Source organism: Microvirga mediterraneensis (genome assembly GCF_013520865.1).
GTDB lineage: Bacteria > Pseudomonadota > Alphaproteobacteria > Rhizobiales > Beijerinckiaceae > Microvirga > Microvirga mediterraneensis.
Genome location: NZ_JACDXJ010000001.1, coordinates 1,561,368 through 1,660,000 on the forward strand (window position 1 = coordinate 1,561,368; position 98,633 = coordinate 1,660,000).

Annotated in this window: 86 protein-coding genes, 4 tRNA genes and 2 rRNA genes (2 of these 92 cut by a window edge); 58 read left to right on the forward strand and 34 right to left on the reverse strand. The window is 63.6% G+C overall.

The genetic code is table 11. The annotated features are described in order from the left end of the window. Positions 1-215 carry the 3' end of a phosphate regulon transcriptional regulator PhoB gene (gene phoB / locus H0S73_RS07340; RefSeq protein ID WP_181051535.1) on the forward strand. It extends 502 nt beyond the left edge of the window, so only the last 215 of its 717 coding nucleotides appear in the window; its start codon lies beyond the left edge, outside the window; the stop codon is at positions 213-215. 194 nt (positions 216-409) lie between these two features. On the opposite strand, the gene H0S73_RS07345 is transcribed toward phoB, so the two are convergent. After that, complete coding sequence (locus H0S73_RS07345; RefSeq protein WP_181051536.1) at positions 410-946, reverse strand: GcrA family cell cycle regulator; 537 nt, start codon at positions 944-946, stop codon at positions 410-412. 371 nt (positions 947-1,317) lie between these two features. On the opposite strand from H0S73_RS07345, the gene H0S73_RS07350 reads away from it, so the two are divergent. From H0S73_RS07350 to H0S73_RS07360, 3 genes are read left to right on the forward strand one after another with little or no spacing between them, the layout of a single operon-like run. Next, positions 1,318-2,526, forward strand: a complete 1,209-nt coding sequence (locus H0S73_RS07350; protein ID WP_181051537.1) for an acetylornithine transaminase — start codon at positions 1,318-1,320, stop codon at positions 2,524-2,526. Next, the gene (gene argF, locus H0S73_RS07355; protein WP_181051538.1) at positions 2,523-3,449 is read left to right on the forward strand and encodes an ornithine carbamoyltransferase; all 927 of its coding nucleotides are present in this window, start codon (positions 2,523-2,525) and stop codon (positions 3,447-3,449) included. Before H0S73_RS07350 ends, argF begins: the two co-directional genes overlap by 4 nt. Next, the gene (locus H0S73_RS07360; protein ID WP_181051539.1) at positions 3,446-4,444 is read left to right on the forward strand and encodes an Hsp33 family molecular chaperone; all 999 of its coding nucleotides are present in this window, start codon (positions 3,446-3,448) and stop codon (positions 4,442-4,444) included. Before argF ends, H0S73_RS07360 begins: the two co-directional genes overlap by 4 nt. A gap of 263 nt (positions 4,445-4,707) precedes the next feature. On the opposite strand, the gene argE is transcribed toward H0S73_RS07360, so the two are convergent. Then, the gene (gene argE, locus H0S73_RS07365; RefSeq protein WP_181051540.1) at positions 4,708-5,880 is read right to left on the reverse strand and encodes an acetylornithine deacetylase; all 1,173 of its coding nucleotides are present in this window, start codon (positions 5,878-5,880) and stop codon (positions 4,708-4,710) included. A gap of 8 nt (positions 5,881-5,888) precedes the next feature. After that, positions 5,889-6,281, reverse strand: a complete 393-nt coding sequence (gene apaG, locus H0S73_RS07370; RefSeq protein ID WP_181051541.1) for a Co2+/Mg2+ efflux protein ApaG — start codon at positions 6,279-6,281, stop codon at positions 5,889-5,891. A gap of 210 nt (positions 6,282-6,491) precedes the next feature. On the opposite strand from apaG, the gene H0S73_RS07375 reads away from it, so the two are divergent. Next, complete coding sequence (locus H0S73_RS07375; protein WP_181051542.1) at positions 6,492-7,583, forward strand: 2'-deoxycytidine 5'-triphosphate deaminase; 1,092 nt, start codon at positions 6,492-6,494, stop codon at positions 7,581-7,583. Between the two features lie 112 nt (positions 7,584-7,695). Here the strand turns inward: H0S73_RS07375 and H0S73_RS07380 are convergent, their stop codons facing one another. Beyond that, positions 7,696-7,968 carry a hypothetical protein gene (locus H0S73_RS07380; RefSeq protein ID WP_181051543.1) on the reverse strand — a complete coding sequence of 91 codons (273 nt, stop codon included), beginning with the start codon at positions 7,966-7,968 and terminating at the stop codon, positions 7,696-7,698. A gap of 332 nt (positions 7,969-8,300) precedes the next feature. Here H0S73_RS07380 and H0S73_RS07385 point away from each other — a divergent pair. After that, positions 8,301-8,375: transfer RNA gene (locus H0S73_RS07385), tRNA-Gly, on the forward strand. Positions 8,376-8,494: 119 nt separating this feature from the next. On the opposite strand, the gene H0S73_RS07390 is transcribed toward H0S73_RS07385, so the two are convergent. The 5 genes from H0S73_RS07390 to H0S73_RS07410 all read right to left on the reverse strand — a co-directional run bounded on the left by H0S73_RS07390 (position 8,495) and on the right by H0S73_RS07410 (position 14,403). After that, positions 8,495-9,253: an iron ABC transporter ATP-binding protein gene (locus H0S73_RS07390; RefSeq protein WP_181051544.1), complete on the reverse strand. Its 759-nt coding sequence runs from the start codon at positions 9,251-9,253 to the stop codon at positions 8,495-8,497. Then, a complete protein-coding gene (locus tag H0S73_RS07395; RefSeq protein WP_181051545.1) occupies positions 9,250-10,212 on the reverse strand; it encodes an iron chelate uptake ABC transporter family permease subunit in 963 nt (320 codons plus the stop codon). The genes H0S73_RS07390 and H0S73_RS07395 overlap by 4 nt, the downstream gene beginning before the upstream one ends. Beyond that, positions 10,205-11,167 carry an iron chelate uptake ABC transporter family permease subunit gene (locus H0S73_RS07400; protein ID WP_181051546.1) on the reverse strand — a complete coding sequence of 321 codons (963 nt, stop codon included), beginning with the start codon at positions 11,165-11,167 and terminating at the stop codon, positions 10,205-10,207. Before H0S73_RS07400 ends, H0S73_RS07395 begins: the two co-directional genes overlap by 8 nt. A gap of 75 nt (positions 11,168-11,242) precedes the next feature. Beyond that, positions 11,243-12,172, reverse strand: a complete 930-nt coding sequence (locus H0S73_RS07405; RefSeq protein WP_181054271.1) for a siderophore ABC transporter substrate-binding protein — start codon at positions 12,170-12,172, stop codon at positions 11,243-11,245. A gap of 146 nt (positions 12,173-12,318) precedes the next feature. Continuing rightward, positions 12,319-14,403 carry a TonB-dependent receptor domain-containing protein gene (locus H0S73_RS07410; RefSeq protein ID WP_246388764.1) on the reverse strand — a complete coding sequence of 695 codons (2,085 nt, stop codon included), beginning with the start codon at positions 14,401-14,403 and terminating at the stop codon, positions 12,319-12,321. A gap of 373 nt (positions 14,404-14,776) precedes the next feature. On the opposite strand from H0S73_RS07410, the gene H0S73_RS07415 reads away from it, so the two are divergent. After that, complete coding sequence (locus tag H0S73_RS07415; protein WP_343058268.1) at positions 14,777-16,276, forward strand: glycosyl transferase family protein; 1,500 nt, start codon at positions 14,777-14,779, stop codon at positions 16,274-16,276. Positions 16,277-16,377: 101 nt separating this feature from the next. After that, a complete protein-coding gene (locus H0S73_RS07420) occupies positions 16,378-17,673 on the forward strand; it encodes an NAD(P)/FAD-dependent oxidoreductase (protein WP_181051548.1) in 1,296 nt (431 codons plus the stop codon). 238 nt (positions 17,674-17,911) lie between these two features. Here H0S73_RS07420 and H0S73_RS07425 read toward each other — a convergent pair whose 3' ends face one another. Then, positions 17,912-18,913 (reverse strand): sugar-binding transcriptional regulator, encoded by a 1,002-nt coding sequence (locus tag H0S73_RS07425; protein ID WP_181051549.1) that lies wholly within the window; start codon positions 18,911-18,913, stop codon positions 17,912-17,914. Between the two features lie 247 nt (positions 18,914-19,160). Between H0S73_RS07425 and H0S73_RS07430 the strand changes: the two genes are divergently transcribed. The 5 genes from H0S73_RS07430 (at position 19,161) to H0S73_RS07450 (ending at position 24,560) form a co-directional block, all read left to right on the forward strand. Beyond that, positions 19,161-20,543 carry a sn-glycerol-1-phosphate dehydrogenase gene (locus H0S73_RS07430; RefSeq protein WP_181051550.1) on the forward strand — a complete coding sequence of 461 codons (1,383 nt, stop codon included), beginning with the start codon at positions 19,161-19,163 and terminating at the stop codon, positions 20,541-20,543. A 35-nt stretch (positions 20,544-20,578) separates the two neighbouring features. After that, entirely contained in the window at positions 20,579-21,898 is a 1,320-nt protein-coding gene (locus H0S73_RS07435) for an extracellular solute-binding protein (protein ID WP_181051551.1), read from the forward strand. A 68-nt stretch (positions 21,899-21,966) separates the two neighbouring features. After that, positions 21,967-22,878, forward strand: coding sequence for an ABC transporter permease subunit (locus H0S73_RS07440; protein ID WP_181051552.1), 912 nt, complete (start codon positions 21,967-21,969; stop codon positions 22,876-22,878). Between the two features lie 2 nt (positions 22,879-22,880). Next, a complete protein-coding gene (locus H0S73_RS07445) occupies positions 22,881-23,801 on the forward strand; it encodes an ABC transporter permease subunit (RefSeq protein ID WP_181051553.1) in 921 nt (306 codons plus the stop codon). A 12-nt stretch (positions 23,802-23,813) separates the two neighbouring features. Beyond that, positions 23,814-24,560 (forward strand): glycerophosphodiester phosphodiesterase family protein, encoded by a 747-nt coding sequence (locus tag H0S73_RS07450; RefSeq protein WP_181051554.1) that lies wholly within the window; start codon positions 23,814-23,816, stop codon positions 24,558-24,560. A gap of 81 nt (positions 24,561-24,641) precedes the next feature. Here H0S73_RS07450 and H0S73_RS26335 read toward each other — a convergent pair whose 3' ends face one another. Together H0S73_RS26335 and H0S73_RS07460 are read right to left on the reverse strand one after the other, a co-directional pair. Next, positions 24,642-24,923 carry a response regulator transcription factor gene (locus tag H0S73_RS26335; protein ID WP_425488179.1) on the reverse strand — a complete coding sequence of 94 codons (282 nt, stop codon included), beginning with the start codon at positions 24,921-24,923 and terminating at the stop codon, positions 24,642-24,644. A gap of 125 nt (positions 24,924-25,048) precedes the next feature. Beyond that, the gene (locus tag H0S73_RS07460) at positions 25,049-25,984 is read right to left on the reverse strand and encodes an AraC-like ligand-binding domain-containing protein (protein WP_181051556.1); all 936 of its coding nucleotides are present in this window, start codon (positions 25,982-25,984) and stop codon (positions 25,049-25,051) included. Between the two features lie 377 nt (positions 25,985-26,361). On the opposite strand from H0S73_RS07460, the gene H0S73_RS07465 reads away from it, so the two are divergent. The 16 genes from H0S73_RS07465 (at position 26,362) to H0S73_RS07540 (ending at position 45,569) form a co-directional block, all read left to right on the forward strand. Beyond that, positions 26,362-26,793, forward strand: coding sequence for a response regulator (locus H0S73_RS07465; RefSeq protein ID WP_181051557.1), 432 nt, complete (start codon positions 26,362-26,364; stop codon positions 26,791-26,793). A 164-nt stretch (positions 26,794-26,957) separates the two neighbouring features. Continuing rightward, entirely contained in the window at positions 26,958-28,028 is a 1,071-nt protein-coding gene (locus tag H0S73_RS07470) for a LacI family DNA-binding transcriptional regulator (protein WP_425488180.1), read from the forward strand. Positions 28,029-28,228: 200 nt separating this feature from the next. After that, positions 28,229-30,064: an ABC transporter permease gene (locus H0S73_RS07475; protein WP_181051558.1), complete on the forward strand. Its 1,836-nt coding sequence runs from the start codon at positions 28,229-28,231 to the stop codon at positions 30,062-30,064. 47 nt (positions 30,065-30,111) lie between these two features. Further along, complete coding sequence (locus H0S73_RS07480) at positions 30,112-31,350, forward strand: ABC transporter substrate-binding protein (RefSeq protein ID WP_181051559.1); 1,239 nt, start codon at positions 30,112-30,114, stop codon at positions 31,348-31,350. Between the two features lie 35 nt (positions 31,351-31,385). After that, positions 31,386-32,513 (forward strand): ABC transporter ATP-binding protein, encoded by a 1,128-nt coding sequence (locus tag H0S73_RS07485; protein WP_181051560.1) that lies wholly within the window; start codon positions 31,386-31,388, stop codon positions 32,511-32,513. A 56-nt stretch (positions 32,514-32,569) separates the two neighbouring features. Beyond that, positions 32,570-33,193, forward strand: a complete 624-nt coding sequence (locus H0S73_RS07490; protein WP_181051561.1) for a protein-tyrosine phosphatase family protein — start codon at positions 32,570-32,572, stop codon at positions 33,191-33,193. A 14-nt stretch (positions 33,194-33,207) separates the two neighbouring features. Next, entirely contained in the window at positions 33,208-34,056 is an 849-nt protein-coding gene (locus H0S73_RS07495) for an inositol monophosphatase family protein (RefSeq protein ID WP_181051562.1), read from the forward strand. Between the two features lie 77 nt (positions 34,057-34,133). Further along, on the forward strand, positions 34,134-34,973 hold the full coding sequence (locus H0S73_RS07500) for an inositol monophosphatase family protein (RefSeq protein ID WP_181051563.1): 840 nt from the start codon (positions 34,134-34,136) through the stop codon (positions 34,971-34,973). A 95-nt stretch (positions 34,974-35,068) separates the two neighbouring features. Further along, entirely contained in the window at positions 35,069-36,436 is a 1,368-nt protein-coding gene (locus H0S73_RS07505) for an ABC transporter substrate-binding protein (protein ID WP_181051564.1), read from the forward strand. Further along, positions 36,433-38,337 (forward strand): ATP-binding protein, encoded by a 1,905-nt coding sequence (locus H0S73_RS07510; RefSeq protein ID WP_181051565.1) that lies wholly within the window; start codon positions 36,433-36,435, stop codon positions 38,335-38,337. The genes H0S73_RS07505 and H0S73_RS07510 overlap by 4 nt, the downstream gene beginning before the upstream one ends. Beyond that, a complete protein-coding gene (locus H0S73_RS07515) occupies positions 38,334-39,683 on the forward strand; it encodes a sigma-54-dependent transcriptional regulator (protein ID WP_181051566.1) in 1,350 nt (449 codons plus the stop codon). The genes H0S73_RS07510 and H0S73_RS07515 overlap by 4 nt, the downstream gene beginning before the upstream one ends. A gap of 200 nt (positions 39,684-39,883) precedes the next feature. After that, a complete protein-coding gene (locus H0S73_RS07520) occupies positions 39,884-41,206 on the forward strand; it encodes an ABC transporter substrate-binding protein (RefSeq protein WP_181051567.1) in 1,323 nt (440 codons plus the stop codon). A 75-nt stretch (positions 41,207-41,281) separates the two neighbouring features. Continuing rightward, the gene (locus H0S73_RS07525) at positions 41,282-43,024 is read left to right on the forward strand and encodes an ABC transporter permease (RefSeq protein WP_181051568.1); all 1,743 of its coding nucleotides are present in this window, start codon (positions 41,282-41,284) and stop codon (positions 43,022-43,024) included. A gap of 29 nt (positions 43,025-43,053) precedes the next feature. Then, positions 43,054-44,151, forward strand: a complete 1,098-nt coding sequence (locus H0S73_RS07530) for an ABC transporter ATP-binding protein (protein WP_181051569.1) — start codon at positions 43,054-43,056, stop codon at positions 44,149-44,151. A gap of 88 nt (positions 44,152-44,239) precedes the next feature. Beyond that, on the forward strand, positions 44,240-44,908 hold the full coding sequence (gene gph / locus H0S73_RS07535) for a phosphoglycolate phosphatase (protein ID WP_181051570.1): 669 nt from the start codon (positions 44,240-44,242) through the stop codon (positions 44,906-44,908). 31 nt (positions 44,909-44,939) lie between these two features. Next, positions 44,940-45,569, forward strand: a complete 630-nt coding sequence (locus tag H0S73_RS07540) for a histidine phosphatase family protein (protein ID WP_181051571.1) — start codon at positions 44,940-44,942, stop codon at positions 45,567-45,569. A 47-nt stretch (positions 45,570-45,616) separates the two neighbouring features. Here H0S73_RS07540 and H0S73_RS07545 read toward each other — a convergent pair whose 3' ends face one another. Beyond that, complete coding sequence (locus H0S73_RS07545; protein WP_181051572.1) at positions 45,617-46,063, reverse strand: GreA/GreB family elongation factor; 447 nt, start codon at positions 46,061-46,063, stop codon at positions 45,617-45,619. Between the two features lie 473 nt (positions 46,064-46,536). On the opposite strand from H0S73_RS07545, the gene H0S73_RS07550 reads away from it, so the two are divergent. Beyond that, on the forward strand, positions 46,537-47,784 hold the full coding sequence (locus tag H0S73_RS07550; protein WP_425488215.1) for a Glu/Leu/Phe/Val family dehydrogenase: 1,248 nt from the start codon (positions 46,537-46,539) through the stop codon (positions 47,782-47,784). Positions 47,785-47,802: 18 nt separating this feature from the next. Further along, on the forward strand, positions 47,803-48,675 hold the full coding sequence (locus H0S73_RS07555; RefSeq protein WP_181051574.1) for a pseudouridine synthase: 873 nt from the start codon (positions 47,803-47,805) through the stop codon (positions 48,673-48,675). Here the strand turns inward: H0S73_RS07555 and H0S73_RS07560 are convergent. Continuing rightward, a complete protein-coding gene (locus tag H0S73_RS07560) occupies positions 48,653-49,348 on the reverse strand; it encodes a FadR/GntR family transcriptional regulator (protein ID WP_181051575.1) in 696 nt (231 codons plus the stop codon). The two genes, H0S73_RS07555 and H0S73_RS07560, sit on opposite strands and share 23 nt — an antisense overlap. A 105-nt stretch (positions 49,349-49,453) precedes the next feature. Here H0S73_RS07560 and H0S73_RS07565 point away from each other — a divergent pair, with 105 nt between their 5' ends. From H0S73_RS07565 to H0S73_RS07575, 3 genes are read left to right on the forward strand one after another with little or no spacing between them, the layout of a single operon-like run. Next, on the forward strand, positions 49,454-49,606 hold the full coding sequence (locus H0S73_RS07565; RefSeq protein WP_181051576.1) for a hypothetical protein: 153 nt from the start codon (positions 49,454-49,456) through the stop codon (positions 49,604-49,606). A 3-nt stretch (positions 49,607-49,609) separates the two neighbouring features. After that, positions 49,610-50,359: a YoaK family protein gene (locus H0S73_RS07570; RefSeq protein WP_181051577.1), complete on the forward strand. Its 750-nt coding sequence runs from the start codon at positions 49,610-49,612 to the stop codon at positions 50,357-50,359. A gap of 41 nt (positions 50,360-50,400) precedes the next feature. Then, positions 50,401-51,378, forward strand: a complete 978-nt coding sequence (locus H0S73_RS07575) for a bile acid:sodium symporter family protein (RefSeq protein WP_181051578.1) — start codon at positions 50,401-50,403, stop codon at positions 51,376-51,378. 211 nt (positions 51,379-51,589) lie between these two features. Here H0S73_RS07575 and H0S73_RS07580 read toward each other — a convergent pair whose 3' ends face one another. Continuing rightward, positions 51,590-53,287 (reverse strand): methyl-accepting chemotaxis protein, encoded by a 1,698-nt coding sequence (locus H0S73_RS07580; RefSeq protein WP_181051579.1) that lies wholly within the window; start codon positions 53,285-53,287, stop codon positions 51,590-51,592. Between the two features lie 426 nt (positions 53,288-53,713). Beyond that, a complete protein-coding gene (locus H0S73_RS07585; protein ID WP_181051580.1) occupies positions 53,714-55,039 on the reverse strand; it encodes an aminotransferase-like domain-containing protein in 1,326 nt (441 codons plus the stop codon). A gap of 100 nt (positions 55,040-55,139) precedes the next feature. Between H0S73_RS07585 and H0S73_RS07590 the strand changes: the two genes are divergently transcribed. The 5 genes from H0S73_RS07590 to H0S73_RS07610 are packed head-to-tail and all read left to right on the forward strand — an operon-like array spanning position 55,140 to position 59,999. Next, positions 55,140-56,102, forward strand: a complete 963-nt coding sequence (locus H0S73_RS07590) for a substrate-binding domain-containing protein (protein ID WP_181051581.1) — start codon at positions 55,140-55,142, stop codon at positions 56,100-56,102. Positions 56,103-56,161: 59 nt separating this feature from the next. Beyond that, positions 56,162-57,052 carry an ABC transporter substrate-binding protein gene (locus H0S73_RS07595; RefSeq protein ID WP_181051582.1) on the forward strand — a complete coding sequence of 297 codons (891 nt, stop codon included), beginning with the start codon at positions 56,162-56,164 and terminating at the stop codon, positions 57,050-57,052. After that, positions 57,049-57,984 carry an amino acid ABC transporter permease gene (locus tag H0S73_RS07600; protein WP_181051583.1) on the forward strand — a complete coding sequence of 312 codons (936 nt, stop codon included), beginning with the start codon at positions 57,049-57,051 and terminating at the stop codon, positions 57,982-57,984. Before H0S73_RS07595 ends, H0S73_RS07600 begins: the two co-directional genes overlap by 4 nt. Further along, a complete protein-coding gene (locus H0S73_RS07605) occupies positions 57,981-58,760 on the forward strand; it encodes an amino acid ABC transporter ATP-binding protein (protein ID WP_181051584.1) in 780 nt (259 codons plus the stop codon). Before H0S73_RS07600 ends, H0S73_RS07605 begins: the two co-directional genes overlap by 4 nt. A gap of 57 nt (positions 58,761-58,817) precedes the next feature. Beyond that, positions 58,818-59,999, forward strand: coding sequence for a M20 aminoacylase family protein (locus tag H0S73_RS07610; protein WP_202049782.1), 1,182 nt, complete (start codon positions 58,818-58,820; stop codon positions 59,997-59,999). A 235-nt stretch (positions 60,000-60,234) separates the two neighbouring features. Here the strand turns inward: H0S73_RS07610 and H0S73_RS07615 are convergent, their stop codons facing one another. From H0S73_RS07615 to H0S73_RS07625, 3 genes are all read right to left on the reverse strand, one after another. Beyond that, a complete protein-coding gene (locus tag H0S73_RS07615; protein ID WP_181051585.1) occupies positions 60,235-61,347 on the reverse strand; it encodes an amino acid ABC transporter permease in 1,113 nt (370 codons plus the stop codon). Between the two features lie 3 nt (positions 61,348-61,350). Beyond that, positions 61,351-62,523 carry an amino acid ABC transporter permease gene (locus H0S73_RS07620; protein ID WP_181051586.1) on the reverse strand — a complete coding sequence of 391 codons (1,173 nt, stop codon included), beginning with the start codon at positions 62,521-62,523 and terminating at the stop codon, positions 61,351-61,353. 66 nt (positions 62,524-62,589) lie between these two features. Then, on the reverse strand, positions 62,590-63,627 hold the full coding sequence (locus H0S73_RS07625) for an amino acid ABC transporter substrate-binding protein (protein WP_181051587.1): 1,038 nt from the start codon (positions 63,625-63,627) through the stop codon (positions 62,590-62,592). 191 nt (positions 63,628-63,818) lie between these two features. On the opposite strand from H0S73_RS07625, the gene H0S73_RS07630 reads away from it, so the two are divergent. Beyond that, entirely contained in the window at positions 63,819-65,456 is a 1,638-nt protein-coding gene (locus H0S73_RS07630) for an amidohydrolase (RefSeq protein WP_181051588.1), read from the forward strand. A gap of 90 nt (positions 65,457-65,546) precedes the next feature. On the opposite strand, the gene H0S73_RS07635 is transcribed toward H0S73_RS07630, so the two are convergent. Genes H0S73_RS07635 through hydA form a run of 4 tightly spaced genes read right to left on the reverse strand, consistent with a single transcriptional unit; the run spans position 65,547 to position 70,681 of the window. Then, complete coding sequence (locus tag H0S73_RS07635) at positions 65,547-66,998, reverse strand: amidohydrolase family protein (RefSeq protein WP_181051589.1); 1,452 nt, start codon at positions 66,996-66,998, stop codon at positions 65,547-65,549. A 37-nt stretch (positions 66,999-67,035) separates the two neighbouring features. Beyond that, complete coding sequence (locus H0S73_RS07640; RefSeq protein ID WP_181051590.1) at positions 67,036-67,707, reverse strand: aspartate/glutamate racemase family protein; 672 nt, start codon at positions 67,705-67,707, stop codon at positions 67,036-67,038. Positions 67,708-67,720: 13 nt separating this feature from the next. Then, positions 67,721-69,163 (reverse strand): amidohydrolase family protein, encoded by a 1,443-nt coding sequence (locus H0S73_RS07645; protein ID WP_181051591.1) that lies wholly within the window; start codon positions 69,161-69,163, stop codon positions 67,721-67,723. A 57-nt stretch (positions 69,164-69,220) separates the two neighbouring features. Then, a complete protein-coding gene (gene hydA, locus H0S73_RS07650; protein ID WP_181051592.1) occupies positions 69,221-70,681 on the reverse strand; it encodes a dihydropyrimidinase in 1,461 nt (486 codons plus the stop codon). 263 nt (positions 70,682-70,944) lie between these two features. Here hydA and H0S73_RS07655 point away from each other — a divergent pair, with 263 nt between their 5' ends. Next, positions 70,945-71,190 carry a BrnA antitoxin family protein gene (locus H0S73_RS07655; protein WP_181051593.1) on the forward strand — a complete coding sequence of 82 codons (246 nt, stop codon included), beginning with the start codon at positions 70,945-70,947 and terminating at the stop codon, positions 71,188-71,190. Positions 71,191-71,235: 45 nt separating this feature from the next. On the opposite strand, the gene H0S73_RS07660 is transcribed toward H0S73_RS07655, so the two are convergent. After that, positions 71,236-71,673, reverse strand: coding sequence for a hypothetical protein (locus H0S73_RS07660; protein ID WP_181051594.1), 438 nt, complete (start codon positions 71,671-71,673; stop codon positions 71,236-71,238). Positions 71,674-71,833: 160 nt separating this feature from the next. On the opposite strand from H0S73_RS07660, the gene H0S73_RS07665 reads away from it, so the two are divergent. Both H0S73_RS07665 and H0S73_RS07670 read left to right on the forward strand, forming a co-directional pair. Beyond that, a tRNA-Leu gene (locus H0S73_RS07665) sits at positions 71,834-71,918 on the forward strand. Between the two features lie 225 nt (positions 71,919-72,143). Continuing rightward, complete coding sequence (locus tag H0S73_RS07670) at positions 72,144-72,386, forward strand: hypothetical protein (RefSeq protein ID WP_181051595.1); 243 nt, start codon at positions 72,144-72,146, stop codon at positions 72,384-72,386. A gap of 284 nt (positions 72,387-72,670) precedes the next feature. On the opposite strand, the gene H0S73_RS07675 is transcribed toward H0S73_RS07670, so the two are convergent. The 7 genes from H0S73_RS07675 to H0S73_RS07705 all read right to left on the reverse strand — a co-directional run bounded on the left by H0S73_RS07675 (position 72,671) and on the right by H0S73_RS07705 (position 79,858). Then, a complete protein-coding gene (locus H0S73_RS07675) occupies positions 72,671-73,891 on the reverse strand; it encodes a vWA domain-containing protein (RefSeq protein WP_181051596.1) in 1,221 nt (406 codons plus the stop codon). Beyond that, the gene (locus tag H0S73_RS07680; RefSeq protein ID WP_181051597.1) at positions 73,888-74,802 is read right to left on the reverse strand and encodes an AAA family ATPase; all 915 of its coding nucleotides are present in this window, start codon (positions 74,800-74,802) and stop codon (positions 73,888-73,890) included. The genes H0S73_RS07675 and H0S73_RS07680 overlap by 4 nt, the downstream gene beginning before the upstream one ends. A 76-nt stretch (positions 74,803-74,878) precedes the next feature. Next, positions 74,879-75,685, reverse strand: a complete 807-nt coding sequence (locus tag H0S73_RS07685; RefSeq protein ID WP_181051598.1) for an FAD binding domain-containing protein — start codon at positions 75,683-75,685, stop codon at positions 74,879-74,881. Between the two features lie 12 nt (positions 75,686-75,697). After that, entirely contained in the window at positions 75,698-78,061 is a 2,364-nt protein-coding gene (locus H0S73_RS07690; protein WP_181051599.1) for a xanthine dehydrogenase family protein molybdopterin-binding subunit, read from the reverse strand. Between the two features lie 142 nt (positions 78,062-78,203). Beyond that, entirely contained in the window at positions 78,204-78,698 is a 495-nt protein-coding gene (locus tag H0S73_RS07695; RefSeq protein WP_181051600.1) for a (2Fe-2S)-binding protein, read from the reverse strand. Between the two features lie 173 nt (positions 78,699-78,871). Next, positions 78,872-79,333, reverse strand: coding sequence for an SRPBCC family protein (locus H0S73_RS07700; RefSeq protein WP_181051601.1), 462 nt, complete (start codon positions 79,331-79,333; stop codon positions 78,872-78,874). A gap of 57 nt (positions 79,334-79,390) precedes the next feature. After that, the gene (locus H0S73_RS07705) at positions 79,391-79,858 is read right to left on the reverse strand and encodes an iron-sulfur cluster assembly scaffold protein (RefSeq protein ID WP_181051602.1); all 468 of its coding nucleotides are present in this window, start codon (positions 79,856-79,858) and stop codon (positions 79,391-79,393) included. Positions 79,859-80,078: 220 nt separating this feature from the next. On the opposite strand from H0S73_RS07705, the gene H0S73_RS07710 reads away from it, so the two are divergent. Genes H0S73_RS07710 through H0S73_RS07720 form a run of 3 tightly spaced genes read left to right on the forward strand, consistent with a single transcriptional unit; the run spans position 80,079 to position 82,116 of the window. After that, on the forward strand, positions 80,079-80,402 hold the full coding sequence (locus H0S73_RS07710; protein ID WP_181051603.1) for an XdhC family protein: 324 nt from the start codon (positions 80,079-80,081) through the stop codon (positions 80,400-80,402). A 5-nt stretch (positions 80,403-80,407) separates the two neighbouring features. After that, on the forward strand, positions 80,408-81,100 hold the full coding sequence (locus H0S73_RS07715; protein WP_181051604.1) for an XdhC family protein: 693 nt from the start codon (positions 80,408-80,410) through the stop codon (positions 81,098-81,100). Next, complete coding sequence (locus tag H0S73_RS07720; protein ID WP_181051605.1) at positions 81,097-82,116, forward strand: molybdopterin-binding protein; 1,020 nt, start codon at positions 81,097-81,099, stop codon at positions 82,114-82,116. Before H0S73_RS07715 ends, H0S73_RS07720 begins: the two co-directional genes overlap by 4 nt. 16 nt (positions 82,117-82,132) lie before the next feature. On the opposite strand, the gene H0S73_RS07725 is transcribed toward H0S73_RS07720, so the two are convergent. After that, entirely contained in the window at positions 82,133-83,167 is a 1,035-nt protein-coding gene (locus tag H0S73_RS07725; RefSeq protein WP_181051606.1) for an AraC family transcriptional regulator, read from the reverse strand. A gap of 189 nt (positions 83,168-83,356) precedes the next feature. On the opposite strand from H0S73_RS07725, the gene H0S73_RS07730 reads away from it, so the two are divergent. The 3 genes from H0S73_RS07730 (at position 83,357) to H0S73_RS07740 (ending at position 86,807) form a co-directional block, all read left to right on the forward strand. Next, a complete protein-coding gene (locus H0S73_RS07730) occupies positions 83,357-85,087 on the forward strand; it encodes a fatty acid--CoA ligase (protein WP_181051607.1) in 1,731 nt (576 codons plus the stop codon). After that, positions 85,084-85,596: a MaoC/PaaZ C-terminal domain-containing protein gene (locus H0S73_RS07735; protein ID WP_202050036.1), complete on the forward strand. Its 513-nt coding sequence runs from the start codon at positions 85,084-85,086 to the stop codon at positions 85,594-85,596. The genes H0S73_RS07730 and H0S73_RS07735 overlap by 4 nt, the downstream gene beginning before the upstream one ends. 122 nt (positions 85,597-85,718) lie before the next feature. Then, entirely contained in the window at positions 85,719-86,807 is a 1,089-nt protein-coding gene (locus tag H0S73_RS07740) for a TRAP transporter substrate-binding protein (RefSeq protein ID WP_181054276.1), read from the forward strand. A gap of 209 nt (positions 86,808-87,016) precedes the next feature. Here the strand turns inward: H0S73_RS07740 and H0S73_RS07745 are convergent, their stop codons facing one another. Beyond that, positions 87,017-87,247, reverse strand: a complete 231-nt coding sequence (locus tag H0S73_RS07745) for a hypothetical protein (protein ID WP_181051608.1) — start codon at positions 87,245-87,247, stop codon at positions 87,017-87,019. Between the two features lie 225 nt (positions 87,248-87,472). Between H0S73_RS07745 and H0S73_RS07750 the strand changes: the two genes are divergently transcribed. Next, positions 87,473-88,042, forward strand: a complete 570-nt coding sequence (locus tag H0S73_RS07750; RefSeq protein WP_181051609.1) for a hypothetical protein — start codon at positions 87,473-87,475, stop codon at positions 88,040-88,042. 127 nt (positions 88,043-88,169) lie between these two features. Here H0S73_RS07750 and H0S73_RS07755 read toward each other — a convergent pair whose 3' ends face one another. Then, a complete protein-coding gene (locus H0S73_RS07755; RefSeq protein ID WP_181051610.1) occupies positions 88,170-88,979 on the reverse strand; it encodes a Crp/Fnr family transcriptional regulator in 810 nt (269 codons plus the stop codon). A gap of 249 nt (positions 88,980-89,228) precedes the next feature. Between H0S73_RS07755 and H0S73_RS07760 the strand changes: the two genes are divergently transcribed. The 8 genes from H0S73_RS07760 to H0S73_RS07795 all read left to right on the forward strand — a co-directional run. After that, positions 89,229-90,746: an ATPase domain-containing protein gene (locus H0S73_RS07760; protein ID WP_181051611.1), complete on the forward strand. Its 1,518-nt coding sequence runs from the start codon at positions 89,229-89,231 to the stop codon at positions 90,744-90,746. After that, a complete protein-coding gene (locus H0S73_RS07765; protein ID WP_181051612.1) occupies positions 90,730-91,773 on the forward strand; it encodes a sensor histidine kinase in 1,044 nt (347 codons plus the stop codon). Before H0S73_RS07760 ends, H0S73_RS07765 begins: the two co-directional genes overlap by 17 nt. Positions 91,774-91,996: 223 nt before the next feature. Next, entirely contained in the window at positions 91,997-92,146 is a 150-nt protein-coding gene (locus H0S73_RS07770; RefSeq protein ID WP_181051613.1) for a hypothetical protein, read from the forward strand. Further along, complete coding sequence (locus tag H0S73_RS07775; RefSeq protein WP_181051614.1) at positions 92,143-95,082, forward strand: GAF domain-containing hybrid sensor histidine kinase/response regulator; 2,940 nt, start codon at positions 92,143-92,145, stop codon at positions 95,080-95,082. The genes H0S73_RS07770 and H0S73_RS07775 overlap by 4 nt, the downstream gene beginning before the upstream one ends. Before the next feature lie 849 nt (positions 95,083-95,931). Next, positions 95,932-97,419 (forward strand): 16S ribosomal RNA (locus H0S73_RS07780). Positions 97,420-97,589: 170 nt separating this feature from the next. Continuing rightward, a tRNA-Ile gene (locus H0S73_RS07785) sits at positions 97,590-97,666 on the forward strand. Positions 97,667-97,870: 204 nt separating this feature from the next. Further along, positions 97,871-97,946, forward strand: a tRNA-Ala gene (locus H0S73_RS07790). 290 nt (positions 97,947-98,236) lie between these two features. Continuing rightward, positions 98,237-98,633: ribosomal RNA gene (locus tag H0S73_RS07795) — 23S ribosomal RNA — on the forward strand (it continues 2,415 nt past the right edge of the window). Together the 16S and 23S rRNA genes with 2 tRNA genes alongside form the textbook arrangement of a ribosomal RNA operon.

Below are 98,633 nucleotides of genomic sequence, written 5' to 3' on the forward strand. Positions count from 1 at the left end.
AGAGCCCCGGCCGCGTCTTTTCCCGCGAGCATCTGCTCAACGCCGTCTGGGGCCACGACGTCTATATCGACGAGCGCACCGTGGACGTGCATGTGGGCCGCCTGCGCAAGGCCATCAACCTGCCGCGCCGGCCCGACCCCATCCGCACCGTGCGCGGCGCCGGCTATTCCTTCGACGAGACCTTCGCCCGCGAGGAGCAGGCGCTGAACGCATGAGGAATTCTGCGGCATAGGCTCCGTACCTTCTCGACGTCATGGCCGGCCCTGTGCCGGCAGCTCGATTGGAGAAGCGCCGTCGCCTCAATGCATCGAGATCACCGGCACAAGGCCGGTGATGACGTGAGCGGGAAACGGAAAAGCGCCGCGCTGATGTTCGTCAGCGCGGCGCTTTTCTTTGTAAACTCGTGATTTCAGGCGCGGGCCAGCTTCCGCTCGCGCTTGCGGTCGGCCACCGGCTGGTAGGCGATGCGGGCGTGGTGGGTGCAGTAGGGCAGGCCCGTGATCGAGCGGGCGCCGCAGAAGCGGAACTCGGGCTTCGTCGGGTCGCCCATGGGCCAGCGGCACATGGACTCGCGCAGGTCCATGATGGTCACGCGCTCGGACATGGGGATGGCGATGTCGTCCTCGACATAGGCCACGGGCTCCTCGGCCACGGGCTGCAGCGGGATCGGGGCCATCACCACGTTGCTGACGTGCGGCTGCGGCGCGATCGGGGCCGGGGCGCTCGGGGCGCGGGTCGCCTTGCGCGGTCGCGCAGCGACGGACGCGGCCGGCTTCGCATCCTTGGCGCGGCCGGACAGGCCGAGGCGGTGAACCTTGCCGATCACCGCATTGCGGGTGACGTTGCCAAGCTCGGCGGCGATCTGGCTCGCGCTCAAACCATCGGTCCAGAGCTTCTTGAGAAGCTCGACCCGCTCGTCCGTCCAAGTTCCGCCCGCATCCATCATTTTTAAACTCGCCTCCATCGTGACGGGCCGTCAAGCTCAGAATCCCAGATGCCTCGCGGACAGGTTTTGATGTCCGACCGCGTTGCGAGGGTCGCTCCTGAGGGTGAATGCCGCCGCACGAATGCTGTACTCGACTGCCCTGAAGTTACAGGATGGGTGGACTCCGGCGCAAGAGTCCCCGAACAGCCCCCGTCGTTTTCCCCAAGGAACTCTCCCGAGGCAAAAATTCCTTGTGATGAGTGACTTCATTTCTCTTGAATTGACAGGGTCTGCCACCTCGTTAGAATCCCCGCCGTGCCGCCCTCGATGGGGCGGCGCTTTCTTTTTCGGGCCCGGGTGCGACCTTGGGCCTCTCTAGGCGGAGACAACCCGTGACATCGCCATTGCTGCCGACCTTTGCCCGTGCCGAGCTTTCCTTCGAGAAGGGAGAGGGCCCCTGGCTCTACGGCCGAGATGGCGAGCGATACCTGGATTTCGGGGCCGGCATCGCGGTGAATGCCCTGGGCCACGCCCACCCGCATCTGGTCGAGGCCCTGACCGAGCAGGCCTCCAAGATCTGGCACAGCTCGAACCTGTTCCAGATTCCGGAGGGCGAGCGCCTCGCCCAGCGGCTGGTCGACAGCACCTTCGCGGACTTCGTCTTCTTCACCAATTCGGGCGCCGAGGCGAACGAGGCGGCGATCAAGATGGCGCGCCGCTATCATCATGTGAACGGCAATCCCGAGCGCTTCCACATCGTCACCTTCGAGGGCGCCTTCCATGGGCGCACCCTGGGGACCATCGCGGCCGGCGGACAGGCCAAGTACCTGGAAGGCTTCGGCCCCAAGGTGCAGGGCTTCGATCAGGTTCCGCCTGAGGACCTGGAGGCCCTGAAGGCCGTCATCGGCCCGCAGACTGCGGCCCTGATGATCGAGCCGATCCAGGGCGAGGGCGGGGTCAGGAGCGTCTCGCCCGCCTTCCTGCGCGAGCTGCGCGCCCTCTGCGACCAGCACGGCCTTCTCCTGATCTTCGACGAGATCCAGACCGGCGTCGGCCGCACCGGCAAGCTCTTCGCCTATGAATGGAGCGGGGTGGCCCCCGACATCATGACGGTCGCCAAGGGCATCGGCGGCGGCTTTCCCCTGGGCGCGTGCCTCGCCACGGCGGAGGCCGGCAAGGGGCTGACCCTCGGCACCCACGGCACGACCTTCGGCGGCAACCCGCTCGCCATGGCGGTCGGCAACGCGGTGCTCGACGTCATCCTCGAGCCCGGTTTCCTGGAAGGCGTCCAGCGCAAGGGCCTGCTGCTCAAGCAGCGTCTCGCCGAGCTGAAGGACCGCCATCCGAGCGTCATCGCCGAGGTGAGGGGGCAGGGGCTCATGATGGGCCTGCGCACCGTCGTGCCCAACACGGATTTCGTCAACGCCGCCCGAGACCAGAAGCTCATCGTGATCGGGGCCGGCGACAATGTCGTCCGGCTTCTGCCGCCGCTGATCATCACGGAAGCCGATCTCGGCCAAGCCATCGATCGTCTCGACGCCGCCTGCGCGGCCATCGAGGCTGAGCAGAAGAACACCGCTCAGCCGGGAGCAGCTCAATGAAGACCCGCCATTTCCTTGATCTCAGCGACTTTTCCGGCGCCGAGATCCGGCACCTCCTGAATATCGGCCTGGAGCTCAAGGCCAAGCGCCGCCGGGGCAAGAAGCCCAAGGACCGCCCGCTCGAGGGCAGGGTCCTGGCGATGGTGTTCGACAAGCCGTCCACCCGCACCCGCGTGTCCTTCGATGTCGGCATGCGCGAGCTTGGCGGCGAGACCCTGATGCTCACCGGCAAGGAGATGCAGCTCGGCCGCGGCGAGAGCATCGCCGATACCGCCCGCGTCCTCTCGCGCTATGTGGACGCCATCATGATCCGCACTCTCGACCATGCCATGGTGACGGAGCTGGCCCAGTACGCCTCGATCCCGGTGATCAACGGCCTGACCAAGACGACCCATCCGTGCCAGATCATGGCCGACATCATGACCTTCGAGGAGCATCGCGGCTCGATTCAAGGCCGGACGATCGCCTGGACGGGCGACGCCAACAACGTGCTGGCCTCCTGGGTCCACGCGGCGGCGCGCCTGGATTTCACCCTGAAGATCGCGTCCCCGCCGGAACTTGCTCCGCGCCCGGAGCTTTTGTCCTGGGCGAAACAGGAAGGGGCCAAGATCAGCGTGACCACCGATGCCTTCGAGGCCGCCGAGGGCGCCCATGCGGTCATCACCGATTGCTGGGTGTCCATGGGCGACGACGACGAGTTCCGTCGCCAGAACCTGCTCAAGCCCTATCAGGTCAACGGCAGGCTCATGGGCGTGGCCGACAAGGACGCGATCTTCATGCATTGCCTTCCCGCCCATCGCGGCGAGGAGGTGACGGATGAGGTCATGGACGGTCCGCAATCCGTGGTCTTCGACGAGGCCGAGAACCGGCTTCACGCACAGAAGGGCATCCTGGCCTGGTGCCTGGGAGCGGCAAACGCATGAGTTCAGCTTCGCTTGAAGGAAACGACGACGTCGTTCTGCCGTTCGCGGTCGAGCCTCTCGACGTGCGCGGACGCGTGGTGCGTCTCGGAGCCTCCATCGACACGATCCTGGCCCGTCACGGTTATCCCGACCGGGTCGCCCGGGTCATCGGCGAGGCCGCAGCCCTGACGGTCATGCTCGGCGCGTCCCTCAAGCTCGAGGGGCGCTTTCAGCTGCAGACCAAGACCGACGGCATCATCGACATGGTGGTGGTGGATTTCAATGCGCCGGACCGCCTGCGCGCCACCGCCCGGTTCGACAAGGACAAGCTCGAGGCCCTCGGGTCCGCTTCGCCCGCTACGGGCGAGCTCCTCGGCTCGGGCTATCTGGCCATGACCATCGACCAGGGCTCCGAGCGCAGCCGCTACCAGGGCGTCGTCGCCCTCGAAGGCCAGGGGTTCGAGGAAGCGGCGCATCAGTATTTCCGCCAGTCCGAACAGATCCCGACGCAGGTGCGCCTCGCGGTCGCCGAGCAGTTCGAGGACGGCCGCCACACCTATCGCGCGGGCGGCCTGATGATCCAGTTTCTGCCCTCCTCGTCGGAGCGCCTGCGACAGGCCGATCTCGATCCGGGCGACATCCCGGAGGGGCATCCCTCCAACGATCTGGCCGAGCCGTCCGAGGACGATGCCTGGCTGGAGGCCAAGTCCCTGGTCGGCACGGTCGAGGACCACGAGTTGGTCGACCCGACCGTCTCCAGCGAGACGCTGCTCTACCGCCTGTTCCACGAGCGCGGCGTGCGCGTCTTCGAGGGCCAGAACGTGCATGAGGAATGCACCTGCTCGCACGAGCGTATCATGGGCATGATGCGCCGCTTCCCGGCGGAAGATCGTCGCGACATGGTGGGCGACAACGGCCGCATCGGCATCACCTGTGAGTTCTGCTCGCGCTTCTACGACCTCGATCCCGCGGATGTGGAAGCCGAGATCGCAAAATCGGAAGCATCGGACTTATAACGCTTGAGTACTCACTGAACTCCTCAGTTCAGTCGCTTCCCTCCATCGTCATGGCCGGCCTTGTGCCGGCCATTCCGCTTCTATGAGGTGCTGCGTTTGTCCAATCGCGATCATGGACCCAAGGCTGGCGATGACGGTGCGTGTGTCATCCCCGGCGAGCGAAGCGAGGGAAGGGGATCCACGATCAAGCGCTGAGCTATGGATTCCCTTCCCCTCCGCTGACGCTTCGGCCGGGAATGACACCCACCACGTTATGGCTGGCCTCAGGAACTCGCGCAGGTCACCGCGAGACGCCGCATGAAGGCGAGGCCCGCATCGAGCTGTTCCAGCGTGATGTATTCGTCCGGCTGATGCGCCTGGTTGATCGACCCGGGACCGCAGACGACGGTGGGAATACCGGCCGCCTGATAATGGCCCGCCTCCGTGCCGAACGGGACGGTCTGCGTGTGGTTCTTGCCCGCGAGGCGAAGCGCCAGGACCTCCGCCGTCGAACCCGGATCGGGCGCGAGGCCCGGCACGTCGGCGTGAAGGATCGTCTCGATCCGCCCGAACTCACCGAAGCGGTTGAGGCGCTTCAGGGCCACTTCCTCGACGAACCGGTTGAGGCGGTCGGGGATCTCCTGCGGGTCGAGGCTCGGCAGGCCCCGGAACTCCCAATGGAAGGTGCAGCTCTTCGAGAGGATGTTGCGCGCCGTGCCGCCCGCAATCGTGCCCACATGCACTGTCGTGTAGGGCGGATCGAAGCGCCCGCTCGAATCGCCACGCTCCATCATGTCGTCGCCGATGCGGTTCAGCTCCGCGATCAGCTCGGCGGCCGTCATCACGGCGCTGGCTCCGAGATAGGGCTTCGACGAATGCGCCTCGAAGCCGTGCGCAGTGGTGGAGAAGGTCACGACGCTCTTGTGCGCGTCCACCACCTCCAGCATCGTCGGCTCGCCCACGATGGCGGCTTTCGGCAGGGGCAGATCGTGGCCGAGACGGCGAATGGTGTCGACGACGCCCAGGCAGGTCGTCTCCTCGTCGTAGGAGAGCATGATGTGGATCGGCGTCGTGAGGTTGGCGGCCAGAAACTCCGGCACCATGGCGAGCGCCAGCGCATCGAAGGCCTTCATGTCCACGGCCCCGCGCCCATAGGCGCGCCCATTCTCCACGCGCAGCGTAAAGGGATCGGACGTCCAGGATTGGCCGGTCACCGGCACCACGTCCGTATGGCCGGAGAGCACGATCCCGCCCCGGTCCTGTGGGCCGATGGTGGCATAGAGTGCCGCCTTCTCGCCCGTCGCGTCTGGCAGGCGCACGTAAGGCACGCTCCAGCTCTGCAGATAGCTTTCGACGAATTCGATCAGGGGCAGGTTCGATTTCGAGCTTACGGTGTCGAACGAAACCAGCTTCGCCAGCATGTCGAGCGGCGTCAGCCGCTGTCCGGTGGGAGACATCAAATACCTCAGTGCAGCACGCGGTTGGCGCGGGGAATGTCAAGCGAGAAGGCGGGAATGTCGGCGTCGAAGGTTTCGCCGGCGGCAGTTTCCATCAGGTAGGTGCCCTGCATGGTGCCGCTCGGCGTCGGCAGGGGACAGCCGCTCGTATAGCTGAAGCTTTCCCCCGGACCCAGGATCGGCTCCTCCCCGACGACGCCCGCGCCGCGCACCTCCTGGACCTGCCCGTGCTCGTCGGTGATCGTCCAGTGGCGGGCGCGGAGCTGGACCCGCTCCAGGCCCGTGTTGATGATCTCGACCGTATAGGCGAAGAAGTAGCGACCCTGCTCGGGGGAGGATTCTTCGGGCATGTAGCGGGGCGTCACCGTCACGGAGATGCCACGGGTCACAGCCTTGTACATGAGCCTGCCTCACGCCGGTCGAAGAATTCCATGAGCCCGTGGTACGGCGGCCTTCGGGTCCCGTCAATCGACCGGGTGGAAAGGGGCGGGCGGCTCCGGCCCGCAGGAATATCCCCAGGGCAGGAAAGCGATTGAGAATTCCGTAACAAGCCTTAGAGATATTGTCGGGCTCACCAATTCAATGAGGGCTACGTCCCTCGGAAGACAGTCATGGTTGCGTTGAAGGACGGGATTCAATCGGCGGATGCCATCATGCGCCTTGCCGAGGCGGGCGCCATCAGACCGGAGACCCCCTTCGCGTCCGACCAGGTCCAGCCGGCCAGTCTCGACCTGAGGCTCGGGCGCCGGGCCTACCGGGTCCGCGCCAGCTTCCTGCCGGGCCGCAACCACACGGTCCGGGACCGGCTCGACCAGCTGAGCTTCCACGAGATCGACCTCGCCAAGGGGGCGATCCTGGAGACGGGCAGCGTCTATATCGCCGAGCTGCAGGAGGAGCTGGCCCTGCCGGAGGACCTGTCGGCCGCCGCCAATCCCAAGAGTTCCACCGGCCGCATCGACGTCTTTACCCGGGTCATCACGGACCGCAGCCAGGAATTCGACACCATCGGGGCCGGCTATCGCGGGCGTCTCTACGCCGAAATCTCGCCGCGCACCTTTCCCGTGCTGGTACGAACCGGCACGCGCCTGTCGCAGCTGCGCCTGCGCAAGGGCGATGTGCGCCTGAGCGACGCCGAGCTTCTGGCCGTCCATGAGCGGGAGCGGGTCGTGACCTCTGCCGAGCCGTCCATCCAGGACGGCGTCGCCGTGAGCGTGGACCTCGCGGGCTTCGGCCCCGAAAACCTGATCGGCTATCGGGCCAAGCGCCATACGGGCCTCGTCGACGTGGACAAGCCCGGCTCCTGCCGCGTGGCGGATTTCTGGGAGCCGCTCTATGCGGATTCCAGCCGGACCCTGATCCTGGATCCGGGTCAGTTCTATATCCTGGCCTCCAAGGAGGCCGTGCACGTACCGCCGGATTATGCGGCCGAGATGGTGCCCTTCGACCCTCTCGTGGGGGAATTCCGGGTCCATTACGCGGGCTTCTTCGATCCCGGCTTCGGCCATGCCGAGGCAGGAGGGGAGGGAGCCCGCGCCGTCCTCGAGGTGCGCTCCCGCGACGTGCCCTTCATCCTCGAAGACGGACAGATCGTGGGCCGGCTTGTCTATGAGCGCATGGCCGAGCGTCCGAAGGTGCTCTACGGCGCGGGCGCCGGCTCGAATTATCAGGCCCAGGGCCTGAAGCTCTCCAAGCACTTCCGATGACCATACCGGCCCTCGGAGCATTGTGCGGGTCCGCACGATGCTCCGAGGGCGTCGTTCTTCGTGGAATACGGGTCCACTTGTGGCAGGCGGGCCCTTCGGGCCGCACGATACTCTAGTGGTGAGCAGTCCGCTTCTTGTGGGTGGTCTGATGCCGCTTAACGCTGCCGGTGCTCTGCGGGATACCGAGTACACCCTTCACTCCGCCGACGACACCTCCGGTAACGCCGCCAACCGCGCCGCCGACAGCTCCGCCGACAGGACCGGCGGCACGATTGCCGACAGCAGCTCCCTGTTCGGCACCGCGTACGATTCCCTGTGCCTGAACGGCAGCGGGGACGGAAAGAACGGCGAGGCCGATCGTGGCAAACAGAATACGTGCTTTCATAGGGTTTGCTCCTTTCTATGGAGACATCAAACCCAATGGACGGGGGAGGTTCCTTATCGAATTTCGGTTCGCGCTCGTGGAGTCATGATTTCTTTGTCGTGCCAATCGGAAGGGCTGGTGCCGGTGCCCGTCCTCACCCGGCATGAACGTCCGAGCGATCATCCAGGAATGCCTATCCGTTTCATACGGGTAGCGATCCCCGGGTTCGGATCATAAGAAGGCGTTTGACGCCAACGCCGCCACCTTGCTAGAAATGGAAGGTGCACAAACGGCCCATAGCGGCGTCGGCAGGATCTGCCGAATTGGCTAAGGTGCTGATTTTAAAAGTGTTTGCGGGCGTAGTTCAGAGGTAGAACGTCAGCTTCCCAAGCTGAATGTCGTGGGTTCGATTCCCATCGCCCGCTCCAATTCCCTTCAGACGCCACGGCACCGGGCTGGCTCCATGAACGCCGATGGCTTCCCGCCGTCGCCTTCCGGCCGGACTGATTTGCCCTCGCGAGAAGGGGGCTGGCCGGCTTCGCCCCGATCAGACGTAGTAGAGCGTAATTTTTCGTCCCTCCATGTCCTGTATCGTGACATCCATGTCGTAGACGTCCCGGATCACGCTGGCCGTCATCGTTTCGTCGGGAGTGCCGTGGCGGACGATGGCTCCGTCGCGCATGGCCACGATGTAGTCCGAGTAGCAGGATGCGAAGTTGATATCGTGGAGGACGAGGACGATGGTCTTGCCCAGGTCGTCGGCGGCCCGACGCAGCAGCTTCATCATGCCCACCGCGTGCTTCATGTCGAGATTGTTCAGTGGCTCGTCGAAGAGCACGTAGTCCGTATCCTGGCACAGCACCATGGCGACATAGGCCCGTTGCCGCTGCCCGCCGGATAATTCGTCGAGGAAGCGGTCCGCCAGGGGTTCAAGGCCCAGGAAGCCGATGGCCCTATCCGCCTGGGACCGGTCTTCCGGCGTGAGGCGGCCCTTGGAATAGGGATAGCGGCCGAACTCGACCAGATCGCGAACGGTCAGGCGCGCGCTGACCCGGTTGTCCTGGCGGAGAATGGACAATCGCCTGGCGAGACTATCCGACGGCGTCCGGGTGACGTCGAGCCCGTCGACCGTCACCGTCCCGGCGCTCATGGGCAGGAGGCGGCTGATCATCGACAGGAGCGTGGACTTGCCGGCGCCGTTCGGGCCGATGATCGAGGTGATGCCGCGCCGGGGCAGCGTGAGCGACACGTCGCGCACGACGATGGTGTCGCCATAGGCTTTGCTCACATGGGAGATCTCGATCAACGGGCCGTTCCTCTGATCAGAAGGGCAAGGAAGACGATCCCGCCCACGAATTCGATGACGATGCTGAGCGCGGTGTCGAAGGCGAAGATCCGCTCGAGCACGAGCTGTCCGCCGACGATGCAGATGATCGCCAGCAGGCTCGCGACGGGCAGGACGAAGCGGTGCTTGTGGGACCCGGCGATCTGGTAGGCGAGGTTGGCGACCAGCAATCCGAAAAAGGTCACGGGTCCGACCAGGGCGGTGGAGACCGAGATCAGGATGGCGACCAGCATGAGAACGATCGTTACGATGCTCCGGTGGTCGATCCCGAGGTTGATCGCCGCCTCGCGGCCCAGGGCCAGCACGTCATAGGCATGCATCAGCCGCCACCCTACGACCGACACGGCGACGACCGCTGCGGTCGAGACGGCCAGCAGGTCGCCATCGACACTGTTGAAATTTGCGAACAGGCGGTCCTGCAGCACGACGAATTCGTTGGGATCGATGATCCGCTGCATGAAGCCGGACAGGCTTCGGAACAGCACGCCGAAGACGATGCCGACGAGGAGCAGCAGGTGAAGGCTGCGGCTGTTGCCGGAGAAGAGCCAGCGATAGAGGAGGCTGGAGAACGCCACCATGGCGGCGACCTCGACCCCGAACAGCAGGCGCGGATCCAAGGCGCCCAATCCGGCGGATCCGAGGGTGAAGATCAGGCTGGTCTGAATGAGGCCGTAGAGAGCATCGAACCCCATGATCGAGGGCGTCAGGATCCGGTTGTGGCCCACCGTCTGGAACAGCACGGTCGACACCGCGATGGCGTAGGCGACCAGGATCATGGACAGAACCTTCGCGCCGCGAAAGGCGAGGATGAAGTCCCAGCGCCCCTTGGCGTTCAGCGTCATGAACAGCACGACCACCGCCGCCGCGACGGCGGCGAGGATCAGGAGCACGCGGATGGGCTGCAGGTCTGTCTTACGCAAGGCGCCCGCGCCCCTTCAACAGAAGAACCAGGAAGAGGGCGCCGCCGATGATCCCCATGATCGTCCCGATGGGGATCTCGTAGGGATAGTACACCACCCGTCCGACCACGTCGCAGACCAGCACGAGGCCCGCGCCCATCGCGGCGACCCAGGGCAGGGCGCGGCGCATGTTGTCGCCGATCATCATGCCGACCACGTTCGGCACGATCAGGCCGAGGAACGGCATCATGCCGACCGTGACGACGACGGTCGCCGTCACCATGGACACGATGACGAGGCCGAAGGACACGATGCTCCGGTATCGCAGGCCCAGATTGGTTGCGAAGTCCCGCCCCATCCCGGCCAGCGTGAGCCTGTCGGCGGCCAGATAGGCGAGAAGAGCCAGACCGAAAGTCATCCACAACAGTTCGTAGCGGCCGCGAAGGACTCCGGAAAAGTCCCCGGTCGTCCAGGCGTTCAGGGACTGCATCAGGTCGAAGCGATAGGCGAAGAACGTGGTGATCGCGCTGATGATGCCGCCCAGCATGATTCCGACCAGCGGCACCGTCAGGGCGGATCGCAGGGGGACGAGGCGAAGAATGCGCAGGAACAGGGCCGTGCCAGCCAGGGCGAAACCGGCCGCCGCCAGCATCTTGCCGATAACGGGCAGGTCGGGGGTGAAGAGCGTCACGGTCAGGAGGCCGAGGCCCGCCGACTCGACCGTTCCGGCCGTGGACGGCTCGACGAAGCGGTTCTGGGTCAGCATCTGCATGATCAGCCCGGCCACCGCCATGGCCATGCCCGCGAGGATGAGCGCGACGGTCCTGGGAATCCGGGACACCACGAGAATCCGGGTGGCTTGGCTGCCATCCTGTGGGGAAAGGAGGCCAGCCAACGATAGGTCGCTCGCTCCGATCAGCAGGCTGATCAGAGCCAGGGCCGTCACGGCCGCCAGGGCAAGGGAGAGTGATTTCACGGGCGCTCGGGGACTTCAGGAGGGCCGGTCGCTCAGGGAGCGACACTTGATCGATCCGATCCGGCCGGATGCGGGTTACTTCTTCGTCACCGCCTTGGCGATCTGGTCGACGCTGGCTTGAAGAGCGGTCAGCCCGCCCCCCACAAGGTACCAATCGACGGGGTCGAGATAGACGACTTGGTTCTGCTTCCAGGCCGAGGTCTGGGCCACGAGTTCGTTGTCCAGCACCTTCTTGGCTGCGCCACCATCCCGGCCGACCACCACGTCCCTGTCGATCACGAACAGCCAGTCCGGATTGGTCTTGAGGATGAACTCCGCCGACACGGCCTGTCCGTGGCTGGTCGTGGCCAAGCCCTCGACGGCGGGCGCGAGCCCGAATTCGTCGTGGAGGATCCCGAAGCGCGAGCCGGGCCCATAGGCACTCATCTTGCCCCCTGTCGTGAGGACCAGGAGTCCGCTGCCGGCCTTGGCTGCATTCCGGCGCAGATCGGCCATGGATGTCTCGAGCTTGGTCAGCTGTGTCTCGGCCTCTGCTTCCTTGTCGAAAATTTTGCCGAGAATCCGAACGTTGCGCTTCACGCCGCTCATGAAGTCCTTCGGATCGACCGTGAGGTCGATGGTCGGGGCGATCTTCGCCAGATCGGCATATTTGGCGCTGGAGCGGCCACCCACGACGATGAGATCAGGTTCGGCCGCGTTGACGGCCTCGTAATCGGGCTCGAACAGGGTGCCGACCTTCTCGTATTGGTCCGAACCATACTTTGCCAGATATTCCGGGAACCGGGCCGTCGGCACGCCGGAAACCTCGACGCCCAGAGCATTCAGCGTATCGAGCGAGGCCATGTCGAAAGCCAGAACCTTCCTGGGCTTCCGGGGGACGGTCGTCTCGCCCTTGGCATGCTGGATCGTCAGATCCTGCGCCTGTGCGCTGCCCGTCAAGGAGCCGAGTGCCAGGGCTCCGGCAAGAAGAGCTGCGAGCGGGCAGCGGGCCGCGAAGGTCATCATCACTTCAATTCTCCGGTTATCGCGTTTCCTTCGGCATGCGGGAGCCCAGTCGTCCACGTGCCGCCGACGCGGCCTCCCGTGGATATCCGTCTTGCTGTCCCGCATCATGCTTCGTGCAGTCCGTCGTTCGGTAAGGCGATATGACCTCAGAAGGTCGCCGACATGCCGATCCAGAGGCGCCGTCCCTCCACCACCGTGTTGTAGTCGGTGGGTTCGATCTCCTTGTCGAAGACGTTGTAGATGGCGGCGTTCATGGCAAGCTTCTCGGTGAAGTTGTAGGTCAGGCCCATATCCATCGTGGCGTAGGCATCGTACCTTCGACCGGCAGTGCCGTTGATGATGACAGGCGTACCGTTCGTGCCGATGCGTGCGCCGCCCACGATCTCCGCGCCGTGGTAGTTCACTTGGGTCCAGGTCGACAGGCCGGCTATCGGCGTATTCCAGTCCAGGCGCGCATTGGCCATGTGCCGTGGCGTGCGGGCGAGCGGGAAGCCCGCGAAGTCGCCCGTCCGCTGCTCGGAATCCGTCAAGGTGTAGCTGCCGCGGATCGAGATCGCTTCCGTGGCGCGCCAGCTCGCCGCCAGCTCGACGCCCTGGATGATCGCATCGTCGATGTTGTAGTTGTACCAGAGGCGGTAGTTCGGATCCTCCGACCAGCGCACCGGGTTGCCGGCATCGTCCAGGACCAGCGCGTTGCTGATCTTGTCCCGGAAATCCGTGTAGAAATAGGTTGCGCTCGCGGTGAAGCCGTCGAGATTGTCCCAGAGAGCGGCGATCTCGTAGCTCGTGCTCGTCTCCGCCTGAAGATTGGGATCGGCCAGGATGACCCCGCAAGTCCCGTTCGGCCCGTAGCTGCAGCCTGCGCCGCCGGTCGTATAGGCGTAGCCCGGCGCGATCTGGCGGACTTCGGGAGCCCGGAAACCGGTCGAGACGCCTCCCTTCAGGGTGAGGTTCTCGGTGGCATGCCACACCGCGTAGCTGCGAGGGCTGTAATGGGCGCCATAAATCTCATGATGATCCATGCGCAGCCCGTTCGTCAGCGAGAAGGTGCCGGTCAGACGCCACTCGTCCTCCGCGAAGAGAGCCCATTGGTTGATCGTGAACGTCTCGTCGATGCGCGTGCGCCGACCCGGATTCTGGTCGTTGAGCGAGGCGTTGGACCATTGGCCGCCCGTCACGAGCGTGTGGCTCCCGAAAAAATCGAACGGCGTCGTGAACTTGCCGTCGACGATCGTGTTGCGGATCTCGGGCGAGCGCGGGTTCTTGTCGAAGGCGAGCGTGCGCGGGTTCTCCGTGTAGCTCCTGCGCTCCGCCCATTCCTGCATAATCGATAAGGTTGAGGTCGTGGGCCCCCAGCGTCCCTCGTGTGTCAGCGACCAATACTTGCGGTCGTTGTGATTGTAGGTGTCGCTGGCGGTGCTCTCGAGCGTTCCCCATTTGGAAGCGTCACGTCGGATGCGGGTGAAGCCGCTTTCGAGCATGATGTCGTGGTTCTCGGTCGGGGTGAAGGTCAGCCGTCCGCCGATATTGCCTTCGCGGGCTCCCGTGATGCCGCTGAGAAAATCATCTTCGCCGCGGCCGAACCCGCGCCCCCAGAGCTGAAGCCCCAGCATGCGGTGAATGAGCGGACCGCTGGTGTAGAACGAGCCTTGCGCGGAGTTGCCGAAATACTCGCGCTGCTGGAGCGTACCGTCCGCCGTGATGGAGGTCGTCCAGCGGTCGGAAACCTTGCGTGTGATGATGTTGATGACGCCGCCCATGGCGTCGGAGCCATAAAGGGAAGACATGGGGCCGCGCACGACCTCGATGCGGTCGATGGCCGTGACCGGAGGAATGAAGCTCTGTTCGAAACCGGCATTGCCGTTGGTGCGTGCATCCCGGGTGCTCTGCCGCTTCCCGTCGACGAGGATCAGCGTGTAGGTGCCTGGAAGGCCACGGATGAAGATGTCCTTCTCGTTGGCGACACCGGTAACGGCAACGCCCTGGACCTCCCTCAAGGCATCCGTCAGATCACGGAACGAACCTCTCTCCAGTTCCTCCCGCGTGATGACGGAGATGCTCGCAGGCGCATTCTTGACGGTCTGTTCGAAGCCTGCGGCCGTCACGACGACCTGATCCAGGTTGATCACGTCATCGTGACCGGATGCCGGGCCGGCATCGACGGCCTGCGCCAAGGCAACTCCGGGGCTGAGAAGAAGAGTTGTCGACAGGCTCGTAAAGGCGAAAAGCATCGCGAGCCTGCAGCGCTCCTTGTGCCTCCGCAGCAAGTGCGGCGCGGCGGATTTCGCCCGTCCGACACGAGCCGGCGATGTCGGAAATCCTCTCCTGGAATCCTGCCGAGACGGCGTAGCAATGCCTCTCATCTGTCCCCGTGCCCCTCATCCTATGAAATGATGAGGCAGCTAGTAGGTTTGCGGTCCGATGATGGTCAACGGCTATGTTTGAGACTCATTCTGAGTTCAGAAAATCGCAAATTACAATGACTCTAAAGTTATCGTCTGCGGCTTGAAAGATCTTCTGGAATGGGGAATAGCCGTTCCACGTTCATGTGGCGCCGGATCATCATCCGGCCAATCCGTCATGGGTTTTGAAGACAGAAAAATCGTGACATCGACGACCGAAGAGACCTCCTTGAAACTCGGGCATCTCCGTCTGCTCCTGGCACTCGATGCTCTGCTGATGGAGGGAAGCGTCGGCCGAGCGGCCGAGCGGATGGGAATGGGCACGCCCGCCATGAGCAGGATCCTCGGACAGATCCGCGACGTCTATGGTGATCCGATCTTCATTCGCTCGTCGCGACGGCTCATTCCAACACCGTTCGCGGAATCCATGCGGCAGCGCATCCGTGCCCTGGCGGCCGAGGCGGAAGCGCTTCTGCGGCGGCAGGAGACGTCGCCCGAGACCATCGTCATCGGTCCTATGGACGTCTCAGGAGACCCTGTCATCGAGGCGGCGCCTTTGACGACGAGGCCGAGCATCCTGCTGGAGGGCGAGCCTCTTCCCGAGACCTTCGCGCGAAAACTCGCGGCGCTCGGGAAGGTCGAGGATGCTCGAAAGCGGCTTGCCAAGCACATTGCCACGATCGGAGCCGGCATCGGGCATAGTCGCCCCCTGACGATGAGCGAAGCGCAGGATGCCTTCTCCATCATTCTCGAAGGAAAAGCTGACCCGGTGCAGGTCGGGGCGCTGCTCTCCGTGATGCACTTCCGGGGAGAAACCGCAGCCGAACTCGCCGGGTTCGCTCAAGCAGCCCGGGCCCACATCGGTGTGATGGGCCAGGAGGCCACGGTCCATCTGGACTGGCCGGCTTACATTTCTCCGAAATCCAGAAGAATGCCCTGGTTTCTCCAGGCTGCCCTGCTGCTGGCGCAGTGCGGCTATCGGATCCTGCTGCATGGCAATGACGGCAGCGCCAACACCAGGGGCGCGCTCGTCTCGGCGGCGCGGGCCATCGGCATTCCCGTCTGCGCAAGCCCTGTCGCGGCTGTCGATGCAATGGCCGACGCCGGGATCGCCTATGTCCCGATTGCCGCCCTATCGTCGCAGATCCATCGTCTTCTGTCGCTCTACAGCGTGCTTGAGACGCGCTCCCCGATTCATTCCCTCATGCCGCTCGTCAATCCTTTCGCTGCCCCCGCGAGCATGATGGGCGTCGTTCGTCCCGCCTACCGTGACCTGCATCGCGATGCAGGATCGATCCTCGGATACCGGAACATGACCATTCTCGGGGCAAGCCGCGACGCCGCAGAGGCAACGCCCTTCCGCTCAAGCACGCTTCTGCGCCTCGTGGACGGCAGGGCCGAGGATCTCTTCGTTCCCGCGCAGCCGGAGCCGAAAGCCTATGCCCTGACGGGAATGACAAGTCTCGAATACTGGCACGGCGTATGGAAGGGCACCGTCCGGGACGAGCGTGCCGTTGCCATCATAACCCATACGGTTGCCGTCGCGCTTCTCACGATGAGCAAGAGTGCTGAATCCTTCGAGGAGCACCTGAGGAGGGCGCAGGAGCTCTGGCGCAATCGCCGAAGAGGATCCGCACGCGGGCGTCGAGGTGAAATCGAGCCCTGGGGATCCGGCAGCGGCTCCGTGGCAGACCCTGGGTGAGCAACAGGCGTGGTTTTGCGGCCCCTTTCGGTAGAAAACCGGGTCCCCTTTTCCGCAGGATGCGCTAGGCTTTGCGACGATCACCTGGATGGGGGGCCTTCATGACCGGTTATGGCGACACCTACTATGCCCGTACACTTGCGGATGATTCCCAACGGCCATCGCTCACCGGGACGATCAAGGCCGATGTCGCCATCGTCGGGGGCGGGCTCGCAGGCCTCACGGCGGCCCTCGAGCTCGCCCGGGCCGGTCGGTCGGTCGTGATCCTGGAGGCCGAACGGGTCGGCTGGGGAGCATCGGGGCGCAATGGAGGTTTCGTCGGTCCGGGCTACGCGACGAGCCACGCCAACATCACCCGCATGGTCGGCGGCGAGCGAGCCCAGGCCCTGCATCGCCTCTCGATCGAGGGCGTGCGGATCGTTGAAGGAAATCTCGATGCTCTCGGCATGACCGAGAACAAGCGCATCTATGGCAAGATGAGCGTGCTCCGGTACGACGATCCTGATGGTCTCTCGCGCCAGTGCGAGATGCTGAAGAAGACCTTCGATTACCACGTGGAGGTGATGCAGACCGATGCCGTGCGAGCCGTCCTTCGCTCTCCCAAGTATTTTCAGGCGCTCTACGACCCGGCATCCTTTCATTTCCACCCCCTCAACTATGCGCGATCCCTGGCGAAGGCGATCGAGGATCTGAACGGAAAAATCTACGAAGGCTCACGCGTGACCGGCTGTGACTTCGACGGCGCGGAGAAGGTCGTCAGGACGGAGCGCGGCGAGGTCAGGGCCCGCGACGTGGTGCTGGCGGGCGGCGGCTATACGGATGATCTGGTGCCCCGCCTTCGCCGCAGCATTCTGCCGATTGCAACCTATGTTCTTCTCACGGAATCGGCGCCTGAGAAAATTTCGGACGCGGTGCGGACGCCGATGGCGATCGGCGACAACCGCCGTGCAGGTGATTACTACCGCGTCGTCGACGGAGGGGCGCGGCTTCTCTGGGGCGGGCGGATCACGACGCGCACGACGGAGCCGCGTCGTCTCGCTGAAATGATGCAGAAGACGATGGCCTCCACCTATCCCCAGCTCGAAGGCGTACGCGTGGAGACGGCATGGTCGGGCCTCATGGCGTACGCCCGTCACCTGATGCCTCTCATCGGAAAGCTGCAGCCGGGCGTCTGGCACGTGTTCGGCTTCGGCGGACGCGGCATGAACACGACGGCCATCGGCGGGCGGGGGATCGCGGGAGGCATCCCCGGCCCGAGTGATCGCTACCGCCTCTACGAGCCCTTCAGTCTCGCGTGGAACGGGGGCCCGTTCGGGGTTGCCGCGGCGCAGCTCACGTATTGGACCTATCAGGCGCTGGACCTTGCAAAGGAGCGTCGGGCGGCGCGGGCCGCCTGACCGGCTTGCCGCCTCGCATTGGGTGAACCGGAGCGCAGGTCATCCACAAGGCGATATGGGGAGCCGCGGACGGAGCTCTGTCGCGGTTGCGGCGGTCTTGGTAATGCAACGACCTTGAGGTGGTGGTGGCAAGACCCAGGGAGGTTCGAATTTCGAGCGAGGAACTTTTGGCCTCGGGATCGTCGATGCCTGTCCGGATCGGGCTGGCCCAGGACTGACACGACCTCATGGTGCCCACCTATGGGCGGCTGCGGCGTCCTCCCATCGGTGATTCTTGGGATGCGTCGCCAGCAAGAACGAGATCACGGGCAGCCCGAGCCGTGTTCTCGTCGCAGATGACCACAGAGGCGAGGTGGGCCTTCAGGGCTGCCGCGATGGCAGGAATCTTGTTGCGTCCGCCGGATGCGAGAATGACCGTTGGAATGCGCGAGAGTTCACTGAGCGGCAGCGCGATGGCGCGAAGGTTCAGGGGGTGGTCGATAACCCGGCCTTCTGCGTCATAGAACTGACCGAGTATGTCGCCGACGGCGCCGAGCGCCAGAAGTTCCTCGGTGGGCACGTCTCGCGGCAGGCCGTAGCGGATCAGCAGGGAGCGGAGCGACAGGTCGCCGATGCTGAGAACCGCGACATCGTTCGCCGAAATGCGCTCGAATGCCTCGCGAAACACGTCCTGAGACAGGATGATGTCGCGTGATGCGGGACTTCCCGCGTAAATGGGCGCAGCCAGATACTGGCACTCGGCGCTCAGCCGGTTGGCAAGGCTGCTCGCCGTCTCGAAGGTGTTGAGCTCCAGCCCGTGTGTCAGCCCTCCCATCATCGAGTTGACGCATAAATCCGGGTAGCGGCCCGGGCGCATATTGCGGATGGTCTCGCGAAGGGTCGCGCCCCAACCCAGGCCGAGACCCTTCACGCGATTCGCTTCGAGAAAATTCGACAGGTACTCTCCCGCCGCCTGCCCGAGCAGAACCGGCACGAGATCAGGATCATCCGGCGTCGGGATGATCACGGCATCCTTCAGACCGAACTCGCGGATGAGGGCCTGTTCGAGTTCGACGCAGGTGGCAAAGCGCGAATTGAGGGTGATGCTGATCAGGCCGCTCGTGCGTGCCTCCACGAGCATCCGGTTCACGCGGAGCCTCGTCATGCCGAGCTTCTCCGCGATGTCGGCCTGCGTCATGCCCTCCATGAAATAGAGCCACGCGACCCGGGCCTCGAGAGAATTGTCATCCGTGTTCAGCATAGTCGCGCGCCTGAAGTGGTTGTCCGAAGCCTGTGTCGAGTCCCCGAGGCGCCTTCGCGGACCGGGATCCACCCGCAGAATCCGACGCAACGTGTTTCGATCATGACAGGATTGTCATGAGGTGGAACAGAGTTTCGGCGCAATCATCGAACGAATCCACCCGTGGGGGCAAGGGCGCAGGCGCCCCGTTGCCATCGTCATACAATTGTAATATCTAATATGCAAATGTATCGCGAGTGAGGGGTCAATGACAGGTCAGGCGCAGGTTCTCAACGAGGCGGTACGGAAGGCAACGACGACCCGTCAGGTGTTCGTCTCCTCCTCGGCGCTTGCCTTCCTGCCCGATTCCGTTCGCGCTGTGGGCGATCGCGCGCCGATGATCGTCGCCGATCAGAACACGATGACGGCCGCCGGTTGCGATGCGCTCGCGGTTCTCGAACAGGCCGGTCTTCCGGCCATCGCGCCGGTCATTCTGGAGGCAGCGCCGCGCGTGAAGCCCCATGCCGCCCTCGCGCGGGACATTGCCGAAGCCATCAAGGGGCAGGGGACGATTCCGGTCGCCGTCGGATCGGGCGTGATCAACGATCTCACGAAGTACGCGGCCGAACTCGCCGGTGTTCCTTACATATGCGTCGCGACGGCCGCCTCGATGGACGGCTATGCGGCCTCGGGCGCTGCCTTGCTCGATGACGGCTTCAAGCGCACGCTGGATTGCGCGCCACCCGTCGGCATCGTGGCCGATCTCGACGTGATCGCGCGCGCCCCGGCCCGCATGGCAGGCTGGGGCTATGGCGATCTCGCCGGAAAGATCGTCGCCGGCGTCGATTGGAAGCTGGCCGATCTGCTCGGCGAAGAGTCGATCAAACCCGAACCCTTCGCCCTCGTGCAGGACAATGTGCGCGGATGGTTGTCGCAGCCCGGCGCTATCGGCCGCGCGGATCCCGCCGCACTGGGCGACCTCGTGAACGGCCTGCTCGTATCGGGCTTCGCCATGCAGGCGCACGGCAATTCACGGCCGGCAAGCGGGGCCGAACATCTCATTTCCCACGTGTGGGAAATGGAGCGCCTGACCTACCAGGGCGAGCCCGCGGCGCATGGCGCCTGCGTGGGAATCGGGACCGTTGCAATTCTCGCCTTGTACGAGTGGTTCCTGGCGCAGGACATCGACGAGAACGTCATCATGCAGGCGCGTGGCGTCGTGTCCTCACCCGAGACGATCGAGGCGGAGATCGAAGCGGCGTTCTCGGATCAGCACATTGCCGACAGCGCGCGGACGGAGATGAGCGTCAAGCTGGAGCGAGGGCCGAGCCGGGCAAAACGCCTTGCGACGCTCGCCGCGGATTGGCCCGCTCTGCGCGAGGAACTGCGCCGGTACTGCATTTCTCCCGACGAAATGGAAGCCTGGCTTCGCGCGGCCGGAGCCGCAGCGCATCCTGGCGACCTCGGGGTGCCTCTGACGCAACTGGCGAAGGAATATCGGCGCGCGCGGCTGATCCGCCGGCGCTTCACCATCTTGGATCTTCTCGAGGATCTGGGGTGGCTCGACAAGGGAATTGCCGCACTCATGGCCGATGGAGGCTTTTGGGGAAGGCGTTCGAAAGGGCAGGGGATCGCTATCTCGACGCCCTGAAGCGGGAGAGAAGGATCATATGGGAGGACATCATAATGAGAAGTGACAAGACGATACCGCGCATGGCCGCCGGAGCGCTGGCGCTAATTCTGTCCGGTGCCGCCTATGCCGAGCCTGTCGAGGTGCAATGGTGGCACGCCATGAACGGCGTCAACGGAGAGCGCGTCGAAGAGCTTGCCAGGAAGTTCAACGAGTCCAACGACCAGTACAAAGTCGTTGCGGTGAACAAGGGCAATTACGACGAGGTCATCAACAGCACCATCGCAGCCTATCGCGCCAAGCGTCCTCCTCACATCGTGCAGATCTACGAGCGCGGCTTCATGACCATGCTGCTCTCGGACGCGATCGTCCCGGTGCAGGAGCTCATGGACAAGACCGGCCACAAGATCGAATGGGCCGACTTCATCAAGCCGGTGGCGGGGTTCTATTCCTATAAGGGCAAGCTCGCGGCGATGCCCTTCAACTCGTCCTCGCCGATCCTCTTCTACAACAAGGACCAGTTCCAGAAGGCCGGGTTCGACAAGCCGGCAGAGACCTGGGGCGAGTTCGAGAAGCAGCTCTACGCCATCAAGAAATCTGGCGCTGCCGAGTGCGGAACGGCGTTGGCGACCGACTATCACTGGAGCCTCATCGAGAACTACAGCGCCATCAACGACCAGCCCTATGCCACGAAAGCGAACGGCTACAATGGTCTCGATACGGAGTTCGTCTACAATAAGACGCTCGTGGTGCCGCAGGTGGCCCGCCTGAAGAAATGGCTCGATGACGGCGTGCTGCAGATTGCCGGCCAGGGCTTCAGCCCCGAGCAGCTCTTTACCTCCGGAAAATGCGCCACCTACTTCGCGTCGACCGCAGCGCATAGCGGCATCGAGCGCAATTCGAAGATTGCCTGGAGCGCGACCTTCATGCCGTGGGAGGAAGGTAAGCAGCCGAAGAACAGCACCATCGGCGGCGCTGCCCTGTGGGTGATCAAGGGTCACAAGCCGGAGGAGGAGAAAGCGATCGCAGCCTTCTTCGACTATCTCGCGAAGCCCGAGACGCAGCTCTGGTGGCACAAGGCGACGGGATATGTCCCGCTCACCAACAAGGCCTACGAGATGGCCAAGTCCGAAGGCTACTACAAGGAAAGCCCAACGCGCGAGATCGCCATCCAGCAGCTCAACCGCGGCACGCCGAGCGACAACTCTCTCGGGTTCCATTTCGGCAACTTCACCCAGTCCATGTTCGCCCAGCGCGAGGAGGTCGAGGCCCTGTTCGCCGGTAAGAAGGACGCCCAGCAGGCGATGGACGACGCCGTGAAGCGCGGCAACGAGGTTCTCCGCCAGTACGAGCGTCTCAACAAAGGCAAGTACTGACCGAAAGAAGCGGCACTGGTCTGTCCTCGGACCAGTGCCGCATCCTGTCTGTCGAGCGGAGATTTGACGTGGTCGCAACCACTCACGAACCCGGTCTGAAGCATGCCCATTTTCAGACCGCGGGCCTGCCGGCCCTGCTGCTTCTGCCGCAGCTCCTCATCCTCCTCTTCTTTTTCTTCATCCCTTCGATCCGGGCCCTCCTGCAGGCGTTCCTGCTGACGGATCCGTTCGGAGCAAGCGTTCACTTCGTCTGGTTCGACAATTTCACGGCCCTCTTTGCGAGCGACAGCTACCGCAACTCCATCTGGGTGACGATCTGGTTCACCCTGGCCCAGAACGTGGTGACGATTACCGTCGCGCTCGTACTCGCCTTCGCGACGGATCGGGTGGTGCGCTTCCAGTCCGGCTATAAGAGCGTCATTCTGCTGCCTTACGCGATCGCGCCCGTCATCGCGGGCGTCATGTGGGCGTTCCTGTTCAATCCGGCCGTCGGCCCCATCGCGTTCTTCATCAAGTCGCTTGGGATTGCGTGGGATCCAAACCGCAACGGCTATGACGCGATGCTGCTCGTGGTTCTGGCGGCGTCATGGAAGCACATCTGCTACGACTACATCTTTCTCGTCGCGGGTCTCCTGGCCGTGCCGAAATCCCTGATGGAAGCCGCCGCCGTCGACGGCGCGGGGCCGATCCGGCGCTTCTTCCAGATCGCGCTGCCGCTCCTCGGACCGACGCTGTTCTTCCTCACGACCATGAACTTCGTCTACGGGTTCTTCGAGACTTTCGCCATCATCGATGCAGTCACCCGAGGCGGCCCGGCGGGCGCCACGAACATCCTCGTCTACAAGGTCTATCAGGACGGCTTCGTCAATCTCGACCTCGGGTCTTCGGCGGCCCAGTCGGTTCTCCTGATGACATTCGCCCTCCTCCTGACTCTGCTGCAGTTCAAGTATGTTGAACGCAAGGTCAATTACAGTATCTGATCATGGTCGAACGCTCCCCCATTCTCACGGCGATCTGCCATCTGATCCTCATCGGCGGCATCGTGCTGGTCTGCATGCCGCTCTACTTCGCCTTCATCGCCGGTTCGCTGACGATGGAGGAGGTGCAGCAGGTGCCGATGCCCTGGTTGCCCGGTGACCACTTCCTGGAAAACCTGGCGACTGCATGGATCAAGGCGGATTTCGGGCAGCTTCTCCTGAACTCCTTCATCGTGGCGATCGGCATCACGGTCGGAAAGGTGGCAATCTCGCTCCTGTCCGCATTCGCGATCACCTATTTCCGGTTCCGGTTCCGTATTCTGGCCTTCTGGCTGATCTTCATGTCGCTGATGCTTCCGGTCGAGGTGCGGATCGTGCCGACCTACGAGGCGGTCGCGAACGCGGCGCTGCCGGTGCAATGGCTGATCGATCTCCTCAACATCCAGGGACTCTGGGAGTGGATATCCGGCAACAGGATCGAGATCGCCCTCGAATGGAACATGCTGAACACCTATCAGGGGCTGATCCTGCCGCTGATCGCCTCGGCATCCGCCACGTTCCTGTTCCGGCAGTTCTTCCTCACCGTTCCCGAGGAGCTTCTGGAGGCGGCGCGTCTCGATGGCGCATCGGCCATGCGCTTCTTCTGGACGATCCTTCTCCCGCTCTCGCGCTCCAACATCATCGCCCTGTCGATCATTCTCTTCCTCTACGGGTGGAACCAGTACCTCTGGCCGCTGCTCTTCACGACCGAGAAGGACATGGCCACGGCCGTCATCGGCGTGAAGCACCTCATCCCGCGCTCCGACACGGAGCCTGCCTGGAACGTGGCGATGAGCGGCGCTCTCCTGGTGATGCTCCCGCCCGTCCTGGTGGTCCTCGTCATGCAGCGTTGGTTCGTCCGCGGCCTTGTCGACAGCAGCAAATAAGGAACTCTCCTCATGGTCATGATCATCGGTCATCGCGGGGCGCGTAATCTCTGGCCCGAGAACAGCCTGGAAGGCTTCCGCAGGCTCACAGAGCTTGACGTGGAAGGGGTTGAATTCGACGTGCATCTGACGGCGGACGGCAAGCTCGCCGTGATCCACGATCCGACGCTCGAACGGACCACGATGGGATCCGGCTCCGTGGGCGCCCGGACCTTGGCCGAGCTCCAGGCAACTCCCCTGCGGGATTGCCAGGAAGGCGTCCCGAGCCTCGCTCAGGTTCTGGAGCTGTTGGGCAACAGTTCGCTTGAGCTTCATATCGAGCTGAAGACCGACGCCGTCGGCACGGCCTATAAGGGCATGGAGGCCAAGGTCGTGGAAGCCGTGCGCCGCCATGGCCTCGAGACGAGAGCAATCTTGACCTGCTTCATGCTGGAGGTGCTCGAGACGGTTCGCAACGTCGATCCCACCCTTCCCGTGCTGGCGTCCGTCGATCGGCGTTCCTGCGAGATGCTCGGTGGGCTGGACCGGGCCATCGAACGCTTGAAGGCGATTCCCGGGATCTATGTAGCGGTTGAAAAGTCCCTGCTGATCCACACTACGGAGCGGTTCACCGAGGCGTTCGGAGCCGACAGGCTCGGCACTTGGGTGCCGAACGATGACGGGGATCTGCGCTACTGGTTGGGCCAGCCTGTTCGGCAGATCACGACCGATCGGCCCGATCTCGCGTTGCGGATCAGATCCGATCTTCAGAGTGCTTGAGCGGGCAGGGAGCCGGGCCAGTCGGGGCGGATGGGATTGCCGCCGGGTGGGCGATGTTTCAGATGGCGCCCAGACGCTGCATCAGGAACGACGCTGAGACCGGGACGATCCTTGCGGCGAAGCTGCGCGGGTTGGGTTGCATCGGGCCCGAGCCTTGTCGAGCAGAGACTTGACATGTTGCCTGACGGCGCCTTCGCTCATGGACAATGCGCTTGCGATGTCGCCGTTCGTTTCGCCGCTCGCCACGAGGCAAAGCACGTGAGCCTCTTCCTGGGAAAGGATCGGCGAAGGTGCCCCTGTGCCGGGCTGTAGATGAGATCGACGCCTTCGCCTGCAGCGAAGGCAGATGAGATTTCCTGTCATGGCGGTTGCCCCCCAGCAACGCTATTTCAACCGATTATAGACTCAAGAGGGGCGTCTCACTTTGCCGGACGACGCAATCTCTGTGCCGTCTGCCTCAAGCGAGTAATCGATGTCGGGAGGGTTAATCACACCCGCAGATCGCGAATCCACTGTGCCACGATCGGCCCGCTCGAACCCGATCTGTGGCGCTGGACCGCGAGTTGGGCCAGGCTGCCCTCGGCGCGGGCCTCCCGAGGTGACATGTCGAACATGCGTCGGAATGCACGGCTGAAGGCCGCTTCATTGCCGAACCCCCACGAATACGCAAGATCCGCGATCGAGCGATGCGACGGGGATGGGGAGGTAAGTTCGGCAAAGCATCGAAACATCCGGCGCTCCCGGATGTAGCCGCTCAGTCCGCCGAGAGGCGCGAACATGCGGACGAGGGTCGCTCGCGACACGTGGAACTCGCGGGTCATGCTCTCGGCCGTCAGGCCCGGATCGGCCAGATTTGCTTCGATGTAACGCTTGATGGTCAGGAGCAGGGCGCCCCTCTTGGCCGTCGCGACCGTCTCCCGTGAATCGGCCGATGGGCCGAAACAGCCTGCGATCAGGCTTGCCGTCGCTTCGGAGATCGCTGCTCCATCCTCTGCGCTCAGCGAGCCAGCCGTCTTATAAATCGTCTGCATGTAGGTGCCGAGGACATGGCCGAGCCCGGTCCTGCCGGACAGCACGGTTCCGTGCAGTCCGTCGGGATGCCTGAGAAGGGGCTCCAGCATGGTTCTCGGAACGATGCAGTTCAGGTTATGGAAGTGATCGGCCTGTGTCTGCAACGTCTGTGAGAGGTCGAGGATGCTGATGTCGCCCGGCCTCACTCGGATATTCCGCCCATCGACCTCTCCGGCATAGCCGCCCTGTGAGTATAGCTGGACGACGTAATGATCGACACCACTGCGGGCGATCGTGAGCGGCGAGCGATGAAACCGCTGCGCGTTCGCGCTCACGCTCCCGAAGACGAGAGGACCGAGATGGTAGCTGTCGACTTTGACCTGGAAGGCGTCGACCGTCTGTGAATCGGGCATCGACACATCGAACAGGGGAGACGCTATGCTGCGCCATGTCCAGAACGCCTCTTCGGCGGATGAAGCTGCGGAGCCAACGAACAAAAATGACGGCAGGCCGGACATGATCGATGGGGCGCCCAGGTTCAGATAATGTCGTTCCTTGAACCGGAGAGAGGCTACTGGACTGAGGTGGAAAAGGAATACGTATTGTCCGCAGGTCCGGAAAGAATTTCGGTCCCGGCCGGAAAATCATCGGCAGAAGGCTACCCGATATAAGGAAGCCTGAAGTGGTCATTAACTCTTTGGTGACCATGTCCCTACTTGCCGGATTCCGCCTTGAACAGAGGCCGCCATCGACCGTTAACCGCACGGATGTGTTCAGTGAGGTTGCGTACATGGCTCCAATGCTGTCCCCTTGGACCCGCCCCAAGCCGTCGAGGCAAGCAGCTCCCAAATCGCTGCGTCAGCGTGTTCTCGTCGTCGAGGATGAGTTGATCATCGGAGAGCTCGCGGCCGAATCGCTCATCGATGCAGGCTACGAGGTCTTCACGGCGGCCAGCGCGGAGGAGGCCGAGATCCTTCTAAGGGAGATGTCGGTGGATATTCTGTTCACCGATATCGATCTGGGTGGCCGAGACGGCTTCGAGCTGGCGCAGACCGCGCTGTCGCTCCAGCCGCTCTTATCCGTCGTCTTCACCTCCGGCCGCTCTCGGATCTGCCACGGTCGGTGCGCATCGGTGGGAGTGCCTTTCCTCGCCAAGCCTTACCGCCTCGCCGAATTGGTGGAAGCAGTCGAGCGCGCCTTGAAGCCGAGATCGACGCAGTGACAGGCCTTCCTCATAAGCGCCAGCCCCGACGACGGTCTTGCCGCCTCATCCGGTCTCTGACGCGCTGCCCGGGCGCTTGCCTGTGCGGAAAGCGTGTGCATAGATTTTTCTTGTCAGTTCGGAGGCATGCTGAATATTAGCCCTCGAACGCACACAGGGCATCTATGGAAGCGGAGAAAGCCCCCCCAGAGACGTCTTCGGATCGTGAAGACCATCTGAAACGTGACCGGACAACGCGAAGCTTCGTAACATCCGAGGACGTAGCGCGGCTCGCTGGCGTGTCCCGCTCGGCCGTTTCGCGCACCTTTACGCCTGGCGCCAGTGTCTCGGCAGATGTGAGGCATCGCGTCCAAGAGGCTGCCAAGACCCTTGGATATCGGGTCAATCGCTTGGCCCGGAGCCTGATCAGCGATCAGTCCAACTTGGTTGGGGTCGTCGGCGCCAACTTGTCCTTGCCCTTCATGGCGCGCCAGCTCGACGAGCTGAGCCGAGAGCTTCTCAGGCGCGGCATGCAATGCCTGCTCCTGAATGCCGCCGAGGCGGAGCAGGGGATCACGCCGCTGATCGAACTTATCCTCGAGTTCCGGGTCCGGGCCATCGTTGTGATGTCCGGTTCGCCGCCATCGTCGATCATCGACGAGTGCATGGCCAACGGCGTGCGGGTGATTCTGGTCAATCGACAGGCGGACGACACCGAAGCCGATACGATCATCAGCGATGACCTCAGCGGAGCCCGCATCGCGGCTGAGCGCCTCGTCCGTGCGGGCTGCCGGCGGATCGGCGTTGTGGGGAGCGGGGCTCAAACTCCGACCCAGATCCGCCGTCGGGGCGCCTTCGTGGACCGCGTCAGAGAGGCCGGGATCGAGCCGGCCGTTTGGGCTTCGGGCGAAACTGCCTACGAGACCGGAATCGATGCCGCGAGAGGCTTGCTCTCGGCTCACGACCTCGATGGCGTCTTCTGCGTCACGGATCTCATGGCACTGGGCTTCCTCGATGGCGCGCGCGAGATGGGCCGGCGCATTCCCGAGGATCTGTCGATCATCGGCTTCGACGATATCCAGCAATCGGCCTGGGCCGCCTATCGCCTGACCACTGTCAGGCAGTCGATGAGCGATCTCACGGAATCTGTTCTGGCGGCTATCGAGCGAAAAATGACCGGGGAGAAGGGTGACCTCGCGCACGAGGTCCTCCCCGTCGAGCTCGTCGAACGAGCGACCGTCCGTTCTGCTCCCTAATCCAAAGGCAAATTTCTTAGTCGGAAGGCTCTTGCAGCCTTTGCACACGTGTGCAATCTTGTTGAGACTTCACCCTTACGTTGGGGGAAGTTCAGCGGACTGACCGCCCTTCCGGCCCGACCGGATGAGAGCATTCGAACATCAGCCGCAACGAGGAACGCTTTTGGGCCGCCATTCGGCCTTGGGAAGGATGTAGCGGAATGACGAGCTCGGCGGCGCCAGTGCAGACCTCATCGCGCATCTCCTCGGCAGGAGCCGTTGCGGGCCGCCTCTGGCACTTCCTCACTCAGCCCGAACGCCTTCTGGGCATCCTCCTGGCCCTCGTGTTGGGAGGGCTGGTTCTCGTGCCGCTGTTCGAGCTGATCCGCGAGACTTTGACCGTTCAACCGTATGATCGCGCCTATCTGCCGAAAGCGCAGCCGGGCGAGTTCACATTGTTTCACTACGAGCGCGTCTTCGCCGGGCGTCTATCCTGGGCAATATTCTACAAGCCGTTCTTCAATTCCCTTGTCACGGCATTCGCCGCCACCATCATCTGTCTGGCCGTCGGCGCGGGGTTTGCCTGGCTGATCGTGCGAACAAACATTCCGTTCCGGAATTTCCTGCACACGCTGGTGATGATCCCCTACATGCTTCCGTCGTGGGTGATGGCGCTTGCCTGGATCACGTTCTTCAAAAACGACCGCATCGGTGGAGCATCCGGCGCCTTCGCGTATTTCTTCGGCGTGCAGCCGCCGGACTGGATCGCCTATGGCCCGATTCCGATCATTATCTGCCTGTCGCTGCATTACTACGTCTACGCCTACCTCTCAGTGTCGAGCTCGATTACGAGCGTCGACAGCCAACTCGAGGAGGCTGGAGCAATGGCGGGACTTTCCCGTCTCAAGCAGTTCCTCTGGATCACGGCTCCGCTGCTGCTGCCCGCCATCGGCTCCGCGGTGGTGATGACCTTCATCCGCGTGGTCGGCTCGTTTGGTACGCCTGCCGTCCTCGGCATGCCTGTGCGTTATTATGTGTTGCCGACGCAGATCTATGCCGCCATGGGGACGCGCAATGCGGGCGACGGCTTCCTGCTTGCTTTGGTGCTCGTCGTACTCGCTTGCCTGTTCATCTTCATCAACCAGCGCCTCATCGGCGTTCGTAAGAGCTTCGTGACCTTGTCCGGCAAGGGATTTCGCAGCAAGGAGATTGACCTCGGGTCCTGGCGGTGGCCGCTTTTCATCCTCGTCATGCTGCTCATGGCGGCGGCGGTCGCATTCCCGCTCGTCCTCCTGATCCTGCAATCGCTGATCAAAACGGCGGGCAATTACAGCCTCGGGAACCTGACGCTGCATTACTGGATCGGCGGCGGAGGCGAGGGCGTCGATCAGCTGCAGGCAGCCCTCGTCGACAACGGCAATATTCTCGACGCCACCTGGAACAGTCTCAAGCTCGCGTTCCTCACGGCCATGACGACAGGAATCTTCGGATTCCTCATCGGCTATGTGGTGGTCAGGACCCGTGGCTCGCTTACCTCGCGGGCACTCGAGATGGTGGCCTTCCTGCCGTACATCTTCCCGGCACTTGCCTTCGGGGCGATCTATATCGGCATGTTCGCCCGTCCATTCGGGCCGGTCCCCGCTCTCTACGGCACATTCGCGCTGCTCGTCCTGATCTGCTCGGTCAAGACGCTGCCCTTCACCTCGCGCACCGGAATCGCGGCGCTGCTGCAGATCGACAAGTCGCTGGAGGAGGCTGCTCGCGTCCAAGGCATCGGCTGGATCCGCCGGATGATCCGGATCATCGTGCCCATCGCGGCCGGCGGGCTTCTCTCCGGCATGCTGCTGAGCTTCATCAGCATCATGCGCGAGCTGTCGCTCATCATTCTCCTCGTCACGCCTTCGACGAATGTACTCGCAGGCGTCATCTACAATTACCAGAACCAGGATATGCCGCAGCTCGTCGGCGTCGCCACCGTGCTGCTCGTCGCCATCGTGATTGCGGTCAACCTGGTCGTCCGTGCCTTGTCAACGAAGACGAGGGTTGGAGCGGTCTAAATGCTCCGATCCAAATCGTCATAACGAGAAGAAGGAGGAAGCCCATCATGACACCGACATTCCGCAGCGCAAAAGCCTGGCTTGCGGCTGGCGCCCTGACCCTCTCACTGGCGGCGCCGGCTTTGGCGCAGAAACCCGATCCCAAGTGGGACGCCTGGCTGCAGAAGAGCCAGCTCGGCCCTTACCAGAAGAACGAGAATTGGGACGAGGTCATCGCCAATGCAAAGAAGGAGGGAGAGGTCGTTGTCTATTCCTCCACCGGAACGATGATGAAGGTGGCCGAGGACTTCGCGAAATTCTATCCGGACATTAAGGTCAAGGCCTACGATCTCGGCTCCGAGAAGACGATCGAGAAGGTCGTTCGAGAGCATCAGGCCGGTGTGTATGCGGCGGATGTCGTCTACTCGGGCGGAACCGAACAGATGGTGTTCGACCTGCTTCCGAACCACCGCATCGTCAACTATGTGCCGCCCTACCTGGCGGACAGGATTCCGGCCGAGCATCGAGAGCCTCTGCTGACGCATGTGATCGAGGCCTATGGCGTCTTCTACAACTCGGAGGCTTATCCGCAGCCGCCGATCAAGACGATCTGGGAACTCACCGAACCGCAATGGAAAGGCCGCTTCTCCATGAAGTCGCCGGCTGGCTCTCTCACGACGCTGATGATGCTGGCAGCCATCGTCGAGCATTCGGACGAGATGCGGAAAGCCTATGAGCAGCATTATGGAAAGAAGCTGGAACTCTCACCGGGCGTCGAGAACGCAGGCTATGAATTCCTGCACCGGCTGATCGGGAACGACATCGTCATTTCGGACAACAGCTCGAAAATTGCGACGGCAGTCGGCCTCCGCGGCCAGGCCAAGCCCCCGATGGCGTTCTCGGTCATCCACTATCTTACGAAGAACCAGAGCGATAATTACGCGAATGCGATTCCCTACGACCTGACGCCTTCGGCCCTGTTCTCCTATCCGACCTATGTGGCGGTCGCCGGACAGGCGCCGCATCCGAATGCTGCGAAGCTTTTCGTGGCGTTCCTGATGGGCAGCAAGGACTTGAACAGCACATCGGAACTGAAAGCACCGTTCCGTTCCGGTCCGTCCCTGGACCTCCTGCAGGGCATGGCCGCCTTCTATCAGGTCGGCACCTTCTCGCCACGCACCGACGTTCCGCCGCCGCCCTACAGCGAGATGTGGCCCAAGGCCCGGAAGCTGACGGCGTCGCCTGAGTTTGTGAAGGACAACATCGCGAAGATCAGCGACTTCTGGATGGCCGAGACGAGCCGCTAATCCGACCCGAATGGCTTCCGCACGAGAGAGTGCCCATGTCTGAAATCACCCTCAGAAGCATCACCAAGTCGTACGGAAGCCATCTGGCCCTTCCGAGTCTCGACCTCGACATCCCAAAGGGAAGCTTCGTGACCCTCCTCGGTCCGTCGGGCTGCGGCAAGACCACGACCCTGCGCGTCATCGCCGGCCTCGAGCAGGCGACCACCGGAGAGGTCGTGCTCGGTGGAAAGACGGTTTATTCCAGCGGGACAGGTGTCTTCGTCCCGCCTGAACGGCGCGGCCTCGGGTTCATTTTCCAAAGCTATGCGCTTTGGCCCAACATGAAGGTCGACCGGAACATCACCCTGGCGCTCTCGGAGGCGAAGAAGCCGGCGCAGGTGATCGAGGAGCGGCTTGCCGAAGCCCTCGCGAAAGTCCAGTTGACAGGGCTCGCCGACCGCTACCCATCCGAGCTATCGGGCGGTCAACAGCAGCGCGTCGCCGTAGCCCGCCTGATCGCCGCCCGAAACTCGATCCTGCTCATGGACGAGCCTCTGTCGAACCTCGACGCGAAGCTCAGGACGGAGATGCGGACCGAGCTGAAGCGCATGCACCGCGAGCTGCAGGCGACCACGGTCTATGTCACGCACGATCAGGTCGAGGCGCTCACCATGTCGGATATCGTCGTGGTGATGAAGGACGGCGTCATCCAGCAGCAGGGATCGCCTTACGAGATCTATCATAACCCCGCCAATCTCTTCGTCGCCGAGTTCATCGGCGATCCCAGGATCAATCTTTTCGATGGAGTTCTGAGTAGGAGCGGGAGCGAACGCGTCATGCGCTTCGAGGACAGCGTCATTTCCGTTCCCGCGGGCCTGCAGCGCGGGGATGGTCCAGTGACGTTCGCGATCCGTCCCGAGAACATCACGATCGTCGAGCGGCAGGGCCCGTTCAGTCTGCCGGCGGAAGTCGACATCGTTCAGCCTACCGGATCGCAGACGATCATTTCGCTCTCGGTCAAAGGTCACCGGGTCACGGCGCTCATCCCGCGCTTCGAGACCTCCCTGCCGAAGAAGAACATCTGGATCGAATTTCCAGCCGACCAGCTCACCTTCTTCGACAAGGGAACCGGCAATCGTGTCCCACTGGGGGCGCCCGTTCTCGGTGCATCCCATGCTGCATGAACGCAGACACAAGGCCCATCTGCCGCGGCAATACGTTGATGAATTTAGGATTTGAGATGGCAACCCAATTCAACTTCCCCCGTCCTCCGATGAGCCTGATCGTCGACGATCTTCCGCCATTCGGCGTCAAGCTCTATGTCGGGGACGCAAATGCGGCATCGGACCGGGAGATGCTCGAGAGCAACGACATCGCCATCGTGGTGAACTGCGCCGTCAATCTCGATATCGACTACACGGCCGGCGTAGGAGCCTCGGATATCGCGTCGCCTCATGGGCCCGTTCGGAACTACAAGCTGGGCCTCATCGACGATGCGGGCAATCCGGACACCATGCTGCTTGCAGGCTACTACCTGCTCGACGGTGCCCTGAACCAGCAGCTGCCGGACCGCTACACCTATCCGCATCGGCGTCGCGGTAATGTCCTGCTCCACTGCCGGGGAGGCCGCAGCCGGTCCGTGATCCTCGCGGCCTTGTATATTCACATCCAGATTCCCGACCGCTTCCCAACCCTCGATTCAGCCATCGATCACCTGCGCGTCACGCGTGAACTCCACCCTGACGAATGGATGGAGACGCCGAAGCCGATGCTGATCGGGGCCGCCCGCCACGCTGCTGCGTGGATCCAGCGGATCGAAAGCGACAAGCATCCGGTCCCGCGGGCCGTCTCCTCCAGCCGATAACAGGATAGACCCTTATGGCCTTCTCGAACATTGCCAGGGCTTCGGATGCCGTTTCTTTGCCTGTGGCGGAGAAAGCCGATCTCAGGTTCTCCGTCGCATGCGCGATCGCGCGCGAGGCGGGGGCCTTGGCTCGCCGCCGTTTCAATGGGCGTCCCGGTACCGCCGGGATCAATCTCAAGGGCCATCAGGACTACCTCTCGGCTGTCGACGCAGAGGTCGAGGGCCTGATCCGGATGCGAATGCTGGAGAGCTTTCCTGAGGACTCCTTCTTCGGCGAGGAGGGAGGGGGATCGTTCGACAGCGATGTCTGGGTGGTGGATCCCATCGACGGCACGGCGAACTTCGTGCGCGGGATCTCGCAGTTCTGCATCTCCATTGCCTATGTCCAGAATGGTCAGACGCAGATCGGGATCATCTATGATCCTATGCAGGACGAGTTGTTCGCGGCCGAGCGTGGCCGGGGAGCAACCCTGAACGGCGAGCTCATCCGGGTCAGTGGATTGTCAGATATGCAATCGGCGACGATCGAGGCGGGCTGGTCGACCCGCCTGCCGCTCAGTCGATATGTCGAGCTTGTAGACAGGATCCTGACGGATGGCGCCGGCGTCCGGCGCGGCGGCTCGGGCGCGCTCGCTCTTGCTTACGTGGCGGCCGGCCGGATCGACGGCTACTGCGAACTGCACATGAATTCCTGGGATGCCTTGGCCGGGCTGCTGCTGATTGAGGAAGCCGGAGGCTGGGTGAACGATTTCCTGGCCAATTCCGGACTGTGCGACGGCAACGTCGTGCTCGGCTGCACATCGGGTCTGAAGATCCCTCTCGTCCAAGCGATGGGAATGGACCGACCGAATTCGACCCCTTGATCCTGGATGGCGACGACCCGATCCCGCCCGCCAAACGCAGACTCGGCTCTTCCCGAGATATATGAAAGCGCGTCCCGATGCCGTTCTCGACCCATGATGCCGAAGCCGTGGATCAGCTTCTCCGCGACGTCGCAAGGCTCGAGATCATGCCCCGCTTCCGCAATCTGGCAGCCCACGAGGTTCGGCAGAAATCCTCTGCCATGGACCTCGTAACGGATGCCGACGAGGCTGCCGAACGAATGATCAGCCGCGGGCTGCGGCGAATCTTTCCCCAGGCTGTCATGATCGGCGAGGAGGCCACGGAGAGCGACCCGTCCCTGCTGAACAGGCTGGCGGATGCGGAACTTGCCTTCCTGATCGATCCGGTGGACGGCACCAAGAATTTCGCCTCGGGTCTTCCCTTGTTCGGAGTGATGGTGGCAGCCGTGATGCGAGGGAACATCGTCGCCGGTTGGATCCATGATCCGGTCGGGGACGACACCGCGACAGCCGTTCGCGGGGAGGGAGCATGGATCCGGCGCTCCGGCAAGCGCGTCGACCTTCGCGTCGCGGCTCCGGTTCCCGTCCGGGACATGTCGGGCTGCGCGTCCTGGAACCATATGCAGGAACCCATGCGATCGACCGTAGCGGCGAACCTGACGGGTTTCGGAGCCGTCGCGTCCTATCGCTGCGCGGCACACGAGTACCGCATGGCAGCCGCCGGACATTACCACTTCCTTGTTCACTCGAAACTGATGCCGTGGGACCATGCGGCCGGCTGGCTTCTCCATCGTGAGGCCGGCGGATATTCCGCACGGTTCGACGGATCGCCGTATGACCCGACCCGCCATACAGGTGGCATCATCTGTGCCCCCGATGCGGACAGCTGGAGGACGATTCAGGAGGCGCTGTTCTGGCGGCCCGTCGTCGCCGGCTAGGCCGAATGACGTATTCGGCTTTCTGAAGAATGACTTGATCGGCCGGTCGGTCTCGGGCCTATGATGCAGCCCGACACTGGCCGCTTCACCTGTTCATGCTTCGCACAATTCTCATCTGTCTGGCTGTATTGCTCGCCCATGCGGCCCCTACTGCGGCGACGGCCGTTGCGGCTGAGAAGGTGCGCGTCCTGACGTCTTTTCCGCCGCAGGTTCTCGAATTGTTCCAGGGTGCCTTCCAGGCCCGCTACCCCGCGATCTCCCTCGAATTCGTGCAGCGCAAGACGACGACGGCGATCGCCGATATCTCCGGCGGGAGGCACAGGGCCGACATCTTCTGGGCGTCGGCGCCGGATGCCTTCGAGATCCTGAAGCGGGCGGGACGGCTGGCCGTGCTGAAGCCCCGTTCCACGGGAGCGCCGGACCTCATCGCCGGTTATCCGGTGAACGATCCTGACCTGACTTATCTCGGCTTCGCCCTGTCGGGCTATGGGTTCGTGTACAATCCCGATTATGTCGAGCGGCGAGGACTGCCGGTCCCCAGACGCTGGAGTGATCTCGCCGCGCCCATCTATGCCGGGCACATCGGCATCAGCTCCCCGTCGCGCTCGGGCACGATGCATCTCATGGTCGAGGCCATTCTTCAGGGCTACGGGTGGGATCGCGGGTGGGCCATGTGGTCCGAGATCGGCGGCAATCTCGCGACCGTGACCGCGCGCAGCTTCGGCGTCTCTGCAGGAGTTGCCCGTGGACGGTTCGGGATTGGTCCCTCGATCGACTTCCTCGCGAACCCGGAAGGTATGCCGAAGGGATCGACAAGGTTCGCTCTCCCGGAGGAGACGCTGTTCGTGCCCGCCAGCATCGCGATCCTGACGGATGCGGCCAATCGGAGCGGGGCCGAGCGCTTCGTCGATTTCGTTCTGTCGCCCGAAGGCCAAGCTCTGCTGCTCAATCCCACGGTCGCGCGGCTGCCGATCTCTCCCGCCGCCTATCCGGCCGACGGGGCAGCGGACGGGAATCCCTTCCGACAGACCGGCTTGTTCGCCAGGGGGCTGTTCGACGCGGGCCTCTCGGCCGCACGCTACGAGCTGGTCAATATCATCTTCGACGAGATGTTGACCTTCCGGAGATCCGAGTTGGGACGGTTGTGGCGGTCCGTGCGCTCACTGGAGGCGTCCTTATCGGAACGGTCGGATGCGGAATTGGCTAGGCTCGTGAGTGAGGCACGCGGTGCCCTGACCCGCCCGCCTCTGAACGGCGCCGAGGCCATGGAGCTGGAGCGCTGGAGAGACCTCGTGCGTGTGCGGCGGGGGCTTCCCACGCCCGAACCCCAGGCCCGGCTCGAAGCGCGCATCAAGGCGCGGATCGACGACAACATGCGTGTGGCGACACGCGCCCTGGCTGCTGCGTCCGCGAGAATGGACAGTGCCGGCTGGGATGCGACCCCGGAGGCTGCGCGGCCATGATCCGGCGGACGCGGCTCGGAATCGGTGGACGCCTCATTATCGCCTTTCTCGGCGTGGGCGGGCTCGCGGTCGGTGCCTGCATCGTGGGCTGGCTGTCTTATGCTCGCCTCAGCGAGGAGTTGAATTCCGTCGCGACGGCCCATCTCCCGGCACTCGCATTCTCCGCGCGCCTCGCGGAGGCAGGTGCGAACGTGATCGCCAGCACTCCCGATCTTGCGGTGGCGGAGCGGCGCGAAGCCTATGACCGCATTCGCCAGACGCTCGTCGAACGTCTGGCCGTGCTCCGGTCGGTCCTCAACGAGCGTAATGACGAGCACTCCCTCTCGCCTGCGCTTCTTGTGGTAACGGAGGGAATCGAAGCCAACCTCAAATCCATCGACCAGATCGCCGACCGGCGCTTCCCCCTGCACGAGCGCTCGCGGGAAATCGGGGAGGAGCTGCGATGGCTGCAGGCCGACCTGATCGAGGAGATCGAGCCGCTGATCGATGACGCTCGGTTCAACATGGAGACTGCCATCGGCAGGGCCGCGCCGGGTGAGGCAGCCGAGGCCGGCCGCCGGACGCTGCTGGAAGAGAGCCGCAAGAGCGAAGCTCTCCTGACCATCAATGCCCATGCCAACCTGATCGTGGGACTGCTGGGGCGGCTTGGTACCGTGCCGACGGTCGAGGATCTCCAGGAGACGAGCAACTTTCTCGGTGAGATGACGGATCAGCTCGACCTGGAGACCAAGGCGCTCGCCAGCTGGACGGATACGATCACGATCAGTCAGATGGCCGCGCGCCTGCTGGCCGTTTCCGACCCGGCATCAGGCCTTGCGGCCGTTAAGCGGGCCGAGCTCGCGGCCATTGCTGACGCGCAGGCGCTTCTCGCCGGGAACCGGCGTCTCGTGACCCAGCTCGGCACACTCGTGTCGCAGGAGGTCAGTCGCACGGAAGCGATTGCACGCAGGGCCGCGGAACGCTCCGCCGACGCCATCGTGATCGGACGAAATCTCCTTCTGGCAATCGCCGTCGTGTCATTGGCCATCACAAGCGCAATCGGCTGGTTCTATGTCCGCCGGAATCTCGTCTCTCGCCTCCAGGGGCTGACGCTGGCCGCGACGACCATTGCGAGCGGTCCCACGATGCCGGTCCTTCCCCCTCCCACCAACGACGAACTTGGCGATCTCGCCCGGGCCCTCGCGGTCTTCCGGCAGACTCGAGACGATCTGGTCCAGGCTGCCAAGCTGGCGGCGCTCGGCCAAATGGCTGCGGGCATCAGCCACGAGCTCAATCAGCCCCTCGCGGCGATCCGCTCGCACGCTTATAACGGTGCCGTGCTGCTCCAGCGCGGCCGCACGGAGGAGGCGAGGGCGAGCCTGGACCGGATCCAGGGCCTGACGGCCCGCATGGCCGAGCTGATCAAGCATCTCAAGCGTTTCGCCCGTCGCCCGGCCACGAGTCTCGAAGCTGTCGATCTCCAGGCGGTGGTCCAAGGAGCGCTGAGCCTGTTCGAGCAGCGCATCGACGAGGAGAAGGTCGCAGTGCGGATGATCTTTCCCGACATTCCTCTGTCGGTTCTGGCCGAGGAAGTCAGGCTGGAGCAGGTGGTCGTCAATCTGATCTCGAATGCGCTCGATGTCCTGGGCGGACAGGCGGACCGGCGCATCGAGATCAGCGCCGAAGCCCGGGGAGGGCGTGTTCACCTGGCCGTAACCGATAACGGGTCAGGCATCGCGGATCAGCACCGCGCCGCCATCTTTGACCCGTTCTTTACCACCAAGCCAGCAGGCCTGGGGCTCGGCCTCGGGCTCTCGATGTCGTACAACATCGTCAAAGATTTCGGAGGAGACTTGATCTTGGCGAGGACAGGGCCGACGGGAACGACCTTTGCGATCCATCTGGCGGCGAGCAGATCATGAATGCGGAGTCTAAGGTCGTCCTGGTGGACGACGATCAGGAAGTCCTCGACGCTTACCGGCAGACGCTGGAGCTCGATGGGTTCGAGGTTACGGCCGTCGGCTCGGCCGAGGCCGGGCTTGCGCTCCTGTCGCCCGATAGTCCCGCCGTCATCGTGAGCGACGTCCGGATGCCGGGGCTCGACGGCTTCGGGCTTCTCGATGCGGTCCGTTCAGTCGATTCCGAGATCCCGGTCGTCCTCGTGACCGGTCATGGCGACGTGCCGATGGCCATCAAGGCGGTTCGAGCCGGAGCCTGGGATTTCATCGAGAAACCGGCCGATCCGGTGAGGCTCGTCGAGACGATCAGACGCGCCCTTGCGCACCGGAGCCTCATTCTCGAGAACCGGTCCCTCAGGGCAGGGGGGGGCGATCACGATTCCATCGCGGGCCGGCTCATCGGCCGCTCCGGCGCCATCGAGCGGCTGCGGCGCAATCTCCGGACCCTCGCGGATGCCGAGGCCGACGTGCTCCTCCTCGGAGAGACCGGCACGGGAAAGGAGGTCGCCGCCCGCGCCCTCCACGATTTCGGACGGCGTCGGAATGGGCGGTTCGTGGCGGTCAATTGCGGTGCGATGCCGGAGACCATGATCGAGAGTGAGCTCTTCGGTCACGAGCCAGGCGCCTTCACGGGAGCCCGCGAGCGACGGATCGGCAAGATCGAACATGCGAGCGGTGGCACGCTCTTTCTCGACGAAATCGAGTCCATGCCCATGACGGCGCAGATCCGGCTGCTGCGGGTGCTTCAGGAGCGCACCATCGAGCGGCTCGGGTCGAACAAGGAAATTCCCGTCGATATCCGTGTCATCGCGGCCACCAAGGCTGATCTCACCGAACTCGCCGGCAAAGGCGCGTTCCGCGAGGATCTGGTCTATCGGCTCAATGTCGTCACGGTTCGTCTCCCTCCTGTCCGCGAGCGGCGGGAAGACGTGCCGATGCTCTTCACCCATTTCCTCCACCTCGCGGCCGCCCGGCAGGCGAGGGCGGCGCCGGCGCTCGGACCATCGTTCCTTGCAAGGATCCAGCAGCAGGAATGGCCAGGCAACGTGCGCGAGCTGCGCAACGCGGCCGAGCGTTATCTTCTCGGCCTCGACGAGGACGAGCCGCCTCACGCGGATCTGAACTTTCATGGCGCACCGACCCTGGAGCGGCAGATGGAGATCGCAGAGCGCCGCGTGATCGAGGAAACACTCGTGCGCTTCGGCGGGCGCATCGGCGCCACTGCGGAGGCGCTCGGGATCACGCGCAAGACCCTCTACCTGAAAATGAAGAAATACGATCTCGGGCGGACGGGAGAGGTCGAGGCCTGACGTTACACATGCGCCCCATGGCAGGCGGGGACCGTTACCATCCTTTCCCCTATGGCTGCCCGTTCGGGCGTTGCACCTGAAAATTCCTCCTTGAAACGGGCGCGAAGCGGCAAGGCCAAGTTTGGCACGATTATTGCTCTAGGCATCGCGGCCGCCTTCGCGCGGACCCAAGTCAAGAGCCATCGAGCTGGAGGAAACCTATGCTTCGCCATTCTGTCGCCGCGGCGGCCTTATTCGGTACTGCCCTGTTCACGGGCGCGGCCTTCGCCCAATCCGGCAAGGTCACTGTCGTGACCTCGTTCTCAAAGGACGTGACCGACCCGTTCAAGCAGGCCTTCGAGAAGGCGCACCCGGGTGTGACCCTGGACGTGCAGAACCGTAACACCAACGCGGGCGTGAAGTTCGTCGAGGAGACGAAAGCCAACAATCAGGTCGACGTTTTTTGGGCTTCAGCCCCGGATGCCTTCGAGGTCCTGAAGGGCAAGGGCCTGCTTCAGAAGTACAAACCGAAGGCCGAGGGCATTCCTGACAAGATCGGTTCCTATCCCATCAACGATCCGGAGAATTTCTATTCCGGCTTCGCGGCTTCGGGCTACGGCATCATGTGGAACGACCGCTACGCCAAGGCGAACAAGCTGCCCGAGCCCAAGGACTGGCAGGATCTCGCCAAGCCGGTCTACTTCGATCATGTTGCCATGGCGGCGCCTTCTCGCTCCGGCACGACGCACCTGACGATCGAAACGATCCTCCAGGGCGAGGGTTGGGATCAGGGCTGGCGCACCCTGAAAGAAGTGTCCGGCAACTTTCGCCAGATCACCGAGCGTTCTTTCGGCGTTCCGGAAGCCGTCAATTCGGGGCAGGTCGGTCTTGGCATCGTGATCGACTTCTTTGCCTTCTCGTCCCAAGCCTCTGGCTTCCCCGTGAAGTTCGTGTATCCGACGGTCACGACCATCGTGCCGGCGAATGTGGGCGTCATCGCCAATGCGCCCAACAGGGCAGCGGCCGAGGCCTTCGTCGATTATCTCGTCTCTCCCGCCGGTCAGGAAGTTCTCCTCGAGCCGAGCATCCGCCGCCTTCCCGTGAACCCGGCCGTCTATTCCAAGGCTCCGGCCGATTACCCGAATCCCTTCAAGAATCCGTCCCTCGGGGCGCGGGTGAAGTTCAACGTGGACGTCTCGGAGAAGCGCACGAACGTCGTCGACGTGCTCTACGATCAGACCGTGACGTTCCAGCTCGACGCCCTCAAAGCGGCCACCAAGGCCATCCAGGACGCCGAAGCCGCGATCGCCAAGAAGGACAATGCCGACGCCAAGGCCCTGGTGAAGGAGGCCCGCGACCTCGTGGCCGCCATGCCGGTGACCGAGCAGGAGGCCTCGTCGCCTGAAATCGCCGGAGCCTTCACGGGCGGCAAGGAGAAGGGCGCGCGCCAGGCCGAGCTCGAGCAGAAATGGGCTGCCTTCGCCAAGGGGCGTTATCAGCAGGCTCAGGCCAAGGCTGAGCAGGCCCAGAAGCTGGCCCGCTGATCGTCCATCGGGCGGCTCGGCCTTGGGCCTGAGCCGCCCGTCAAAGTCATTTATCGACTGTTGAGGAGAGCGTCCATGGCTGGCGCCACCACTGCCGGGCGAGCACGAGCGCCGTCCGTGTCTTCCAAGTATTTCAAAACGCTGTCGGCATCGCCGGGGCAGATCGCCCTGGCCTTCGGAATTGCCATCTTCCTGCTTCTTTTCCTTGTCGTCCCCGTCGCCACGGTGATCTACGTCGCCTTCACGGAGAAGGGTACGGGCGAATTCACCCTCGTCAACTTCCTCGATTTCGCGCGGACAGACCTGTTCATCCGCTCGTTCTGGAATTCCGTCTATGTCTCCGCGATGTCGGTGGTCGTCGCATCGGTCTTCGCGTTGCCGCTCGCCTACATCACCACGCGCTTCGAGTTCCGCGGCGCGATGCTGATCCAGACGCTCGGCTTCCTCCCTCTGATCATGCCGCCTTTCGTCGGAGCGGTCGCGATGCTGCTGCTGTTCGGCCGCAACGGGACGGTGAACCTGCTTCTCGACGATTGGTTCGGGGTCAAAATTCCCTTCATGGAAGGCTTGAACGGCGTCATCTTCGTTCAGGCCGTGCATTATTTCCCGTTCATCCTGATCAATCTCTCGGCGGCATTGCGCAACATCGACCGGGCCATGGAGGAAGCGGCACAGAATCTCGGCAGCTCCGGCTTCCGCTTGTTCCGCCGCATCGTATTTCCGCTCGCCATGCCCGGCTACATCGCGGGAGCATCGCTCGTCTTCGTCAAGGTCTTCGACGATCTGGCCACGCCATTGCTCCTGAACGTCAAGGATATGCTCGCCCCGCAGGCGTATCTCAGAGTCACCTCCATCGGCATCGCGGATCCGATGGGATACGTGATCTCCGTGGTGCTGATCTGCATGTCGATCCTGGCCATGTGGATCTCGGCGCGGGCCATGCGCGGGAAGGACTACGCCACGGTGCAGCGCGGTGGCGGCGGTCTGGCCAAGCGCCGGATGCGGCCGTGGGAAAGCGCCATCGCCTATGGGGCGGTCCTGCTTATCCTGTTCCTGGTCCTGGCGCCGCATCTCGGGCTCTTGCTGCTCTCCTTCGCAACCGTCTGGTCCTTCAGCCCGCTGCCTGACGCCTATACCCTGGCTCATTACGGGCGCGTGTTCGGCGAGAGCTTTGTCTATGTCAAGAACACGATGATCTATGCATCCATCGCGGGCCTGATCGACGTGGTTCTCGGCACGGCCATTGCCTATCTCGTGCTCAGGACGAAGCTGATCGGTCGCGAATGGCTCGACTGGGCGGCCACCGCCGCGCTGGCAATCCCGGGCGTCGTGCTCGGCATCGGCTATCTGCGCACCTTCTACGGCGTGCAGCTTCCCGACGGCACGCCGCTCGCGGCCTTGTGGATCATGATCGTGCTCGCCCTGGCTATCCGGCGCCTGCCTTACGCCCTGCGCGCCTGTTACGCGGCCCTGCAGCAGATCTCGGTCTCTCTCGAGGAGGCGGCCGAGAATCTCGGAGCCACCAAGCTGCATACGATCCGCCGCATCGTGCTGCCGCTGATGGGCGGCGGCATTCTGGCAGGCTTCGTCACGAGCTTCGCCACCGCCGCCGTGGAACTCTCGGCGACGCTGATGCTCGTTCAGTCGAACGCGGACGCGCCGCTCGCCTACGGGCTATACGTCTTCATGCAGTCGCCAGCGGGCCGCGGTCCCGGCGCGGCCTTGGGCGTTATCGCCGTGCTTCTCGTCGCGCTATGCACCTTCGCGTCCCACCTGATCATCGAAAAAAGCCAAAAGGCCAAGGCGGCCGGACGCTGACCGCGTCCGCCCCGGAGGAAACCACAGCCATGAACCAGCCATTTCCCATCTCGTCACTCGAAACCAAAGCGGTCGACGTCGATATTCGCAATGTCGACCTGTCCTACGGCAGCAACCATGTCCTCAAGGGCATCAACCTGCACATCCGGCCCGGTGAGTTCTTTGCCTTCCTCGGGCCTTCCGGCTGCGGAAAGACGACGCTCCTGCGTCTCATCGCAGGATTCAATCAGGCCGATGGCGGCGAAGTCCTGGTCGGCGGCCGCGACGTGGCCCACCTTCCGCCCTGGAAGCGCGACGTGGGCATGGTCTTCCAGTCCTATGCCCTGTGGCCCCACATGACCGTGAAGCGCAACGTCGCATTCGGCCTGGAGGAGCGAAAGGTTCCGAAGGCCGAGATCGACAGGCGCGTCGCGGCCGCGCTGGAACTCGTTGGGCTCGCCCACTTGGCCGACCGGCGCCCGTCGCAGCTCTCCGGCGGGCAGCAGCAGCGTGTCGCGGTCGCGCGTACCATCGCCATCGAGCCGAAGGTGCTGCTCCTCGACGAGCCTCTGTCCAACCTCGATGCGAAGATGCGCGTGCAAGTGCGCAGGGAGCTGCGCGACCTGCAGCAGCGCCTCGGCCTGACGACGATCTTCGTCACGCACGATCAGGAAGAGGCCAACACGATCTGCGACCGGATTGCCGTCATGAACGACGGCGTCGTGCAGCAGGTCGGCACGCCCATGGAGCTCTACGAGAAGCCTGCCAACCTGTTCGTGGCGAACTTCCTCGGCACGGCGAACATCCTGCCGGGGCGCGTGGCGCGCGAGGGGGGCGAGCGCTTTTTCGACATCGACGGCGGGGTTCGCCTGCCGATCCCGGCGCACGTGGTCGTGCCGGATGGGGCCAAGCTCGTGTTCCGGCCGCAGCACGCCTCTCTGGGCAGGAGCGGCGCCGGGGATATCCTTCTGCCGGGCACCATCGTGCATAGCGAGTTCCTGGGCTCGACCCTGCGCTATGGGGTTAGGATCGGGGCCGCGGAGGTCTCCATCGACACGCCTTTCCATTCGGGAGAGGCGCTTCGCCAGACGGGCTCGGCTGTCGAGATCGGCCTTTCCCTGCGTTCCGCCCTCTGGCTCGCCGCCTGAGGTGGCCTGCAGCGACGTTGCCGCCTGGCGGAAGGGACGCATCCTTCCGCCATTGTCACGACATTCCCCAAACGCTAGTACCGACCGCATGTCTCTCTTGAAAGCCATCATCTTCGATCTGGACGGAACCCTCGTGGACAGCGCCCGCGATCTGAGGGACGCAGTGAATATCCTCCTGGTGCAGGAAGGCCTCCGGCAGATCGACCTCGGCGAGGTCAAATCCATGATCGGCGACGGGGCTCCCAAGCTCGTGGAGCGGGCCATTGCGGCGACAGGAGGGGACTTGTCGCGCCTCCCTACGCTGGTCACGCGGTTTCTCGAAATCTACGAGGCCAATGCGTCTCGCCATACCGAGGCCTATCCCGGTGTCGCGGACACGCTGGCAGGTCTGCGCGCTCTTGGGCTTCCGCTGGGGGTCGTCACCAACAAGCCGTTTGGGGCGACCATCGATATTCTCGAGGCGCTCGGCCTGCGGACCTATTTCGATGCAGTCATTGGGGGCGATACGCTTCCCGAGCGCAAGCCTCACCCCGCTCCGATCCTTGCGGCATTGAAACAATTGGGCGTCGCGCCCGAGGCGGCGCTCATGATCGGCGACAACTACCATGACGTGCAGGCGGCCCGGGCAGCCGGCGTGCGCACCTTCGCTGTCACCTACGGGTACAGCCACAAGCCTCATGCGGAACTCGGCGCGGATCGTTTGATCGACACCATGTCCGAGCTGCTGCCGATCGTGGCGAACACCGCAGCCGCATGAGCATCTGAATTCAGCCTGGAGATCTTAGACCTTGAGACTGATCCTCTTGCGTCACGGCGAGACCGTGTGGAACGCGGAGCGGCGCCTGCAAGGGCATGCGGATGCTCCCTTGTCGTCGCGCGGCATCGAGCAGGCGCGGCGCGCGGCGGGCTTCTTCGCAGGCGGTCCCGCTCCGGGCCACATCGTGTCCTCCGATCTGAGCCGGGCCCGCCATACGGCGGAACTTCTCGGCTTCTCCGGGTTCACGACGGACGAGCGCCTGCGCGAGATGGATCTCGGCGATTGGACGGGACGATGGATCGAGCAGATCGAGGCATCCGATCCGGGCGCCTACCGCGATTGGCGACTCGGCGCCTATACACCGCCGGGAGGCGAAGGGTGGGAGCCGTTTCGGGGTCGTGTCAGCGCAGCACTCGACGCGGCCATGGACCGGGCCGTCGACGATGTCGTGATTGTCGCCCATGAAGGCGTGGTCCGGGCCGCCTGTCACGTGCTGGTCGGTCTAGCTCCGTCCCAGCTGTCACCTATCTCGCCCGCAGCGATCACGATCTTCGACGTCCGTCCTTCGATGACGCATCGCAATGCACGCCTCGTCGCATTCAATATCGCTCCGTCACTGGATGATCTGAGAATGCGCGGCCTGGATCACGCTCCGGTCTAGCTTATGACTTCGTCCAACGGAAGATGCTGCCAAGGCGGTCGGCCACCTCACGTCCAAATGATGTTGCCGAGAGTGCGGGTGACCGTTGACCCGGCATCCAGGAAGCGCAGGCCAATACCCTCCACATACACCTCGCGGATCCTGCCATCCTCGACGAATGACATGCGGTCGCCGACGCGCAGGCCCAGCAGCGCCGTTCCCAGCGGCGTCGTGGCCGAGATCTCCGCGCCAGGCCAGATCAGGTCTTCTGGATGGACGAGCAGGTGCGCACGCGACTTCGGCTCGTCATCCATGCGGTAGATCACTCGACAGTTCGTGGAGACGACATCATCCGGCAGTGCGGCCGGATGGCAAACCTCCGCTCGGCGCAGTTCCTTGAGCAGGAAGTTGGGTGTTCGGCTGTTGCGGTTCTGCCGGATCATCGCGGTGAACAGCAGGCGGTTGTAGTCGCTGGTCGCGAGGGTGATCGGGGGGAGCTTGTTCTGCGTGTTCATGAAAACCTCCTCGAAACGGTCGGCGGCGGGCCGCGCAGGCGTGCATTCCCGCAAGGGGCAGACATGAGAGGCCGGCTTGCGCCTGAACGGTGCATCGACGGCACGGCGATGGTGAGAGATATGACGCCCCGGAGTGCCGGTGACCGAAATGGGTCATCTGGCTCCTGGGGCTTACCTGCCTGCTTTGAGGCAACCCGCGTGCGCCAGACGGCGAAGATTTTTCACGAGCATAATCATGATACTGACAAGATAGCCCTGTTGCGCGCGAATGCAAGGTCGTGGACGCCGCAGGCGCCCGCACGAAGGGAGTAGGGGACTGGGAGGGTCGCATCGGGCTCGCAATTGTTCCGGATCGACGCAGCCCTCTTCGGGATGTTGCACTCCGGAGCAGATGCCGCCATTAAAGCTTCCTATCGGTAACTTGCCGGGATGGCATCAACACATAGGAGAAAGATAGATTGCAAGCAGCCTCCATGCTGGACCAGGCCCTGACACGCCTCGATGAAGCAGCCCGGCACCTCGATCTCGACGCGGACGTACTCGAAAAGCTGAAGTACCCGCGTGAGACCACGAAGGTCCGCCTGATGATCCGCATGGACGATGGCTCTCGCAAGTCCTTCATGGCCTGGCGCTGCCGGTACGACGACACCCGCGGCCCGACCAAGGGCGGCATTCGCTTCCATCCGGATTCGACCATGGAGGAGGTGGAGACGCTTGCCTTCTGGATGACCTTCAAATGCGCGGTGATGAACCTGCCTTACGGCGGCGGCAAGGGGGCTGTGCAGGTCGATTCCCGCACGCTGTCGAAGGCCGAACTGGAACGCCTGTCGCGCGCCTACGTGCAGGCATTCTCCAAGATCATCGGGCCAGACCGCGATATTCCGGCGCCCGATGTTTACACCAACTCGATGGTCATGGGTTGGATGGCCGACGAGTATGCCTCTATCGTCGGCGAGGCGACGCCGGCGGTCATTACCGGCAAGCCCATCGCTCTTGGGGGTTCGCTCGGGCGTGACGATGCGACGGCTCGCGGCGGCTACTATCTTGTCCAGCGCCTGGCAGGGACACTCGGATTGGAGCCGGGCGCGCGGGTGGCTATCCAGGGCTTCGGAAATGCCGGCCAGCATATCGCGCGCCTGCTGGCCGCCGACGGCTACAGCATCGTGGCGGTCTCCGACTCAAGGGGCGCGATCCACTGCTCGTCGGGGATCGATGTCGACAGGCTCATAGCTGCCAAAGGACAGGGGAGCGTCACGAACCTTGCCGGGGCTGACGGCATCTCCTCCATTCCGGCCGACGAACTCGTTTCTGTCGATTGCGAGTTGCTTGTTCCGGCAGCCTTAGAGGACATGATCCATGAGAGGAATGCCGGCAGCGTGAAGGCTCGCGTCGTTCTCGAACTCGCCAATGGTCCGATCACGCCCGAAGCCGACGAGATTCTGGCCGCCAAGAGCATCATCGTTTTGCCGGATATCCTGGCGAACGCGGGCGGTGTCACTGTCTCCTACTTCGAGTGGGTGCAGAACCGGCAGGGCTATTATTGGCCGGTCGAGGACGTGCATGCGCGGTTGAAATCGACGATGGAGCGCGAAGGGGATGCGACCTGGGCGCTTGCTCAGGAGAAGGGCATCACACTGCGTAGTGCCGCCTACGTGCATGCGCTTTCGCGGCTTGCGGGCGCCATCGAGGCGCATGGCACGCAGCAGTTCTTCACGAGCTGACGTTCGGAACGACTCATCATGAAACCATCGCCCCGATTACGGGGCGCGGCTCGGCCTCGGCGCCTGAACGGTGCCGTAGTCAGCTTGCCGCGCGCCCTGTCAAAGCTCGGGTTCTGCTCCCGCACGCAAGCCGAAGCCCTGATCACGGCCGGGCGCGTGAGCGTGGACGGCCGGGTTCTCCGCAACCCGGCGGCCCGCGTCGATCCGGAGCGCACCCGCATTACCGTCGACGGTAATGCGGTCGCGGCCGAGACCAAGGTATACCTGATGCTCAACAAGCCACGCGGCCTTGTCACGACGAGAGACGATCCGGAGGAACGGGCAACTGTCTACGACTGTCTGGAGGGGCTCGACCTTCCGTTCGTCACGCCCGTGGGACGACTCGACAAGGCAAGCGAAGGGCTGCTCCTCATGACGAATGACACCCGCTGGGCGCAGCGTGTGCTCGATCCCGCGTCGAACGTCGAGAAAGTCTATCATGCCCAGATAGACTGCCTCCCGGATGAGGGCATTCTGGAGCGGCTCCAGGCGGGCATGACCCTCGACGGCGAGCGTCTCGTCGCGAAGTCGTCAAGGCTGCTGCGGGCCGGCACACGCAATGCTTGGCTCGAAGTGGTGCTGAGCGAAGGCAGGAACCGCCAGATCCGGCGCCTTCTCGCGGCGGTCGGGGCGAATGTGCTTCGACTCGTGCGCGTCGACGTGGGAGGTGTGCAGCTGGGCGATCTGCCGAAAGGCGCCGTTCGGCATCTCTCTCCGGCCGAGAAGACGATGCTGGATATTCCGGCACACGCCGCTCCGGAGCCGCTCAAGACACCGCGCGTGCGGCCCGTTCCAGATCATCGATCTCGGCCTCATGAATGTCTGCGGCCTAGTCGGCCTCATAAATCATGATGGTCCGGATCGTGCTCAGGTGGTCGAACATGGCCTGCCGCGCCGCCTCCGGATTCCGTGCCGCGATAGCCTCGACGATGGCCAGATGCATGCGGCCCTGCTGGGCCGCGTACTCCTTCTTGCGGGCTCGCCGGAAGGCGAGGTCGTGCTGACGCTGCCAGCGTGCGCGGCCGCGCACCGATGACAGGACATCCAGGAACGCGATCACCAGTGGATTGCCGGTGATGCGGGCGATCCCCTTGTGGAAAGCGTCGTCCGCCTGCTCGTAGGCCTGCCAGTCAGGCGCTTCGCTGCTCCTCAGCGCATGGCTCCGGAGGTGGGCGATGTCCTCGATGGTCGCGCGAAGCGCAGCCTCGCCGGCAATAGGAGGCTCGATCAGGAGGCGGGCGGCGAGCACGTCGGCGGGGGAGGCCATCTCGATCAGGACCGACGGACGGATCGGCTCAGAAGCCGGGTGCGGCCCCACGAAGGTGCCTTGCCCCACATGCCGCCAGATCAGCCCCTCCTTCTCCAACACCTCCAGCGCCGCCCGCAGGGTCTCGCGACTACAGCCGATCATGGGAGCTAGGGCACGCTCCGGTTCCAGCCGGTCCTGTGGGCCGTAGGCGCGTCGCCGAAGATGGGCACGCAGGCGCCGGGTGACAGCAGCCGTCGTCAGGCGTTTTCCAGGCATGAGCTCCAGGCCAATTTCTAGACCAATTTCAATCTGGCCTATGTAGCAGGTCCGGCTTGGCCGCGAAAGCTGCAGCCGGGCCAGAGGAACGGAGAGGGGCATCTGATGAAAGCGACACTTGATGAGCGGTTTTTCGGTGATGAGCCTACCCACGACTCGGCTGTCCGCGTCGGTCGCCTCATCGGCACCATCCTGGGACTTATGATCTATCCCATGTTCGTCTGGATCGTCATCGACGGGCTCTTCCGGATCCTGTGAGCTATGACAGGGCCGGAGGTGCAAGGCGTAGGCCGTCTGTCGACAAGCCTGCAGACCCACCTTTTACCAGGCGTGCTGCTGACTGCCATCGCCGGCTTCGTCGACGCCATCGGTTACATAGGCCTCGGCGGCCTGTTCGCCTCCTTCATGAGTGGGGCCAGCGTGTCGCTCGGCGTCGGACTCGAGGGCGGTCATTGGGATGCCGTCGGGCAGGGCCTGTTCATGATCGCCTCGTTCCTGGGCGGGGTCATCCTTGGGACGATCCTGCCCAGTATGGCGGGATCATGGGCCCTTCCGGCCATCCTTTTTCTGGAGGCGGTCTTTCTGACGGGTGCGGCTCTGATGGCTGGGTCCGGCTGGACCGTTTCCGCCTCGATCCTTCCGGTCGCCGCGGCCATGGGCGTGCAGAACACGGCCCTGCAGCCTGTAAACGGCGTGCGGCTCGGCGTGACCTTCGTCACCGGCACGCTGGTGAGCCTTGGGCAAGCGCTCGGACAGGCCCTTCTCGGGCGAGCGGAGACCTGGCGTCTGCGAGGCCATGCCCTCCTGTGGGGTGCTCTCGTGGCCGGCGCGATGTCCGGCGCCATGCTGAACGGCGTATTCGGGCCGATGGTCCTGATTGTTCCGGCGATTCTGGTCGCTGTCCTGGCGCTCATCAGCGCTGCGTCCGTGCTGACGCGGAGGCTGCCAGACCGAGTATGCCCGTGTCGCGATTCGGAAGCCGATCGCCCCTCCGTGTGGCCGTATTACTGAGCGGCGCGAGCACGCAGTTCATCTTCAGAACGGAATGACCCATGCGAAAGATCGATCCTTTTCTCCTGCTCATCATGGCGGCCATCGCTGTGGCCAGCGTGTTTCCCGCGCAAGGCGCCAGCGCCGAGTTGCTCGATACGTTGGGTGTTCTGGGAATCGCGCTGCTCTTCTTCGTCCACGGTGCGGCCCTCCCGCGAGAGGTCGTGATCCAGGGGCTCGTTCAATGGCGGTTGCACCTCTTCATTTTCGCCATCACGTTTATCGTATTTCCCATTGCCGTGCTGCCGTTTGGCGTGCTGCCAACGGCGTGGATGCCGGCGGATCTGTTCCTGGGCTTCCTCTACCTGGCGGCGTTGCCATCGGCGGTATCGTCCTCCATCGCGTTCACGGCCATGGCCATGGGAAATGTGCCGGCCGCCATCTGCAGTTCGGCGGCCTCGAACGTTTTTGGCCTGCTGCTGACTCCGGTGCTGCTGTCGCTGCTCACGCGGACCTCGGTTGAGGGCGGCTTCGATCTCACCCAGGCCCTCAGCGATGTGGTTCTCCAGCTCCTGGTCCCGTTCGCGGCCGGCCAGATTGCCCGTCCGTGGCTGGCGGGGATCATGGCCCGGCATGGGCACAGGATCGGCCATCTCGACCAAGGGGTTATCCTGCTGATCGTCTACACGGCGTTCTCGCAGTCTGTGGTCGACGGCTTATGGTCTCGGCTCCCGCCGGGCAGCGTGGCCCTGACGGCGGTGCTGTGCCTGGTCTTGCTGACGGTCGTGCTGGCTCTCACGGCCTTCTTCGCCCGCCGGTTCGGGTTCTCGCGGGGGGACGAGATCGCCGCGGTGTTCTGTGGCTCGAAGAAGAGCCTTGCGTCGGGTCTGCCGCTCGCAAAGGTTCTGTTTGCGACCGCTCCGGGCTTCGGCATGATCGTGCTGCCGATCATGTTCTATAACCAGATCCAGATCATCGTCGGAGCGATCCTGGCCAGTCGTTACGCCCGGAGTGAACGCACGCCGGCTGTCGCGCGATGAGCGGAGCTGCCAGAAAAAGAAAGGCGCCCCTTCTCGGCAGGGCGCCTTCCAGACTCCGTTCGACTGAGGACTAGAGCTGTTGCCACGAGCGTGGCATCAACTCTCTTCTTTGCATTGCCGCATTTTTGAGCGGTGAACCGGATCCACTTCACCGAAAAATGCTTCAGGCGATCTCGGCGAACCTCCGTCCGCTGGGATAGACGACCTTGCTTCAGGCGGCCTTCACGTCGCGAAGGAACTGGCCGACCTCGTCCCCGAGGCTGTTGGAGTGGCGAGCCAGCTCCTGGGCGGCGCTCAGAACCTGAGACGCGGCAGCCCCGGTCTCGCCGGCACCCCGGCGCACGTCGCCGATGCTGCCGGTCACATGCTCGGTGCCGCGGGCCGCTTCATGAACGTTGCGGGCGATCTCACCCGTTGCCGCGCCTTGCTCTTCCATGGCTGCGGCGATCGTGACCGAGATCTGTGACATCTCCCCGATCGTCTGGGTAATGGTCTGGATGGCCTGAACCGCCTCTCGGGTCGCCTGCTGCACCGATGCGATCTGCGTCGAGATCTCGTCCGTGGCCTTCGCCGTCTGATTGGCGAGCTCCTTCACCTCGGAGGCCACCACGGCAAAGCCCTTGCCGGCTTCACCGGCACGCGCCGCCTCGATGGTTGCGTTGAGGGCCAGCAGGTTGGTCTGCCCGGCCACGGAATTGATCAGGGCAATGACGTTGCCGATCCGCTCCGCCGTGGAAGCCAGCTGCTGCACGATGGCGTCGGTGCGCTGGGCATCATGCACCGCACGCTCGGCGATCCGGGAGGACTGGGACACTTGCGATGCGATCTCCCTGATCGAGATCGACAGCTCTTCCGTGGCGGCTGCCACCGTCTGCACGTTAGCCGAGGTCTGCTCGGCGGCCGAGGCCGCGCTGACCGTCTGGGTGTTGGTCTGATCCGCAATCGACGTCATGGTTTGCGCCGTGGCTTCCATCTCCGTCGCAGCCGAGGCCAAGCCCTGTGTCATGGCCGAGACATTGCGCTCGAAACTCCTGGTCAGCTGATCGAGGATCTGGGCACGGCGCATCTTGGCGTCGTTCTCAACCTCCTGTTCGGCGGCGAGGCGACGGGCTTCGATCGCATTATCCTTGAAGACTTGGAGCGAACGGGCCAATGCGCCCACCTCGTCCTGGCGATCAGTGCCGGTCACGAGAATATCAAGCTCACCCCCGGCCAAGCGTCCCATGGTTTCCGTCATCGACCCGAGCGGCCGCGTTACGCCGAGGAGGACGATCGAGCAGATCAATCCGATTGCGAACGCCAACCCGCCTGCGGCAGAACCGATAAGCCACCATCTGGTGCGCAGGGCATCGGAAGACGCTTCCTGCTTCATCTGCTCCAGTTCAAGGGCGATGCCGTCGATGCTGGCGGTAATCTGGTCCCGCAGAGCGCGGCGCAGGTCGCGAGCCGCGCCGTTTGTGATCTCGGTCGCGGCCGTGTCGTTGCCTGCCATCGAAGCGGCGAGGCTCTGTTCCAGCACCCGGAAGTAATTCAGGGTCGCGCTTCTCAGATCCTCGTTCAGCTTCCTGAATTCAGCAGAACTTGAGAGGTCGACGATCCGGTCCAGGTCTTCCGACGCCTTCTTGGTCGCGCTCTTGAAGGCATTTTCAACGCTCCTGACCCGATCCGGGAGGTTTTTCGGCGTCAGGATCATGCCTTTTTCTTGGGTCGACGCCTCGTTGATCTGCGTGTTGACGCTCTGAACCAAGCTCAGCCTCTTTGCATCGTTATCGACAATGTGCCGAGCTTTGGCATTCATTTCATCAAGGCCTGTTACTGCCATTGCAATCAGGCCAACGGTAATCGCAACGAAGATCACCACCGGAACGGCGATCTTCGTGAGTAAGTTCAAATTGTTGAGGAGTCTCATTGTCTTTCATTGGCCTGCTCGCATCGCCGCGAGAAGCGCACGCCCCCAGACGCGCATGAACCAGGCGGCTTCAAAATTAGGCAAAGACGTGAAGAAGACCTTAAGTTTTCGCATCCCGCATGAGCAATAAATGCTCCGACGATATCCATCTATCAACGGTGAGGGTGTTTTGGATCCTGTCATGTTAGAGACGCGCACGGACTAGATAGTCGGCTATTGCATACATGATCCCGGAAACGCGTTATCTTGCGCTGTTCCAACCGTGTTCTACTGAATATGATCCTAATGATGAGGCGATCACCAGTTTCACTATTGGGGTACGGTCACTTGGGGAGGACGATGTCCGATGCGCCTCATCACAATTTTGTTTCTGGTCAGGGGGTACATTCCCCGAAATCAGAACCTGGAATTCGCTTCGGCGTTCGCTCATGTGGCAGCCGCCAATGCGATCGAATCTGCCACGCTCTCGTATCTGTCCGATAATGTAGCCGTTGCAATGCGCAAATGGCAGGTCGGCAAGTTGGAGAACTTGGCGCCCGGTTGAGCGGCAATGGCATGGGCGGCAAGTGTTACCATGGCGAAGGGCTCGGAAGATACCGGGACCCATGCGCATAGACCCTCACCGTGCATGGCCATGACGCCTCTTTGTTGCAGGGCGTTGACGAGATGAGCGCGCCGGCTGTGGTAAATCGTTCGAGCGTGATCGATGGAATCCCGTGTCGCGGGATCGCGTAGCAACCAAGCCGTGGCACCCTGCAGGATGCGGCTGGTCCACCCGGCGCTGAAGCTGCGATACGACTGAATCTGTTCAACGATCGCGCGGGAGCTGGAGAGGACAGCGAGACGCAGGTCCGGCCCATGTGTTTTCGAGAACGACAGGATGTGAATGACCCGGTTCGGAAAGTGAATGCCCATGGAATGGCGTGGCGCTGCGGAGATATCCCCGACACCGTCGTCTTCGACAATGAGGGTATCGACGTCCTTCAGTATCCCGGCAAGCGTTTCCAGGCGCTTCCGGCTGACGCTCTGGCCTGTCACTGAATGCAGGCGCGGTTGAAAGATGAAAGCGGCGGGTTTCGTTTTCAACGCTCCATCGAGGGACGCCGGCAGTGGTCCTTCGTCGTCGCATTCGACCGGCACGATGCGAACGCCCCTATCCTCCAGGATGTCGAGGATGCGCATGCCCGTCGGGTTCTCGATCGCAACGGATGCTCCCGGCGGCAGTAGCGCGTGAACCAGGGTGTAGACCGCGTTATAGCCACCATTCGTGGCCAGAAAGGCCTCCGGTTCATAGGGCCAGGTTCTCCTCACTTCCTCTTCGAGTTCCGGCAGAATCCTGTTGCGCTCATAGCTGTTGAGGTTCTCCGCCGATGCGCCGTAGGCCATCGCTTCCGCAAGCGGCGGCAACAAGCGAACATCGGGAACGGCTGCGGTCAGGTTCAGAATGCCTTCGCCATAATTGCCGGAGCTTCCGAGCCGGTTCGGCTTGGCGACGAAGCGGTCTCCGCTCACCCAGGTGCCGTTTCGGCCTCGCCCGCTGATGATATTCTGGCGGCGCAGCTCACTCCACGCTTCCGAGATCGTCGCAGGGCTCACACCCAGCGCGAAGGCAAGGTCACGGATCGGCGGTAACTTTGTACCGACCGTCAGGACGCCGGCGCGGATCAGGGCTCTGGTCTCAAGAGCGATCCCGCGAATGGTCCTGTCATTCAGCTTCTCGGCAAACCAATGCGCGTCTCTGAATTCTGCCATGCTGCACCGAATTTAATGTTCAATAACATAATAGAGTTTGATCAACTCAATATGAACATTTTAATTACAGGCAGGACAAGTTTGCTGTGAGTGAATTCTGATGCCATTGACCCTCCGTCTCGCCCTCCGCGACTGGGACTACATGACACCTCTGGTGTTGGGCGACGTTCGGTCGGAGCGCCTCGATATCAAGGTGGATCGGGTCGGCACTCTCATCTCCAATGTGGCCCATGATCCGTCATATGAAGGGGCGGAGATGTCCTTCAGCCGCTATTCGCAACTGCGGCACGACGGGGATGACAGTGTCGTGGGCATCCCGAACTTTATCATGCGCGGGTTCCGGCACAGGTGCATCATCACCACGAAGGAGAGCCCGATCCGCAGGTTGTCGGATCTCGCCGGCAAGAAGATCGGCGTGACGGGCTGGCGGGACTCCGGCAATACCTGGACCCGTGCCGCCATCCGTCGCGAAGGCGTCGGGATCGAGGATGCCATGTGGTACGCGGGCCGGCTGACGGAAGCCCACCCCATCACGGACCGGCTCGACGGTTTCGGCCGTCCGGGGCGCATCGAAGCCGCACCCGGCGAGAGGCCCATGGTCGATCTTCTGCAGGATGGGGGCCTGGATGCGATTTTCACCCCCTTCATGCCGCCGGGCTTCTTCGATCAGAATTCTCCGCTTCGCCAGGTTCTCGACGACTTCAGGGCGGCCGAGGTCGCCTACTTCCATGACGTCGGCTACGTGCCGGGCATGCACCTGATCGGCCTCAAGGCCGAACTCGTGCGCGAGCACCCGTGGATCATGGACGAGCTCAGCGAAGTGATCGACGCCTCTCAGCGCATGTGGCTGCAGAAGCGCGAGAAATACGCGGACACGACCCCCTGGATGATCGACGAGCTGCGCCGCTGCGCCGCGGATCTGTCGCCCTCATGGAATGTCAGCGGGTTCGAGGCGAACGAGAAGATGATCGGCGATTTCGCCACCGAGCTGTACGAGCAGAGGATTCTGCCACGCGCGCTGACGCCCGCCGATCTCTTTCCCTGGCACGCCCGCGCCAAATGAATTTTGTCAGAGTGGCTGACGACCAGAAACGGCGTCTTCAAACAGAAAGGGTCTTTCCCATGCAGTCGAAGTTGATCGCCTCCGCCGCACTCGCTGCCCTGCTTCTCGCAGGTTCGGCCATCGCGCAGGAAGCCGCCATCCCGAAGCAGAGCGTGAACGAAGAACTGAGGGCGCGCCTACCGGAGAACATCCGCACCGAGGGCAAGATGATCTCGGTCAACAACGGCTCGTTCCCTCCCTATGAGATCGTCACCGGAACCGAGATGACCGGCGCCAGCAGCGATCTGACGGATGCGATCGGCCAGGTTCTCGGTGTGAAGATCGAGCACGCCACCGTTGGCGGTCTGCCGGCGCTGCTCGCCGGCGTGAATTCGGGGCGCTATCAGTTCGCATTCGGTCCCGTCGGCGATTTCAAGAGCCGCGAAGAGGCCAACGATTTCGTCGACTGGGTTCAGGAGTTCGTCGTCTTCGCCGTCCAGAAGGGCAATCCGAAGGGCATCACCTCGCTCGATACCGCCTGCGGCAACCGCATCGCCGTCATGGCGGGCGGCTCCGCCGAACGTGTGATCCAGGTTCAGGCCGAGAAGTGCAAGGCCGACGGTAAGGAGGCTCTTACGGTTCAGTCCTATACGGACCAGCCGAGCTCGATCCTCTCCGTCCGTTCGAAGCGCGCTGACGCGTTCTTCTCTTCGCAGGCGCCCCTGACTTACTTCGTTGCCCAGGCCAACGGCCAGCTCGAACTGACCGGCGTCGGGCAGAAGAACGGCTTCGAGGATCTCTATCAGGGCGCCGTCGTGCCCAAGGGATCGCCGCTCGGACCGGTGCTGCTCGACACCATCAAGCTCCTGATGAAAAACGGAACCTACGCGGCCATCATGAAGAAGTGGGGTCTTGAGAACAACATGCTCAAGGAGCCCGGCATCAACCTCGGTGGAGCGCTTCCGAAATGAGCCGTCTTGATCTGTCGAGCGCATCGCCCTTGGGCGATGCGCGTTTCCGGGACGTGGCGACGGCCCACGCTCCCTTCCGCCTGGGCCGATTGATCTTGTGGGCCGTCATCCTTCTCGTAGCGGCGAACTTCGCCTGGATCGTCGCCCATAACGAGAACTTCGGCTGGCCCGTCGTTGCCGCCTACTTCTTCGATCCCACGGTCATCAAAGGTCTCTATGTCAGCCTCGGGCTCACGGTCGTCGCGATGGCGATCGGCACGGTTCTCGGACTCGTGCTCGCGATCGCACGCATGTCCAAGGATCGGCTGGCGAATTCGTTCGCCTCCCTGTTCATCTGGTTTTTCCGTGGCACCCCGCTGCTCGTGCAGCTCATCTTCTGGTACAACCTGTCCACCCTGTTCCCGCGGCTCTCGATCGCCATACCCTTCGGCCCGACGCTTGCGAGCTGGGACACGAACTCGGTCATCACGCCGATGACGGCTGCCATCGTCGGGCTCGCGCTGAACGAAGCGGCCTATATGGCGGAGATCATTCGCGGCGGCCTTCTTTCCGTGGATCGCGGCCAGACGGAAACCGCCGAAGCCTTCGGCATGACGAGGGCCCGGGCCCTGTGGCGGATCATCATCCCGCAAGCCATGCGCTCCATTGTGCCGCCGACCGGCAATCAGCTGATCAGCATGATCAAGGCGACGTCTCTCGTCAGCGTGATCGCGATGGCCGATCTGCTTTATTCCGTGCAATCGATCTACAACCGCACCTTCGAGATCATCCCGATGCTGCTCGTCGCAGTCATCTGGTACCTGCTCATCACCTCGGTCCTCAATGTCGGGCAGAGTTATATCGAGGCCTATTACGGCCGCAGCGAGCGCCGCAACAGAGCCGCCGATAAGCCTGCGCCTGTCGGTACAGTCGTAGAGGAGGCAAGCCATTGAGTGCCGCCCAGACCCTAACGCCCCTCGTCCAGGCCCACGACGTTCACAAGTCCTTCGACCAGCTTGAAGTGCTGAAGGGCATCGACCTCGACGTCATGCCGGGAGAGGTCGTTGTGATCCTCGGTCCGTCCGGCTCGGGAAAGTCGACCTTCCTGCGTTGCATCAATCACCTGGAAGCCATCAACAAGGGCTTCATCGCGGTTGACGGCGAGCAGATCGGCTACCGGCTCCGCAGCGATCGTCTGGAGAAGCTCTCCGCGAACGGCATCGCCCGCCAGCGCCGGAAGATCGGCATGGTATTCCAGCAGTTCAATCTCTACCCGCACATGACGGTGCTGCAGAACATCATCGAGGCACCTGTCGGCATTCACGGTGAAAGCCGTCAGGAGGCGACCCGAAACGCCCTGAAGCTTCTTGAGCGGGTCGGGTTGTCGGAAAAGGCCGGCAGCTATCCGCGCCAGCTTTCCGGCGGCCAGCAGCAGCGCGTCGCGATCGCCCGCGCCCTGGCGATCAAGCCCAAGCTGATGCTGTTCGACGAGCCGACATCGGCACTCGATCCGGAACTCGTCGGCGAGGTGCTGGCGACCATGCGCGATCTCGCCAAACAGGGGCTCACCATGATCGTCGTGACCCATGAGATCGGCTTCGCCCGCGAGGCGGCAGACCGGGTCGTGTTCATGGATGGCGGCAAGATCGTCGAGATGGGCAGCCCGGACGATGTGATCGGAAATCCGCAGCATCCCCGCACGAAGGCCTTCCTGTCGCGCTTCCTGTGATCATCGACGGCCATCGCCTTTCCAAGCCAGAGTTTCATTGCCATTCGGACGAATATCATGCTCAACGACAACGTCTTCGCCAGAGTCTCGGATTTCGACGCCATGGAAGCCGAACTCACCGGCATCCGCCACCATCTCCATGCCCATCCGGAGCTCTCCTTCGAAGAGGCCGAGACGGCGCGCTTCGTCGCCGACAAGCTCGAGGCTTGGGGTTATGAGGTGACGCGCAATGTCGGCGGGCATGGCGTCGTCGCGCGCCTGAGCGCGGGCGATGGACGGAAGGGCATCGCCATCCGGGCCGACATGGATGCTCTCCCGATCGTGGAAGAGAGCGGCCTGGCCTATGCGAGCCAGTCCCTCGGCAAGATGCATGCCTGCGGTCACGACGGGCATACGACGGTGCTGCTCGGGGCCGCCGAGTACCTGGCTCGGACCCGTCGGTTCAACGGCACCGTCACGTTGATCTTTCAACCGGCCGAAGAGGCCGGAAAGTTCAGCGGCGCTCAGGCCATGATCGCAGACGGGCTCTTCGAACGCTTTCCTTTCGACGCCATCTTCGGCCTGCACAATCATCCCGGCGCACCGGAGGGCGACATTCTCCTGCGCTCCGGCCCGATGATGGCCTCGTCCGATACCGTCAACATCACGATCAAGGGGCTCGGCGGCCATGCATCCCGGCCCCACCTCACGGTCGATCCGGTGGTGATCGCGTGCAATCTCGTGGTCTCGCTGCAGACGATCGTGTCGCGGAACGTCGATCCGACCCAGACGGCCGTCGTCACCGTCGGGACCATTCACGCGGGCAGTGCCGTCAACGTCATTCCGGAATATGCAAAGCTCGCGCTCAGCGTCCGTTCCTTCGATCCCAAGATCCGCAATCTCCTGCAGGAGCGGATCGTCAAGCTGACCCAATCGGTCGTCGACGGCTACGGCGCCACTGTCGAGATCGAGTACGAGAGGGGCTATCCGGTCGTCGTGAACTCCGAAGCGGAGACGGCCTTCGCCCGCACCGTCGCAGAGGAGCTGATCGGAGCAGACCGGGTCTCCACATGTCACCTCATTCCGGGGAGCGAGGATTTCGCCTATTTCCTCGAGCACAAGCCCGGGAGCTTCCTGAGGCTCGGCAATGGCACGAACTCCGCCATTCTTCACAGCTCGAAATACGACTTCGCCGATGGAAGCCTGATCACGGGCGCCGCGCTTTGGGCCCGTCTGGTGGAGCGCTATCTCACTGAGTGACCGAAAGGCGGGACATCCGCTCTCGCGTCCCGCGACGGCTCCCAACCAGCAGGCCGGCATGCACCGAGATTCCAGCCTGCAGGCCTAGAACTGCAGGTTTCGGCGGACGCAGGGTGGGGAACACTTTGGTTATGTGCCCCGACCCTATGGCATTCCCGGTAAAGTATCCGGCTCACTGTCAAACATATGCGGCTTGGCCAGGACAAGAGACGATTCCACGCACGTGGAAACAGTCCTAGTCGTGGCCGAGGCGCATGCGGCGCTCCAGGAAGCGGCTGTAGGCTCCCATGCCGTATGAGAACACCAGAAACACGAAGGCCGCGAAGACGTAGCCTTCCAGGACGGCGATGCCGACCCAGTTCGGGTCCGTCATGGCCGTACGGACGGTGGACAGGAAGTCCAGGAGGCCGATGATCGTGACGAGCGTCGTGTCCTGGAAGAAGCCGATGGAGATGTTCACGAGCGGCGGGATCGCGATCTTCAAGGCTTGCGGCAGAACGACGAGGCGCATGGCCTGCCAGTAATGCAGGCCCATCGCGCTGGCGGCCTCGTGCTGTCCTCGGGGGATCGCCTGCAACCCGCCACGGACCGCCTCCGCGATATAGGCGGCGGCGAAGATGATGATGGCGATCTGCGCCCTCAGCAGCTTGTCCACGGTGACGCCGCTCGGCATGAAGAGCGGCAGCATCACGGAGGCCATGAACAGGATGCTGATCAGCGGGACGCCGCGAATCACCTCGATGAAGATGATGGCGAGCACCCGGATGGCCGGGAGGCTCGAGGAGCGGGCGAGGGCGAGAACGACGCCAAGCGGAAAGCCGAAGGCGAGTCCGACCGCCGACAGCAGGAAGGAGAGCGGCAATCCGCTCCACTGCGTCGTCGGCACATAGGAGAGGCCGAACACGCCGCCTCCGATCAGGATCGCCGTCGCGACGATCGTGACGCCCCAGAGCACGAGAAGTTGTCTGCTCCAGAAGCGCGGGATCATGGTGATCCCCATGGCGCCGAGGAACAGCATCATCGCAAGCAGCACGCGCCACTGCTCGTCATAGGGATAAACGCCGAAGATCATGAAGCGCAGCTTCGCTGCGTAGAAGGGCCAGCAGGCTCCGTTCCCGACCTTGCAGGCCTGGGCGCCTCCTTCCGTGACCGCCCGGGTCACGAGCCAGCCATAGGCGCCCTTGGCCCCGAGCCACAGGACCCACAGGCAGGCCAGCGTGATCACTGCATTGACGGGTGTCCCGACGAGAGGCTTGAGCGTGCGATGCAGAAGGCGGCGGCCAACATCCGGCTCCCGTCGAACCGGCATCTTCAGTTGGGCTTCGGCGATGTCGGTCGCGGTCGTCATGGCCTAGCGCTCCTTCAGCGCGACGCGGCTGTTGTACCAGTTCATGAACAGGGAAATCATGATCGACAGGCCGAGATAGACGAGCATGAAGATCGCAATGCCCTCGATCGCCTGTCCGGTCTGGTTCATGGTCGTGTTCGAGACCATGACGAGATCCGGATATCCGATCGCGATGGCGAGCGACGAGTTCTTGAACAGGCTGAGATAGCTGCTGGTGAGCGGCGGAATGATCACGCGGAGCGCTTGCGGAAGAATGACGAGGCGCATGGTCAATCCGTCACGCAGGCCGAGCGCGCGAGCCGCCTCCCATTGCCCTTTGCGGACCGACAGGATCCCGCTCCTTACGATCTCCGCGATTCCCGCGGAAGCCGAAAGGGCAAGGCCCACGAGAAGGGCGGTGAATTCCGGCCTGAGCTGGGCGCCCCCCGTCAGGCGGAAGCGCCCCTTCTCAGGAAGGCTGACCGTCAGATCAGGCTGTACGATCAGGATCGCGAGCATCGGCGGCACCAGAAGGGCCAGGGCGACCCAAGGCCAGATCGTCCGCGCCTTGCCCGTGCTGATCCGCGCGGCCGTCGCCCGGCGGTGCACGAGAAACCCGAGAACGCCGCCGAGAACAAGCGCCAGAAGAACGAGCGTATGGGCGCTGGTCCATAGCAGGGATGGCACGGTCAGGCCGCTGTTGCTCAGGAAGACATGGGGCAGAATTTCCCATGCTTCGCGCACGGCCGGGAGGCTCGTGACGATCAGGGCGTACCAGAGGAAGAGATAGAGGAGCAAAGGCACATTGCGCAGAGCCTCAACATAGAGAAAGGCCAGGAGTGCCAAAAGCGGGTTGCGGGAAAGACGGGCGATGCCGACGACAAGCCCGAGGATCGTCGCAAGCACGACGCTCCAGGCCGAGACCCAGACCGTGTTGACGATGCCGGCCAGGATGGCCCGCCCATAGGTGTCGGTGGGCTTGTAGTCGATCAAGGTCTGGCTGATCACGAAGCCCGCTTCACGGCTCAGATAGTCGAAACCCGTCGCGATATTCTGCTCGGCCAGCTTCTGCGATACATTCGAGAATAGATAGAGGCCCAGGAGGACGATGCTTCCGACGGCGATCACCTGATAGAGGATCGCCCGAAAACGCAGGTTGTACAGGAGTCTCGTCCCGCTCATCGCATCGACGCGCATGATGATCCTTTCCGGATAGGACTGAGGGAGGAACGGGTGGCCCTGCGGCCACCCGTCGATCTCAGACTATCGGAACGGCGGCGCGTAAAGCAGGCCACCCTTGGTCCAGAGCTCGTTCGGTCCGCGGCTCAGGCCCAGCCGGGTCTTCGGGCCGAGATTGCGGTCGAAGACTTCGCCGTAATTGCCGAGCGATTTGATGATGTTGTAGCCCCACTTGTTGTCGAGGCCGAGCATCTTTCCGAAGTCGCCGTTCACGCCGAGCATGCGCTGGATCTCGGGATCCTCGCTCTTGAGCTGCTCATCGACATTCGCCTGGGTGACGCCCTTCTCCTCCGCTCCGATGAGGGTATAGACAGACCAGTTCAGAATATCGCGCCAGTTGGGATCGTTCTGGCGGATCGTCGGGGCCAGCGGCTCCTTCGAGATGGTCTCCGGCAGGACGACGTACTGCGACGGGTCGTTGGCGATCGCGCGGACGGAGGCGAGGTCGGAGCGATCGGTCGTGATGGCATCGCAGCGTCCGTTGAAGAAGGCATTGCGCCACTCGTCCGAATTCTCGAACACAACGGATTCATACTTGATGTTCTTGGGCCGGAAGAAATCCTCCAGGTTCTGGAGGGTCGTCGTTCCAGGCAGCAGGCAGATCGCCGCATCGGAGAGTTCGCTGGCGCTCTTCACATTGAGCTTGGCTGGAGCCATCAGGCCCTGACCGTCGTAGAACACCACGGGGCCGAAATCGAGGCCGAGGGAGGCATCGCGCGAGAAGCTCCAGGTGTTCTGGCGCGAGAGGATGTCGACTTCTCCGGACTGAACCGCCTGGAAGCGGACATTGGTGTTCAGCGGAACATACTCGACCTTGTCGGGATCGGCAAAGATGGCAGCCGACACGGCGCGGCAGATGTCGACGTCGAAGCCCCGTCGAACACCTTTGTCGTCGGCATAGGAGAAGCCGGGGGCGACGGGCGACACGCCACACAGAATCTTGCCGCGCTTCTTGACCGTCTCAAGGGTCGACTGAGCGGATGCAGGTGCTGCGGAAGCGGCCGCGACGCCGGCGACGAGGCCCAGTGCGAGCCACCGGCCTATGGTTTTCGATTGAATCATTGTACTCCCTCTTTTCCTGCGCCTTATCTGGTCGCTACACGTCAAGCTAGACCCGAAACAATCATGGTTTCAAGGATAGAATTTCCTATCGTCAGGCGTTTGGGATCTTGCTGACCGACTAAAAGGTATGCACACTCGCTGCCCTTCGAATGCAGCGTCAGCTGCACCCGCCCTTGCCGCGCGAGTGGTCCATGCCCATCCTGCCCAAAGCCGATATCGTCCTCACAAACGGCCGCGTCTTCCGCGGATATTCAGAACGGGTGACCGAAGCCGTCGCCCTGTGGGCCGGGCAGGTTCTCGCGGCCGGATCCGCCGCCGACATGGAACCGCTCATCGGGCCGTCGACCCGGGTGATCGATCTGCGCGGCCGCCTCGCGACGCCGGGGTTGTGCGACTCGCACATGCATCTTCTCCCCTATGGGGTGATCATGGGACATGTGGATGTGCGCGCATCCTCCGCGCCGACCCTCGCGGCCCTGCTCGACAAGGTCAGGCAACGCGCCGCCGTCACGCCGCCGGGGCATTGGATCCAGGGGCGCGGCTACGATCAGTTCGAACTCGACGTGAGGCGACATCCGCTCCGGGAGGAGCTCGACGCGGTGGCGCCCGACCATCCGGTCGCGATCGTGCGGGCCTGCGGCCATGTGACGATCTGCAACTCGAAGGCGCTGGAGCTGGCGGGCATCGACGAGACGACGCCCGTCCCCCAAGGAGGCGCCATCGAGCAGCGGGACGGACGGCTGACCGGACTGCTGGCCGAGACCGGTCGTGACCGGCTCAAGGCCGTGCTGCCCGAGCCGACCGACCAGGAACTCGTTCAGGCTATCGACGATGCCGGCCGCGCGTGCCTGTCCTACGGCATCACCAGCGTGATGGATGCGGGCGTCGGCATGAGGGCGGGCTACCGCGAGGTCGCGGCTTATCGCACGGCCCAGCGCCTTCATCGTCTGCCCGTCCGGACGACCCAGTGCCTTCTCGGCGGCCCAGGCGGCATCGTGGAGCAGGCCTATGCGGACGGTGTGGTGACGGGGGCGGGCGACTCGATGCTGCGCGTCGGACCGGTGAAGATCTTCACCGACGGCAGCGCGGGCGGGCGAACCGCCGCCATGAGCGAGCCCTATCTCGGAGAGCCGAAGACAAACGGCCTGATGCTCCTGCACGACAACGAGATGAACGACCTCGTGCATGATTATCACGCCAAGGGTTATCAGCTGGCCGTTCATGCGATCGGCGATGCCGCCATCGAGCAGACCCTCAATGCCTTCGAGCTCGCTCTCGAGGCGATGCCGGATCCGGACCGCCGCCACAGGATCGAGCATGCGGGCTATGCGCGGGCCGACCAGAATGCGCGCATGAAGCGCCTGGGCGTTCAACCCGTGCCGCAGCCGGTCTTCATCTATGATTTCGGCGACCTCTATGTTTCGGTCGTCGGCGAGAAGCGGGCAAAGCCCTCCTATCCGCTCCGGACCTGGATCGATCTCGGCTTCAAGCCCGCAGCCGGCAGCGATGCCCCCGTCTGCGACATCAATCCCTTCCCGAACTTCTTCTCGATGCTGACCCGCAAGACCGCGCACGGAACCGTGATGGACGAGCGGGAAGTGGTGTCCATCGAGCAGGCGATCATGGCCTTTACGGAGTTCGGAGCCTATGTGAACAAGGCCGAGCATGAATGGGGTCGTCTCGATCCCGGCCTTGCGGGTGATGTCGCGGTCTTTTCCCGCGATCTCCTGACGGCATCGCCCGAAGAGATCCTACACGATACCCGGTGCGATCTCACGATCCGCGGCGGCGAGATCGTGTTCGACCGGCATGGAGAGATGGCTCGTTGAGGCGAGCCTATCAAATCAACGGCATTCGCACTGAAAAGGCCCCGAAACCATTCGGGGCCTTTCGTCTTTTGGAGGGTTCTTCGTCGCAGATCAATTCCGAATCGGAAAGACCCGGGGGCTCAACTCCTCGAGCCCGCGTCCGGCCCAGTCCCGTTGCGGCGCCGCCGCAATGGCCTCCGCCTGTCCCCTGCGCAGCATTTCGAGATCCTCGCCGATGTCGAAGTCGAGAACATCGCCATCCTTCACGACCTGACGCCCGTCCACGTAGACATCCTTGATGGCCCTGTCATTGGCTGAATAGACAAGGCTGCGAACCGGCTCGTAATCCGGCTGCATGTAGGGATTGCTCATGTCGACGACCGAGAAGTCCGCCTTGCAGCCGGGTGCGAGACGTCCCAGGTCGGGTCGGCGGATCATGTCGGCGCCGACCGCGGTGGCAGCCATGAAGGCGTCGTGGGTCGTGGCGGCCGTGAAGCTGCCTCCCACGATGCGGCCGGCGTAGCAGGCCATGCGGAGTTCATCGAGCATGTTGTGCGGGAAGCTGTCCGTCCCGATGCCGCACCGGATGCCGGCCTTCACATAGCGGCTCAAGGTATTCAGAGCGATGCCGCGCCGTGCGAAGACCACGGGGCAATGCGCCACCTGGGCGCCGCTGTCGCGCAGACGCTCGAAGTCGTTGGCGTGAGGCCAGTGCAGCCACGGATGATCGTTGAGGAAGATGCAGTGGCCGATGATCGTATCGGGACCCAGCGCTCCGATCTTGTCCAGCCATTCGATGGGCGTCGAGCCGTAGCGACGCATGATCTCCTGGAATTCCACGATGCTCTGCGCCGCGTGGATCTGGATCGGCTGGCCCCGTTCCCGTGCCGCATCGAGGGCGTCCCGGATCTGACCCTCGGTGCAGGTATCGATCTGCGCCGGGCCGATGAAGCCGGTGATGCGGCCGCTCGGGTGCTTCGAGGCGGCATCGGCGATGTCGATGGCCTCGCGCAGCAGCCGGTCGCCGGTTGCCGGATCGAGGTCGTATTCCACCGAATGGCCGTTGGTGGTCTTCCAGGGACCGGAGCGGAACATGCCCCAGAGCACGGCGCGGATGCCGGTCTCCGCATATTCATCGGCCCAGGTCGCGCGGGGGCGGCCGAGATCGCAGATCGTCGTGACGCCGCTCTTCAAGAGCTCCGACGTTGCCACGCGCAGGGCAGGGCGGGTGTATTCCGGACCGATCTGGAAGACCGGCATGAACTCGTAGAGGGAGCTCTGGCCGAGGCGCGGGCTGCCCAGTTCCTCCAGCATGCCCTTCCAGCCGGGCTCGTGTCCGGGATGGCTGTGGATGTCCACGAAGCCGGGGATGATCATCATCCTGCTGGCGTCGACCTCGGCATCGACGGAACCGGCATAATCCTTGCCGACATGGACGATATCGGAGCCTCGGATCACGAAATCCGCATTGCGGAGATAGACATGGGATCGGGCGGCTTCATCCCAGGCGACGATCCAGTCGCAGTTCCGGAAGAGGGTCGTCTTGGCGGCAGGGGTGGTCATTTCGAACTCCGGGAAGCAGAGAAGTAAGTGTGAATGTTCAGAATGTGGGCGCCTGCGACAGGCGCACATGGCCGACCGCCATGGCGACGGCGGCCTGTGTCGGCTCCACGACTGAAATGCCGACCGCGCCTTCCAGCGCGGCACGATATCGGGCCATGCCTGCGCATCCCATGACGAGAACGTCGGCGCCGTGCACGTCTTTCAACCTCCGCCCGACCTCGACCATGCGGGTCAATGTTCGATCCTCGTCGGAGAGCTCCGCGACGCCGAGCCCGATCGGCAGATCGGCCGCGAAGCGGTCCATGACGCCCATCGCGCCGAAATAGCGAAGATGCCTCGGGATGGATGTCGGCAGGATCGCGATGACGCCGAAGCGCTGACCGAGGGTGAGCGCCGCCAGCACGCCGCATTCGGCAATGCCGAAGACGCGGCGGCGGCTCTGCTCGCGAAGGGCGTGGAGACCCGGATCCGAAAAGCACGCGATGACGAACGCGCCCGCATCCGCTTCCAGCTCGGCCGCCTTGCGCAGGATCGGCGTCACGACACCGTCCACGTCCCGCTGCGACTGGATGCCCGATGGTCCTTCTGTGAGGGAGAGACAGACGATGGCGGGCCCGTCGGCGCTTCGCAGGGGCGCCACGGCCTTGTCGATCTCTGCCGTGACGGTCTGGGACGAGTTCGGATTGATCACATAGACCGGCGAGCCCATGATCGTCTTATCCTCAGCGGGCGAGCGGCAGGGAATAGGGGGCGAGAACGGACAGCGGGCGGCCCTGCGGATCGTCCTGCTCGGCCCGCCGGCAGGCGCGTTTCTGCGCATCCTGCAGCTCCCGCACTGCGCCGTCATAGTCGAGATTGACGACGCGGCGGTCCTTCAGGACAGCTTGCCCATCCACGTAAACGTCGCGAACGGCGCGCTCCGCAGCGCAATGGACCAGATTGCGCAAGGGATCGTGGATGGGCTGCATGGCCGGATGGTTCAAATCCACCAAGGCTACATCCGCCTTGGCGCCGACCGCCAGCCGGCCGATGTCGTCGCGGCCGAGGGCTTTCGCCCCGCCCGTCGTCGCAACCGAGAACAGGCTGCCCGTATCGAGATCGAAAACGCTGCGGCCGGCGATGCGCGAGCAGATCAGTGCCTCCCGCATCTCTTCGAGCATGTTGAACGGGTAGCTGTCGGTGCCGAGACCGACATTGACGCCGGCACGGCGATAGGCGCCGAGGCTCTCCAGGGTCATGCCGCTGCGCGCGAAGGTAACGGGGCAATGGGCGACCGAAGTCCCGCTTGCGGCGAGCCGCGCAAGGTCGTCACGGCTGCGCTGCCTTGTCCAGGAATGGTGGTCGAGAAAGATGCAATGTCCGAGAATCAGGTCCGGCCCAAGGACACCGAGGCGCTCCAGGAAAGCCGGCGCGGTCTCGCCGGTCCGACGCAGCAGTTCCTCGTGTTCAGCCATGGTCTGGGCTGCATGGATGGTGATGCGCATGCCGCGGCGGCGCGCCTCGGCGACGGCGTCCTGGATCAACTCCTCGGAACAGGTTTCGATCTGCGACGGGGCGATCACGCCGTCGATGCGGCCGCTGGGATGCGCGCGTGCTTCGTCGACGAAAGCCAGGGCTTCGGCATATCGCTCGCGGCCCTGAGCCGTATTCCAATCGAAATCGAGCTTGTGGCTTCCGGCCATACGCCACTGCGCTTCACGGAACCCAGGCGCGAGATAGGCCCGCAAGCCGCTCTCGGCGGCAAGGGAGAGCCATTTCGGAGAAGGCGATGCGATGTCGAGAAGCGTGGTGACGCCGCTGCGCATCAGGTCGCTGAGCATCACCGTCTGGCAGGCCGCCTTGGCATCCGCATCGGCGTCGATCAGGGCTGAATATTCATACAGGGCATTGCCCCAGAGAACGGCCGTTCCGACATCCTCGAACAGACCCTTGGCAACCGGCTCGTCGCCGGAATGACAGTGAATGTTGACGAGGCCAGGCATCGCCATGACGCCCGCGCCGGCGATCTCTTCATCGGCACGGCCCTCGTAAGCCGGGCCGACATACAGGATGCCGGAAGCCGAGAAGGCGATGTCGGCATCGCGCATGTAGACGTGTTGCGAGGCCACTTCGTCCCAGGTAACGGCCCAGGCGGCTTTTCGGACAACCTTGATTGTATCGGTCATGATCTGTCGATCCGGTGGAAATGGGTTGAAGGGTGATGGGGCATGCCGGCGGCGCGATTACAGAAGCTGCGCGCCGAAATTGGTGGAGGGATCGAACTCGGGGCCGAGCCTGCCGGTCGGCCGCATGGAGGCGGCGATGCCGCGCAGCTGCAGCCGCCCCGATCCCGGAGATGCCTGAAGCCGTCCGTCACCGATGATCGTCTCACCGCGACGCAGGACGGTTTCCGGCCAGCCTTTCAGCCTGCGGCCCGCGAAGGGATTGTAGCCCACGTTGTCATGCAGCCCGTCGTCCTGGAGAACGACCTCGCGGTCGGGATCCCAGATCGCAATGTCCGCGTCGGCGCCCACCGCGATGGCACCCTTTCGAGGATGGAGCCCGTAGATCTTCGCCGGGGCGGTGGCCGTCAGCTCGACGAACTTTTCGATGGTCGAACGCCCTTGGCTCACCATGGCATCGAAGAGCAGCGGCAGGCGCGTCTCCAATCCGGGCAGGCCGTTCGCGATCTGCTTGAAATCCGGGTTCGCTCCAGCGGCCAGTTTGCCGCTTTCGTCGAACCGGTAGGGTGCGTGGTCGGAGGAGATGATCTGGAGATCGCCGAGCTCCAGCCCGCGCCACAGGGCCTCCTGGTCCGACGTCGTGCGCGGAGGAGGGGAGCACATCCATTTGGCGCCTTCAAGGTCCGGACGGTCGAGGTCCTGGGCCGTCAGGAAAAGGTATTGCGGGCAGGTCTCCGCGAAAACCTTGATGCCCTCGCCGCGCGCGCGCCGGACGACGGCGGCGCCCTCGGCGGTCGAGACATGAAACAGCATGACGGGCTGGTCGAGAAGCTGGGAGAAGCGGATCAGGCGTTCGAAGGCCTCGATCTCGCAAACCCGTGGATGACTGACCCCATGGAACTTGGGCTCGACATAGCCGCGGGCGATAAGCCTGTCCGCCATCCACTTGATCATGCCGTGGTTCTCGGCATGCGCGCAGACCAGGGCTCCGTATTTGCGCGCCACCATCATCACGTCGAGCACCTGCTCGTCGAGGAGGCGCACCCGGTCGTACGTCATGAAGACCTTGATCGACCGATGGCCGGCCTCTATCAGCCGAGGCAGATCCTGCTCCAATGTTTCAGGCGTCGGATCCGAGATCCAGAGGTGGAAGGCGTAATCCGTTACCGCGCCGGCTGCCGCGAGGCGCGCGTAGCTCTCCACCACATCGCGCAGCCTGTCCCCACGGTGTTGGGCCGCGAAGGAAATGACCGTGGTCGTTCCGCCGAATGCGGCGGAGCGCGTCGCCGTCTCGAAGGTGTCGGCATTCATCAATCCGCCGCCGGAGAGCTGCTCGATATGGCAATGGGCATCCACGCCACCGGGCAGAACGAACTTGCCGGCGGCATCGATGCTGGCGCGTGCCTGAAGGTCGCGGCCCAATGCGGCGATTTCTCCATCCTGGATCGCGACGTCCATCGCCGAGACGCCTTCGGTGGTCGCGACGCGTCCGCCTTTGATGACCAGATCGTATTCGGCCAATCGGTTCCCCCCAAGGTTCCCGCAGGATCGTTTGTTGTTCTCTTTAATGGGGTTCAATGTACGCAGACGGGTTGGGCCTCAGCAAGGAGAAGTTGCCGAGACACAAGTCTAAATTCGCCGCTGCTGAGATGATGTAGGATATCGCTTCAGGATGCGGCCGATCTGCGACCGTCGCTCATGCGGAAAGGGTAGCGTTCAAATCCTTCTGGACCTGCTACCATGCACCCGTCGGATACCTAAGCATCATTCGCAGGAGGAGCAGCATGTCGAGAGCACCGGGCGGACGGCGGACGACCGATCCCTTGAAGGCCGCCGAGGCGGCGTTCAAGAAGGTCACGACGAAGCCGATCGAAGGACCACCCAAGACGACCGCGATCCCTGGCGTGAAGGAGACCATCACGCTGCGCATCGACCAGGACGTGCTCGCGTTTTTCCAGGAGGATGGTCCGGGCTGGCAGGAGCGGATCAACGCAGCCCTGCGCAAAGCCGCCGGGAAGTCCGGCGACTGACGCTCACCGGCCGCTTTCTGCGCGACAGGAATTGCAGAGAGCTTCCTACCATCGATGGGGCGGATCGACCGGTCGCGGCTCATCGGCGAAGTCGGACTGGTCTTGGTACGGCTCATACTGGCGGATACGCCGCTGCTCGTCGGGCCAGCGCGGCTCGCGTCTGAGCTCCGATTCGGTGTCGCCTCGGATGCCATTCAAGAGAGCAAGGCCGCCCTGCAGCACGGAGCGGACCGCATCGACTGCGACATCAGCGATGTCGCGCAGGCGAAGATCGCCGATGTCGCTCGCGGAACGCTGCTGGACCTGACCGCCGGAAACGTCCGGGGCCCGTTCCGGGATCAGGTTCGAGAACACGCCGGCTCCGCCCAGGATGACGAGCAGAACCAGGGGAACCACAAGGCGGAACGCCAAGCCGATGATTCTGGACACGATAACGTAGCCGATGATCAGGACGATTGCGGTCGCGATAAATCCGGTGCTCAAAGTGATTGTAACCTCGTCATGGTCGATGCGGGGCCCAGCCCATCGGGGAGATCGACGGCTTTTTTATGGACCCCGCTGCCGCGATCCCTGCACAAGCGCATCGTCGCGAGCGAAAAATCGGGTTCCACTTTTCCGTACGATGCGCTAACAGAGCGCCAGCGCGGCCGTGGCGGAATTGGTAGACGCACTACCTTGAGGTGGTAGCGGGGAGACCCGTGGAGGTTCGAGTCCTCTCGGCCGCACCATTCATTCGAATGTCGAGCGAGGAATTCCCGACACCGGCATCAACGATGCCGTTTGAGAGAACGAGAGAGCGCCCCGACCGAGGCGCTGTCTTAAGCCTCATTCAGGGCGCCCATGTGCCAAGGGAATGACGCACATCCTGGATGTAGATCACGCATCGCCGTCGACAATCCCGCATTCCTGCCATGTTGCAGCCGGCATCGGGACATTGTGCGATCGTGTTAAGCATGGCGCCCTTCACCGGCCGCGCCACACGATTCATGGAAATGTCCGATACACAGATCTTCGCTTTTCTGGTGATGCCTTTCCTGCTCGTCCTGTGCTGCAGCGCGGTGTTCTTCAGCCGTGAAGGGACGAAGCCGGAGAAACCTGTCGCGCCGCCCGAGCCTGTGACGCGGCCGAACACGTATACGCGCAAGCCACGCAAACGATCACCCTCGGCCAAGCGGCCTGAGGCGGTGGAGGATTAGAGAATTGTGCAGTGAAGTGGGTCAGATGCTGCGTGCTTTATAAGATATGAAAACTCTTCTCCTTTTCGAGGAAGTATCGGAGGTGGTAGCGTGGGTGATCACCAATCAGAACTCGGCACGGCGGTGCCGCAGCTTCACCTCTCCCTATAGGAGAGGTACTGGCGCCACACCTTTCAAGCCTCGAGATAAACGCGCTGATTGATTTTGCCTGGAACGCGGATCCGCCTGCGTCCCGGGTTTATGGGCAGTCTCCTCGGTTGACGAGAGATTGGCGAATCTGACCGTCACGACGCCCGCAGCCATGCGCGTGGATCGGCTCGCTCGGACATGTCGCCGGACAACGAGCGGCAGAGATCTTCCATCGACGTGAGATTATGGATGGGCCTGAACTCGTCCACATGCGGCAGCATCGCGCGGATGCCGGAGGCGCGCGCCTCGAAGGCGTCGAACCGAAGGAGCGGATTGAGCCAGAGAAGGCGTCGGCACGAGCGCCTGAGCCGGTCCATCTCGAAGGTCAGTTCCGGCGTCACCTCGCGCTCGAGCCCGTCCGTGAAGAGCAGCACGATCGCGCCCTGGCCGAGCACCCGGCGCGACCAATGGCGGTTGAAGTCGTGCAGCGCATGGGCGATGCGTGTCCCCCCCTCCCAGTCCTGTACGCGCTTCGACGCGCGGGCGAGCGCCTCGTCCGGGTCGCGGCTCGTCAGTTCGCGGCTGATGTTGGTCAGCCGAGTTGCGAACACGAAGGAATGGACCCGTCGCCTTTTCTCCGCGATGGCATGCAGGAAGTGCAGGAAGACGCGGGAGTAATCGGCCATGGAGCCGGAAATGTCCACGAGCGCCACCACCGGAGCGTGCCGCACGGCCCGAGAACGATAGGTCAGGTCGATCACGGCCCCGCCGCCGCGCAGCGAGCGCCGGAAGGTCCGGCGCGGATCGATGCGGCGGCCGCGCGGATCGGACAGGAACCGGCGCGTGGTCACCTCGTCGTCCGGCAGGGATATGTCGGCGATCAGGCGCTTGGCCACGGCGATCTCCCCGGCCGACATCTGGGCGAAATCCTTCGCCTTCAGAACCTCGCGGTCCGACACGGTCAGGCGGGCGGAGAATTCCGTCTTCTCGACAGGATCCGGCTTCTCCTGCCGTGGCGTGGCGAGGGCCTCGGCCACGCGCAGGGCGCCGGCCTTCGGTTTCTTCTCCTCGTGGGCTGCGCCGGGAGCAATCGGCGACATCTGGGCGATCAATTTCTCGATCAGCGCGCGCCGCCGCCAGAAGATTCTGAAGGCCTGGTCGAACAGGATGCTGTGCTCGCGCCGCTTCACGAACACGGCGTGGAGCGTCCAATAGAAATCCTCGCGCGGGCCGATTCCCGCCGCCTCGACCGCCGCAATGGCATCGAGAACCGCCCCTGGGCCGACCGGCAGGCCCGCGGCCCGCAGGGCCCGGGCGAAATAGGCGATGTTGTCCGCGAGACGTCCTTCACCCCGGGCGGCGGACGCATCGGTCATGCGGGCGCCCTCAACCCGCTCTGAACGCGGTCCAGCATGTCCTTCGCCCGGCTGCCCTGCATCTTCTGGATGTCGTCCTGGTATTTCAGCAGCACGCCGAGCGTATCCGACACCAGAGTGGGATCGAGCGCCACCGCGTCGAGTTCCACGAGGGCCGAGGCCCAGTCGAGGGTTTCCGCCACGCCTGGGGCCTTGAACAGATCCTCCTGCCGGATCGACTGGACGAAGGCGACGATTTCCTGGGACAAGCGCTCGGAAGCCTGCGGGATACGGCTCCTGAGGATGGCGAGTTCCCGCTCCGCGTCCGGATAATCGACCCAATGATAGAGGCAGCGGCGCTTGAGCGCGTCGTGGATCTCGCGGGTGCGGTTCGACGTGATGATGACGATCGGAGGATGCTCCGCCCTGACCGTGCCGAGTTCCGGTATGGTGACCTGGAAGTCGGAGAGCACCTCCAGAAGAAAGGCCTCGAAGGCTTCGTCCGTGCGGTCGAGTTCGTCGATCAGGAGAACCGGCGCGCCGGCGGTATCGAGCTCGAGGGCCTGAAGAAGCGGACGCTTCACCAGATAGCGCTCCGAGAACAGGTCGTGCTCCAGGGTGTCGCGGTCCACCGCTCCGCTGGCCTCGGCCAGCCGGATCGCCATCATCTGCCCGGCATAATTCCACTCATAGACCGCGGAGGCGACATCGAGGCCCTCGTAGCATTGCAGGCGGATGAGGCGTCGCCCAAGCGCGGAGGAGAGCACCTTCGCGATCTCGGTCTTCCCGACGCCGGCCTCGCCCTCCAGAAAGAGCGGCCGCCCGAGCCTCAAAGCCAGAAAGAGCACCGTCGCGAGAGGGCGGTCGGCTACGTAGCCGGTGCTCTTCAGGAGGGCCAAGGTGTCGTCGATGGAACCGGGTTTGTCGGCCACGTGCTCTGCTGCTCCTCAAGGGCATGATGCCCGGGCGAGCCCGGGCATCGAGTCAACGTCCTTCTGGTGTGGCTGTTCAGCCCCGCGCGGCCGCCGCCTGAACGGCTCTGCGGGCCATGACAGCGACGAGATGGGCGCGATAGGCGGCATCCGCATGGATGTCGCTGTTCATCTCGGTCTCCGGCACGGCGACGCCGTCGAGGGCTTCCGGGGTGAAGGTCCCGCCCAGCGCCTGCTCCATCGCATCGGCCCGGAACACGCCGTTCGAGCCGGCGCCCGTCACGGCGACCCGTACGCCGTCGGCATGCTTGGCCACGAACACGCCGACGAGCGCGTAACGCGACGCCGGGTTGCGGAACTTGGCATAGGCGGCCTGGGAGGGGATGGGGAATGCGATCTGGGTGATGATCTCTCCCTCGTCCAAAGCCGTCGTGAAGATGCCCTGAAAGAAATCGTCCGCTGCAATCTTTCGCCGGTTCGTGACGATCGTCGCGTTCAGGGAGAGGCAGGCGGCGGGATAATCCGCCGACGGGTCGTTGTTGGCGACCGATCCGCCGATGGTGCCGCGATTGCGAACATGCGGATCGCCGATGAGCTCGGCCAGTTCGGCCAAAGCCGGGATCGCTTCCCTCACTTCGGCTGAGCTGGCGACCTCCGCGTGTTTCGTCATGGCCCCGATGGTGAGCGTGTTGCCGGAGCGCTCGATGCCGCGCAACTCCGCGATCTGACCGAGATCGATCAGGTTGGCGGGGCCGGCGAGCCGCAGCTTCATGGTCGGCAAAAGTGTGTGGCCGCCGGCGAGGAACTTGGAATCCTCGGCCTGACCCACGAGGCCGACGGCCTCCTTGATGCTCGTCGGGCGGTGGTATTCGAAAGCGTACATTCCATCCTCCCCTTATTCCGCCGCCATGGGCATGCGGGCCTTTTGGGCCGCGCGCCACACCGCCTGGGGCGTCGCCGGCATGGCGATGTCCTCATGGCCGAGGGCGTCGGTGATCGCGTTGATGACGGCCGGCGGGGCCGCGATGGCGCCGGCTTCTCCGCAGCCCTTGATCCCGAGCGGGTTCGACGGGCAGGGGGTTACCGTCATGCCGACCTGGAACGACGGCAGGTCGATGGCGCGCGGCATGCAATAATCGTTGAAGCTCGCCGTGACGAGCTGTCCGCTCTGGTCGTAGAACGCGCCTTCGAGGAGCGCCTGGCCGACGCCCTGCGCGATGCCGCCATGGACCTGGCCCTCGACGATCATCGGGTTGATGATCACGCCGAAATCGTCCACCGCCGTCCAGCGCTGGATGCTGGTCACGCCCGTGTCCGGATCGATCTCTACCTCGCAGATGTGAACGCCCGCCGGGAAGGTGAAGTTGGTGGGATCGTAGAACGCTCCCTCCTTCAAGCCGGGCTCCAGATCCTGGCCCGAGAACTTGTGGGCGATATAGGCCTGGAGCGCCACTTCGCCGAAGGCCAGCGAACGGTCCGTGCCGGCCACGCCGAAGCGTCCGTCCTTGAACTCGATGTCGCCTTCAGACGCTTCGAGCACGTGCGCCGCGACCTTCCTGCCCTTGGCGATCACTTTGTCGATGGCCTTGGCGATGGCCGACATGCCGACCGCGCCGGAGCGCGACCCGTAGGTGCCCATGCCGAACTGCACCTTGTCGGTGTCGCCGTGCACGATGCTGACCTGATCGATGGAAATGCCGAGCCGGTCCGAGACCAATTGGGCGAAGGTGGTTTCGTGGCCCTGGCCGTGGCTGTGCGAGCCCGTCAGCACCTCGACGGAGCCGGTCGGGTTGACGCGCACCTCGGCGGATTCCCACAGGCCCACGCCCGCACCAAGGGACCCGACGGCCTGTGAGGGCGCGATACCGCAGGCCTCGATATAGCTCGAGAAGCCGATGCCCCTGAGCTTGCCGCGACGGGCGCTCTCCTGCTTGCGCTGCTGGAAGTTCTTGTAGTCTGCGATCTCCAGCGCCTTGTCGAGCGAGGCGGCATAATCGCCCGTGTCGTAGGTCATGATGACGGGCGTCGCATGCGGGAACTGCGTGATGTAGTTCCTGCGGCGGAACTCGGCCGGGTCCTGGCCCAGTTCGCGGGCGGTCTTCTCGACGAGCCGCTCGACCACGAAGGTGGCTTCCGGGCGGCCGGCACCGCGATAAGCGTCGACCGGCGCCGTGTTCGTGTAGACCGCGTCCACCTCGCAGTAGATCGCCGGAATGTCGTACTGGCCCGACAGGAGCGGGGCGTAGAGATAGGTCGGCACCGACGACGAGAAGGTCGAGAGATACGCGCCGAGATTGGCCGTGGTGTGAACCCGCAGGCCGATGATCTTGCCGTTCTCTTCGGTCGCCATCTCCGCGTGGGTGACGTGGTCGCGGCCATGCGCGTCGGACAGGAAGGCTTCCGAGCGGTCGGACGTCCACTTGACCGGGCGCTTGACCTTCCTGGCCGCCCAGACGCAGACCGTTTCCTCGGCATAGATGAAGATCTTCGAGCCGAACCCGCCGCCCACATCCGGCGCGATGACGCGCAGCTTGTGCTCCGGCGCAACGCCGATGAAGGCCGACAGGACGAGCCGGGCCACGTGGGGGTTCTGGCTCGTGGTGTAGAGCGTGTAGTTGTCGGTTCCGGGATCGTACTCGCCGACGGCCGCGCGGGGCTCGATGGCGTTGGGCACCAGCCGGTTGTTGACGAGGTCGATCGTGGTGACGTGCTTGGCCCGCGCGAAGGCCGCTTCCGTCTCGTCCTTGTTGCCGAGATGCCAGTTGAACACGGTGTTGTCGGGTGAGACGTCGTGCACCTGGACCGGCGCCTTCGTGGCCTGGGCCGTGTCGACGACCGCCGGGAGAACGTCGTAGTCGACCACGATGGCCTCGGCGGCGTCCTTGGCCTGGGCGAGCGTTTCGGCGATCACCACCGCCACATGGTCGCCCACGTAGCGCACCTTGCCCTGAGCGAGGGCCGGGTGCGGCCCGGCCTTCATCGGGGAGCCGTCCTTGGAATGGATCATCCAGCCGCAGATGAGGCCGCCGATCTTGTCGGCTGCGAGATCGTCGCCCGTGAACACGGCGACCACGCCCGGCATGATCCTCGCCGGTCCCGTGTCGATGGACCGGATCGTCGCATGCGCGTGGGGCGAGCGGAGGAAGTAGGCATAGGTCTGGCCAGGCCGGTTGAAGTCGTCCACGTAGCGTCCCTGGCCGGTGACGAAACGCTGATCCTCTTTGCGGCGGACGGGTGCGCCGATCCCTGTTGCGGTCATGCTGTCCTCACTTGTCTTCATGGGCCTCATGAGGCGGGTTTGGGGGCCTCCGGACGGACATCGGCGAGACGACGCCTGTTCGAGGCTCGCCCGCGGCTTCCGCCATCGATGAGGGCGTCGCGTCTTCGGTGAGCCTGTCGGACTATTCGGCCGCCTGCCGCACGGGTGCCTGGGCCATGCCCTGAGCGCCCGCGGCCACGGCCTTGACGATGTTGTGATAGCCCGTGCAGCGGCACAGATTGCCTTCGAGTTCGGCCCGGATGGTCTGCTCGTCGAGAGCATTCCCCTTGCGGTTCACGATGTCGATGGCGGACATGATCATGCCGGGCGTGCAGAACCCGCACTGAAGGCCGTGATGCTCGCGGAAGGCCGCCTGCATCGGGTGCAGCTCGCCTCCTTCGGCGATGCCCTCGATGGTGGTGACGACGCTGGCATTCGCCTGAACGGCGAGAACGGTGCAGGACTTCACGGCCTGCCCGTTCAGATGGACAACGCAGGCGCCGCATTGGCTGGTGTCGCAGCCCACATGGGTGCCGGTGAGCCGTAGATTGTCGCGCAGGAATTGAACGAGAAGAGTGCGGGGATCGACGTCTGCGGTGACGGATTGACCGTTCACCGTCAGGGAGACGGTGGTCATGCGTTGTATCCTCCTCTGGTGCCGACAGCCCGGCCGACCTTCGGGTGGTCTCGGGCGCCAGCAGGCATTTTTATTGGACGGTCGCACGGATGCGATCCATCGAAGCCGAGTGTGGCCTTCTCCGTTTGAACGGTCAAGTATCGGAAGATGGAGCAGAATGACTCATGGAATGATTACGCATCGGAAGTCGCGGGCGAGAGGATCCTGGCGAAATTCGCGAAGAATTCGTCGGCGTATTTCTTGGCGACACCGTTGATGAGACGCCCGCCGAGCTGGGCGATCTTGCCGCCCACATTGGCCTCGACATCGTAGATCAGCTTCGTCCCGCCCTCGATGTCTTCGAGCCGCACCTTGGCGCCGCCCTTGGCCCAGCCGGCCACGCCGCCTTGGCCCTCACCGCCGATGGTGTAGCCGTTGGGCGGATCGAGGTCGGTCAGGGTAACGCCGCCCTTGAAGGTCGCCTTGACGGGCCCGACGGATACCTTTGCGGTCGCCTGGAATTCCGTGTCGCTGATCTTCTCCAGCTCCTGGCACCCGGGAATCGCCGCCTTCAGGACCTCCGGATCGTTGAGGGCGGCCCACACGGCGGCCCGGTCGGCCGGAAGTTCGACTTCGCCCTGCATCGTCATGGCCATGCTGGTTCTCCTCGTGTCACAGACCGGCTACAGAGTAAGTGCAAATCGGGCGGCGCGTCATCTGCCAAGCGGTGCTGCGATGCGCGCCTGTTCCGCACCGGCCGCCTCGGCCTTGGCGAGCGCCTCCGCGACGGCGTCGAAGGTCAGGAGGATGGAGGCGTGACGGGCTTTCAGTTCCCGGGCAGGCTGCAGGAGCGCCAGTTCGGCCCATTTGCCGGAAGGAGGACCCCCGCCATCCTTCAGCATGCGATGCATGTCCTCGCGGAGCGCCCGCAGCTCGTCGACGGTCGAGCCGACCACATGCCGCCCCATGATCGACGAGGAGGCCTGGCCGAGGGCGCAGGCCTTCACCTCGTGGGCGAAGGCGCTGACGACGTTCCCGTCGAGTTTCAGATGCACCGTGACCGTCGACCCGCACAGCTTCGAATGAGCCCTCGCGCTGGCATGAGCGTCAGGCAGCGTGCCCTGGAGCGGTATGTCGGCCGCGAGCTCCAGGATGCGGCGGCTGTAGATGTCGTTCAGCATCCCGGCCGTGATCCATCCGACGAACGTGCTTGTTCATCACGGATGAGACGCCGCTCCACGGTGCCTGTCAATGGGACGATCGGTGCCCGCTCCCATGCCTGTTGCCGTCCGAGGACCGGAAGTGGCAATATCGATCATGGGCAGTCTCGGACGTCGCTCTAGATCAACGTCCGGCACTGATGCGCAGGGCCGCCCAATGGGCTTGCCACCGGGAAGAAACATGCTCTCGACCGATATGGATATCCTGAAGACGGCGGAGGCCTGGAGACGCGAGGGCAGGGGGGTGGCGATCGCGACCGTGGTCGAGACCTGGGGATCGGCCCCTCGGCCCGTGGGCAGCCATCTGGTCATCGACGAGGATACGAACTTCCTCGGATCTGTTTCCGGTGGCTGCGTCGAGGGAGCGGTCATCACGGAAGCCCTGGACGTGATCGCCGACGGCAGGCCGCGCATGATCGAGTTCGGGGTCGCCGACGAGACCGCCTGGCAGGTCGGCCTGTCCTGCGGCGGTCGGATCAGCGTCTATGTCGAGCGGGTGGACTAGAGACCATGCGCCTGGACCTCCTGTCCGATCTGAACGCAGAGCGCGCCGCCCGCCGCGCCGCGATCCTCGTGACCGATGTCGGATCGGGCGAGCAGCGCCTCGTCCGGGAGGCGGAGGTCGGGAGCGACCCGCTGGCCCCGGTGCTTCAGGGGGCCCTGCGGCAGGGCAAGAGCGGTTTCATCGAGCGGGATGGCCGCCGGTACTTCCTGACCGTGCAGGCGCCGCCGGTGAAAGTGATCGTCATCGGGGCCGTCCACATCAGCCAGGCCCTGGCGCCCATGGCCCGGGGCCTCGACCTCGACGTCACCATCGTCGATCCGCGCACCGCCTTCGCGACGCCCGAACGCTTTCCGGACGTCCCGGTCGTGGCCGAGTGGCCCGACGCAGTGTTGCCGGACCTCGGGATCGACCGGTACACGGCCCTCGTCGCGCTGACCCACGACCCGAAGATCGACGATCCTGCGCTCACGGCCGCCCTGCGGTCGGAGAGTTTCTACATCGGTGCGCTGGGTTCGCGCAAAACCCATGAACGCCGCGTCGAGCGCCTGACCGCGTCCGGGTTCACCGAAGCGGACATCGCCCGGATCCATGCGCCCATCGGTCTCGACATCGGGGCCGTTTCGCCCCCCGAGATCGCGCTCTCCATCCTGGCCGAAATCGTCGCGAGCCTGCGCAAGGAACGGAGGCGCTCCACGTGAGGTTCGGACAGGTTCCGGTCGAGGAGGCCGTCGGGGCCTTGGCGGCTCACAGCGTCCGGGCCGGCGAGACGGTCGTGAAGAAAGGGACCCTCGTCACACCCGAGATCGCCGGGCGGCTGAAACAGGCCGGAGTCGAGACCCTCATCGCAGCCCGTTTCGAACCCGGCGACGTCGCCGAAGACGAGGCGGCTTCCCGGCTCGCGCATGCTCTTGCGGGAAGCAACGTCGTCGTCGAAGCCCCTTTCACGGGGCGCTCCAATCTATATGCCGAAACCTCCGGCGTTCTCGTCATCGACGCCGATTCCATCCACGGCCTCAACGCGGTCGACGAGGCCATGACGGCCGCCACCCTGCCGGCCTACAAGCCTGTCGTCGCGGGAGAAATGATCGGCACCGTCAAGATCATTCCTTATGCCATTCCGGAGGACCTGCTGGAGAAGGGCATCGCGCGGGCCGGAAGCGGAGCCCTGCGCATCGCGCCCTACAGGCGGCGTCACGTCGGTGTCGTCTCGACGTTGCTTCCCGGCCTCAAGCCGAGCGTCGTCGACAAGACCCTGGCCGCGCTCGGCCGGAGACTGGAGCCCGCGCAGGCGCGGATCGTGCAGGATTGCCGCGTGCCGCACGAAGCCGCTTCCCTGGCCGAGGAACTGGCTCTCCAGGCGAAGGGGCAGGCGGATCTCATCGTCGTCTTCGGAGCCTCGGCCATCGCCGACCGCCGCGACGTCATTCCCTCGGCCATCGAGATGGCCGGCGGACGGGTGGAGCATTTCGGCATGCCGGTCGATCCGGGAAATCTGCTTCTCGTGGGCTCCATCGCCGGCAAGCCCGTCATCGGCGCGCCCGGCTGCGCCCGGTCCCCGAAGGAGAACGGCTTCGACTGGATCCTGCACCGCCTTCTGGCCGATGTGCCGGTGACCCGGGCGGACATCATGTCCCTCGGGGTCGGGGGGCTTCTTATGGAGATCGTCTCCAGGCCGCAGCCGCGGGCAGGCGGCGAGAGCGCGGGCGAGGAATGAGCGGCGCGGGGTAGGGTCAGGCCGATCCAGGCGCGACGCTCGCCCGCCGGCGTGCCGAACGCGGGCTCATGCCGAAGCGGTGACGGAATGCTCGCGAGAAGGCCGACACTTCGGCATAGCCGAGATGGGCCGCGATCTCTCCGATCGGCCGATCCGCTGTTTCGAGGAGCGAGCGCGCCAGAGCGAAGCGTTCGTCGTCGCGCAGTTCGCTGAACGACAGGCCGCGCCCGGCGAGCGCCCGTTGCAGACTCCGCCGCGACATTTTCAGCCGCTCGGCCACGAAGGAGAGATCGGCCTGACCCAGCGTGATGCCGTCGCGGATGGCCATGCGGATCAGGCCGTCGAAGCCGGCGGCGGGAATGTCGCGTTCCGAGAGATATTGGGCGTAGGTCGACAGCAACGCGTGCAGGCGCGGATCCCCATCGGTCTTTTCTGCCCGGAGATCGTCGCGGCGGATCTCGATGGCGTTCACCGGCGCGTCGAACAGGACGGGGCATCCCAGGATCTCGCGGTATCGATCCGCTCGCTTGGGCTCCGGCATGGCGTAGAGCACCCGGATCGGCCGCCAGGATCGGCCGCGATGAGCCTGGAGCATGCGCACGAAATAGGCGTTGGCGTGGCTGGTGAACTGGGTGGCCGGGCCGATATCCGCAACGATGGACCAGAGGATCGCCGGGGGCTCCCGGTCCTCGACCAGCTCGACCTGGACGCCTCCGACCAGGGTCGGCAAGGTCCAGGCGAGGTCCCGGATGGCGTCGCGACAGGAACGCGCGTTCATCACCAGATAGCCGGGAAGGCCGGAGCGCGGCGCCCGGGTTCCCGCGCCGAACCGGAGGCCGAACAGCGGGTCGCCGGTCAGGCGGGCGGCGACCTCGAAGAAGGCGACGTATTTGCGGAACTCCATCCGCTTGCCGGGGCGGTCGATCACCGTGAGTGGGACGTCGATGGCCTGGAAGACCGCCGCCGCTCCGCCACGGGCGTGCCGCACCGCATGGTCGAAGCCGGACCAGGCCATCCCATCGACCAGGGGCTCCATAAGGGGTGCAGGCATACCGTATCCTCCCGCCGGACCCTATTTCCTGTCCCGGTTTGGCGCGTCTTGTCAATAAAGTGGCGCGACGAGGCAATTCCGATGGCGGGGCCCGTGTCATCCTCTCGGAAACAAAGGCCGCATCCGAACACAGGACGCTCGCGATCCCGGGCGGCTATGACAAAAGCCAGCATGAGGGAGGTTGGCACCATGCCCAAGTCAGGCGACATCCCGGCGTGTGAAGGGACCGGCGAGGCTCGTTGCACCGCGCCGACCAAGCTCATCGAGCACGCGCCGTCCGCGTACAGCTATCCGCTCCTCATCAAGCATCTTCTCCATACTCCCCTGCGGCACGCCCCGGACCAGGAAATCGTGTACCGCGACCGGGTGCGATATGATTACCGGACGTTCGACCGGCGGATCAGGCGCCTCGCCGGCGCCCTGGCGGGCCGGGGCGTCAGGCCGGGCGATACGGTCGGCGTGCTGGACTGGGACAGCCACCGCTACCTGGAATGCTACTTCGCCGTCCCGAGCATGGGCGCGGTGCTTCACATGGTGAACATCCGCCTGTCGCCGGAGCAGGTGCTCTACACGATCAACCACGCGCAGGACGACGTCCTCCTGGTTCACGCCGATTTTCTGCCGCTCATCGAGAGCATCCGGGACCGGATCGAGCGGGTCAGAACGATCGTCGTCATGGTGGACGACTACGAGGTGCCTGCGACCTCGCTCGAGGTCGGCGGCGAATACGAGGCGCTGCTCGCCGCCGCGCCCGAGGACTACGACTTTCCCGACTTCGACGAGAACACCCGCGCCACGACCTTCTACACCACCGGCACGACGGGCCTGCCGAAGGGCGTCTATTTCAGCCACCGACAGCTCGTGCTCCATACCCTCGCCGGGGCGGCGGCCTTCGGCGCGTCGGCGGAGCAGGGGAGGCTGCATCGGGGCGACGTGTACATGCCGATCACGCCCATGTTCCACGTCCATGCCTGGGGCTTTCCCTTCATCGCCACCATGCTGGGCGTGAAGCAGGTCTATCCCGGCCGCTATGCGCCCGAAACGCTGCTCACGCTCATCGAAACCGAGAAGGTGACCTTCTCCCACTGCGTTCCGACCCTGCTCCACATGCTTCTGACGAGCCCGGCCGGCGCGAACACCGACCTCCGGGCCTGGAAGGTGGTCGTCGGCGGCTCGGCCCTGCCCAAGGGCCTCGCCCGGGCGGCGTATGACCGGGGCATCGACGTCTTTACAGGTTACGGAATGTCCGAGACCTGTCCTCTCCTGACCGTGGCGCAGCTCACGCCCGCGATGCTGGACGAGCCGGCTGACCAACAGGTCGAGAACCGGACCCAGACGGGCCTGCCGATCCCCCTGGTGGACCTGCGGGTCGTCGATGCGGAGATGAACGACGTTCCACGCGACGGCAAAAGCACGGGCGAGGTGGTGGTGCGATCACCCTGGCTGACACAAGGCTATTTTGGGGATCCTGCGCAGTCCGAAGCCCTCTGGCAGGGGGGCTATCTGCATACCAACGACGTCGGCTTCATCCACCCGTCCGGGTCTCTGCAGATCACGGACCGGCTGAAGGATGTGATCAAGACCGGCGGCGAGTGGATCTCGTCCCTGGAGATCGAGGACATCCTGTCCCAGCATCCCGGCGTCGGCGAGGTCGCGGTCATCGGCGTGCCGGATGACAAGTGGGGAGAGCGGCCGCTGGCCATCGTCGTTCCCAAGGCCGGTCATGAAGGCAGCCTCACGCAGGGGCTGCTGGAAGCGCACCTTGCCGCCTATGCCGACAAAGGCCTGATCTCCAAATGGGCCGTGCCGGACCGGATCGTCTTCACGACGGCGATCATGCGGACCAGCGTCGGCAAGACCAACAAGAAGGCCCTGCGGGAATTCTACGCGCAGCAGGCCGGCGAAGGATCAGGGGCGTGACCGCGGGGACGTGCCGCGCCCAGGAGCACAACACCGGCGACCTGTCTCCCGAAGACTATCGCCTGGGCACATTGGAGCGTTTCGTCGGACACGATTTCGGTGTCTCGGATTGGGTCCTGATCGACCAGGACCGGATCGAGCGCTTCGCCGCCTGTACCGGCGACAGCCAGTGGATCCACGTGGAGGCCGAGCGGGCGAGGCGCGAAAGCCCGTTCGGCGGCACCATCGCCCATGGCAATCTGATCGTCTCGATGCTCCCCCGGTTCGCCTACGACCTCGGTGTGGTGCCGCGGGATGCCGGTATCGTCATCAATTACGGGGCGGACCGGATCCGGTTCACGGCGCCGGTCAGGTCGGGCTCGCGCATCCGCAGCCGGATCGTGCTCCTGGCCGCGGAGGCCAGGGGGGAGGACCGCGTCCTCGCCACGGCCCGCTACACGGTCGAGATCGAAGGCGCGGACAGGCCCGCCCTGGTCGCCGACATCCTGACGCTCTTCGCAGCCCGATGAAGACACGCCGGCCATCCCGGCGCCGCCGACGCCTCGGGCCCTCGCCCGAGGTTTTGTCACCAAAGAAATGTCGGGCGTCTCGAAGAGCCCGGCGCAACACCAAGGGAGGAGCTTTCTCAATGATGAAACGTCGTCAATTTATGCAGGCCGCAGCGGTTGGGGCCGCCGCGACCGCCGTCGCCGCCCCGGCCATCGCCCAGTCGATGCCCGAGCTGAAGTGGCGCCTGCAGTCCGGCTTCCCCAAATCCCTCGACACCATCTACGGCGGCGCCGAAGTGATCGCGAAGTTCGTCTCCGAGGCGACGGACGGCAAGTTCCAGATCCAGCCCTTCGCGGCCGGTGAAATCGTCGGCACCGCCCAGATCGCCGACGCGGTCGGCAACGGCACCGTCGAGATGGGTCATACCTGCTCGTTCTATCACTTCGGCAAGGACCCGACTTTCGCCATCGGCACCGCCATCCCGTTCGGCCTCAATGCCCGCCAGATGAATGCCTGGCTCTATCAGGGCGGCGGCAACGACCTGCTGAACGAATTCTATGCCAAGCACAACCTCTACGGCATGCCGGCCGGCAACAGCGGCGTGCAGATGGGTGGCTGGTTCCGCAAGGAGATCAAGACTCCGCAGGACATGCAGGGATTAAAGGTCCGCATCGGCGGTCTTGCCGGCATGGTGATGCAGAAGCTCGGCGCGGTACCGCAGCAGATCCCCGGCGGCGACATCTATCCGGCTCTGGAGCGCGGCACCATCGACGCCGCCGAGTGGATCGGACCCTACGACGACGAGAAGCTCGGCTTCGCCAAAGTGGCGCCGTACTACTACTATCCGGCCTTCTGGGAAGGTGGCCCGTCGATCCACCTTTTCATCAACCAAGCCAAGTGGAAGGAGCTGCCAAAGGCCTACCAGTCAATCCTGACGGCGGCGACGGGCTACGCCAATACCGACATGCTGGCGAAATACGACGCCAAGAATCCGGCTGCCCTGCGCCGCCTTCTCGGCGCCGGCACACAGCTTCGCCCTCTCTCGCAGGAGATTCTCGAAGCTGCCTACAAGGCCGCCAGCGAGGTCTTCGATGAGGTCTCGGCCAAGAACGCCGACTTCAAGAAAGTGTATGAGAGCTATCGGGCATTCCGGAACGAGGAGTATCTCTGGTTCCAAGTGGCCGAATACGCCTACGACACCTTCATGATCCGCGCCCGCGCCCGCGGGTGAACGAGCGCCCGAATGTGTTCACCCGGCGGCTCCGATACCGCTGCGAAGATCCAAGACACCGCCATGCCTTCGGGCGTGGCGGCTGTTCTCAAAAGGGTTCGCCCGGATCGCCGCCGACGAGGTGATGGGCATCGAAGGCCGAATCCTGGGCTCATCATCGAACGGGGCTTTCGAACACCCTCGATGAACTGCTCCCATCATCTAAGGTCTCAACATTCCTGCCGACGCATTGTCGACTTCGTCTCAAGCGAAAGGATCGCTTTCTCCAAACCCGGAGGGAGCGGCTGCTGGAGGAATTCGGCGTACATCTCGCATAGGATTGCGCCGATCCGCTCCTGAGTCTCAACTTGCATGTCGATCCAGAGATCGTCGCCGCGCCATGCATGAGGCACAACGATGATATGGCCCTCTGGCCAGTCTTCATCCGCACCAAAGTCCATTGCCGTCCCCTCAGCTGACCACTCACGAAAGCCGGGAATTCAACACCTTTTGCGGACGACCGTTCCGGCCCTCTCCGAATATTTCGCTAACATAGGTTTATTTCGGATTAGTGGCGAAGTCACAGGAACGTGAGGAGCTTAACCACGTTGCATCCATCATCGGAGGATGTGGGGATGCGGAAGCTCAGAGTGCCATTTTCAACACGGGCAAAGACTGGAAGCGTTTTGGCTCTGGCTCTGATCGTCCCGGTTGCGGTCGGAAGCGTGCCCGCCCAAGCCCAAGGGATCTTCGCATTCCTCCAGGCCCTCACCCAACCGGCTGCCGCGCCGCCCCCGCCGCCTCAATCCTTCGGGTACCAGGCCGATCCGTCGCTTGAGCGGTCCTACCAGAAAGCGCGGCCACGTCCGAAGCCCGTTGTTCTCGAACAGCCGGAGAACAAGAAGCCCGTCGAGCCCAAACCGATCGGCGAGATTGCCAACCCTGTTCCGGCGCTTCTGGCCGACAGCACTTTGCGTCCGGGTGACATGGTGATGTTCCCGGATGGATTGCGGGTGTTTACGGGCCGGCCTGGAGGCCCGCACAAGCTCACGGACTTCAAGCCCTTGGCCCAGGCGGGTAAACATCTGTCCCGTGAAACCCGCAAGCTCGTTGCCCATCTGCTCCCGGCAGAAAACGTCGCGTGGAACACGGATTCCGTGAAATCGAGCGGCATGCTCGCAGCCAACACGAATGACGTTTCGACCACAGGCAGCGTGAACAGGTCCAAGAGCCGGAAGGACTCGCGTTCGCGATAAGGCTTCTTCAAGCAGAGCGCACCCGGCTCGCCCCGGGGCGTGGTGCAGGGCGCTAGCTGAACGATGCGCCCTGCTATCACGGAAGTTGTACGTTTCCGCTTCTCCGCGCTACCAGACGGGAAAGCCGTCAAGCCTTCATCCGTGAGCCCGGGCGCTTGCCGCCTGCCTCGGCCTTCTGGGCCGAGCTCTCCTCGACAGTAGGATAGACGCCTGCCAGCACCTGGTCGAAATGACGGCGCAGAGCATTGTTGCAGCCGCACGACAGGCCATCGAGACGATCCAGATCGCGGACCCTGACGCCACCTCTCCGTGTCTCCAGCAGATGCCGGCGCTTCAGGGATTGAATGACCCGGCTGACATAGCTTCGCCCGACACCCATCATGCTGGCCAGCTGTTCCTGGGTGAGGGGAATGTCGTGATCCCCGGTTCGATCGATCGCCGCCAGCAGCCATTTCACCGTCCGCTGCTCGATCGTATGGACCGCATTGCACGCCACTGACTGGAACACCTGCGCCAGCATGCAATCCGCGTAGCGGGCAAACAATTGACGCAGACTCGGTGATCGCACCTCGAACTCCTCGAGATCCGCGGTCGAGAGGCGCAGGAACGGACCTGGGAACTGGATCTCCGAACGGGCGAAGGCCGGAAGGCGTCCTTGGCTTACGATACCGCCGACCGCTCCCTCACGTCCGATCAGGGCCGTCTCCACCGTGAGGCCGTCCTCAAGCTCGACCACGAACGAGACCAGGCTGGGCCCGCAGGGAAAATAAACGAACCTGACCTCATCCCCAGGCTGGTAGAGCTTGGCTCCGGCTTCGCCCTCCCATTCCTGAAGCGAAGGCGCCACGATGGCCAGGTCTTCGGGCCTGAGAGCGCTCAGAAGATTGTTGCCGGCAATTCGTTCCCTGAGGCGCGACGAGATCATGGCAGGCTGCATCGGGTATCTTTCCTCCAATCCTTTGGCAGGTCCAACGCACAAGAGAAGCTTGCGTTCAACTGTGAACATAACCACGTGATATGTGCACATGTAGACAGACAAACCTCTGGGTCATGTCTACAAGGACACACAACTGCCCCACCGGGGGCCGCATCATGTCGATGAGCCGGACGTAGGCCCTGTTGAGCAAGATGGGCGCTGGAGCGTTGACTCGCACGTGATCGAAACCTTTGACCCGCTGAGAGTTCCATGACGTTTCCGTCGCATTCCGATGCCACTCCGATTCCGACCGGGGTTCCAGGCCTCGACGATATTCTCGCAGGCGGGTATGCCGCCAACCGGGCTCATCTCATCGAGGGGCGGCCCGGTTCCGGCAAGACGACGCTGGGGATGCAGTTTCTCCTCGCGGGCGCAAAACAAGGGGAACGCTGCCTCTACATCACCCTGTCAGAGAGCAAGCGGGAGCTCCTGTCCGTCGCCTCCCGGCATGGCTGGGATCTGGATGGCATCGAGATCTTCGAGCTGGTTCCACCGGAACTGAGCCTCGATCCGCAACAGCAGCAGAGCCTCGTCTATTCCTCCGATCTGGAACTCGGGGAGACGGTGCGCATGGCACTGGCGGAGATCGAGCGGGTGAAGCCGAACCGGGTCGTGTTCGACTCCCTGTCTGAAATCCGGCTCTTGTCCCAGGGTTCCCTGCGCTATCGGCGGCAGGTGCTGGCCCTGAAAAGCTATTTTCTGCTCAACGACGCCACGGTGTTGATGCTCGACGACCTCACATCCGAGCAGGACGATCTCAATCTGCACTCGATCAGCCATGCGGTCATCCGCCTCGAGCAGGTTGTTCCCGCCTACGGATCGGAGAGGCGCCGGCTCAGTGTCACCAAGATGCGCGGCACCGCTTTCCGGGGCGGCTATCATGATCTCGTCATCGAGCGGGGAGGGTTGCGGATCTTCCCGCGCCTCGTGGCATCCGATCACCACACCTCATTCGCCTTTGAGACGATCCCCAGCAGCATCGACGAGCTCGACACCCTTCTTGGAGGGGGCTTGAGCCGCGGAACGAGCACCCTTGTGGTGGGCCCCTCGGGCGCGGGCAAGTCCACGCTTGCGCTCGGCTATCTCTGGGCTGCCTTGGAACGCGGTGAACCGGGCCTGATGGTCAGCTTCGACGAGACGATCGGCATCCTGATGCAAAGGGCGATGGGCGTCGGCTTCGACCTGACGCACCATGTGGAATCCGGACGATTGCGCATCGAGCAGATCGATCCGGCCAATGTCTCGCCCGGCGAATTCTCCGGCCGGGTGCGGGACGCGGTGGAGCAGGGCGGTGCGAAGATCGTGGCGATCGACAGCCTGACCGGATACTTGAACGCCATGCCGGAGCAGCCCTTCATCGTGCTCCAGATGCACGAACTGCTCACTTACCTGAACCAGCAGGGCGTGGTGACGATCCTGATCCTGGCGCAGCATGGAATGGTCGGCCACATGGTCTCGCCGATCGACCTGACCTACCTGAGCGATGCAGTCGTGCTACTTCGCTTCTTCGAGGCCGACGGGCGGATCCGAAGAGCTTTGTCGGTGGTGAAGCGACGCACGGGTGCGCATGAAGATACGATCCGCGAGTTTCGGATCGACAGCCAGGGTTTGCGCGTTGGTCCGCCACTGGAGCAGTTCCGGGGTGTGTTGACAGGCGTACCGACATTCGAGGGCCGGCGCACCTCGCTTCTTGAGGAGCGTGAGACCGACAATGACGCAGGCCGATGAGGTGTCCGTGCTGATCCTCGCCCCACATGGGCGGGACGGCACGGTGGCAGCGGCCATTCTCGGCGAAGTCGGAATCAAAGCCACAACCTGCTCCAACCTCGAGGCGCTCGTCATGGGGCTGGATGTGGCCGCCTGCGGGGTGATCACGGAGGAGGCGCTGCTCAGCGCCGACCGGCGGGAGCTTGCCGGGTGGGTCGAGCGACAGCCGCCCTGGTCCGATTTTCCGTTCATTCTGCTGACCCATCGCGGCGGCTCGCCGGTGGAGCACCTGACCGAGCTGCTCGGGAACGTGACGGTGCTGGAGCGTCCGTTTCATCCGACGGTCCTGGTGAATGCCGTACGATCGGCCCTGCGGGCGCGTCAGCGACAGAGGGAAGTGGAAGCCTATCTTGAGGAGCGGCAGCGGACGCACGAGCGTCAGGCACTCCTGATCCGTGAGCTGCATCACCGGGTCAAGAATACTCTTGCGACCGTGCAGGGGCTGCTTGGGGCTACGGCCCGTTCCACGCGCTCCGTCGATGAGTTCTACAATTCCTTCTCGGATCGGATCGTGTCCCTGTCCAATACGCACAATCTCCTCACGGAGGATTACTGGCAGACGGCGCCGCTGATCGAGATGTTCAGGAATGAGCTGTCCCATTACGATGACGGCGCGCAGCGGCGGATCACCCTCGATGGTCCGCCCGTGGAGCTTTCGGCCGATCTGGCCGTGCCGGTCGGTATGGCCGTTCATGAGCTGACGACGAATGCGGCCAAACACGGGGCGCTCTCGGTTCCAGGCGGGCAGATCACAGTGGTTTGGGCGGTGCGTGACCTGGAGACAGGGCGCCGACTTGACATCAAGTGGCTGGAGCGTGGCGGTCCGCCGGTCGAGAAGCCCAGCCGCAAAGGCTTCGGGTCCACGTTGCTGCATCGGGTTCTGACCCATCAGTGCCACGCGACGATCAGCATCGCCTATGACCGCGAGGGACTATCCTGTCACATGGATATTCCTCTCGTCGAGGAAAGGCTCGTGCCGGAGTACTGAGCGCCACGGGATTCCTGGAGAGGCGGGGCCCTGATCATTTCTCGGTGAAGTGGGAACCTGTTCGCCGTCAGGAATGCGACTGAGCAAAGGCAAGGGATGGTTCCGCGACCGTGGAAGCGGCTCCAGCCCGCCAAGGCCTCGTGGCGCATTCGCATTCCCTTGCGCATTCTCTTGATTGCCAATACTTGGCAACTAGATGCCCTCTCTCACTGGACTTGTCTTCATGGCCTCCGATCCGACCTGCAAAGTCTCGCTCACGGCGAAGCTGAACCCGCTCATCCGCGCTCAGATTGCGTCCGGCCGGTATCGGGAGGTCGTCTGGGGAAACCCGCGCAAGGGAGTGGCGCTGCCTTCGGATCAGGCTCACGAATGATGGACAGCAAGCCTGTTTTTTCTGCGAGCCCAGGCTTCCTGTCCGGTGGCGGTGAGATGGGGGCGCTGATCCGGGCACATGACTGGGCGGCCACGCCCCTGGGATCTCCGGCGGCCTGGCCTCAGGCCCTGAAGACGGCCGTCGGTCTGATGCTGCAGGCGCGCCAGCCCATCTACGTCGCCTGGGGGGCCGAGCAGATCTCGCTCTACAACGACGGCTACATTCCCATCCTCGGAACCAAGCATCCGACCGGGCTGGGTCAGCCTGCGTCAATCCTGTGGGCGGAAGTTTGGGACGCACTGGAGCCCATCAACGCGGCGGTGTTCGCAGGCGAGGCGCAGTGGTTCGAGGACATGCCGTTCGCGCTCTCCGGGCGCGAGCGTGACATGAGCTGGTTCAGCTATTCCTACACCCCGCTGCGGAGCGACGACGACCGGATCATGGGGATCTTCTGCGCCGCCCAGGAGACGACCGCCAAGGTGCTGACCAGCCGCCGCATCCAGGCCGAACGGGAGCGCTTGGCCCGGATGTACGAGCAGGCACCCGGCTTCGTGGCGCTGCTGGAAGGACCGGAGCACCGGTTCGGGTTGGCCAATCCTGCCTACATGCAGGTGGTCGGCCGGCGCGACATCATCGGCAAGACCATCGCCGAGGCACTCCCGGAGGCTGTCGAGCAAGGCTATGTCGATCTCCTGAACGACGTCTATGGTAGCGGCAGGGCTCTGAGGCTCGCCGCCGCGAAGTACATCATTCAAGCGGGGTCGGGTGAGCCCGCCGATGAGCGCTACGTCGACTTCGTCTACCAGCCGCTGACCGATGCTGCAGGTGCCGTGACGGGCATTTTCGTGGAGGGATATGACGTCACGGATCGGGTTCGTGCCGAGACCCATCGTCGGGCGCTTGTCGAACTCGGGGAGCGCATTCGGGATATCGTCGACCCCGACGAACTCTCGTTCGCCGCCGCCGAGATCCTCGGCCGGACCCTGGAGGTGAGCCGGGCCGGCTACGGCACGGTCGACAAGGCTGCCGAGACCATCGCCATCGTGCGCGACTGGAACGCCCCGGGCATCAAGACCATCGCAGGAATCCTGCACTTTCGCGAGTACGGCTCGTATATCGAGGCCCTCAAGCGGGGTGAAACCGCCGTGATCGCCGATGCCTACCTTGACCCGCGCACGGCCGCCACGGCGGACATGTTGAAGGGCATCAGCGCACAGGCCTTCATCAACATGCCCGTGACGGAGCGGGGAAACCTCGTTGCGCTTCTGTTTCTCAACCACGCGACGGCTCGGGAATGGCGGGAAGACGAGCTCGCCCTCGTGCGCGAGGTGGCCGAGCGCACCCGGACCGCGGTGGCGCGGCTGGAGGCCGAGCAGGAGCTGCAGGCGCTGGCCGCATCGCTGGAGCAGCAGGTTGTGGAGCGCAGCGCCGAGTACGACCGGGTGTGGCGCAACTCGCGCGACCTTCTCGTGATCGTCGGCGCCGACGGCATATTCCGGGCGGTCAATCCGGCTTGGACGACCATTCTCGGCCACCCGTCGGACGAGGTGGTCGGCCGCAGCTTCCTGGAATTCATCTGGCCCGAGGATGCCGCCCTGACCCAGGACGGCCTCAACGAGGCGGCGGCCGCGCATGATCTGACCAATTTCGAGAACCGCTATCGCCACAAGGACGGCACGCCCCGCTGGATCTCCTGGCATACCTCCGTCGAAGGCGACCTGGTTTATGCCTATGGGCGCCATATCACGGCCGAGAAGGAAGCCGCCGCGGCCTTGGCACAGGCCCAGGACGCCTTGCGCCAGTCGCAGAAGCTGGAGGCGGTGGGCCAGCTCACCGGGGGCGTGGCGCACGATTTCAACAATCTGCTCACGATCATCAAGTCGTCCACCGATCTGTTGCGCAAGCCGGGACTGCCGGAGGAGCGGCGGCGGCGCTATGTCGATGCGATCTCCGATACCGTCGACCGCGCCGCCCGGCTGACGGGCCAGCTCCTGGCCTTCGCCCGTCGGCAGGCCCTGAAGCCGGAGGTGTTCGATGCATCCGACCGGATCCGCGCCATCACCGACATGCTGCGTACGGTCGTCGGCTCGCGCATTCGGATCGTCGTGGAGATGGCCAGCGAGCATTGCCTGATCGAAGCCGACATGAGCCAGTTCGAAACCGCGCTGGTCAACATGGTGGTCAATGCTCGCGACGCCATGAACGGCGAGGGTACGCTCACGGTGCGGGTCGCCGAGGCATCCGGAGTGCCGGCGATCCGGGGGCATCGGGGTGGTACAGGGTCATTCGTGGCCGTCTCGTTGACGGATACCGGTGCCGGCATCGCGCCGGACGAGCTCGTCCGGATCTTCGAGCCGTTCTTCACCACCAAGGAGATCGGCAAAGGAACCGGGCTGGGGCTATCCCAGGTCTACGGCTTCGCCAAGCAATCGGGCGGCGATGTCGCCGTGGAGAGCGAGGTCGGGCGCGGCACCACCTTTACCCTGTACCTGCCCCGCATCGACGAGAGCGTCGCAGCCGGGAGCACGCGCAGCGTCCCGTCCGGATCGGCTCCCGAAGACGGGCGCGGCCGCCGGGTGCTGGTGGTGGAGGACAATGTCGAGGTGGGGCGTTTCTCGACCCAGGTCCTCCAGGACCTTGGATACGAGACGACCTGGGCCGCCAACGCCACCGAGGCCCTCACGCTCCTGCAAAGGACGGACGACTTCGATGTCGTGTTTTCCGATGTGGTCATGCCCGGCATGAGCGGCATCGAACTCGGTCAGGAAATCCGGCGGCGCCACCCGCATCTGCCGGTCGTCCTGACCTCGGGCTACAGCCATGTGCTCGCCGAGAAGGGCCGGCACGGCTTCGAGTTGCTGCAAAAGCCTTATGCCGCCGAGGAACTGTCGCGGATCTTGAGACGCCTTACCGGAGGCCGGCATTCAGCGCGGTGAGAAAGGCTCTCGCCCAGATGCCCGGCCGACAGGAGCCGCTCTCCATTCTCCGAATTCCTGTCACCATCAGCCGAGGCCCCGCATGCGCCGGGTCGTAAAGGGGTGATCTTCGCGCCTCCAGCTCTTGGGCGAGGCTTCGACCTCGTCCGTTCTGGGCCTGTTTTTTGCTTTGGCGTCGATCTGGAGTTGACAAAGTGTTTTGGAGGGGACATATCCGCAGCCCCGCCGGGCCTTGGGCCGGGCGAGCTTCACATTTTGACGGCGCCGGCCTGGCCGGGATCCTTGGGTTCCGCGGCGGGGCTGGTCTGCGACCGGGGCCTTGCGAGGTCCGGGTCGGCGGCACGAGCCCTGGACGCCAGGTTCTGGCAGTCTTCACGGCTCCTCTGACGACAGAGAGAAGCATCCGGAAGGTTTCGGCCGGTTCGGATGAGCGCAGCGCACGAGCGAATACGCTTGTGCGGGCGATGAAGCTTGCCCGAATACTTGAGGGGAGGGGCGGGGCGCCGATTTCGAGCTGGTTTTTTCGAAAAAGGTGTTGACCTGGGGAAAGGGTTCGGCTAGAACCTCTTCATCGGCGGCGGGGTTCTTCGGGATCTGGCGGCCACGGGCTTCGGGGCCTGATTGCTCTGGTGAAGGGCGGTTGGGGTCTTTGAGGTTTGTTGTTCTTTGACATTGTTGAGAGGGAAGAGAAGCGTAGGCGGCGGTGTCCTTGCGCCGGACCTTTTGGTTCGGGTGAATAGACATCGACCCGTTCTATGCTTTGATTGGTGAGTACACCGCTTCAGGGCGACCTGGAGTGAGATGGACTCTGTCAATTTGCGTAGTGACGACAGTCGAGATCAAATTCTTCAACTTGAGAGTTTGATCCTGGCTCAGAACGAACGCTGGCGGCAGGCTTAACACATGCAAGTCGAACGGGCCCTTCGGGGTCAGTGGCAGACGGGTGAGTAACGCGTGGGAACGTGCCCTTCAGTTTGGAATAACCCAGGGAAACTTGGGCTAATACCGGATACGCCCTTTGGGGGAAAGATTTATCGCTGAAGGATCGGCCCGCGTCTGATTAGCTGGTTGGTGAGGTAATGGCTCACCAAGGCGACGATCAGTAGCTGGTCTGAGAGGATGATCAGCCACATTGGGACTGAGACACGGCCCAAACTCCTACGGGAGGCAGCAGTGGGGAATATTGGACAATGGGCGCAAGCCTGATCCAGCCATGCCGCGTGAGTGATGACGGCCTTAGGGTTGTAAAGCTCTTTCGCACGCGACGATAATGACGGTAGCGTGAGAAGAAGCCCCGGCTAACTTCGTGCCAGCAGCCGCGGTAATACGAAGGGGGCTAGCGTTGTTCGGAATCACTGGGCGTAAAGGGCGCGTAGGCGGCTTTGTAAGTCGGGGGTGAAAGCCTGTGGCTCAACCACAGAATTGCCTTCGATACTGCGAGGCTTGAGACCGGAAGAGGTTAGTGGAACTGCGAGTGTAGAGGTGAAATTCGTAGATATTCGCAAGAACACCAGTGGCGAAGGCGGCTGACTGGTCCGGATCTGACGCTGAGGCGCGAAAGCGTGGGGAGCAAACAGGATTAGATACCCTGGTAGTCCACGCCGTAAACGATGAATGCCAGCCGTTGGCGAGCTTGCTCGTCAGTGGCGCAGCTAACGCTTTAAGCATTCCGCCTGGGGAGTACGGTCGCAAGATTAAAACTCAAAGGAATTGACGGGGGCCCGCACAAGCGGTGGAGCATGTGGTTTAATTCGAAGCAACGCGCAGAACCTTACCAGCCTTTGACATGTCCCGTATGAGGAGTGGAGACACACCTCTTCAGTTCGGCTGGCGGGAACACAGGTGCTGCATGGCTGTCGTCAGCTCGTGTCGTGAGATGTTGGGTTAAGTCCCGCAACGAGCGCAACCCTCGCCCCTAGTTGCCAGCATTTAAGGTGGGCACTCTAGGGGGACTGCCGGTGATAAGCCGCGAGGAAGGTGGGGATGACGTCAAGTCCTCATGGCCCTTACGGGCTGGGCTACACACGTGCTACAATGGCGGTGACAAAGGGCAGCGAACCCGCGAGGGGGAGCTAATCCTCAAAAGCCGTCTCAGTTCGGATTGCACTCTGCAACTCGAGTGCATGAAGGCGGAATCGCTAGTAATCGTGGATCAGAACGCCACGGTGAATACGTTCCCGGGCCTTGTACACACCGCCCGTCACACCATGGGAGTTGGTCTTACCCGACGGCGCTGCGCCAACCGCAAGGAGGCAGGCGACCACGGTAGGGTCAGCGACTGGGGTGAAGTCGTAACAAGGTAGCCGTAGGGGAACCTGCGGCTGGATCACCTCCTTTCTAAGGACGATCTCTTATGAGAAGGCTTCTCGCCTGCTCTATCGGATCGCTTGGAACAAAGAGCTTCAGTCAGAAGCTCATTCTGCGGGACGCTGCCGTCTTCGCTTCTCTTCTCAATTCCGGAACACATCGGTCGGGGTTGGCGCGGATGCCGCGCCTTGCTTCGATTGGGGCCTGTAGCTCAGGTGGTTAGAGCGCACCCCTGATAAGGGTGAGGTCGGACGTTCGAGTCGTCCCAGGCCCACCATTTTGGGGAAGCCTCAAGCGCCGGCAGGGACGTCCGTCCCTTTGGCTGTCCGCCGAAACGTCGGCGGCGCCCGGTCGGGCTTGCGACGCTCGCGCGTCGGTCCTGGCGCCAGCTCTTGCGAAGGCCGACCGGCCGCCGCGCCCCATGGCGCGGGAAGCCAAGAAAGCGGACGCTTTCGCCGGCGTCTGAGGCCAAAGCCAAAACGGGGCCTTAGCTCAGCTGGGAGAGCGGTAGCTTTGCAAGCTTCAGGTCGTCGGTTCGATCCCGACAGGCTCCACCATTTTTTGTGTTCTGGAAGTCCATAGGCCATGACCTTGTTCATGGCCGTGGATCGTCAAAGGAATTCGTGCCCTCCCCTTGGGGGTGAGCGGCGCGGATGTTTGAAATCGTAAAGAGGCAGCATCTTCGACCAGCGGACGACCTAGTTCCGCGCACCAGCCCCGGCCCGCAGCCGGGAGCGTCGGAGATGCTTGGCAAGCAAAATCGTCTTCAACGTTTGACGCGTTGAAGACAGGTCTTTCTTGAAGATCCGTGTTCGGCTTTTGCCGGGCGGACATGGATCATGAGAGTAATCAAGTGTCGTAAGAGCATCTGGTGGATGCCTTGGCGCTGAGAGGCGATGAAGGACGTGGTACGCTGCGATAAGCCTTGGGGAGCTGCGAACGAGCTTTGATCCAAGGATCTCCGAATGGGGAAACCCCCCTTCGACCCTTTGTATTGTCAGGGCAGGAGCGATCCTGTTCTGGCACTACGGAGGGTCAGATGAAGGGATTAGATCCTGAATACATAGGGGTTTAAGGCGAACCCGGGGAACTGAAACATCTAAGTACCCGGAGGAAAGGACATCAAACGAGACTCCGTTAGTAGTGGCGAGCGAACGCGGACCAGGCCAATGCCGACCTGATCTTCACCGGAACTGTTTGGAAAAGCAGGCACCAACGGGTGATAGCCCCGTACGGATAAGGGT

What these genes read in the sequence shown, in the direction of transcription:
- H0S73_RS07345 (WP_181051536.1), bottom strand. Translation starts at nt 946, where the DNA reads ATGATGGATGCGGGCGGAACTTGGACGGACGAGCGGGTCGAGCTTCTC.
- argF (WP_181051538.1), top strand. Translation starts at nt 2,523, where the DNA reads ATGAAGACCCGCCATTTCCTTGATCTCAGCGACTTTTCCGGCGCCGAG.
- H0S73_RS07360 (WP_181051539.1), top strand. Translation starts at nt 3,446, where the DNA reads ATGAGTTCAGCTTCGCTTGAAGGAAACGACGACGTCGTTCTGCCGTTC.
- argE (WP_181051540.1), bottom strand. Translation starts at nt 5,880, where the DNA reads ATGTCTCCCACCGGACAGCGGCTGACGCCGCTCGACATGCTGGCGAAG.
- apaG (WP_181051541.1), bottom strand. Translation starts at nt 6,281, where the DNA reads ATGTACAAGGCTGTGACCCGTGGCATCTCCGTGACGGTGACGCCCCGC.
- H0S73_RS07375 (WP_181051542.1), top strand. Translation starts at nt 6,492, where the DNA reads ATGGTTGCGTTGAAGGACGGGATTCAATCGGCGGATGCCATCATGCGC.
- H0S73_RS07380 (WP_181051543.1), bottom strand. Translation starts at nt 7,968, where the DNA reads ATGAAAGCACGTATTCTGTTTGCCACGATCGGCCTCGCCGTTCTTTCC.
- H0S73_RS07405 (WP_181054271.1), bottom strand. Translation starts at nt 12,172, where the DNA reads ATGATGACCTTCGCGGCCCGCTGCCCGCTCGCAGCTCTTCTTGCCGGA.
- H0S73_RS07410 (WP_246388764.1), bottom strand. Translation starts at nt 14,403, where the DNA reads ATGCTTTTCGCCTTTACGAGCCTGTCGACAACTCTTCTTCTCAGCCCC.
- H0S73_RS07420 (WP_181051548.1), top strand. Translation starts at nt 16,378, where the DNA reads ATGACCGGTTATGGCGACACCTACTATGCCCGTACACTTGCGGATGAT.
- H0S73_RS07425 (WP_181051549.1), bottom strand. Translation starts at nt 18,913, where the DNA reads ATGCTGAACACGGATGACAATTCTCTCGAGGCCCGGGTCGCGTGGCTC.
- H0S73_RS07430 (WP_181051550.1), top strand. Translation starts at nt 19,161, where the DNA reads ATGACAGGTCAGGCGCAGGTTCTCAACGAGGCGGTACGGAAGGCAACG.
- H0S73_RS07435 (WP_181051551.1), top strand. Translation starts at nt 20,579, where the DNA reads ATGAGAAGTGACAAGACGATACCGCGCATGGCCGCCGGAGCGCTGGCG.
- H0S73_RS07445 (WP_181051553.1), top strand. Translation starts at nt 22,881, where the DNA reads ATGGTCGAACGCTCCCCCATTCTCACGGCGATCTGCCATCTGATCCTC.
- H0S73_RS07450 (WP_181051554.1), top strand. Translation starts at nt 23,814, where the DNA reads ATGGTCATGATCATCGGTCATCGCGGGGCGCGTAATCTCTGGCCCGAG.
- H0S73_RS26335 (WP_425488179.1), bottom strand. Translation starts at nt 24,923, where the DNA reads ATGACAGGAAATCTCATCTGCCTTCGCTGCAGGCGAAGGCGTCGATCT.
- H0S73_RS07460 (WP_181051556.1), bottom strand. Translation starts at nt 25,984, where the DNA reads ATGCCCGATTCACAGACGGTCGACGCCTTCCAGGTCAAAGTCGACAGC.
- H0S73_RS07465 (WP_181051557.1), top strand. Translation starts at nt 26,362, where the DNA reads ATGGCTCCAATGCTGTCCCCTTGGACCCGCCCCAAGCCGTCGAGGCAA.
- H0S73_RS07470 (WP_425488180.1), top strand. Translation starts at nt 26,958, where the DNA reads ATGGAAGCGGAGAAAGCCCCCCCAGAGACGTCTTCGGATCGTGAAGAC.
- H0S73_RS07475 (WP_181051558.1), top strand. Translation starts at nt 28,229, where the DNA reads ATGACGAGCTCGGCGGCGCCAGTGCAGACCTCATCGCGCATCTCCTCG.
- H0S73_RS07480 (WP_181051559.1), top strand. Translation starts at nt 30,112, where the DNA reads ATGACACCGACATTCCGCAGCGCAAAAGCCTGGCTTGCGGCTGGCGCC.
- H0S73_RS07485 (WP_181051560.1), top strand. Translation starts at nt 31,386, where the DNA reads ATGTCTGAAATCACCCTCAGAAGCATCACCAAGTCGTACGGAAGCCAT.
- H0S73_RS07490 (WP_181051561.1), top strand. Translation starts at nt 32,570, where the DNA reads ATGGCAACCCAATTCAACTTCCCCCGTCCTCCGATGAGCCTGATCGTC.
- H0S73_RS07495 (WP_181051562.1), top strand. Translation starts at nt 33,208, where the DNA reads ATGGCCTTCTCGAACATTGCCAGGGCTTCGGATGCCGTTTCTTTGCCT.
- H0S73_RS07500 (WP_181051563.1), top strand. Translation starts at nt 34,134, where the DNA reads ATGCCGTTCTCGACCCATGATGCCGAAGCCGTGGATCAGCTTCTCCGC.
- H0S73_RS07505 (WP_181051564.1), top strand. Translation starts at nt 35,069, where the DNA reads ATGCTTCGCACAATTCTCATCTGTCTGGCTGTATTGCTCGCCCATGCG.
- H0S73_RS07510 (WP_181051565.1), top strand. Translation starts at nt 36,433, where the DNA reads ATGATCCGGCGGACGCGGCTCGGAATCGGTGGACGCCTCATTATCGCC.
- H0S73_RS07515 (WP_181051566.1), top strand. Translation starts at nt 38,334, where the DNA reads ATGAATGCGGAGTCTAAGGTCGTCCTGGTGGACGACGATCAGGAAGTC.
- H0S73_RS07520 (WP_181051567.1), top strand. Translation starts at nt 39,884, where the DNA reads ATGCTTCGCCATTCTGTCGCCGCGGCGGCCTTATTCGGTACTGCCCTG.
- H0S73_RS07525 (WP_181051568.1), top strand. Translation starts at nt 41,282, where the DNA reads ATGGCTGGCGCCACCACTGCCGGGCGAGCACGAGCGCCGTCCGTGTCT.
- H0S73_RS07530 (WP_181051569.1), top strand. Translation starts at nt 43,054, where the DNA reads ATGAACCAGCCATTTCCCATCTCGTCACTCGAAACCAAAGCGGTCGAC.
- gph (WP_181051570.1), top strand. Translation starts at nt 44,240, where the DNA reads ATGTCTCTCTTGAAAGCCATCATCTTCGATCTGGACGGAACCCTCGTG.
- H0S73_RS07545 (WP_181051572.1), bottom strand. Translation starts at nt 46,063, where the DNA reads ATGAACACGCAGAACAAGCTCCCCCCGATCACCCTCGCGACCAGCGAC.
- H0S73_RS07550 (WP_425488215.1), top strand. Translation starts at nt 46,537, where the DNA reads ATGCTGGACCAGGCCCTGACACGCCTCGATGAAGCAGCCCGGCACCTC.
- H0S73_RS07555 (WP_181051574.1), top strand. Translation starts at nt 47,803, where the DNA reads ATGAAACCATCGCCCCGATTACGGGGCGCGGCTCGGCCTCGGCGCCTG.
- H0S73_RS07560 (WP_181051575.1), bottom strand. Translation starts at nt 49,348, where the DNA reads ATGCCTGGAAAACGCCTGACGACGGCTGCTGTCACCCGGCGCCTGCGT.
- H0S73_RS07565 (WP_181051576.1), top strand. Translation starts at nt 49,454, where the DNA reads ATGAAAGCGACACTTGATGAGCGGTTTTTCGGTGATGAGCCTACCCAC.
- H0S73_RS07570 (WP_181051577.1), top strand. Translation starts at nt 49,610, where the DNA reads ATGACAGGGCCGGAGGTGCAAGGCGTAGGCCGTCTGTCGACAAGCCTG.
- H0S73_RS07575 (WP_181051578.1), top strand. Translation starts at nt 50,401, where the DNA reads ATGCGAAAGATCGATCCTTTTCTCCTGCTCATCATGGCGGCCATCGCT.
- H0S73_RS07580 (WP_181051579.1), bottom strand. Translation starts at nt 53,287, where the DNA reads ATGAGACTCCTCAACAATTTGAACTTACTCACGAAGATCGCCGTTCCG.
- H0S73_RS07585 (WP_181051580.1), bottom strand. Translation starts at nt 55,039, where the DNA reads ATGGCAGAATTCAGAGACGCGCATTGGTTTGCCGAGAAGCTGAATGAC.
- H0S73_RS07590 (WP_181051581.1), top strand. Translation starts at nt 55,140, where the DNA reads ATGCCATTGACCCTCCGTCTCGCCCTCCGCGACTGGGACTACATGACA.
- H0S73_RS07595 (WP_181051582.1), top strand. Translation starts at nt 56,162, where the DNA reads ATGCAGTCGAAGTTGATCGCCTCCGCCGCACTCGCTGCCCTGCTTCTC.
- H0S73_RS07600 (WP_181051583.1), top strand. Translation starts at nt 57,049, where the DNA reads ATGAGCCGTCTTGATCTGTCGAGCGCATCGCCCTTGGGCGATGCGCGT.
- H0S73_RS07610 (WP_202049782.1), top strand. Translation starts at nt 58,818, where the DNA reads ATGCTCAACGACAACGTCTTCGCCAGAGTCTCGGATTTCGACGCCATG.
- H0S73_RS07615 (WP_181051585.1), bottom strand. Translation starts at nt 61,347, where the DNA reads ATGACGACCGCGACCGACATCGCCGAAGCCCAACTGAAGATGCCGGTT.
- H0S73_RS07620 (WP_181051586.1), bottom strand. Translation starts at nt 62,523, where the DNA reads ATGCGCGTCGATGCGATGAGCGGGACGAGACTCCTGTACAACCTGCGT.
- H0S73_RS07625 (WP_181051587.1), bottom strand. Translation starts at nt 63,627, where the DNA reads ATGATTCAATCGAAAACCATAGGCCGGTGGCTCGCACTGGGCCTCGTC.
- H0S73_RS07630 (WP_181051588.1), top strand. Translation starts at nt 63,819, where the DNA reads ATGCCCATCCTGCCCAAAGCCGATATCGTCCTCACAAACGGCCGCGTC.
- H0S73_RS07635 (WP_181051589.1), bottom strand. Translation starts at nt 66,998, where the DNA reads ATGACCACCCCTGCCGCCAAGACGACCCTCTTCCGGAACTGCGACTGG.
- H0S73_RS07640 (WP_181051590.1), bottom strand. Translation starts at nt 67,707, where the DNA reads ATGGGCTCGCCGGTCTATGTGATCAATCCGAACTCGTCCCAGACCGTC.
- H0S73_RS07645 (WP_181051591.1), bottom strand. Translation starts at nt 69,163, where the DNA reads ATGACCGATACAATCAAGGTTGTCCGAAAAGCCGCCTGGGCCGTTACC.
- H0S73_RS07655 (WP_181051593.1), top strand. Translation starts at nt 70,945, where the DNA reads ATGTCGAGAGCACCGGGCGGACGGCGGACGACCGATCCCTTGAAGGCC.
- H0S73_RS07670 (WP_181051595.1), top strand. Translation starts at nt 72,144, where the DNA reads ATGGCGCCCTTCACCGGCCGCGCCACACGATTCATGGAAATGTCCGAT.
- H0S73_RS07675 (WP_181051596.1), bottom strand. Translation starts at nt 73,891, where the DNA reads ATGACCGATGCGTCCGCCGCCCGGGGTGAAGGACGTCTCGCGGACAAC.
- H0S73_RS07685 (WP_181051598.1), bottom strand. Translation starts at nt 75,685, where the DNA reads ATGTACGCTTTCGAATACCACCGCCCGACGAGCATCAAGGAGGCCGTC.
- H0S73_RS07690 (WP_181051599.1), bottom strand. Translation starts at nt 78,061, where the DNA reads ATGACCGCAACAGGGATCGGCGCACCCGTCCGCCGCAAAGAGGATCAG.
- H0S73_RS07695 (WP_181051600.1), bottom strand. Translation starts at nt 78,698, where the DNA reads ATGACCACCGTCTCCCTGACGGTGAACGGTCAATCCGTCACCGCAGAC.
- H0S73_RS07700 (WP_181051601.1), bottom strand. Translation starts at nt 79,333, where the DNA reads ATGGCCATGACGATGCAGGGCGAAGTCGAACTTCCGGCCGACCGGGCC.
- H0S73_RS07705 (WP_181051602.1), bottom strand. Translation starts at nt 79,858, where the DNA reads ATGCTGAACGACATCTACAGCCGCCGCATCCTGGAGCTCGCGGCCGAC.
- H0S73_RS07710 (WP_181051603.1), top strand. Translation starts at nt 80,079, where the DNA reads ATGCTCTCGACCGATATGGATATCCTGAAGACGGCGGAGGCCTGGAGA.
- H0S73_RS07715 (WP_181051604.1), top strand. Translation starts at nt 80,408, where the DNA reads ATGCGCCTGGACCTCCTGTCCGATCTGAACGCAGAGCGCGCCGCCCGC.
- H0S73_RS07725 (WP_181051606.1), bottom strand. Translation starts at nt 83,167, where the DNA reads ATGCCTGCACCCCTTATGGAGCCCCTGGTCGATGGGATGGCCTGGTCC.
- H0S73_RS07730 (WP_181051607.1), top strand. Translation starts at nt 83,357, where the DNA reads ATGCCCAAGTCAGGCGACATCCCGGCGTGTGAAGGGACCGGCGAGGCT.
- H0S73_RS07740 (WP_181054276.1), top strand. Translation starts at nt 85,719, where the DNA reads ATGAAACGTCGTCAATTTATGCAGGCCGCAGCGGTTGGGGCCGCCGCG.
- H0S73_RS07745 (WP_181051608.1), bottom strand. Translation starts at nt 87,247, where the DNA reads ATGGACTTTGGTGCGGATGAAGACTGGCCAGAGGGCCATATCATCGTT.
- H0S73_RS07755 (WP_181051610.1), bottom strand. Translation starts at nt 88,979, where the DNA reads ATGCAGCCTGCCATGATCTCGTCGCGCCTCAGGGAACGAATTGCCGGC.
- H0S73_RS07760 (WP_181051611.1), top strand. Translation starts at nt 89,229, where the DNA reads ATGACGTTTCCGTCGCATTCCGATGCCACTCCGATTCCGACCGGGGTT.
- H0S73_RS07765 (WP_181051612.1), top strand. Translation starts at nt 90,730, where the DNA reads ATGACGCAGGCCGATGAGGTGTCCGTGCTGATCCTCGCCCCACATGGG.
- H0S73_RS07770 (WP_181051613.1), top strand. Translation starts at nt 91,997, where the DNA reads ATGGCCTCCGATCCGACCTGCAAAGTCTCGCTCACGGCGAAGCTGAAC.
- H0S73_RS07775 (WP_181051614.1), top strand. Translation starts at nt 92,143, where the DNA reads ATGATGGACAGCAAGCCTGTTTTTTCTGCGAGCCCAGGCTTCCTGTCC.